Source organism: Blastococcus sp. SYSU DS0619, assembly GCF_054051035.1.
On the sequence record NZ_JBJHAM010000004.1, the window covers coordinates 1 to 111315 of the forward strand.

Below are 111315 nucleotides of genomic sequence, written 5' to 3' on the forward strand. Positions count from 1 at the left end.
CCCCCCCCCCCCCCCCCCCCCCCCCCCCCCCCCCCCCCCCCCCCCCCCCCCCCCCCCCCCGCCCCCCCCCCCCCCCCCCCCCCCCCCCCCCCCCCCCCCCCCCCCCCCGCCGGTACCGCGGGGTCAGCCGGCGATGTCCGCCGAGAACTCGCCCTCGAAGGCGTCCTCGAGGACGGTGGCGCCGCCGGGCACGTCGGCCGGCTGGAGGACGAAGCTCTCCAGGCTGGGTGACGCGCCGACCTCGAAGCCGCGGATCGGCACGACGAGACCGCCGGTGTCGACCTCCTCGAGCTCCTGGAAGGCGGTCAGCACGCCCTCACGGGTGAGGTCGCCGTTCTCGCAGGCGGCGTCGAGCACCTGCTTCATCATCTCGCTCATGCCGAAGCCGACGACGACACCCAGGCTCGGGACGGCGTCGGGGTAGGCCTCCTGGTACTGCTGGAGCAGCTCCGGGTGGGCGTCGAACGACGACACCGGCGAGGCGACGTACAGGTGGGTCTTCAGCCACTCGGCGGCCGGGCCCTCCAGCAGGCCGGGCGCGAACACGGGGTTGCTGCCCAGGATGGGCACGTCCAGCCCCTGCGCCGCGGCGACCGTCGCCACCGAGGCCGTCTGCCCCGGCGCCACGGTGAGCGCGATGAGGTCGACACCGGCCGAGTTGAACTGGGTGATCTGCGCGCTCATGTCCTGGTCGGTCGCCTTGATCTGCGCCTCGATCACCTCCAGGCCCTTGGCCTCGGCGACGGCCCGGGTGCCCTCGACCCCGTTGGCGCCGTACTCGCCCTCGAAGTAGATGTGGCCGACGGTGTCGCCCTCCTGGAGGAGCCCCTCCCGGAACAGGTAGTCGTAGCCGTTGGCGATCTCGACGTCGTAGGTGGCGCCCACGACGCCCGTGCCCGGGATCTCGGTCAGCGTCTTCGACCAGGCCGAGGGGAAGTTGACGATCTGGTCGGACTCGTACTCCGGCGCCAGCGCAGTGTTGATCGGCGACCCGATCGTCTGCTGCATGGCCAGGATGCTGTCCTGCATCCCGCTGTAGAGCGCGACGCCCTGCTGCGGGACGTACCCGGTGTCCTGGACGTCGAGGGTGACGTCGTAGGTGTCGCAGACCTGGTTGTTCTCCCAGAACAGGCTGTTGGCGTTGGTGATGTCGTTGCCCAGCGCGGCGAAGACACCGGTCAGGTCGGTGAGCACGCCCAGGTTGATCGTCTCGCCCTCGACCCCGACGTCGGTGGCGACGTCGCCGGCGGCCGCTCCCCCGCCGCCGCCCGAGGACTCCGGCGCCTTGGTGCTGCAGCCGGTGGCGGCCAGGACGAGGCCGGCGGCCAGCATCGTCGCGCCGGTCGAACGCTTGCTGAGTCTCACGTGGTGCTCCCTTGGGCTGGTGGGTCGGACGGAGTGGGTTCGCTGGAACGGCTGGGTGTGTCGGGTGGGCGCTGGGTGACCCGTCCTCCCGGACGGCGGCGGAACCGGCCGAAGAGGCGGTTGGCGATGCCGGCGAGGCCGGCGGGCTCGAAGAGGATCACCAGGACGATGGCCAGGCCGAACAGGAACCGGGCCGCCTCACCGGCGGCCAGCCCCTCGCCCCGGCCCACGAAGGGGACCAGGTCGGCGTACCGCTGGAAGACCAGCGGCAGCGCGCTCACGAAGATCGCCCCGAGCACGGCCCCGTTCACCGAGCCGAGCCCGCCCAGGACGATCATGGCGAGGTACAGGATGGACAGCTCGAGGCCGAAGGACTCCGGCGCGATGCTCCCGATGCTCAAGGCGTACATCACCCCGGCCAGCCCGGCGTACATGGAGCTGACCAGGAAGATCCTGGCCTTGTAGCCCTGGACGTTGACGCCCATCACCGCCGCCGCGACCTCGCTGTCCCGCTGGGTCTGCAGGGCGCGGCCCGGGCGGCTGCGCAGCAGGTTGCGGGCGAACAGGTAGGCGGCCAGCGCCAGGACGAGCCCGAGGTACCAGAGCCGCTCCGCCTCCCGGAACGGCACGCCCAGCACGAACAGCTCGGGGTCGCGGTTGGCGAAGGTGAAGCCGAACAGCGAGAAGCTCGGTGCCGCCCGCCCGTTGAAGCCGCCGGTGACCTCGGTCCAGCTGTTGAGCACGTGGATGCCGATGAAGACCAGGGCCAGCGACGCCACACCGAGGTAGATCCCCCGCAGCCGGGCCGCGAGCGGGCTGAAGATCAGCCCCGCGAGGCCGGCCAGCAGCACCCCGACGATCATGCCGATGATCGGGGGCAGGCCCAGTCCGCCAAGCTCGGCGACGCCGAGGCCGCCCGGCTCGCCGGAGACGTAGACGTAGCTGACCGCCCCCACCGCGAGGAAGAAGGCGTGGGCGAGGGAGAGCTGGCCGCTGGTGCCCACGAGCAGGTTCAGGCCGATCGCGCCCACGATCGCGCCGAACGCGGCGAAACCCGTGCGCAGCCAGAACTCCTCCACGTACAGCGGCAGCGCCAGCAGCACCACCAGGAACGCGACCAGCAGCAGTGGCCGCAGCAACGACCGCAGCCGCGACTGGCCACCACCGGCCGGCGGCGCCGGGTCCACGCCCGACGGGTGCGCCCCCTGGGCCGCCGTCATCGTCGACTCAGACACGGGTCAGCTCCTTCGTCCCGAACAGCCCGGAGGGCCGGAACATGAGGACCGCGATCATCACGATGAACGGGACGACGGCGCTGAACCCGCGGCCCAGGAAGAGCAGCTGGTCCTGGTAGCCGGCCGCCATCGCCTCGGCGATGCCGATGAGAAGCCCGCCCACGAGCGCGCCCCCCGTCGAGTCGAGGCCGCCGAGGATCGCCGCCGGGAAGGCCCGCAGCGCGACGGCGTAGGCGGTCGGGCTGACGCCCGGGGTGGGCGAGCCGACGAGGAACAGCGCCGCGACGGCGGCGAGGACGCCGGCGACGACCCAGGCCAGGGCGGAGACCCGCCCCTGCCGGATGCCCATCAGCGCCGCGGTCTCGCCGTCCTCCGCCGAGGCGCGCATCGCGATGCCCCAGCTCGAGTACTTGAAGGCCGCGAAGAACGCCGCGATGAGGACCGCCGCGACGACGAAGGCGATCAACCGGTTCTGGCTGAGCCCGATGCTCCCCACCCGGAACGACTCACCACCCCACGGGTGCGGCACGTTGAGAATGTCCGAGCCGATCTGCCGGATCAGCTCGGTGAGGATGATGATGTCCACCCCGATGGTGACGATCGCCAGGCTGATCACCGCCGCCCCGCGGAGCCGGTTGATGATCAGCCGCTCGATGACGAACGCCGCGGCCGCGGTGATGAGGATGCCCACCACGACGGCCGGCAGGAACCCGATCGAGTCCGACAGCCGCGCGATGGAGTAGGCGCCCAGCAGCAGCAGCGAGCCGTGGGTGAAGCTCACGACTTCGCTGGACTTGAAGATGATCACGAAGCCGAGGGCGATGAGGGCGTAGAGCGCTCCGAGGGAGATCCCGTTCAGGAGCAGGGAGAGGAACTGCGTCACGAGGTCGCCCCAGGTGTGTCGGAGGGGTGGTGGTGAGCGGCGGCTTCGGCGGGGTCTTCCTCGTCACCGGAGCCGAGGTAGGCGCGGATCACCTCGGGGTCGGACTGCACCTCGGTGGGGGTGCCGTCGGCGATCCGGCGGCCGAAGTCGAGGACGGTGACGCGGTCGGCCAGTGACATGACCATCCCCATGTCGTGCTCGACGAGGACGACGGAGATCCCGAGCGCCGACCGGATCTCGAGGATGGCCTCGGCCATCCGGTCGGTCTCCTCGGCGTTCATGCCGGCCACCGGCTCGTCGAGCAGGAGCAGCCGCGGCTCCGTGCAGAGCGCCCGGGCCACCTCCACCCGCTTCTGGTCGCCGTAGGAGAGGACGCCGACGGGCGTGTGCAGCTTGTCGCCGAGCTCGAGGAAGTCGGCGATCTCGGCCACGCGGGCGCCGTGGATCTTCCCTTCCCGCGTCGCCCGCGGGAGCCGCAGACCGGCAGCGAGGAAACCGGCCTTGGTCAGGTGGTGGCGGCCCAGCATCAGGTTCTCCGCCACCGACTGGCTGCCGGAGAGGGCGATGTTCTGGAACGCCCGGGCCACTCCGATGCCGGCGATCTGGTGCGGCCGCATCTGGTCCAGCCGGTGCTCACCGAACCGCACCTGGCCCTCGGCGGCCTTGTAGACGCCCGAGAGGACGTTGAACATCGTCGACTTGCCTGCGCCGTTGGGCCCGATGATCGCGTGGATCGAGCCGGGCACGACCGTGAAGGAGACCTCCGACAGGGCGTTGATCGCCCCGAACCGGACGCTCACGTCGTCGACCTCGACCGGTGGGATGTCCGAGCGGGTCTCCGAGCGGGTGTCCGACCCGGCGGCGTGCGCCCCGGCGGCGCGCGGGGCGGTCATGCCGTCCACCGGGAGAGCTTCTTGCCCGAGGGCACGCGCACCCGCGGCCCGCCGGAGTCGCCGCCGTCGTGGCCGAGGTACAGCCGCTGCACCTCGTCGGTCTGGGCCAGCTGCCGGGCGTCACCGGAGAGGGACACCTCGCCGACGTCGAGCACGTAGGCGAGATCGGCGACCCCGAGCGCCATCGTCGCGTTCTGCTCGACGAGCAGGACCGAGGTCCCCTGCCGGTTGATCTCGGCGACCACCTCGCCGATCTGGCCGATGATGCGGGGGGCCAGCCCCAGCGACGGCTCGTCGAGCAGGAGCAGCTTCGGGCTGGCCATCAGCGCCCGGCCGATGGCGAGCATCTGCTGCTCGCCGCCGGACAGCAGCGCTCCGCGTTGCGAGCTGCGCTCCTTGAGCACGGGGAACATGTCGTAGACGCGCTCCTGCGCCTTCGCCTTGGCCGCCTTGTCCCGGTTGCCCATGCCGCCGGCCCGGAGGTTCTCCTCCACGGTGAGGCGGCCGAAGATGCGGCGTCCCTCGGGCACCTGCACCAGCCCCAGCCGGACGGCCTGGGCCGGGTCGCGGGAGGTGAGATCGGTGCCGTCGAAGTCGACGGTGCCGGACTCCACCTTGCCGCGGTGCAGCCGCAGCGTGCCCGAGATGGTGCGCAGCAGCGTGGTCTTCCCGGCGCCGTTGCTGCCCAGGACGGCGACGACCTTGCCGTCGGGCACCTCCATGGACACCCCCCGCACGGCCTGGACGGCGCCGCCGTACGTCACGTGCAGGGAGTCGATCGTCAGCACGGGCGGCTCTCCCGGCCGGCGCCGGCTGCCCACAGCTGGGCGGGACGAGGGCGAGGTGCGCCGACGGTCGTCACGAGACCGCCCGGCCCACGGCGGACCGCTGGGACCTGCGGCCCCCGGAACGTCGAAGTAGTGATCTGGCACACATGAGCGGTGACTCTAGGGGTAGATCACGCGCAATCGGCAAGCAGAACGGTCACGGATCGATCACCTTGCGGCGGTCAGCTCCGTTCCGGAAAGCGCACCCGTCAGGCGCGCACGAGCTCCTCGATCTCCACCCGGATGCCGTCGAGCGCGGCGACGGCGCGCCGCCGGGCCTGCTCGGGGGTCTCCCCGACCGCGATGACGTGCCCGACGTGCTCCCCGCTGCAGGTCGGCGGTGCGGTCGCGCTGCCCACGTCGGCGAAGACCTCCGCCGCGAGCAGCCCCGCGATCCTCCCGACCTGCCGGACGCCCGAGACCGCGCGCACCCGGCCGGCGGTGTGCGCGGACAGGTGCATGAGCGTCGCCGCCCCGACGGTCGGCACGACGGCGCCCGCGGGCTCACCGAGCAGCCGCGCCACCGCCAGGTCGGCGGTGTCCACGCCGCTCACCTGTTCGACGCAGGCACGGGCACCGGCGGGGGCGAGCCGCGGGTGCAGCGCGGCGAACCGCGGGCCGGCCGGCCCCAGGACGAACTCCAGGTGGAACGGCCCGGCGTCGTACCCGAGGGCGGCCAGCCACGCGCCGACGTGCTCGGCGGCGTCCGCGCACGGCGCCCCGGCGGTCGCCGTGCGGGCGAGCTCGGTGAGGTGCGGCGGCGGGGCCATGATCAGCTCGGACCAGGCGAGGACGACGGGACCCCGCTCGTCGACGAAGCCGTCCGCGGCGTACCGCCGGCCGGGGACGCGCTCCTCCACGAGCAGCCGGTGCCGGGGACGCCCGTCGCGCCCGGAGGAGACGCGGGCGCGGTGCCGCGCCGCGAGCGCCCGCAGCTCGGCGTCGTCGGCGACCAGGCCGGCGGCGCAGCCCGCCCCGGCGTCGACCGGCCGGACCACGCACGGGTAGCCGACGGGCGAGGTGGCCGCCGCCCCGGCCGCGATCTCGGCCCAGGCGATGTCGGCCACGCCGGCCGTCGCGAGAGCGGTGCGCACCGCGACCGCATCGGAGGCGAGCGCCGCCGAGCCCGGCGTGGGACCGCGCAACCCCAGCAGCCGGGCGGCGGCGGCAGCCGGGCCGGCGAAGCCGTCGACGGGGCTCGTGACCGCCGCGACCTCCCCGCCCAGCGACCGCGCCGCGGCGACGATCGCCGCCGGGTCCGCGGTGTCGCAAGGCACCCACCGGTCCACCGGCCAGTCGATTCCGTCCGCGCCCTGGCGCGAGCCCCGGGTCAGCACCGCGGTCCGCAGGCCCCGCCGTCCGGCCCGGTCCAGCAGCCCCGGCCCCGGGCCGTCCAACCGCTCCCCCGCCCCGAACTCGGGCCGGGCCGCTCCCCGGGGCTCGTCCAGCTCGACGGTCACGAACCACGCCTCGTCCGGTTCCGGTGCTCGCGCGGCCGGTTCGTGTGCGCTGGGCCTCGGCATGGTCACGGTCCCCCGTCGTCGTCGATCGAGCGGCCGCACCATACCGGCCGGTCGGTTTCCAGGGAACGGGTACCGGCGGGTCCGCCGGGTCTCCGCGTCGACAGCCCCTCCCGACGGCCGGGAACGCCTGGTCTCCGCGGCGGGTTGGTGCGGAGGTGACCGGTACGCCCCTCCCCCGCGACGTCGACGTCGTCGTGGTCGGCGCGGGCCAGGCCGGGCTGTCGACCGCCTGGGCCCTGGCCCGGCAGGGGTTCGAGCGAGGCACCGGCTTCGTGGTGCTCGACGGGGAGCCCGCTCCCGGCGGGGCCTGGCGGCACCGATGGCCCTCGCTCACCCTGGGCACCACCCACCGGGTGCACGACCTCCCCGGCCTGCCCTTCGACGGCTCCGACAGGTCGCGGCCGGCCGTCGAGACCGTCCCCGCCTACTTCGCCGGGTACGAACGCCGCTTCGACCTGCCCGTCCTCCGCCCGGTGCGGGTCACCGCCGTGCGGCGCACCGACGACGACCGCTTCTCCGTGGAGACCGATCGCGGCAGCTGGACCGCGCGCGCGGTCGTGAACGCCACCGGCACCTGGACCCGTCCGTTCGTCCCGCGGTACCCCGGGCAGGAACTCTTCCGCGGCCGGCAGCTGCACACCGTCGACTACCGGTCCGCCGAGGAGTTCCGCGGCCGGCACGTCGTCGTCGTGGGCGGCGGCGCTTCGGCCACCCAGCTGCTCGCCGAGATCTCCCGCGTGACCTCCACGACGTGGGTCACCCGCCGCCCGCCCGACTTCCGCGAGGGACCGTTCGACGCGGAGGCCGGCCGCGAGGTCGTCGCGAAGGTCGAGCAGGCGGTGCGCGCCGGACGACGCCCGGGCAGCGTCGTCGGGCTGACCGGGCTGCTGGTCTCCACCCCGTACGTGCGCGAGGGCCTGGAGCGGGGTGTCCTCGAGCGGCTGCCGATGTTCGACCGGATCACCGCCGACGGCGTCGCGTGGGACGCCGCGGACGGGCAGGAGGCCCGCTTCCAGCCCGCCGACGTGATCCTGTGGGCCACCGGCTTCCGCGCGGCGGTCGGCCACCTCGCCCCGCTGCGGCTGCGCGGACCAGGTGAGGGCTTCCGCATGGACGGCACGCAGGTCGCCGGAGAGCCCCGGCTGCACCTGGTCGGCTACGGCCCCTCGGCCAGCACGATCGGCGCGAACCGGGCCGGCCAGGCTGCCGCCCGGGCGCTGCGCCGCGAGCTCCGGCCGGGGACTCCCCTGCCCCGCGACGCCTGACGTCCTCGGGGACGGATCAGGGTCGGGTCAGGGCGCTCCCCGATGTCGCCGGGACTCCGGCGCCGACAGGCTTGCCGCATGACCCTCCGACCGCTCCCGGGAGCCCCGCGATGATCGAGGCGCAGGAGCTCACCAAGAAGTACGGCGACCGCACCGCGGTCGACGCCGTCTCGTTCACCGTCCACCCCGGCCGGGTCACCGGCTTCCTCGGCCCCAACGGCGCCGGCAAGTCGACGACCATGCGCATGCTCCTGGGGCTGGACCGGCCGACCGCGGGCAGCATCACCGTCAACGGCCGCAGCTACACCGACTTCCCCGCCCCGCTGCGGCAGGTCGGCGCCCTGCTGGAGGCCCGGGCACTGCACCCGGGCCGCTCCGCCCGCGACCACCTGCGCTGGATGGCCGCGAGCAACGGGCTGCCGGTGCGCCGCGTCGACGAGGTCCTCGACCTGGTCGGGCTCACCGACGTCGCCGGGCAGCGGGTGGGGCGCTTCTCCCTCGGCATGGGCCAGCGCCTCGGCATCGCCGTCGCCCTCCTGGGCGACCCGCCGGTCGTCGTCCTCGACGAGCCGGTCAACGGCCTGGACCCGGAAGGCATCCGCTGGGTGCGCACGCTCACCCGGGACCTGGCCGCCGAGGGCCGCACGGTGTTCCTGTCCAGCCACCTCATGAGCGAGATGGCGCTGACCGCCGACCACCTGGTGGTCATCGGGCGAGGCCGCGTGCTGGCCGACTGCTCGATGCCCGACTTCATCGCCGAGCACGCGGCCTCCTACGTGCGGGTGCGCAGCCCCCAGCGGGCCGAGGTGGCCGAGCTGCTGCGCCGCGACGGCGCCGAGGTCGGCGTGGTCGACGACGAGCTGCGCGTGCAGGGGCGCGATGCGGCCGGCATCGGGGAGCTGGTCGGCCGGCAGGGGCTCCTCCTCCACGAGCTCACCCTGGTCAGCTCCTCCCTCGAGGACGCCTTCATGACCCTCACCGCCGCCAGCGTCGAGTACACCGCTCGCGACCGGACCCCCGCAGGAGCCACCCGATGACCGGAACCCTGAGCACGCCGGTGCCCGACACCGTCGCCCTGGACCCGAACCGGCACGTACCCGGCGTCCGGGACCCCGGCTTCGCGCAGACCCTGCGCGCGGAGTGGATCAAGTTCTGGACGGTGCGCTCGACACCGTGGTCCATCGGCGCACTGGTCGTCCTGGGCGCCGGCCTGACCGTGCTGGTGTGCGCGGTCAGCGCGCAGGACCTCGCCGACGGCAGCGCCGGTGACGCCCCAGCCGCATTCATCACCTGGGGCATGACGGTCGCGCAGATCACCGCCATCGTCCTGGGCGCGCTGGTGGTCACCGGCGAGTACGGCACCGGCATGATCCGCGCGACCCTGACGGCCACCCCGCGCCGCGGCAGGGTGCTCGCGGCGAAGACCGTCGTGCTCACCGGCACCCTGTTCGTCGTCGGCACGGTCACCGCGGCGCTCGGTTACCTGGGCGGGAACTGGTTCCTCGAGCGGGAGGGCATCGGCCTGGCGCTCGGCGACGACGGCGTCCTCCGGTCGCTGCTCGGCAGCGGGCTCTACATGGCCGGCATCGGCCTGTTCGCGGCCGCCGTCGGGCTGCTCGTCCGGCACACCGCCGCGGCGCTGTCGATCGTGCTGGCCCTGCTGCTGGTGGTCGGCAACATGGTGATGCTGCTGCCCGGCGCCTGGGGCGAGTGGGCCACCAAGCTGATGCCCGGCAACGCGGGCTCGGTGGTCGCCACCCCGGTCTCGTTCAACCCGAACCTGCTCGAGCCGTGGACCGGCTTCGCGGTGTTCTGCGCCGAGGTCGCCGCAGTCCTCGCGGTGGGTTACCTGGTCCTCCGCCGCCGCGACGCCTGATGACGGCTTCGGGAGCATCGCAGCGAGCGCCGGCGAGCGAGGAGCGGACCGGAGCGCGGAATCAGGCCATGGGCAACGCCTGAGTTGTCCACACCCCGCTGTGCCCCGGCCCCGGCGGCCGGGGCACAGTGGTGCGGTGACCACGCCCGACCCGGCCGCCGAGGGCCGCCGCCGCGCCGACGAACTGCTCACCGCGCTGACCGCGTCCGACGACGCCGCCGCCGACCGGCTGCTCGGCGGGCTGACCGAGATCCGCGACCTCGTCTTCGTGGGCGCGGGGCTGACCGCCGTCGCCCGGGCCGAGGGGCGCGCGCTGCCCGCCGCGCAGCGGGCGCAGGCCAGCACCCGGCAGCTGAAGCTCGGTCAGCTGCGCGACGCCAACCGGGACGACCCCGAGGGGCTGCGGACCTGGCTGCGGCGGTCGGGCGAGGAGGTCCTCTTCATCCGGTCGCTGCACGCTGCGGCCCGCTCCCGCTGACCGGTCTCAGCCCCGGGTGACCGAGGGGCGCGCGGCGACCCGGGCGAGCGGCAGCACGGCGCTCAGCACGACGGCCGACAGCACCAGGGTCCAGGGCAGGCCGACGGCGCCGAAGGCGAAGCCGAGGAGCAGCGCCCCGGCCCCCGTGCCGGCGTCGAACGAGGCGTTCCACAGCGCGCTGGCCGTCGTCGTCCCCCGTTCCCCGGCCCGGGCGAACGCCCGCAGCAGGGTCAGGTTCTGCACGCCGCCGAACCCGGCGCCGAACAGGGTCGCGCCCAGGAGCACCCACACCGGTCCCCACCACAGGCCCGCGCCGACGACCGCCAGCCCGGCTGCGGCGACCAGCAGCGACAGGGGCAGCAGCAGTCGCGTGCCCAGCCGGTCGGCGAGCACGCCGGCGCGCCACCGGGTCACCGCGCCGGCCAGCCCCCACAGCAGCAGGGCGACGGTGGCCAGCCGGCCGTCGGGGCGGTCGATGGGCAGGAACGTGAGGAAGCCGCCGCCGGCCGTGGTCACCACGAACAGCACCAGCGACGGCGCCAGGGCGGCGCGCAGCGCGGCGCGCGTGTTGCCGGCCGGCCCGCGCTCCTCGCGGGTGTCCACGGAGCGCAGCAGCAGCGGCAGGAAGAACAAGCCGAGCACCGGCGACGCCGCCAGCCAGGACAGCCAGCCGACGTGCCCCCCGAGCACGAGGGCGACCCCGACCGGGACGGCCACCATGTTGGGCAGCGCGATGGCCAGCCCGTACAGCCCGATCGACTCGCCGCGCTGCTCCGGCGGTGCCACCCGGGCGGCGAGAGTGGCGCCGAGGACCGTGATCACCGCGAACCCGGCGCCCCGCACGGCCGACAGCGCGGCGATCGTGCCCACGCCGTCGTCGAGCGCGTAGAAGGGCGCCGGCAGCCCGAGCGCCAGCAGGCCGCCGGCGAACACCGGGCCGATGCCGAACCGCGCCGTCAGGCCGGGGACCAGGCCCTGGGCGGCGATGGTGACCCCGAGGAAGACGGCGGTGACCACCCCGGCGGTGCTCTCCGGGGCGCCCCCGGCCACCGCGTAGGTCGGCAGGGACGCCAGCGTCAGGAAGTAGCTGACGAACCCCAGGGCCGTGACACCGACCAGCGCCTGGACCCCGCGTGACCGCCAGAGGGGGGCCTGCACCTCCACCGCTCGCCCGCCTCCGCCGTTCCGTCGTCGTCCCGTGCTCGTCGAGCATGACCGCTGCGGCGTCGAGGGATGCGCTCGGGTAGGCAGGAGGGGTGCCGCTGCTGACCGTGGGCCACGGCCCGGAGGACCGCGACCGACTCGGCGCCCGCCTGACCGGTGCCGGTGTGGAGGTGATCGTCGACGTGCGCCGCTTCCCCGGCAGCCGGAACAACCCCGACGTCCGGCGGGACGCCCTGGAGCAGTGGCTCCCGGCCGCGGGCATCGGCTACCGGTGGGAGGAGCGCCTGGGCGGTCGCCGCCGGCTGCCACCCGGCGAGCCGGTGACCGACGACTGGTGGACCGTCGCCCAGTTCGCCGCCTACGCCGCGCACACCCGCACGCCGGAGTTCGCCGCCGCATTGGACGAGGTGCTCGGCGAGGCGGCCGGCGCGACCGTGGCGGTGATGTGCAGCGAGAGCGTCTGGTGGCGGTGCCACCGGCGGCTGGTCGCCGACGTCGCCGTGCTCGCCCGGGGCGCCGCCGTCGCGCACCTGATGCCCGACCGCCGCGTCAGCCCCCACCGGCCGGCCGCCGGCGCCGTGCTCGCCGACGACGGCCTCGTCCACTGGCCCGCGCTCCCCGATGTTGATCAGGTGACCTGATCGTTCCGGGTCCTGGCTCAGCGTCGACCGTGAGCCAGGACCCCACGAGGTGAGCCAGGACGACGGTTGTCCACAGGTTCGTCATACGCCGCTGGCCGCGCTCGCGAAGCCGTGAGACTTCCCCGGTGCACCCGCTGCTCCGGATCCGCGCCGACCAGCGCCTCGGCGTCTTCACCAGCCAGGAGGCTGTGGCCGCCGGCTACTCGGTCGACGACGTCCGCACGGCGCTGCGGACGCGCCGGTGGACGCGGCTGCGCAAGGGCGTCTACACGGAGTCCGCCCGGCTGGCCGCGGCGAGCGAGGTCGACCGACACCTGATGGCCGGCATCGCCGTCCTCCTCAGCCTGGATCCCGGCCCGGTGCTCAGCCACGCGTCCGCCGCCAGACGGCACGGGCTGCTGGTACCGGCGGCCGCGGGCGCCGACGTGCGGGTCACCACGGTCGACCAGTGGCGCGCCGGCCGCGGCTACCGGGTGGCCCGTGCCCGACTGCCCGACGCGGACGTCGTCCCCTGGATTGCGCCGTTCGCGACCACTTCTGCTTCTCGGACCCTGATCGACTGCGGTCGGGAATGGTCCCTGCTGGACACGGTGATCGCCCTGGACGCGGCGCTGCACGAACGCCGTGTACGCCGCTCGGAGTTGCTGCTCGCCGTGCACGCCGCCCGCCACCGCACGGGAGCCTCCCGGGCGGCACGCGCCGTCGGTCTCAGCGACGGACGGGCCGAGTCGCCCCTGGAGACCGAGGGACGGTTGGCGCTGTTGGCCGCCGGCCTCCCCCAGCCCGAGCTCCAGGTCGATCTGCATGACGCGCACGGGTTCGTCGCCCGCCTGGACGCGTGGTACGAGGAGGCGGCCGTGGCGATCGAGTTCGACGGTCAGGTGAAGTACCGCGACCCGTACCAGGGGCGCTCTCCGCACGACGTCCTGTGGGAGGAGAAGCGCCGGGAGGACCGCGTCCGCCGCCTCGACGTCCGGGTGGTGCGGCTCGCCAAGGCCGACCTGGGCGGTGCGTGGCCGAGGACGGTCGCCGACCTGACCCGGATGCTCCGGACGCCGTACGCGGAGGCGCGCCGGTTCACCGTCGTCCGTCGTCCGGAGCCGGGGTCCGGGCCCGACGCCGCCTGAGCGCCGCCTTCCTGGCTCACCTCCTGTGGTCCTGGCTCACGTCCGGTCGTGAGCCAGGACCCGGAACGATCAGGTCACCTGATCAACACGGGGAGAAGGGGTCAGCCCATGTGCGGGTAGCGGTGGTCGGTCGGGGCGGCGAAGGTCTCCTTGATCGACCGGCTACTGGTCCAGCGCAGCAGGTTCTGCGGGGCGCCGGCCTTGTCGTTGGTGCCCGACGCCCGCCCGCCGCCGAAGGGTTGCTGGCCGACGACGGCGCCGGTCGGCTTGTCGTTGACGTAGAAGTTGCCCGCCGCGTGCCGCAGGAACTGCTGCGCGTGCGCGATCGCCGCCCGGTCCTGGGCGATCACGGCACCGGTGAGCGCGTACGGCGCCGCGGACTCCATCTGCGTCAGCACCGCGTCGTAGTCGGCGTCGTCGTAGACGTGCACCGCCAGCACCGGCCCGAAGTACTCGGTGGTGAAGACCTCGTGGCCGGGGTCGGTGCCCTCGATGATCGTCGGGCGGACGAAGAAGCCCTCGCTGTCGTCCACCGTCCCGCCGGCGACGATGGACAGCGCCGGATCGTCGTCGACCCGGTCCAGGACGCCGGACAGCTTCGAGAAGGACCTCCGGTCGATGACCGCGCCCATGAAGTTCGAGAAGTCGGTGACGTCGCCCATCTCCAGCGACTCGGTGGTCGCGACGAGGTCGTCCCGCAGCCGCGCCCACACCGACCGAGGGACGTAGGCGCGGGAGGCCGCCGAGCACTTCTGGCCCTGGTACTCGAAGGCGCCGCGGACCAGCGCGGTGCGCAGCACGTCGACGTCGGCCGAGGAGTGGGCGACGACGAAGTCCTTGCCGCCGGTCTCCCCGACGATCCGCGGGTAGCCGCGGTAGTTCGCGATGTTCTCCCCCACGGTGCGCCACAGGTGCTGGAACACCGGCGTCGAGCCGGTGAAGTGGATGCCGGCGAGGTCGCGGTCGGTCAGGGCGACCTCGGAGACCGCGACGCCGTCGCCGGTGACGAGGTTGATGACGCCCGGCGGCAGACCGGCCTCCTCGAGCAGCCGCATGAGGAAGTGCGCGGCGAACTGCTGGGTGGGGGCGGGCTTCCAGACGACGGTGTTGCCCATCAGGGCCGGCGCGGTGGGCAGGTTGCCCGCGATCGCGGTGAAGTTGAACGGGGTGATCGCGTAGACGAACCCCTCGAGCGGCCGGTGGTCGGTGCGGTTCCAGACGCCGGGCGAGGACTCCGGCTGCTCGGCGAGGATCTGCCGCGCGAAGTGGACGTTGAAGCGCCAGAAGTCGATCAGCTCGCAGGCGCTGTCGATCTCCGCCTGCTGCGCGGTCTTGCTCTGGCCGAGCATCGTGGCCGCGTTGAGGGTCTGCCGCCACGGGCCGGCGAGCAGGTCGGCCGCCCGGAGGAACACCGCGGCCCGGTCGTCGAAGGAGAGGTCCTGCCAGGCCGGCGCCGCCTCCTTGGCGCACCGGACGGCGTCCTGCGCGTCGCCGTGCGTGGCGTGCGCCGCGGTGCCGAGGACGGCGGCGTGCCGGTGCGGCTGCACGACGTCGAACCGCTGGCCGGCGGCCATCCGCTGCCGGCCGCCGATCGTGCTGGTCAGCTCGACCGGTGCGGCGGCGAGCTCGGTCAGCCGGGCCTGGAGCTGGTCGCGCTCCGGGGTGCCGGGGGCATAGGTGAGCACCGGCTCGTTGACCGGGGCGGGGACACGGGTGACGGCGTCCATGGGGGACCTCGTTTCAGGACTCGGTGGGCTCAGGACCTGGTGAGCACGGAACGGAGGAAGAAGGTGACGTTGGCCGGGCGCTCGGCCAGCCGGCGCATGAAGTAGCCGTACCAGTCGGCGCCGTAGGGCACGTAGGCCCGGACGCGGGTGCCCGCGGTGGCCAGCCGGCGCTGCTCGTCGGGGCGGATGCCGTAGAGCATCTGCACCTCCCAGCTGTCCGCGGCCCGCGAGTGCTGCGCCGCCAGCTCGTGCGCCCGCTGCAGCATCGCCGGGTCGTGCGAGCCGACCATGGGGTACCCCGGCCCGCTCATCAGGATCTCCAGGCACCGGGCGTAGGCGGCGTCGACGTCGCTCCGTTTCCGGTGCGCCACGGCCGGGGGCTCGTCGTAGGCGCCCTTCACCAGCCGCACGCGCGAGCCCGTGACGGCCAGGGCCTTGGCGTCGTCCTCCGTGCGCAGGAGCATCGCCTGCAGGACGGCGCCGGTCCGCGGGTGCTCCTTGCGCAGCTCGGCGACCGTGGCGAGGGTGGCGTCGACCGTGCGGTGGTCCTCCATGTCGAGGGTGACCGTCGTGCCGGCGGCCGAGGCCGCCTCGACGACCGGGCGGACCAGTTCGAGGGCGAGGTCGTGCCCGTCGGGCAGCGCCTGGCCGAATGCCGACAGCTTGACCGAGACCTCGGCGGCGGGTCCGAGGCCCAAGGGGGCCAGCGCCTCGAGCGCGCCCAGGTAGGCGTCGCGGCTGCGCCGGGCCTGCGTCCGGTCGGTGACGTCCTCGCCGAGGTGGTCGAGGGTCACCGCGATCCCGTCGGGGGTCAGCGAGCGGACGGCGGCCAGCGCGTCGTCCAGCGACTCCCCGGCGACGAACCGGTCGACCACCCGGCGGGTGGCCGGGGTACCGGTCACCGCCCGCCGGAGGGCGGGCCGGCGGGAGGCGGCGAGCAGGGCGTTGGAGAGCAGCACGTGACCTCCCGGAGCGGACGACGCCGACACGCAGAACGCTAGGCACGTCCACCCCTCCGGGCCAGGGACAGATGTCCGGAGTTCCAGGATCTGCTCTCATACACCTGTATGAACGAGCGTCCGCGGAAACGCCGGCCTGGGTTTCCGCGGAGCAGCGGGAGGCGAGGGGACGGCGGTGCGCGACGACCTGCAGGAACTGGTCGACCAGGTCTCCCGCGTGCTCGCGGCGCCGGCGACGCTCGAGGACGCCGGGTTCACCCTGCTGGCCTTCTGCGCCCACGACGACAGCGGCGCCGATCCGATGGACGCCGTCCGGACCCGCTCGATCCTGACCCGGGGATCCGCGCCGGAGACCCGCCGCTGGTTCGAGGACTTCGGCATCGCCTCGGCTACCAGGCCGCTGCGGACACCCGCCGACCCGGCCGCCGGCATCCTCACCCGGCTGGTGATCCCGGTGCGCTCCGGCGACCGCACCCGGGGCTACCTGTGGCTGCTCGACGACGGCCGGATCGACCCCCACGACGACGGCGACCCGGCCCTGCGCCGGGCACTGGAACTGGCCGCGGTCGCGGGCGGGCTGCTCGCCGGCCGCCCGGCCGACGACCTGGGCGGGGCGCTCGCCGACGCCCTGACCGGCCGGCCCGGCGCGCGGGCCCAGGCGGCGCGCCGGTTGGGCGAGCGGCTGGCCGACGACGGCGCGCAGGTGCTGGTCGCCGTCTGCCCGGCGGGCGGCGCGCTCCCCCCGGGGTGGCGGCTGCCGTCGGCCGGCGCGGTGGCCGGGATCGTCGACGACGGGGCCGCCGTCCTCGTGCCGCTGCCGACGGCGACCGACCTCCGCCCGGCCGGCGCGCTCACCGCGGCGTCGCTGGCCGCGCTGCCGGCGGGCAGCACCGCCGGGGTGTCGTCGGTCCGCCGCGGCACCGGGGCGCTGGCCGACCAGTGGTCCGAGGCCCTCGCCGCGGCCCGGGTGGCCGCGGTGGTCGAACGGTTCTCCCCCGTCGCCCACTGGGGCGAGCTCGGTGGGTGGCGGCTGGCCGCCGCGCTGCCGGGGCCGGACCCGGCGATCCGCCCGCTCCTGGCCGACCCGGTGCTGAGCGCGACGGCGGAAGCCTTCCTCGACTGCGCCGGCAGCGCCGTCCGCACGGCCGCGGCGATGCGCATCCACCGGCAGACGCTGTACTACCGGCTGGGTCGGATCGCCGCGCTGACCGGCCTGGACCTCGCCGACGGCGACGCCCGCCTGCTCCTGCACGCCGGGCTGCGTGCGGCGCGGCTGGCCGGCGGATCCTGGGCTCACCGCCCCTGATTCCTGCCGGTCACCTACGCTCGTGCGGATGGCTGCGGGAGATACGGCTGCGCACCAGGACCACCACCGCAGCGGGGACGACGACGTGCTGCGCGTGCTGCGCACCGGGACCGCCGAGGAGCACCAGCACCTCGAGGACACCCTCGACCTGATGGACCCGGAGCTCGGCCGGGACCGGCTCGCCCTGGTCCTCGGGCTGATGCACGGCTTCTGGACGGCGGCCGAGGCCGGGCTGGACGAGTGGGCGGCCCGCCGTCCGGCCGACGCGCTGACCGTCGACTGGGCCCGCCGTCGCCGGTCCGGGCTGTTCGCCGCGGACCTCGCCGCGCTGGACGCCCCCGTGCCGGCCGCGGCGCCCGCGCTGCCCGCCGTCGCCGGCACCGACGAGGCGCTGGGCCGGCTGTACGTCCTGGAGGGGTCCACCCTCGGCGGGACGTTCATCGACCGGCACCTGGCGGGGATGCCCGGCCTGGCCGGCGTGCGCATCCGCGCGTTCTCGCCGTACGGCCCGGAGACCGGCGCCATGTGGGCGGCCTACCGGCGGGTCACCCGCGACCACGTGGCGGCCGGCGGCGACGTCGAGCGCATCCTCTCCGCCGCCCAGGAGACGTTCCGGGCGCTCGCCGCGTGGTGCCGCCCCGCCGGACGCATCCAGGGGGTTCCCGCGTGACCGACGTCGACCGCGGCATCGAGTTCCTGGCACCGGGGGCTCCGGTCGACCTCTCCAACTGCGAGCGCGAGCCCATCCACATCCCGGGCAGCATCCAGCCGAGCGGCGTGCTCATCGCGGTCAGCGACCCCGACTGGCTGGTCCAGCAGGTGTCGGCCAACCTCGCCGAGATCACCGGCGTGCCGTGGGAGCAGGCCCTGGGCCGCCCCCTGTCGGACGTCCTGGGCGTTCCGGCGGCCGATGCGGTGATCCGCTCGGCGAGCGCCTTCGGCGACCTGCGGGAGCGGAACCCGGTCGAGATCGCGCTGACCGTCGACGGCGCGCCCGTACCGGTCGACGCCCTGCTGCACCGGGCGTTGATCCGCCCCGGGACCCCGGCGCACGGCGAGCCGGTCGCGGATCGGGGCACCGAGCCGGCGCTCACCAACCTGGTCGTGGAGCTGGAGCCCGCGTTCGGCCCCCGGCCGTTCTCGTTCCCGAACACCTACCAGGCGGTGCGCGGCACGATCGCAGCGCTGGACCGGGCCGCCAGCCTCCAGGAGCTCTACGACATCACCGCCCGGGCGGTGCGCACCCTCACCGGCTTCGACCGGGTGATGGTCTACCGCTACGACGCCGACTACAACGGTGAGGTCGTGGCGGAGGCGAAGGCCGCGGGCCTGAACTCGTTCCTCGGGCTGCACTACCCGGCCTCGGACATCCCCGCCCAGGCGCGGGCGCTGTATGAGAAGAACTGGATCCGGCTCATCTCCGACGTGGACTACGCGCCGGTCCCGCTGCAGCCGGTGGACCACCCGGTCAGCGGCCGGCCCCCGGACCTCACCTACTCCGCCCTGCGCAGCGTCTCGCCGATCCACGTCGAGTACCTGCACAACATGGGCGTCCGGGCATCGATGTCCATCTCGCTGCTGCGCGGGGACAAGCTGTGGGGGCTCATCGCCTGCCACCACTACAGCGGGCCGCACGCCCCGCCGTACGCCACGCGGGCCGCGGCGGAGTTCCTGGGCTCGACGCTGTCGGTGCGGCTGATCGACCGCGCGCAGGAGGACGAGTTCGACCGGGCGCTGCGCGCACGGTCGACGCTGGCCTGGCTGACCGGCGCGGCCATGGACGAGGACCGACCGCTCACCGACACGGTGCTGGGGTCCCCGAACCTGCTCGACCTGCTCGATGCCGACGGCGTGGCGGTGAACCTGCAGGGCAACCGGGGCACCGCCGGTGCGGAGCTCCCCCCGGGCACGGCCGACCGCATCGCCGACTGGGCCGCCGGCCGGGGGCTGGACGTCGTCGCCACCGACGCGCTGGCGGCCGAGCCGGGCGACACCGGGGCGACGGAGCAGGCCACCGGTGCGCTGGTGCTCCCGCTGCCGGAGGGGCAGTACGTCCTGTGGTTCCGCGGCGAGGCGGTGCGGCACGTCGACTGGGGCGGCGACCCGAACAACAAGGCGATCGCCGAGCGCGAGGGCGACGAGGTCCGGCTCAGCCCGCGCAAGTCCTTCGAGCGGTGGCGGGAGACCGTGCGCGGCCGGTCGGAGCCCTGGACGACGCCGGAGCTCGGTGAGGCCGCGGAGCTGCGCACGCACCTCCTGGAGGCCCTGTACGCGCGCTCGCGCAGCCTGGTCCGGGCCGCCGAGACGCTGCAGCGCAGCCTGCTGTCCGACCCGCCCGAGCCGGCCCACCTCGACGTCGCGGTGCGGTACGTGCCCGCGGGACGCGAGGCCCAGGTCGGCGGCGACTGGTACGACGTGTTCCAGCAGCCGGACGGCTCCACCGTGCTCGTCATCGGCGACGTGGTGGGGCACGACACGGAGGCCGCGGCCACCATGTCGCAGCTGCGTGGCCTGCTGCGCGGCATCGCCTACGACGACTCCTCCGGCCCCGCCGAGGTGCTGTCCCGGCTGGATGCCGCCATCGAGGGCCTCGACCTCGGCGCCATGGCCACCGTGCTCGTCGGCCGGCTCGACCCGCCGGGTGACCAGTCGACGGGCGTCGTGCTGCGCTGGGCCAACGCCGGGCACCTGCCCCCGCTGGTCGTCGCGCCGAACTGCGCCCAGCAGCTGCTCGTGCCCGAGCGCGCCGGCCTCCTGCTCGGCGTGGACCCCACCCGGACGCGCAGCGAGCAGACGGCGGTCATCCAGCCCGGCTCGACCCTGCTCCTCTACACCGACGGCCTGGTCGAGCGCCGGGACCAGGTCTTCGACGACGGCATCGAGCTGCTGGGCCAGGCGCTGGCCGAGCTGTGCCACCTGCCGGTCGCCACGATGAGCGACCGGCTGATCGACCGCCTGCTCCCCGAGGGGGCGGAGGACGACGTCGCGCTGGTCGCCGTCCGCCTGCGCCCCCGGGACAGCTGACCCGCTCGCGTGCCCCGGAGAGCTGGCCCCGGACGCCCGGTCAGTCGGTCCCGGGTGCGGTGAACCGGGGCGTCAGCCCGTCGTCGGGGGCCCCACCCTCGGCCGGGAGCGGCGCCTCGTCCTCGGCCGCCCGCACGAAGGCGGCCGTCTCCTCCGGCGACCCCGGTCCGGCCGCCCGCCCGTCGCGCTCGAGCGCGGCGAGCAGCCGCTCCTCGTCCGGAGCCAGGTCCCCCGGGCCGAGGTGGCCGCCGGGCTCGCCGGCGTCGGAACCCGAGGCCATCGCGGTGTCCGGGGTGGGGTCGTCCGGGGCGTTCACGCGGCTGTTCCTCATGTCGGTCAGCGGGGGAAGTTGGGTTCGAGCCGGGGCACGATCTGCATCTCCGGGATGAACGCGGCCGGGTGCAGCAGCAGCAGGGTGCGGATCGCCTCGGCGACCGCCGACGGCGGCATCATCAGGTGCCCCGGGATCCCCCACTGCTCCATCATCGGGGTGTCCATGGCGGCGGGGATGACGCTCTGCACGCGGCAGGGGAACGGCCGTTCGCTGCCGTCGGGGAGCGTGATCGCCTTCTCGCGCAGCTCCCGCTGGATGCACTTGGTCGCGTTGAGGAACCCGGCCTTGGAGCCGTTGTAGGCGATCGCCCCGCTGCCGGAGGTGATGGCCGAGAGCGAGACGACGTGCACCACGTCGGCGGTGCGCCCCTCGGGCAGGTGCTGCACCCGCTTCATGAACTCGCTGGTGAGGAAGATCGGGCCCTCGCAGTTGACCGCCTGCACCCGCTGGTAGTCGGCGAGGTCGATGTCGGTGATGTAGCCCGGGCGGTCGATGCCCGCCACGTTCACCAGGACGTCGAAGGCGTCGCCGTGCCGGTCGAACAGGTCCGCGACGACGGCCCGCCGGCTCTCGTCCTGCGTGACGTCCAGGCCGAGCACCTCGCCCGAGCCGCCCGCGGCGCTGACCCGGGAGAGGGTCTCCTCGCTCCCCGCGGCGTCGATGTCGGCGATCACCACGTGCGCACCGGACTCGGCCAGCGCCAGGGCGGTCGCCCGCCCGAGGCCGCTCGCCCCTCCGGTCACCAGTGCGATCCGGCCCTTCAGCGACGTCTCCATGCAGCCCTCCGTCGTGCGTGCGTGTCCGTCCCGACAGCCTCGCCGAAGATCGTCGGGGCCGCAGGTCGGGCGGACCGACCGCGAGGCGCCGCCGGGGACGGTCAGACGCGGTGCAGCCCGGCCTGCTCGATCAGCCGGGCCTGCTCCCGGCACCACGGCGACCAGGCGTCGCCCTCGGTCTCCTGGCGACGGCGGAACGCGGCCCAGTCGAGCAGCTCCCACTCCCCCACCTCGCTGGGCTCCGGCGCCGGCTCACCGGCGAACCGGCCGACGTAGACCGGGCAGACCTCGTTCTCCACGACACCGCGGAACTCCGCCCGGTACCGGTAGCCGGGCAGCGCCGGGCGCACGTCGGTCACCTGCAGGCCGAGCTCGAAGCCGGCCCGCCGCGCGATCGCCGCGCCGTCGTCCTCCCCCGGGCCCGGGTGCCCGCACACCGTGTTGGTCCACATCCCGGGGAACGTCGCCTTGTCCTCGGCCCGGCGGGTGACCAGCAGCCGGCCCCCGTCGTCGAACAGGTAGGCGGAGAAGGCGCGGTGCAGCGGCGTCTCGCCGTGGTGCACCTGCGGCTTGGGAAGGGTGCCGATCTCCCGCCCGTCGTCGTCGACCAGCACGATGAGCTCGACAGGAGGCGCAGTCACGGCACCATGGTCCCCGATCGACGCATGCACCGCCTCCCTGTGTGCGCGGAGACCGGGCGGGGAAGAGCCGTCGGATGGACAGCTTCCGCCGGAACGGCCTGACCTTCGACGTGCGGGACGCCGGACCGGGCGACGGGGAGCCCGTCGTCCTGCTGCACGGCTTCCCGCAGGACTCGACCGCCTGGGACCGGGTGGCGCCCGCGCTGCACCAGCACGGCCTGCGCACCCTGGCCCCCGACCAGCGCGGGTACTCGCCCATGGCGCGGCCGCGCGGGCGGTCGCACTACCGGCTGCGCGAGACGGCGGACGACGTCCTGGCCCTGCTCGACGCCGCCGGGCTGGAGTCCGCGCACGTGGTGGGCCACGACTGGGGCGGCATCGTCGGCTGGGCCCTGGGCGCCTGGTACCCCGACCGCGTGCGCACCCTGACCGCGCTCTCCGTGCCGCACCCGGGCGCGATGGCCCGCGCCGTGGTGACCAGTGACCAGGGGCTGCGCTCCTACTACGTGGGGCTGTTCCAGGTGCCCGTCGTGCCCGAGCAGCTGCTGCTCGCCGGCGACGGCGCGGCGCTGCGCCGGATGCTCGCGCACGGCGGGCTCCCCGAGGACGCCGTCGACCGCTACGTCCGGCGGATGCGCGAGCCGGGTGCGCTGACCGCGGCGATCAACTGGTACCGCGCCCTGCCGTGGAGCGGACGCGACCCGGTCGGGAAGGTGCGCGTACCCACGCTGCACGTCTGGAGCACCGGGGACGCCTTCCTCGGCCGCGCGGCCACGGAGGACACCGCCCGCTTCGTCGACGCGCCCTACCGGCTGGAGGTCCTCGACGACGTGACGCACTGGATCCCCGAGCTCGCCGCCGAGCGCACCGCCGAGCTGATCACGGCCCACGTCCGCGGCTGACCCCGGGCATTGCCAGACTGCACGCCATGACGGAGCCGACGTCCCCGCTGACTCGCACCCAGCGCCTCGACCGGCTGCCCTTCACCAACCAGCACGGGCGGCTGGTCGTCGGCTCCGGCATGGGCTGGGCCCTCGACGCGATGGACGTCGGCCTCATCTCGTTCGTGATGACGGCGCTGATCGCCCAGTGGGACCTCTCGGACACCCAGGCGTCCTGGATCGGCTCCATCGGCTTCGTCGGCATGGCCATCGGCGCCACGCTCGGCGGACTGCTGGCCGACCGCTTCGGCCGGCGCCAGGTGTTCGCGCTGACCCTGCTGGTTTTCGGGGTGGCCACGGGGGCGGCCGCACTGTCCTGGTCGGTCGGGGCGCTGCTGGTCTTCCGGTTCCTCATCGGCCTGGGCCTGGGCGCCGAGCTGCCGGTCGCCTCCACCCTGGTCAGCGAGTTCGCCCCGGCGCGGGTGCGCGGCCGGGTGGTCGTGCTGCTCGAGGCGTTCTGGGCGGTCGGCTGGACGCTGGCCGCCCTGATCGGCTACTTCGTCGTCCCCCGCGGCGACGACGGCTGGCGGTGGGCCCTGGCCATCGGCGCCCTGCCCGCGCTCTACGCCGTCGTCGTCCGCCGGGGGCTGCCGGAGTCGGTGCGCTTCCTGGAGCTCAAGGGCCGCACCGAGGAGGCCGAGGCCGCGGTGCGCCGCTTCGAGCGGGCCGCCGGGGTCGCGCCGGTCGCGTCCCCCGCGGCCGAGCCGCCGAGCGCCCCACCCGGGCCCGGTGCCCTGTGGGCGGCCGGGGCGCGGACCCGCACGGCGGCGCTGTGGGTCGTCTGGTTCAGCATCAACTTCTCGTACTACGGCGCCTTCATCTGGCTGCCGACGCTGCTGTTCAACGAGGGGTTCTCGCTGGTCAGGTCGTTCGAGTACACCCTCTACATCACCCTCGCCCAGCTCCCCGGTTACGCGGTGGCTGCCTTCCTCATCGAGAAGTGGGGCCGGCGCCCCACGCTGGCTGCGTTCCTGACCGGCTCGGCCGTCGGGGCCGGCCTGTTCGCCACCGCCGACGGCGACACGGCGCTGCTGGTCACCGGCATGGTCCTGTCGTTCTTCAACCTGGGCGCGTGGGGTGCCCTCTACGCGATCACGCCGGAGGTCTACCCGACCGCGCTGCGGGCGACCGGCGCCGGTGCCGCCGCCGGCTTCGGCCGGCTGGCCTCGATCGCCGCGCCGCTGTGCGTGCCCCCGCTGATCGCCGCGGGCGGCACCGGCCTGGTCTTCGGCACCTTCGCCGCCTTCTTCCTGCTGGCCGCGCTCGCCTCCTGGGGGCTGCCCGAGCTCAGCGGCCGTTCCCTCGAGGCGGACCAGGACCGGGCGACGTCGGCGGCGTCGCGCCGGTAGCCCCCCACCCTCCCCGGTTGGCGCGGGGACGGTCGGGTAGCGGCAGGGCATGGCCAACCTCTCCCCCGGTCACCTCGCCGGCCGCACCGTCGCCGTCACCGGTGCCAGCGGCAACGTCGGCACCGCGCTCCTGCGCCGGCTCACCCGCCCCGAGGCCGGGCTGGCCGAGGTGCGCGGGCTGGCCCGGCGGCGGCCACCGGCGATCGCGCCGTACGACGGTGTCCGGTGGCACCTCGCCGACCTCGGCGAGGCTGCCTCCGAGGCCGAGCTCGCCGAGTTCCTGGACGGCGTCGACGCCGTCGTCCACCTGGCCTGGGCGCTGCAGCCGGGGCGCCAGCCCGACCGGCTGCGCCAGGTGAACGTCGAGGGCACCCGGCGGGTGGCCCGCGCGGCCGCCGCGGCCGGGGTCGACCAGTTCGTGCACATGAGCTCCATCGGCGCCTACGCCGGCGGCGCGCGCGGGCAGCGGGTCACCGAGGACTGGCCGACCACCGGCATCCCGACCGCGCAGTACAGCCGGGACAAGTCCGCATCCGAGCGGGTGGTGCGCGAGGTGTTCGGCCGCCACCGGGACACGGTGCTCACCGTCGTCCGCCCCACCCTGGTGCTGCAGCCGGAGGCCGGCAGCGAGATCGGCCGCTACTTCCTGGGGCCGCTGCTGTTCGGCGCCGCGCGCATGCTGCCCGGCGCGGTCGCCCGGCTGCTGCCGCTGCCGCTACCCGCGCTGGCGATCGCCTTCGTGCACGCCGACGACGTCGCCGACGCCATCGAGCGGATGCTCGACCGCCGGGCGCCCGGACCGTTCAACCTCGCCGCCGAACCCCTGATGGACGCCGCCGCCCTGGCCGGGGCCCTCGGCAGCGTGCGGGTGCCCACCCCGGCGGCCGTGCTGCGCGCCGGGCTGTCCGCCGCCTTCCACGCGCACCTGGTGCCCACCGAGCCGGGCTGGCTGGACATCGGCACCCAGGTCCCGGCGCTGAACACCGCACGGGCGCGCAAGCTGCTGGACTGGGGGCCGTTCCACACCGGGGACGACGTGCTGCGCCAGTTCGTCGCCGCCCTCGGCGACGGGGTCGGGGCGCCCGGCGCACTGCTCCGCCCGGCTGGCGGGCCCGCGCTCGACCCGGGCGGCGACCCGGCCAACGCACCGGGTCCGCGGGCGAACTGACCGATCAGCCCGGCGCGTTGCCCAGCAGCGTCCGGGTCATCGCGTTGCGGGTGTCCAGCAGCTCGTCGAGCGCCGCGCCCAGGTCGTCCGCCGACACCGCGAGCCGGTCGCCGTCCGGGGTGCGGGACGCCGCCGGCAGCGCCGACCGCCGCAGCGGCTCCGCAGAGGTTCGACGCGGTCACCCCCTCGGACCGGGCGATCACGTCGTCCAGCCGCACCCCGCAGGAGCACCGCGGTCCGGTTCCCGTCGGGCTCGGTGACCAGGTACACCGCGCACCGCTGGCAGGCACGGACCTCGCCGTCGGGGCCGCTGGCCAGGTTGACTGGCCGGGTTGCCCGGGCGCGGGCCGTGGTGGTGGACCTCCCCCTCGGCGCCCAAGAGGTCGCCAGCCCGAACACGGTGTGCTGGAAGCCGGCCACCCCGACCAGCTCGTGCACCCGCCCGGGCGCCCCCAGCCAGGCGTCGAGCCCCGCCTGCACGTTGACGTGCTCGTACCCGGGCCAGGTCTCCTCCACCATGTCGAGCCCGTCGGCGTCCTCGCCCAGGTGGCCGGCGAGGACGCGGGACAGCTGCGGCCGCTCGCCCGCCCGCGCGGCGCCGACCAGTGCCCGCATGCCGCGGCGGGCCAGCCGGCCCACGTCGGCCAGCTCCGGGCGCAGTTCGTCAGCGGACCGGCCGGACGGATGGCGCGGTGCGCGGCCGGTACGAGCCGCCGTACGTGACGTGCGTGCGCACGGGACCTCCTGGTTCGGGCGGAGCCCCGCACGCTGGCGGGTACCGGGTGGTTCCCGAACCGGTTTCAGGCCCGGCTGGTCCAGGCGCCGACGTCGCGCCCGGTGGGGGCGAAGACGTCGGCGGCCCGGTCCGGACGCAGCGCCACGAACAGCCCCTCCGCCTCGGCCAGCGTCGTCGCCGGGTCGTCGGCGGCGACCAGCCGCGCGGTCGCGGTGGTCCGTCGGCCCTCGGTGGCACCCAACTCCGCCGTCACCACCAGCGGCACGCCCAGCCGGACCGGGCGTCGGTAGGTGACCGTCAGCGTGGCGGTCAGCCCGCCGCGGCCGGCCGCCCGGATCGCGCGGGCCAGGACGTGGTCGAGCATCGTGGCCACCACTCCCCCGTGCACCAGCCCGGGTGGCCCCTCGTGGGACTTGCCGAGGGTGACCCGGCCGGTCGCCCGCCCGTCCGGGGTGCTGGACGCCTCCATCGGCGGGGCGACCGGGTTGCCCGGCCCGTAGACCGGGCTGTACCAGCGCTCGCCCGTCGCCGGGTCGTCCACGGAGGCGATGTCGTGCAGGCCGCGTCCGTCGGCCCGCAGCCGCCCGGCCAGTTCCCGGGCCGCCAACGCGACGTCGGCCAGCTCGGTCATCGACACCTCGGTGCGCACCGCGGCGTCGACGAGCTCGCGCAGCGCCGACCCGAGGTCACCGACGGCCTCGCGCCGGACGTCGCGCTCCGCGGTGGTGAGCTCCGGCCGCTCAGCCACGCGCCATGCCGGCCTCGCGCAGCAGCGCGCCGCCGACGATGACCCGCTGCACCTCGCTGGTGCCCTCGTACAGGCGGAAGAGGCGGGCATCGCGGTAGAAGCGCTCGACCGGCGTCGTCCGCAGGTAGCCCATGCCGCCGTGCACCTGCACCGCCTTGTCGACGGCGCGGCCGACCATCTCGGTGCAGAACAGCTTGGCCGACGACGGGCCGACGGAGGTGTCCTCGCCGGAGTCGTAGCCGGCGGCGACGTCACGCACCATGCTGCGGCCGGCGAGCAGCTCGGCGTGCATGTCGGCGAGCATCGCCTGCACCAGCTGGAAGCGTCCGATCGGCGCCCCACCCTGCTGGGCGGTGGCGGCGTAGGCGACCGACTCGTCGAGCACGCGCTGGGCCATGCCGACGCAGAGCGCGGCGATGTGCAGGCGGCCGCGGGACAGGACGGTCAGGGCCTTGGCGTAGCCGCGGCCCTCCTCGCCGATGAGCGCGTCGGCGGGCACCCGCACGTCGTCGAAGTACACCTCGCTGGTCCAGGCACCGGCCTGGCCCATCTTCTTGTCCTTCGGGCCGACGGTGACCCCCGGCGTCGTCGTCTCGACGACGAAGCTGGAGATGCCGCGGCCGCCCTTCTGCGCCGGGTCGGTCCGGGCGAACACGACGAACAGGTCGGCGATCGGTGCGTTGGTGATGTAGCGCTTGCTGCCGTTGATGACCCAGTCGTCGCCGTCGCGGCGGGCGCTGGTGCGCAGCCCGGCCGGATCGGAGCCGGCCTCGGCCTCGGTGAGGGCGAAGGAGCCGATCAGTTCACCGGCGGACAGGCCGGGCAGGTACTTATTCTTCTGCTCGTCGCTGCCGAACCGGGCGATCACCTGCCCGGAGATGCCGTTGTTGGTGCCGAACAGCGAGCGGAACGCCGGCGTCGTGTAGCCGAACTCGAACGCCAGCTCGACGTCCTCGCTCATGGTGACGCCCAGGCCGCCGTGCTCCTCGGGCAGCGCGTAGCCGAACAGGCCCATCTCGGCGGCCTGCGCGCGCAGGTCGTCGGGGATGCGGTCCTCGTCCTCGATCTGCTCCTCGCGGGGCACGACCGATTCACGGATCAGCTGACGAACGGCGTTCTTGACCTGGCGGAAGTCCTCGGCGTCCACGGGGCCATGGTGACGCCTGCCTCAGCGAAGTGTCGCGCCGGGGTCCAGACCTCCCCGCCGACCGGCATAGGAGGCTCTACCTACGTCCCGGAGCTGCTGGACGTAGGTAAAGCCTCCTATGCCTTGCGAGGCGGGGTCAGGCCAGCGCGTCGAGGCGGGTCATGTCCTCGTCGGAGAGCGTCAGCCCCGCGGCGCCGAGGTTCTCGGTGAGGTGCTCGACGGACTTGGTGCCCGGGATCGGCAGGATGACCGGCGACTTCTGCAACAGCCAGGCCAGGGCCACCTGCGACGGCGTGGCGTCCAGCTCGCGGGCGATGTCGGCGACCGGGCTGTCCGGCGCGGCGAGGTCACCGGTGGCGATCGGGAACCACGGGATGAACGCGATGCCCTCGGCCGCGGCGTAGTCGAGCACGTCCTGGCTCTGCCGGTTGGTCAGGTTGTAGAGGTTCTGCACGCTGACCACGTCGACGATCTCGCGGGCGGCCTTCAGCTCCTCGACCGACACCTCGGAGACACCGATGTGCCGCACCTTGCCCTGGTCCTGCAGCTCCTTGAAGGCGCCGAGCTGGTCGGCCAGCGGCACCTGCGGGTCGATGCGGTGCAGCTGGATGAGGTCGATGCGCTCGACCTTCAGGTTCCGCAGCGACAGCTCGACCTGCTGGGTGAGGTACTCGGGCCGGCCGCACGGCGGCCACACGCCCGGGCCGGTACGGGTCAGCCCCGCCTTGGTGGCGATCACCAGGCCGTCGGGGTACGGGAAGGCGGCCTCGGCGATGATCTGCTCGCTGACCTGCGGGCCGTAGGAGTCGGCGGTGTCGATGAAGTCGACGCCCTGCTCGATCGCCGCCCGCACGACGGCGAGGGCGCCGGGACGGTCGGCCGGCTCGCCCCAGACCCCGGGTCCGGTGATCTGCATGGCGCCGTAGCCGAGCCGGTGGACGGGCAGGTCGCCGCCGATGGAGAAGGTGTCGGTGCTCTGCGCGGTGGTCATGTCTCCGCCAGCACGCCGCGGCGCGCCGCTGTTCCCGACACCGTGTTCGATGGGCCCATGGGCGAGATCATGGGTGGCCGGGTGGGCGAGATCATCGTGCTGCGGCACGGGCAGACGGAGTGGAGCCGGACCGGCCAGCACACGGGGACCACCGACCTCCCGCTGCTGGCCGAGGGCGAGGAGCAGGCCCGCGCGCTGAGTGCGGTCCTCGGCGGGCGGCCGTTCGCCGACGTCCGGGTCAGCCCCCTGCTGCGGGCGCGGCGCACGGCCGACCTCGCCGGGCTGACGGCCACCGCCGTCGACCCGGACCTGGTGGAGCTCGACTACGGCGGCTACGAGGGACGCACCACGGCCGAGATCAGCGAGGAGCTGGGCCGGGAGTGGTCTATCTGGCGGGACGGCACGGCCACCGCGGCGGTGCCCGGGGAGACGCTGGACGACGTCGGGCGGCGGGTGGACCGGGTGCTCGACCGCGCCCGCGCCCGGCTCGCCGACGGCGACGTCGCCCTGATCGCGCACGGGCACGTGCTGCGGGTGCTCACCGCGCGGTGGCTGGGGCTGGCCCCCGAGGCCGGTGCGCTGTTCGCGCTCCCCGCCGGGCGCTACGGCGTCCTCGGCCACGAGCACGGCCGCCCGGTCCTCACCGGCTGGGCCCTCGGCTGATCCCGGGCGGCGACCTGTGCACGTGTCGCCGCCCGGAGCACCCGCTAGACCGGCTGCCAGCGGCTCTCGGACTCCTCCACCGGCGCATCGGGCCGAACGGGCCGGCCGAACAGCCAGCCCTGGCCCATGTCGGCGCCGAGCGCGGTGACCTCCTCGGCCAGCTGCTCGGTCTCGATCCCCTCCGCGACGACGACGGCGCCGAGCTGGTGGGCCAGGTCGGTGACCGCCTTGAGCACGGTGCGGGCACCGTCGTCGGGCAGCTCCTGCACCAGCCCCTTGTCCAGCTTCACCACGTCGGGGCGGACGGCGGCCAGCAGCGACAGGCTCGACCAGCCGGCGCCGACGTCGTCCAGCGCCACCCGCCAGCCCAGCGAGCGGTAGTGCTCGAGCACCGAGACCAGGTGCCCGCGGTCGGCGATCGCGTGCGACTCCACCACCTCGAAGATCAGCTGGTGCGGGTCGATGCCCGTCTCGTGGGCGACCCGCTCGGTGCTGGCCAGGCACACCTGCGGCCGGTAGATCGAGGTCGGGTTGAAGTTGATGAACAGGTCGTCGTCGCCCAGCCACGGCACCGAGCCGGCGATGGCCGCCTCGCGGCCGATCCGGTCGAGGCGGTGCAGCCAGCCCGCGGACTCGGCCACGAAGAACAGGTCGCCGCCACCTACCTCGCGGCCGTCGACGAGCCCGCGCAGGAGCGCCTCGTGGGCGACGACGGAGCGGTCGGCCAGGGACACGATCGGCTGGTAGACCGACCAGAACTCGGCCTCGGCGAGGACGCCGACCTCGACGGTGACCCCGCGGCGGGCCAGCTCGACGGCGAGCGTCGGCGCGGTGAGCAGGCGAGCGATGAACGCGGTGTCGTCGGCCGGCGGGTCGGTGGCCACCCGGACCGCCTCCGTCTCGGCCGCCGTCAGCTCGCGGGCCAGCCGCTGGAACAGCCGCTCGAGCCCCGGGCCGCCGCCGTCGTCGACGACGTCGACCAGCTGGGGCGCGGAGTGAACGGTCAGGCCGAGGGCCTTGGCGGTGCGGGCGACGTGCGGCAGCACGTGGCCGATCGAGGTCGCCAGCAGCGCCCGGCTCGCCCGCCCGGGCACCTCCCAGTTCTGGCGGCATCCGCAGACCCCACCGCAGATGGTTCCCACGAGCACCAGGGTGACCTACCGGCGGTGACGCACGGGACAGGCGCGCGGCGGTATCGGAACCCACTTCCGGGGGTACTGACAGAAGGCTCTCAGCTTCTTCACAACTTGACTGTCTAAGGTTTGCCCATGGCCGCTCTCCCCACCGCCGACGTCGCCCGTCCCAGCCGCGGCGGCCGTCCGCGCGACCCCAGCCGGGACGGCGTCATCCGTGCCGCGATCCTCCGACTGCTGGCCGATGTGGGCTACGGCGCGCTCACCATGGACGCGGTCGCGGCCGAGGCGGGGGTCGGCAAGGCGACGATCTACCGGCGCTGGCGCACCAAGCAGGACCTGGTCGTCGACACCATCTCCGACCTCAACCGCGACGAGGCGCACAGCCCCGACACCGGCTCCCTCGAGGGTGACCTGCGGGAGATCATGCACGTGCTCGTCGGGGTGGTGAACGGCCCGACCGGCGCGGCCACGCTGTCGCTGCTGTCCACCGTGCCGCGCCACCCGGCGCTGGCCGAGGCCTTCAAGAACGGCCCGCTGGCGGTGTGGCAGCAATCGTTCGAGCAGGTGTGGACCAACGCCGAGGCGCGCGGTGAGGTGCGCCCGGGGTTCCGCAACTCGGTGGCCGCCGAGTCGATCAGCGCGCTGCTGGTGCAGCGCTGGCTGCTCACCGGTGAGCCCGTGGACGTCGCCTACGCCGACGAGGTGCTCGACACCGTCGTGCTGCCGCTGGTGCGCAACCAGGCCTGAGGCCCGCTCACCAGCCGAGCGTGCCCGACGCGCCCTTCACCGGGCCGGCCACCTCATCGGTGATCCAGCCGCCGTAGAAGCCGCCGGGCTGGGGCCGCGCCTGCTCGCCGTCGACCAGCGCCCGGTCCACCTTCCCCGGGTAGAAGGCGACGGCCGACCGCAGGTGCTCGTACCCCGGCGCCGGGTCCTCGTAGGACCAGGCCACCCCGGGGATGCGGCGGCCGTCGACGACGACGTCCCAGTAGGTCGCCGCGCCCTTCCACTCGCACACCGAGCTGCCGGCGGCCCGGACGAGGACATCGTGGGCGACGTCCTCGCGCGGGACGTAGTACACCGGCGGGTGGCTGGTCTCGCAGACCCGCACGGCCCGCCGGGTGTCGGCGAGCACGCGCCCGCCGAGCTCGACGACGACGTGCCGGCCGGTCACCTGCGCCGAGGGCGGGCGGGGGTAGTCCCAGACCGACTCCTGGCCGGGGCCGACCGGGTCGCGGCGCACCGGATCAGTCGTTGCGGTGCCGGACCTTCCGGACCACGACCGCGTTGGGGCGCCGGACCTTCTGGACCTCGACCTGGTTGCGGTGCCGGACCTTCTGGACCACGACCAGCGTGACCAGCAGCCCGACGGCGCCCATCGTGGCCTGGCCCGCCGGGGTCTGCAGGAACCGCTGCACGGCGTCCTTCCCCTGCGCCTTGAGGCGCGTGGGGCTGCTCCGGTAGGCGATCTGGTCCAGGGTGGCGGCCAGCGACTCGCGGGCCGCATCGATCTCGAGCTGGATCTGTCGTGGGTCGCGGGGCACGGCGACAGCCTGCCAGACGCGGCGCAGGTCAGCGCGCTCACGGTCGTCCGGGGCACCCGACCGGGGGTGCTCCTACACTCCGGAGCCACGCGGGAGTGGTGTAACGGCAGCCACGCCAGACTTAGGATCTGGTGCCTTCGGGCGTGGGGGTTCGAGTCCCCCCTCCCGCACGACAGCGAATCCCCGAGCCGAGAGCTGAACGACTCGCCGGGGCTGCGGATCACAGCGGCAGGCTCTACCGGAGAACTGCCGTACCTGGTCGATCAGAATGGACGGCGGAGTTCACGTGTCGGGGCGACCGGCCGTTACGGCGTATGTCTCGGCGACGGAACGGGCCCATGCGTGGACCCGTTCCTCGTGGCCTGCGGCCGGAAAGGTGCCGTTGACCGCGACGTCGTGAAGGGTCGTCGTGAACCGCCTTCCATCGTTCGGTCGTTCGACCACGACCTCCGGCGCGCTCTTCGGACTCCGCCGCGCCGAGCTGCGGTGGGAGTTGTCGCGCCGGGCCCGCTTCGACGCCCCGGCCAGCCGAGGCGCCCCTCCGCGGAGATAGTCGTGGAGCAACTCGAGACCGAAGGCCTGCTGCGAGGGGGACGCCTGCGGGTCCGATGGGTGCTGGAGGAAGAACGCCGCGACCACCACGCCGTGCAGAGGCCCCCATGGCGGCTGTCGCGAGTGATCCATGGCGAGCAGGTCGAGGAACAACTCGGAGCAGGTCGCGGAGCTGATATCGGCACCGCAGTCCCCGCACTCGGCCACGGTGGCGAGGGTACGGCCCTCCGCCGGAGGTTCCGATGGGAGAACGTCGAGTCGATGCGGTCGTCGGGCGGAGATGCCCGAACTCCGATTGCGCCGGAATGGCTCTCTGCGCCGTCAGTGAGTGAAGCGAGGTGCTCGCGTCCGGTCCGGCGCAGCAACTCGCAGCGCGGCGCGGACAGCGGCATCGAGGTCGGACCCCCGACCGGTCAGCCGCTGTCCGGTCCGCTCGTCGCGGCGACCTCCGCATCGCTGCGCAGGATGCAGAACTCGTTGCCCTCGGGGTCGCCGAGGACCACCCAGCCGGTGCCGTCGGGGTTCCGGCGGTCGTCGACGGCCACCGCCCCGAGCGTGAGGAGGCGGGCGAGCTCGTCGTCGCGCGAGCCCTCGCGCGGGCGCAGGTCGAGGTGCACCCGGTTCTTCCCCCGCTTCGACTCGGGCACCTGGATGAAGAGCAGCCGGTGGTGCCCGTCGCGCGACGTGATGAGGCCCTCCCTGTGGCCGGGCTCGTTCGGGTCGCCCGGGTCGTCGACGTAGTCGAGCACCGCTCGCCACCAGCACGACAGCGCGTACGCATCGGCGCAGTCGACGCTGGTGTGCGAGACGTAGGACGTCATCGCCGGATCGTCGCACGGTGCTGTCCCGCAACTGGCCGAACCGACGTCCGGGCCGACGGACCACGGCACCCGACCGGGTGAAGACGGGAGCGGTTCGAGCCGCTCACCTCGCAGGATGCCGGTGTGAACGAGTGGATGCTGCGCGCGCCCTGGTGGAAGCTCGCCGTCCTGATGGGGGTCGTCCTGGCGCCCTCCGCCGTGCTGCTCTTCGGGCTGACCGGCGACCGCAGCTGGACGACCGCCGTCCTGATGGGGGTCGGCGTGACGCTGATCTGCGCGCCGGTGCTCGGCTTCATGACGGCGACCACGATCGAGGACGCGATGGCGGGCGCCGGGGACGTGCCCGAGCACGAGCGCACCCTGGTCGAGCGGGCCGCCCGCCGGGGCCCCGTGCCGGAGCACGCCGGTCAGCGGGAGGCCGCGCTGCGCCTCGTCGAGGACCGGCTGCTCGGGGTCCGCGCCACGCGGACCCGCGCGCTCACATCCGGCGCCGTCCTGCTGGCCGTCGCCGTCTGGCTCGCCGTGGTGGCGTCGCCCTGGTGGTGGATCGCCGTCGCCGCGTGCGCCGCACTGGTCGCCGTCACGCTGGCGATCCCTGCGCGACTGACCCGGCGGGCCGAGCTCCTCCGCGCGGGCGACTGAGCCCGGCACGGACGTCAGAAGGCGCTCACGAGCAGTCCGAGGCCCAGCCCGGCCATGACGACGGCGATGGCGGCGTCGAGGACCCGCCAGGCCGCCGGGCGGGCGAACAGCGGCCGGAGCAGCCGCGCGCCGTAGCCGAGCGCGCTGAACCACAGCAGGCTGCCGACGACGGCGCCCGCGGCGAACCACCACCGGCCGGCGCCGTGGCTGTCGGCCACCGAGCCCAGCAGGAGCACGGTGTCCAGGTACACGTGCGGGTTGAGCCAGGTCAGCGCCACGCAGGTCACCACGGTCGCGAGCAGCCCGTTCCGCGTACCGCCGGCGTCGACGGCGATCGAGGACGGGCGCAGCGCCCGGCGAGCCGCGAGGGCGGCGTAGCCGAGCAGGAAGGCGGCCCCGCCCAACCGGATGGCGGTGATCGCGTCGGGCACGCGCTCGCTGAGCCACGAGGTGCCGGCCACCCCGGCGAGGATGAGGACCGCGTCCGACACCGCGCACACCGCCACGACCACGGTCACGTGCTCGACGCGCAGCCCCTGCCGCAGGACGAAGGCGTTCTGCGCGCCGATGGCCACGATCAGCGACAGTCCCATGCCCAGTCCGGCCAGCCCGGCCAGCAGTCCCGTCGTCACGTGTCGCCACGCTAGGAGCGACGCAACCGACAGTCCATCTCAGCTTTCTTCGGCCGGGTTAGCGTTGCTTCATGGACGTGGACCTGGGGCAGCTCCGGACACTGGTCGCGGTGATCGACGAGGGCTCGCTCGAGGCGGCCGCACGCCTGCTGCACGTCACCCCGTCCGCGGTCTCCCAGCGCCTGCGCGCCCTGGAGGTGGCCACCGGCCGGGTCCTGGTGCAGCGCGGGCGGCCGGCCACCGTCACCGCCGCCGGCGAGCCGGTGCTGCGACTGGCCCGCCAGGTGGGGCTGCTGGTCGACGACACCAGCCGGCACCTGGACGACGTCTCCCCCGACCGGCCGCCCATCGTGCCGATCGCGGTCAACGCGGACTCCCTGGCCACCTGGGCCCTGCCGGCGCTGGCCCCGCTGGCCGGCGAGCTCCGCTTCGACCTGCACAGCTCCGACCAGACGCACACCAGCGCACTGCTGCGGGCGGGCACCGTGATGGGTGCGGTCACCTCCGACGCCGAGCCGGTCGCCGGCTGCCGGGTGACGTCCCTGGGCCGGATGCGCTACCTGCCGTGCGCCGCGCCGGGGTTCGTCGACCGCTGGTTCCCCGACGGCCCCGACGCCGCGGCCCTGCAGCGGGCGCCCGTCGTGGTGTTCGACCGCCGCGACGACCTCCAGCACGCCTACCTGCGCCGGCACCTCGCGGCAGCCGACCCGCCGCTCCACTACGTCCCCTCCTCGGCGGACTTCCGCACCGCTGTCGCGCTCGGCTTCGGCTGGGGCCTGCTGCCCGAGCTCCAGCTGGCGGACGACCGCACCGCGGTCCCGGACCGGAACGACGGCGAGGTCGTCCCGTTCGACCCGGCCGGCGCCGTCGACGTCCTCCTGTACTGGCAGCAGTGGCGGCTGGAGTCCGGCCCGCTCGACCGTGTCGCCCGCGCCCTGGTCGACGCCGCGCACGCCCGGCTGCGCCGCTGAGCCCGACCGGCCCGGTCACCGCAGCCGCAGCACCTCCACCTCCCCCACCACGGTTCCGTCGGCGGCGTAGCCGGTGAGCACCGGCTCCCCCTCGGACCCGGTGGGGAACCAGCCGTAGAAGCCGCCGTCCACGAGCAGGGTGGGGTAGACCACGCCGTCCGGGAGCCGCAGCTCGGCCCGGACCGCGTTGCCGGCAGCCACCCAGTACACGTGCGTGTCCTCGCTCGCGTTGACGCCCTGGTTGGTGCCGAAGGCCTCGACCGGCGATCCGGGCCTGCACGCACCGCCACCGTCCTCGAAGACCGACGGGACCGGACCGGACAGGCTGCCGGCCGTCTCGAACAGCGGCGCGAGGCAGACCACGCCATTCGGCCCGCCGGTCATCCGGACGACGGTGAACACCAGCCCGTCGGGACCGGGCGCGCTGCCCACCCGTTCGGCCGTGGCCAGGTCGACGCCGCTGTCCTCGGCCCAGAAGGCGAAGGTGTCGACGAAGTCCTGCGGCAGGACGCCGGCGGCTCCGGCCACCCCCAGCCCACCGGCGAGCACGGCCGCGCCGGCCAGCCCACCCAGCAGGAGCCGGCGGATCGGCGACGGCGAGCGGGCCGGCGCCGGGGCCTCCGGGGAGCCGCGCTCCAGCAGCACCCGCTCGAGGGTCGCGTCGCGCGCCGCGGGGGCCCAGAGCTCGCCGACGCTGGTGCGCGGTCGCAGGGCGGACAGGGTGGTCACGGGATCGCGGTCGGGGCTCATGCGTGGCTCTCCGAGGGAGTCGTCGGGCGGAGGGACGAGGCGGCCGCGGCGCGGTCGCCGGCGGCGGACTGCAGGCGGCGGCGGGCACGGAACAGGCGGACGGAGAAGGCGGAGGTCGAGCAGCCGGCGACCCGCGCGGCCTGCGCCGCGGTCAGCCCGTCCCAGGCGACCAGCAGCAGCGCTTCCCGCTCCACGGCGGTCAGCGTGGTGAGAGCGGCGAGCACCGCCGCGCGCTCGACCGCCGGCACCTCGGCCGACGGCGCCGGCTCGGCGACCCGCTGGAGGCGTTCGAGCTCCCCCTGCAGCACCGCCCGGCGGTAGCCGGAGCGCCGCTGGTTGGCGAGGGTGTTGCGGGCCACGACGAGAAGCCAGGGCATCGCGTCCCCGGGCACGTCACCCAGCCGTCGCCAGGCGACCAGGAACGTCTCGGCCACGACCTCCTGCGCGGTGTCGCGGTCGACGTGCCGGAGCGCGTAGGCCATGACCCGCGAGGAGTACTGCTCCCACAGGGCGGTGAACCGGGACGCCTCGGGCCCGGCCCGCTCCCCGGGCGGTTCTGGTCTCATACCTGGAGATGTCCGGTCACCCCGCGATCCTTACGCGGGCGCCCCGCGGGATCAGCCGAGCTCCACCCGCAGGTCCAGCGCGGCCGACGGCGCGGCCGGGTCGTCGTCGTCCACCACCGCGAGCAGGCGGACGACGCCGTCGCCGACGTCCCGCAGGGCGAGGCCCTCCACCTTGTGCACGTGCCCGCCGACCTCCGGGATCGGGGCGACCGCCACCACGGCGTCCCCGTCGACCAGGGCCAGCGCGGTGGCCACCACCGGCCCGTCGTCCACGGCGTTCGGGGTGTCCTCGGCGGCGGCGCTGAGCAGCACCCGGCCGTCGGGCAGCGCGACCGCGTCGGTGACCGCCAGGCCCACGCCTTCGACCTCCCCGAGCTCGTACTCCTGCGGCCGGTCCACCGGCACCTCGGCCGCTTCTCCCCGGCCGAGGACGGCGCCGACCAGCGCCGCCAGGGGGACGTCCACGCTGGCCGAGCGGACGCCGGCCCGCAGGTTGCCGCGGTTGAACCACCGGACCACGTCCCCCGAGCGGCTCGCGCCCTCCAGGTTGACCGCGTCCATCGGCAGGCCCAGCCGTTCGGCCACCCGCTCGTACAAGGGGGTCAGGTCGGCGGACCGGACGACCGGCTCCCCCGCCTCCAGCCGCACGCGCACCCCCCGCATGCGCCGCGGCGAGGAGCCCGACCCGAGCAGCAGCGCGGCCGGTTCGCCGTCCACCTCCGCCGGGCAGGCCACCTCGAGGTCCGGCTTGAGGTGCTTGGTGCCCTCGGCCTCCCGGAACACGTCCAGGCCCTCCACCGGCGGCAGCACGCGCAGCCGCACGACGCCGTCCGGCCGCCACCACGCGGCAGTGGTGGCGTCGTCCTGCACCACCACCCAGCCGTTCCCGAGCGGCCCCACCCCGGAGGCGGCGGTGACCGGCGTCCCGTCGTCGAAGCGCAGCGCCCGGGTGTCGTCCACGAAGACCCGCATCACCGCTGTGTGCCCCCGGCGACCGCGGCCCACGCGCTCCGGAGCTGTCAGGCGGGTTCCGGCGGGATCAGGTCCAGAGGACGGCGATGACGACGTTGACGATGGCCAGCGCACCGGTGGCGTGGAAGAACGGCAGCGGCGACTTCGGGTCGGCCCGGCCGGCGTCCGCGGCCTGCTGCTTGCGTGCGGCCAGGAACACCGTGACCACGGCCAGGACCGTGACGACGAGCTTGACGCCGATCTTGACGTGGTCGACCGGCAGGTCGCCGGCCTCCCGCAAGCCCACCAGCGCCAGACCGGTGACCAGCTGGGTGAGCGCGCCGACCCGCATGAGCCACGTGTCGAAGTGCGCCTTCCGGCTCACCTGGAACAGGAACGGGCCGATGATCAGCGACAGGCCGAGGATGTGGGCGACGACCAGCAGCAGGCGCACGAACTCCATGGCCGGCAGGCTAACGAGCAGCCGGCCGGGCATGACGGCACAGCCCGGCGACCGGGCGTTCACCCACCCGGGTGGCGTCGGGTCCCGGGCCCTCGGGTCGCTGGCCGGGCACGCCGATCAGGAGCCCATGACCTCCAGCGCCACCCCCACCGCGACCTGGCTGCCCGCCGCCATGGTGCGCGCCGCCGTCGTGCACTCCCCCGCCGCCGCGCCCGCCCGTGGCCGGCACCGCGCCCCGGAGTTCGAGCCCGCGGTCCAGGTAGCCGACGAGGAGCAGCCGACCCGGCGCGGACGGCACGCCGAGCCGGAGGAGGAGGACTCACTCGCCTGGCTGGGCTTCAGGCTGCGCCGCGACTGAGCAGGGCCGTCAGCGGGCGCCCAGCACCTCGGCGAGGACGGGGACCAGCGCGGCGAACGCCTGCCCCCGGTGGCTGCGGGCGTCCTTCTCCGCGGGCGTGAGCTCCGCGGAGGTCTGCGCCAGGCCGTCCGGGACGAACACGGGGTCGTAGCCGAAGCCGTTGCTGCCGCGCTTCTCGCGGACGACCGCGCCCCGCCACTCCCGTTCGAGCACGTGCTCCGTGCCGTCCGGGGTGACCAGCGCCGCGGCGCACACGAACGCCGCACCCCGCCGCTCGTCCGGGACGTCGGCCAGCTGCCCCAGCAGGAGCGCGGTGTTGGCGTCGTCGTCGCCGTGCCGGCCCGACCAGCGCGCGGACAGCACCCCGGGCATCCCGTTCAGCGCATCGACGGCGAGGCCCGAGTCGTCGGCCACCGCGGGCAGGCCGGTGTACCGGACCGCCTCCCGCGCCTTCAGCAGCGCGTTCTCCGCGAACGTCGCACCCGTCTCCGGCGCCTCGGGGTACTCCTCGACGTCGCGCAGCCCCATGACCTCCACCCCCGGCACCGCGCTCTCCAGCAGCCGCTGGAGCTCGGCGAGCTTGCCGGCGTTGCGGGTGGCGAGCAGCAGCCGGGTGCTCACCGGGCCAGCGCCTCGGTCTGGATCCGGGCGAGCTCGGCGCAGCCGGCCACGGCGAGGTCGAGCAGCGCGTCGAGGGTCGGCCGGTCGAAGACCGCGCCCTCGGCGGTGCCCTGCACCTCGACGAAGTTCCCGTCGCCGGTGCAGACCACGTTCATGTCGGTGCCGGCGCGCACGTCCTCCTCGTAGGGCAGGTCCAGCCGCGGCTCGCCGTCGATGACGCCCACGCTCACCGCGGCGACCGACTGGACGATCGCCTTCGGGCGGGCCAGCTTCTTGCGCTCGCCGAGCCACGAGACGGCGTCGGCCAGCGCCACGTAGGCACCGGTGATCGCCGCCGTCCGCGTGCCGCCGTCGGCCTGCAGGACGTCGCAGTCGATCGCGATGCTGTTCTCCCCCAGCGCACCGAGGTCGACGGCGGCGCGCAGCGAGCGGCCGATCAACCGGCTGATCTCGTGCGTGCGGCCGCCGATCTTGCCGCGCACCGACTCGCGGTCGCTGCGGGTGTGCGTGGCGCGCGGCAGCATCGAGTACTCGGCGGTGACCCAGCCCAGGCCCGAGCCCTTGCGCCAGCGCGGCACGCCCTCGGTGACGCTGGCGGCGCAGAGCACCCGGGTGCGCCCGAACTCCACGAGCACCGAGCCCTCGGCGTGGTCGAGCCAGTTGCGGGTGATGGTCACCGGACGGAGCTGGTCGGCCGCACGGCCGTCGGGGCGGGTCACGGCCACCGAGGGTAGTGCGCACCGGCCGCCACCCCTCCGCCTGCCCGGGCAGTGGCCGGGCAGGGCCGTCCCGCTCCTCCCCACCGCATGCCGGACCGGCGGAGCGGGCAGGATCGCCGTCATGAGATCGGAGCTGCGTGCCGTCCGGACCGGGGGCGCCCCCGTCGTCGTCGACCTGACCGACGAGTGCGCCGAGTTCGTGCGGTCGGAGGCCGACGGCCTGCTGCACGTCTTCGTGCCGCACGCCACCGCCGGCCTGGCGATCCTGGAGACCGGCTCGGGCAGCGACGACGACCTGCTGGCCCAGCTCGACGAGCTGCTGCCCCGGGACGACCGCTGGCGGCACCGGCACGGCAGCCCGGGGCACGGCCGCGACCACGTGCTCCCCGCCTTCGTGCCGCCGCACGCCAGCGTCCCGGTGCTCGAGGGCCGGCTGATGCTGGGCACCTGGCAGCGGATCTGCCTGGTGGACACCAACACCGACAACCACCAGCGGCAGGTGCGCTTCTCGTTCCTGGCCGGCTGAGGCGCGCGCCCCCTTGCAGGCGGAGGGCCGGGACACGGCAGGATGCGCGGCATGACCGAGACCGACGCCACCCCCGTCCGCCTGACCGCCGGCGACCCGGCGCCGGAGTTCACCCTGCCCGACGCCGACGGCAACCCCGTGTCGCTGGCGTCGTACCGCGGCCGGCGCGTGATCGTCTACTGCTACCCGGCCGCGCTGACGCCCGGCTGCACCACCCAGGCGATCGACTTCACCGCCGCCGCCGGCGACCTCGCCGAGGCGGGGCTCGACATCATCGGCGTCTCCCCCGACCCGGTGGAGAAGCTGGCCCGGTTCCGGGAGAAGGAGGAGCTGCGCATCACGCTGGTCTCCGACCCGGACAAGCAGGTCATGCAGGCCTACGGGGCATACGGCACGAAGAAGCTGTACGGCAAGGAGGTCGTCGGGGTGATCCGGTCGACCTTCGTCATCGACGCCGAGGGCCGGATCGAGCGCGCCTCCTACAACGTGAAGGCGACCGGGCACGTCGCCAAGCTCCGCCGCGACCTCGGGCTGGACTGATCGCTCACGCCCGCCAGGTGCCCGGCCGCGGCTGGCACTCCGGCGGGCACGGGTACTCCGGGTCCCACGGGAAGCCGCCGTCCGGGTGCGCCCAGGTGAGCTGGTACGCGGGCACGGAGTACTCGTCGGGGCGCTCGTAGAAGCGGTTCGCGCTGAACAGCACCTCCCCGGGGTTGGGCAGCTGGTCGACCACGAGCGGCGCCGCCGCACCGTCGGTGAGCACCTCGCCGGGCACCAGGTCGCGGCCCCCGAGGACCAGGCCGGCCACCTGGTTCAGCAGGCCGCAGGCCGTCTTTGCCCGACCCCGACCACGACCAGCTCCGGGTGGCCGACCCCGAACAGGCCGACGGTGTAGCCGAACGGTGGTTCGTCGGACCCGGCCCCCCGCATCACGTACTGCACGGCCACCCGGTGGGCGCGGATCGTCTGCGCCAGCCGGCTGTCCTCCTGGTCCAGCCAGGCGAGCGTCTGCGGGTCGGTCGTCATGCCGGTCAGCCTGCGGGCCGGTACCGACATTCGGACCGCACCGGGGCGCAGCTGTGGACGGGCGCGCGCCTGGGGACGGCGCGGAACCTCCTCCTCGCGCGGCGATGAGTTCTCCGGCGCCGGCCGGTCAGATCGTCGTCGACCACCCGGGAGGAGCCACGTGCAGCAGCGGCTGAGAGTCCAGAACTTCACCGTCTCGAGCGACGGGTTCGGTGCCGGCGAGCACCAGAGCCTGGAGCGACCGTTCGGCCACGCCGACCCCGGGAAGCTGATGGCCTGGGCCCTCGCCACGGCGAGCTTCCCCCATCGCGCCACCCCGGGAGGCAGTCGCGGGCTCGACGACTACTTCACGCGGGACTTCGCGCACGGCATCGGCGCGGAGATCATGGGCCGCAACAAGTTCGGCCCCCAGCGCGGTCCGTGGCCGGACGACGAGTGGCAGGGGTGGTGGGGCGCCGAGCCGCCCTTCCACACGCCGGTCTTCGTCATGACCCACCACCTGCGGCCGTCGTTCACGCTCTCCGACACCACCTTCCACTTCGTCGACGACGAGCCGGCGACGGTCCTCGGGCTGGCCCGGGAGGCGGCGCAGGGCAGGGACGTCAGGCTCGGCGGCGGGGCCGCCACCATCCGGCAGTTCCTGGACGCCGATCTGGTGGACACGCTCCACGTGGCGGTGGCGCCGGTGGAGCTCGGCTCGGGGGCGCGGCTGTGGAACTCGCCCGACGAGCTGCGCGACCGGTTCTCCGTCGACGTGGTGCCCAGCCCGAGCGGAGTGGTGCACCACCAATTCTGGCGCGACTGACCGGAGAGCGCCGGCGCGGAACCGCCGACCGGAGCCGGGGACGGCGGCCCTCAGCCCGCCTCGAGGCCGACGACGCTGAGCACGAGCGCGTCGATGACGGTGGTGGCGGCCTTCAGGTCGGGCGCCCGCGCCGCCAGCACGTCGGAGTAGAGGAAGGACTCCCCCAGCCGGACCACGGCCAGCGCGAGCAGCGGTACCGGGACCTTCGGGAGCAGACCGTGCTCGTCGACGTCGCGCTGGAAGAGGGCGGTGTAGCCCTCGACCACGCGCGGCTGCACCCGGCCCTGCGGATCGGTCAGCACGCGGATCGCCGTCGTGGGCTCCTCGTCGATCAGCAGCCGGAGCGCGGGGGCGGTGCCTAGGGCGAAGCGGAAGCCCTCGCTGACGGCGAGCGACCGGAGCCGCCCGCCCGGCTCGGGGCCGCCCGGCCGGGCGTCGTGCTCGCGCTCGGCCGCCGCGAGGGTGCGGGCACCCATGGCGGCGAGGGCCTCCCCGAGGATCGCGTCCCGGTTCCCCGCGCGGCGGAACAGCGTGGCCCGGGCGATGCCGAGCTCGGCCGCCAGCACGCCGGTGTCCAGCCGCCGGCCGCTGAGGAGCGTGCGCATCGCGGCGCGCACGATCTCGTCGTGGGGCGCTGTCACGCCCGCAGCGTAGGTCAGCGCAGGCGGGCCCCGACCTGGTCGAACCCCCTCGGCGCTCCGGTCACCCGGCCGGGGGACGCCGATACCGTCGGCCCGGTGACCCCGCCCGTCGCTCCTCCGCCCGTGACTTCTCCGCCCTGGCCCGCGACGCCGCCGGCGCACGGCAGCGTGGTGCTCCGCGAGTTCGTCGACGCGGACGTCGCCGTCGGGCTCGAGCTGTCGACCGACCCCTACGTCCCGCTGGTCAGCACCCTGCGGCCGCACGCCACCGAGGACGACGCGCGGGACTGGGTCGAGCGGAACCGGGCGCGGTGGGCGACCGGGAAGGGCTTCTCCTTCGCGATCGCCGACGCCGGCACCGGGCGGGGAGTGGGGCAGATCGGCCTGTGGGTGGACGAGCTGCACCACGGCCGCGCGTCGGCGGGCTACTTCGTCGCACTCGGTGCTCGGGGACGCGGCCGCGCCGCGGACGCGCTCATCGCGCTGACCACGTACGCGTGGACGATCCCGGGCCTGCACCGGATGCAGCTGTTCGTGGAGCCGTGGAACGCCGCGTCGCTCCGGACGGCCGAGCGCGCGGGATACGAACGGGAGGGGCTGCTGCGCGGCTTCATGGAGATCGGCGGGCGGCGCCGCGACATGCTCGTCCTCGCCGTCCTGCGCCCCGGCTGAGCCTGCCCGCCGTCCGCCCGGCGCGGCCGGGCCCTCAGCTCTCGCCGGCCGCCCGGGCCGCCCGCTTGCGCCGCTTCCCCTCGTGCATGGCCTGCACCCGGGCCACCGGGATCCGGTGGCCCTCCGCGACCAGGTCGGCCGGCAACCGCTGGGGTGCTGGCAGGAGGGCCGCCCAGTCCCCGAGCCGCTCCGCACCCGAGGTGACGGTCACGTCGCCCGGGCGCACGGCGTCCAGGTCGGCCCAGTCGACGGGCGCCGACACCGGGAGCCCGGGGCGCACCCGCGCGCTGTAGGCAGCGACGACGGTGCCCGTGCCCGATCGCGTGGAGTCGACGAACACCCGGCCCGCCCGCTCCTCCCTGAGGAAGGCCGTCGTCGCGACGGCGGGGTCGAGCTGCCCTGCCCGCTGCGCCAGCGCCCGCGTGGCCGCCGCGACGTCCTCGACCGGCGAGCCGTGCACCGGCACGACGACGTGCAGCCCCGAGGAGCCGCTGGTCTTCACCGCACCGGCCAGGCCGACCTCCTCCAGCGCCCGGCGGGCCAGCCGGGCGACGGCCACGACCGTGGCGAAGTCGGCCCCGTCGGGCGGGTCGAGGTCCAGCACCAGGCCGGTGGGCTCCCGCGAGCCGGCCGGCAGGAACGGCACGTGGAACTCGACCGCGCGCTGGTTGGCCAGCCACAGCAGGGTGCGGCGGTCGTCGCAGAGCACCTGGTGCACCTCGCGGTGCGCCGACTCGGCCCAAACGGAGACGGTCCGCACCCAGTCCGGCGCCCCCTTGGCCACGTTGCGCTGCATGAACGGCGCCTGGCCGGGGCGCACCCGCATGATCGACAGCGGGCGTCCGGCGAGCAGCGGGACCAGCCGGTCGGCGACGGCGTCGAGGTGGTCCACCAGCGCCCGTTTGGTCACACCGAGCCCGTCCCCGAGGGGCGAGTCGAGGCTGCTCAGCGCCACACCGTCGCGTTCCTCGTCGGCCACGCCGGTCACGCTGCCCGGCCGAGCGGCCCCCGGCAACCGTTCGTCGCACGGACGGGCGACCGGCGGCCGTGGACGACCGGACGGCCGGCCCCGCGAGGGACCGGCCGCCGGCGTCCGACGCCTCCGTCAGCGACGGTGGCGCAGCACGTCGCTGAACTCGATGGCCTCCCGGTGGTTGTCCCGGGCGTCGTCCCGCTCGATGTACCCGGCGCGCAGGTTGGCGTGGTCGACCTCGAGCACCGCGTGCACGTACCGACCCTGGCTCGGGTAGAGCTCCCGCAGCTGCTCGGTGCTGAACGGCTGGTGGGTGCCGAACAGGCGGCAGAAGCTCGCGCCGCTGTTGTAGCCCGCGTTCAGCGCGGTCGGGACCGCCACCTGGGACAGCTGAATGCCGCCCTGCGCCAGCCCGAGCTCGTTGCGCACCTTGTTGCCCTCGCTGTCGAACTCCAGGTAGGGCGCCGTCGGCGGGGCGACGCCGCGCTCGGCCCAGCGGGCGAGGTGCGCGTAGGCGGCCGCCGTCACGTGGTGCATCGGCACCCGGCTGAACGGCGGCAGGTCGCAGGTGTACTGCGGCGCGCCGCCGAGGTCGCGCTCGGACAGCGGGGCGCGGTACTCCTGCCCCTGCCAGCCGGAGTGGGCCGCACCCGCGACCTCCCAGCGCCGGAAGACCTCGCTGTCGGGACGACGGGCCGCGGCCGCGGCCGCCGTCACGTCGGTCTCGGACTGCACCTGGAACACCGGCTCCTCGCCGGCCCGGCTGGGCGCCGTCCCCACGATGATCGCGTAGCCGTCGAAGACCGGCTCGACCTTCGGCAGGACGTGGTCGTAGTAGGTGCTCTGGTAGCGGGTCGACTGCGAGGCGCCGATGGACAGCAGCGTCTCGACGTCGAGGCCACCCATCGGGTCCACGCCGGTCGGCTCGACCAGCGTCTTGGCGGCCTGCGCGTAGATGTCCATCGCCAGCTGGTCCAGGGCGTACTCGCCGCCGGCCGTCACGTCCAGCGAGCCGTACCGCGTCGGGCTCCACTCGCGGAGCTGGTCGACGCCGACCTGCTGGGCCGACACCCCGATCCAGGCGTCACCGCTGCGGGTCACGTCTTCGAAGTTCCACAGCGCGTCGAGGTCGTAGCCCGCCGTGACGTTCTGCCACTCGACCAGGGCGGTGCCGCTGAAGTGGCGTTCGAGCGCCGGCCGTCGGACGACGATCCGCGTCGTGTACGGCACGTCCTCCTCGAGCAGGGTGCCCGGCGCGATGTCGGGGGTGCGCGGGCTGGCGTAGGCGTCGGCCAGGCCCGAGACGAGGAACTCCTCCTCGACGTAGCCGACGTCGGCGAGGTCCTGGTAGGTGGCGAAGAAGGGGTAGGTCTGGGCGAGGTCCCCGGAGAGCCGGTCGCCCTCGAGGTTGCTGGGCAGCGGCCCGGTGACGGTCGCGTCGCCCAACGGCTCGCGTGGGGTCTCGGCCGCGGCGGGGAGCGCCGGTGCCAGGAAGGCCATGGTGAGGCCCAGCGCGACGGCGCTGCCGCCGGCTCCGGCCCTCCTGCTCGTGGTGGCGTGCATGGGACTCCTTCTGCTGACCTGCGGCCGCCCGAGGGCGCGCGCGCAGGACGACGGGGGTGATCGGATGCAGGGAGCCCGGGCCCGGACCATGACGCGGATCACGTCGACGTGCCCTCAAGCTAGCCCGGCCGCAGACGGCAGAACAATGCCTGCTGCAACAATGCTGCGACCTGTTTCACAGCCGCGTCCCACCGCGGCGGCCTCGACCGGCTAGAGGTCGTAGACGGCCTTCGGGAGCACCAGTTCGGTCTCCGAGAACACCGAGCTGGCCGCGAAGAGCTGGCCGATGTGGTCGACCCAGGCGGGGATGTGGGTGAGCAGCAGCCGGCCCACCCCTGCCGCCGCCGCGTGCTCGGCCGCCTGCCGACCAGTCAGGTGCAGGCCGGGAGGCTGCTCGGGGACGTTGTCGGGGTGCGCCGCCTCGGCCAGCAGCACGTCGGCACCGCGGGCCAGCTCGACGACGCGGTCGCAGGGGCCGGTGTCGCCGGTGTAGACCAGCGAGCGACCGCCGGCGGTGAGCCGGATGGCGTAGGTCTCGACCGGGTGCGCCGTGCGCGCCAGCGCCACCTCGAACGGGCCGATGGTCAGCGCACCCGGGCCGACCGGCACGAAGTCGAAGACGTCGGTCAGCCCGTCGCCGTCCATGTCGTAGGCCAGGGCCAGCCGGCGCTCGGCATCCGCCGGTGCGTACAGCGGCACGTGCGTGCCCGGCGACCGGCCGGAGTAGCGGTGCCAGACCACGAACGGGGCGACGTCGAGGCAGTGGTCGGCGTGCAGGTGCGAGAGGAAGACCGCGTCGACGCTCCCCGGGTCGAGCACCCTCTGCAGGGCGCCGAAGGAGCCGTTGCCCAGGTCGAGCACCAACCGGAAGCCGTCGTGCTCGACCAGGTAGCAGGACGCGGGCGAGTCGGGGCCGGGTCCGCTGCCGCTGCAGCCGACGACGGTGAGCTTCACGCGGCGCCCACCCGTCCGGCGCTCAGCACCGCGCCCACCTCGGGGCCCAGGAACCGGCGGCCCAGGCGGGCGAACGGCTCGGGGTCACCGGTGGCGAGGAAGACGTGCTCGGGCGGTACGGCGTCGGGGCTGCGCAGGAGGTCGGCCCGGGTGAGCACCCGGTAGACGTCCTTCGCGGTCTCCTCGGCGCTGGACACCAGGGTGACGCCGTCACCGAGGACGACCGACAGCACGCCGGTGAGCAGCGGGTAGTGGGTGCAGCCGAGCACGACGGTGTCCACGCCGGCCGCGAGCAGCGGGTCGAGGTAGGACTGCGCCAGGCCGAGCAGCTGGCGGCCGCTGGTGACGCCCCGCTCGACGAAGTCGACGAAGCTGGGGCACGCCGCCGAGGTGACCGAGACGTGCGCCGCCGCGGCGAACGCGTCGTCGTAGGCGCCGCTGGCGACCGTCGCCTGGGTGCCGATCACGCCGATCCGGCCGTTGCGGGTGGCGGCGATGGCCCGCCGAGCGGCGGGGAGCACCACCTCCACCACCGGGACGTCGTAGCGCTCGCGGGCGTCGCGCAGCGAGGCCGCGCTGGCCGAGTTGCAGGCGACGACGAGCATCTTGACGCCGCTCTCGACGAGCTCGTCCATCACCGCGAGCGAGTGCCGGCGCACCTCGGCGATGGGCAGCGGGCCGTAGGGGCCGTGCGCGGTGTCCCCGATGTAGCGGACCGCTTCGCCGGGCAGCTGGTCGAGCACGGCGCGCGCGACCGTGAGCCCCCCGACCCCCGAGTCGAAGATGCCGATCGGCGCGTCGGCTCCATGCTGCGTCCCCATGACGACGGTCAGGCTAGACCGCGGCACCGACAGCGCGCGCGGCGCACCCGGCCACCTGACCCGTCCGGGATACGCGCGAGCGCCCCTCCCGGTGCGGGGTGGGGCGCTCGCGGCGGGTGCGGGGGCTCAGGCCCAGAGCTGCCCCTCCAGCGCCGAGGTGGCCTCCTCGAGGGTGCCCGCGTAGGCGCCGGTCGAGAGGTACTTCCAGCCGCCGTCGCAGACGATGAAGACGATGTCGGCCGAGCGGCCGGCCGCGACCTCCTTGTCGGCGATGCCGAGGGCCGCGTGCAGGATCGCGCCGGTGGAGATGCCGGCGAAGATGCCCTCGCGCTCCACCAGCTGGCGGGTGCGGTGGATGGCGTCCTCGGGCCCCACGGAGAAGCGCGAGTCGAGCAGCGAGGCGTCGTAGAGCTCGGGGATGAAGCCCTCGTCGATGTTGCGCAGCCCGTAGACCAGCTCGCCGTAGCGCGGCTCGGCGGCGATGACCTGCACCTCGGGCTTGTGCTCCCGCAGGAACCGGGAGACGCCCATGAGCGTGCCCGTCGTCCCGAGGCCGGCGACGAAGTGGGTGATCGACGGCAGGTCGGCCAGGATCTCCGGGCCGGTGCCGTCGTAGTGCGCCTGCGCGTTGGCCGGGTTGCCGTACTGGTACAGCATCACCCAGTCCTCGTGCTCGGCCGCGAGTTCCTTGGCCATGGCGACGGCCTGGTTGGAGCCGCCGGCGGCCGGCGAGCCGATGATCCGCGCCCCGTACATCTCCAGCAGCTGGCGCCGCTCCACCGAGGTGTTCTCCGGCATGACGCAGACGAGCTTGTACCCGCGCTGCTTGGCCACCATGGCCAGCGAGATGCCGGTGTTGCCGCTGGTCGGCTCGAGGATCGTCGCGCCGGGCTGCAGCGACCCGTCCTTCTCCGCCGCCTCGATCATCGCGATGGCGGCGCGGTCCTTGATCGACCCGGTCGGGTTGTGGTCCTCGAGCTTGGCCCACAGGCGCACGTCGGAGGTCGGCGAGAGGTGCGGCAGCCCCACGAGCGGGGTGCCGCCGAGCGAGTCGACGAGGGAGGCGAAGCGGGCCATGGGAACTCTTCCGGGAGCGGGGGGAGGAACGGGGAGCGGGAAAGCCGCTCAGCAGCCGCCCGCGACCGCCGGGAGGATCGTCACCGAGTCGCCGTCCTTGACCTGGGTGTCCAGGGCGCCGGTGAAGCGGACGTCCTCGTCGTTGACGTAGACGTTGACGAAGCGGTGCAGCTTGCCCTCCTCAGTGACGAGGCGGTTCTTCAGACCCGAGTGCTTGCTGTCCAGGTCGTCGATGAGCGCGGCCAGGGTGTCCCCGCTGCCCTCGACGGTCTTGTTGCCGCCGGTGTGGGTGCGCAGGATGGTCGGGATCCGGACCTCGATGGCCATGGCGTGCTTCTCCTCGGGAACGTCGATGCGTGGGGGCGCTGCGGAGCAGCGGTGGAGCGTCTGAACCGGGCCAACGCCCGGTGGCCGCGCGGAATTCCACGCGGCGGCGGCCCCGTCCAGGGTCCCGCGCCGGGCGTGCGAGGCGTGGGGGGACGGGGGTGTTTCTCAGTCGTAGACGACGGTCGTCGGCGAGTGCCCGAAGAGGCAGGACTCGACGACCGCGACGGCTGCCTCGCTCACCCGGTCACCTCGACCGGCTCCTCGGTGACCTGGCCGTCGAGGATGCGGAAGCTCCGGAACTCGACCTCGTCCTGCTCCAGTCCGGTCCGCCCGGCGTGGTGCCGCGTGGAGACCAGGACGTAGTGGGCGTTGGGCTCGGAGGCGTAGCCGATGTCGGTGCGCGACGGGTATGCCTCGGTGGCCGTGTGCGAGTGGTAGATGACCACCGGCTCCTCGTCGCGGTCGTCCATCTCGCGGTAGAGCCGGAGCAGGTCCTGCGAGTCGAACTCGTAGAACGTCGGGGACCGTGCCGCGTTGAGCATCGGGATGAACCGCTCCGGGCGATCGCTGCCCTCGGGCCCGGCGACGACACCACAGGCCTCGTCCGGGTGGTCCTTCCGGGCGTGGGCCACGATGGCGTCGTAGATCGCGCGGTCGATGCGCAGCACGCGGTCAGTCTAGGCGTGCCCGTCCGACCCTCCCGGCGTCGCCCCCGGGCACCACCCGGCCGGGCGACCGCCGGGCGACCGCCGGGCGACCGCCGGGCGACCGCCGGGCGACCGGTGCGGACCGATACGGTCGCTCCCGTGTGGGTTCCGTCGCTCCTGATCGCCGGTGTCGTGCTGCTGGCCCTGCCCGCGCTGTTCCTGGGCACCCGGGGGCTGTTCCGGCACCGCGGCTACAGCTCGGCCCACCCCGGCGACCGGGCCCCCGTCGTCGTCATCGTGGTGCTGCGGGCGTTGCTCCTGCTGATGCTGTTCAGCATCTCGGCGGTCCTGCTGGTCGCCACGATCGGCGCCATGGCCGCCGACGTCGAGCTGCACGGCATGGTCTACGTGCTGTTCGTCCTCGACCTGCTGGTCGCGGCGCTGGTCGCGCTCACCTTCGGCCGGCGCGAGCGGCGACCAGCGCGTCGACGAGCGACCCCTGCAGCGCGGTGAGCCAGTAGTAGACCGCCAGCTGGTGGTCGCCCTCGTCGACGATCTCCTCCGGCGGCTCGGAGTCCTCGCTGATGTCCAGCCGCGTGCCCAGCGCCAGCCGCAGGTCGTTGCTGGTGCGCAACCAGGCGCCGGCCTGGTCGGTGTCCAGCCGCACCTCTCCACCGTCGGCCGGGAGCGTGGCGCGCACGGTGGCGAGGTCGTCGGCCTTGCCACCGCGCAGGGACTGCTCCGTGAGGTCGCGGTAGTCCTCGGCCATCGCCGCGTCCGAGCGGTGCCCCGCCGGGAACAGCCGCGTGATCACCGGGTCGCCGGTGCTGTCGGCCGGGTCGGCGCCCAGCAGCTGCTCCAGCTGGTCCAGCAGCAGACCGACGATGCCGGCCTCCGCCGGGTCCAGGCGGGCGACCAGCCGGCCCCCACGGGAACGGAACGGCTTCACGCGACCTCCTCGGCGCTCGTCACGGCCTCGCTCACGAGTCGCGCTGGTAGCTGGCCCACAGCCCGTAGGCGTGCAGCCGGCTCGTGTCGTGCTCCATCCGCTCGCGGGGGCCCGAGCTGACGATCGCCCGGCCGTCGTGGTGCACCTGCAGCATCAGAGCGGTCGCCGTCGGCTCGTCGTAGCCGAACAGCTCCTGCAGCACGAAGGTCACGTAGGTCATGAGGTTGACCGGGTCGTTCCAGACGATGGTCACCCACGGGCGGTCGAGATCGCCGAGCTCCTCCTCGGTCGTCTCGGGGGCCCGGGTCGGGGCGAGCGGTCCGGCCACGGGTCCACCTTAGGACGTGGCGCGGCCCCGGGCCGGGGGTCCGCCTACGCTCCGGTGCCATGCCGACGGCTCCCGCGCTGCTCACCGACCGCTACGAGCTGACGATGCTGGCCGCGGCGCTGGCCGACGGCACGGCCGGCCGGGACTGCGTGTTCGAGGTGTTCGCCCGCCGGCTCCCCCACGGCCGCCGCTACGGGGTGGTCGCCGGCACCGGGCGGCTGCTCGAGGCGCTGCCCGGTTTCCGGTTCGGCGACGACGAGCTGGCGGCCCTCCGGGCCCAGGGGCTGACCGACGCGCGGCTGCTGGACTGGCTGGCCGACTTCCGGTTCGGCGGCGACGTCGACGGCTACGCGGAGGGCGAGCTGTTCTTCCCCGGCTCGCCGGTGCTCACCGTGCGTTCACCGTTCGGCGAGGGCGTCCTGCTCGAGACCCTCGCCCTGTCGATCCTCAACCACGACTCGGCCATCGCCTCCGCCGCCGCCCGCATGGTGGGCGCCGCCTGCGAGCGGCCGTGCATCGAGATGGGCTCACGGCGCACGCACGAGGAGGCCGCGGTCGCCGCCGCCCGCGCCGCGCACCTGGTCGGCTTCGGTGCCAGCTCCAACCTGGAGGCCGGCCGGCGCTACGGCGTCCCCACGACCGGCACCAGCGCGCACGCCTTCACGCTGCTGCACGACGACGAGCGCTCGGCCTTCCGCGCCCAGGTGGACACCCTCGGGGTCGGGACGACGCTGCTCGTGGACACCTACGACGTGGAGCAGGGCATCCGGACGGCGATCGAGGTCGCCGGCCCGGAGCTCGGCGCGATCCGGCTGGACTCGGGCGACCTGCCGACGCTGGCGACCCGCGCCCGCCAGCTGCTCGACGAGCTCGGCGCCACCCGCACCCGGGTGATCGTCACCAGCGACCTCGACGAGTACGCCATCGCCGGGCTGATGGCCGCGCCCGTGGACGGCTACGGCGTCGGGACCTCGCTGGTCACCGGTTCGGGCGCGCCCACGGCCGGCATGGTCTACAAGCTGGTGGAGCGCGACGGCGTGCCGGTGGCGAAGCGGTCGGAGGGCAAGAACTCGGTGGGCGGCCGCAAGTCCGCGGTGCGCCGGCACGCCCCCGACGGCACGGCCACGGCCGAGGTGGTCAGCAGCGCCCCGGTGGAACCCCGCACCGGTGACCGCGACCTGGTGGTGCCGCTCGTGCGCGACGGGGACCTGTGCGACCCCGCCTCCCCGGCCGACGCCCTGCAACGCGCCCGGCAGCACCACGCGCGGGTGCGGGAGGCCCTCCCCGCCGAGGCCTGGGGGCTGTCGCGCGGCGAGCCTGCTCTCGAGACCCTCTCCGCCTGACCCGGCAGGATGGCGACATGACCCGTGCGCTGATCGTCGTGGACGTGCAGAACGATTTCTGCGAGGGCGGCAGCCTGGCCGTCGCCGGCGGCGCCGCGGTCGCGGCCGCCATCACCGAGCACGTCCGGACGGGGGACTACGACCACGTCGTGGCCACCCGCGACCACCACATCGACCCCGGGCACCACTTCGCCGCGGCACCGGACTTCGTCGAGACGTGGCCGGAGCACTGCGTCGTCGGGACCGGCGGGGTGGAGCTGCACCCGGCGCTGGACCGCGGCCCGATCGAGGCGGTGTTCGACAAGGGCGAGTACGCCGCCGCCTACTCCGGCTTCGAGGGCGCAGCGGACGGCGTCGGGCTGGCCGGCTGGCTGAGCGACCGGGGCGTCGAGGCGGTCGACGTCGTCGGCATCGCCACCGACCACTGCGTCCGGGCCACCGCGCTCGACGCCGTCGCCGCCGGCTTCGCCACACGCGTGCTGCTCCCCCTCACCGCCGGCGTCGCCGAGTCGACGGTCGAGGCGGCGCTGGAGCAGCTCCGCACCGCGGGCGTGCAGCTGGAGGGCGCCGTCCACCCGGGCTAACGGGACGCGAGGCGACGTCCTGGCTCACCTCATGGGGTCCTGGCTCACGGTCGACGCTGAGCCAGGACCCGGAATGATCAGGTGACCTGATCATTCCGGGACGGCGTCGAGGACCTCGTCGCGGGTGAAGCCGAGCACCTGCAGGACAGCGTCCAAATGGGGCTGGTTGAGCGCGGTGTGGGCCTGCTCGCGGACGAACGGCTTGGCGTTGAACGCGATGCCCAGGCCTGCGGTGTTGAGCATGTCGAGGTCGTTGGCGCCGTCGCCGACGGCCACCGTCTGGTCGAGCGGGATCCCGTACTCGGCGGCGAAGCGGGCCAGGGCACGGGCCTTGCCGGGGCGGTCCACGATCTCCCCCACCAGGCCCCCGGTGAGCCGGCCGTCGACCACCTCGAGGGTGTTGGCGGCCGCGAAGTCCAGCCCGAGGCTCTCGGCGAGCGGGTCGGTGATCTGGGTGAACCCGCCGCTGACGACGCCGCAGCGGAAGCCGAGCCGCTGCAGCGTGCGGATGAGGGTGCGCGCCCCCGGGGTGAGCACGAGCGCCTCGCGCACCTCGTCCAGCACCTCCTCGGGCAGTCCGGCCAGCACGGCCACCCGGGCCCGCAGCGACTCGGCGAAGTCGAGCTCCCCGTTCATCGCCGCAGCGGTGATGCGGGCGACCTCGGCCGCCCGGCCGGCACGGGCGGCGAGCTCGTCGATCACCTCCCCCCGGACCAGCGTGGAGTCGACGTCGAGCACGATCAGCCGCTTGCTGCGCCGGGCGAGCCCGGCCCGCTCGACGGCGATGTCGGCGCCGGTGGCGGCGGCGACGGCCGCCAGCTCGGTCCGCAGGGCCGTGGCCTCCGCGCCGGAGACGGTGAGCTCGAAGCTGGTGACCGGGTAGTCGGAGAGCCGGCGGATCGCATCGATGTTCCCGCCGACGGCGGCGATGCCCTGCGCCGCACCGGCGACCGCCTCGGGTGTGACCGGCCGGCCCAGCAGGATCACGTGGTGCGGGCGACCGGCCGCCACCGGCGCCGGGGCGGCGGTGGCCGCCTCCACGTCCACGCGCAACCCCACGTCTGCGGCGACGGCGGTGGCCAGCCGCCGCAGGTGCTCCAGCAGCACGTCCTCGCCCACCGCGGGAGCGCCGTCGGAGGGGAGCACGCCGACGACGACGCCCAGCACCAGCTGGCCGTGCACGACGACCTGCTCGACGTCGAGCACCTCGACGGCGGGCACATCCCCGGCCAGCGCGGCGAACAGCCGCGCCGTGACGCCGGGCCGGTCGGCGCCGCTCACGGTCAGCAGCGCCCGGGCGGCGGTGACCTCGGGGGTCTCGGGCGTTCGGGTGACGGGGTCCAGCGGCACCCCGCCATCGTGCCGTACCCGGGACGACGAACCGGAGAGGCCCAGAACCATGACGGTTCTGGGCCTCTCCGGTGCGACGATCGCCGGTGATCAGGTCGGGTCGGGGTCCTTGGGGCCCTGACGCGGGCCGCTGTCGCCGACCAGCTCGCTGACGCCGCCGTACGGCTCGTGCCGCTTGCCGGCGTGCGCCTCGGCCTGCAGCCGCTCGGCGAGGTGCGGGTAGTGCGCCTCGAACGCCGGGCGCTCGGAGCGGATCCGCGGGATCTCCACGAAGTTGTGCCGCGGCGGCGGCGAGGAGGTGGCCCACTCGAGGCTGTTGCCGGCGCCCCACGGGTCGTCGCGCAGGGCGAGCTGGCCGTACTTCCAGGACTTCACCACGTTGTAGAGGAACGGGATGACCGAGGCGCCGAGGATGAAGGACCCGATCGTGGAGACCGTGTTCAGGGTCGTGAAGGCGTCGGTGTCCAGGTAGTCGACGTACCGGCGCGGCATGCCCGTGTTCCCCAGCCAGTGCTGGACCAGGAACGTGGCGTGGAAGCCGATGAAGGTCAGCCAGAACTGCAGCTTCCCCAGTCGCTCGTCCATCATCCGGCCGCACATCTTGGGGAACCAGAAGTAGATGCCGGCGTAGGCGGCGAATACCACGGTGCCGAAGACGACGTAGTGGAAGTGCGCGACGACGAAGTAGCTGTCGTTGACGTGCCAGTCCAGCGGCGGGCTGGCCAGCAGCACGCCGGTCAGCCCACCCAGCAGGAAGGTGACCATGAACCCGATCGAGAACAGCATCGGCGTCTCGAAGGTCATCTGGCCGCGCCACATGGTGCCGATCCAGTTGAAGAACTTGATCCCGGTCGGCACGGCGATCAGGTAGGTCAGGAAGGCGAAGAAGGGCAGCAGCACCGCACCGGTGGCGAACATGTGGTGCGCCCAGACCGCCAGCGACAGCGCACCGATCGACACGGTGGCGAAGACCATGCCCTTGTAGCCGAACAGCGGCTTGCGGGCGAAGACCGGGATGATCTCGGTGACGATGCCGAAGAACGGCAGCGCGATGATGTAGACCTCGGGGTGGCCGAAGAACCAGAACAGGTGCTGCCACAGCATCGGACCGCCGTTCTCGTCCGAGAAGATGCGGGCGCCCAGGTTGCGGTCGGCCAGCATGCCCATGATCGCGGCGGTGAGGATCGGGAACGCCAGCAGGACCAGGACGCTGGTGACCAGCGTGTTCCAGGTGAAGATCGGCATCCGGAACATCGTCATGCCCGGTGCACGCAGGCAGACGATCGTGGTGATGAAGTTGACGCCACCCAGGATGGTGCCCAGACCGCTGACAGCCAGGCCGACGAACCACATGTTCGCGCCGGCGCCCGGGGAGTTCACCACGTTCGACAGCGGGGCGTAGGCGTACCAGCCGAAGTCGGCCGCGCCGCCCGGCGTCAGGAAGCCCGACACCGCGATGAGGCTGCCGAAGAAGAACAGCCAGAACGAGAGGGCGTTCAGCCGCGGGAACGCGACGTCGGGAGCGCCGATCTGCAGCGGCATGATGAGGTTCGAGAACGCGAAGAACAGCGGCGTCGCGAACATCAGCAGCATGACCGTGCCGTGCATCGTGAGCAGCTGGTTGTACTGCTCCGGCGACAGGAACTGCAGACCCGGCCGCGCCAGCTCGCCACGCATCAGCATGGCCATCAACCCGCCGGCGATGAAGTACGCGAACGACGTGACCAGGTACATCAGGCCGATGGTCTTGTGGTCGGTCGTCCGCAGCAGGTTGGACAGCCGCGAACCCTTCTCCGCCACGTGAGCCGGACTCGGCCGACTCACGATGGGCGCCGGTGCAATCGTCACGGCTCGCAGCTTAGACCGTGCCGCGCGGCACCTCAGGGCGGGCGGGTCGGCGCGCCGGGCGGATCACCGGACCCGCCGGTAGGTGGCGACGTCGACCGCGATCGTGACCTGCACGTCGACCGGGAGACGCGCCAGCGAGGCCCCCAACCCGGCGGGGGTGAGGTGCCGCGCATGGGGTCCCATGCCCACCAGCGTCGCCACCGCGGCGTGGTCCAGGCGCAGGGTCCGCCGGAGGCTCGACGCGGCCTCGCGCACCAGGTGCGGCTCCAGCGTCGCGCTGAGCCGACCGGCCTTGCCGGGGTCCACCCGCAGCAGGCCGAGCGGCCCGACGATCTCGGTCAGGTGGTCCGGCCCCGGCGTCACGACGACCAGCCGCCCCTCCGGGCGGAGCACCCGGGCGATCTCCGGGCCGTTGCGCGGCGCGAAGACCACGAGCACCCGGTCGACGGCGGCGTCCCGCACCGGCAGCCGCGCCCACGTGTCGGCGACCACCGCGACGGCGCGCGGGTGCGCCCGCGCCGCCCGGCGCGCGGCGTAGCGACTCGCGTCCAGCACGACCCCGACCGCGTCGGGGAGCGCGTCCAGCAGCCGGGCCAGGTGGTGGCCGGTGCCACCGCCGAGGTCGAGCAGGGTCGCCGGCTCCCCCGGTGCGGTCACCGCCTCGGCCAGGGCGGAGGAGACCGCGTCGTAGTGACCGGCCGAGAGGAAGGCCACCCGGTCGGCGACCATCTCGGCCGAGTCGCCGGTCGCCGGCCGGCGCCCCGGTGGCAGCAGCGTGACGTGCCCCTGGCGGGCGCGGTCGACGGCGTGCCCGGCGGCACAGCGCAGGCCGGCGTCCCCGGGCCCGGCGGCGAGCGGCGCGGCGCAGACCGGGCAGGCCAGCAGCGCGACGGCACGGGGGTCCAACGGCATGGAGCTCACCGGCGGGGTGGCACCGCGTGGAAGGTCACGTCCCGCAGCCGCCCGTCGTCGGCGACCGCGGTGACGTACGTGCCGGCGGGCTGGCGGCGCCGGTCCGTGGGAGACCCCGGGTTGAGCAGCCGCAGACCGGACGGGGCGGTGGTGTCCCACGGGATGTGGCTGTGCCCGAAGACCAGCACGTCGACGTCGGGGAACCGCGCGGCGCACCGCGCCTCGCGCCCCTTCGCGTCGCCGGTCTCGTGGACGACGGCGAAGCGGATGCCCTCGATCTCGGCGCGGGTCACCTCCGGCAGTCGCTCGCGCAGCGCCCCGTGGTCGTTGTTGCCGTGCACGGCGACCAGGCGGCGCGCCCGCTGCTCCAGCTCGTCGAGGAGGGCGACGTCCACCCAGTCACCGGCGTGCACCACCACGTCGGCGGAATCGATCGCCGACCACAGGCCGAGAGGTAGGTCACGCGCGCGCTTGGGGACGTGCGTATCTGCGGTGAACACCAGCGAAACAGGCACGACGACATCGTTGCAGGCCGCTACGTTCTCTCCCGGCCGGCGATCCGGCCCGCTCCGCACGACCCGAGGACTTCCCGTGACCGAACCCCTCCCCTCTCCTGCCGCGACCGGCGCGACGACCTCCGCCGACGAGCCCTACGAGAAGCGCTGGCTGGCGCTCGGCGTCATCGCGATGACCGTCCTGCTGGTCATCCTCGACGCGACGATCGTCAACATCGCCCTCCCGGCGGTCACCACCGACCTCGGCATCAGCGCCGCCAGCCAGCAGTGGATCGTCACCGCCTACACCCTCACCTTCGGCGGCTTCCTGCTCCTCGGCGGCCGGATCGCCGACTTCTGGGGCCGCAAGCGCACCTACCTCGTCGGTGCGGCCGGCTTCGCCGTCGCCTCCGCCCTGGGCGGCCTGGCGCAGAACGAGGCGATGCTCTTCGGCGCCCGCGCGCTGCAGGGGGTGTTCGGCGCACTGCTGGCCCCGGCGTCGCTCGCGCTGCTGACCGTGCTGTTCACCGACCCCAGGGAGCGGGCCAAGGCGTTCGGCGTCTACGGCGCCATCGCCGGCGGCGGCTCGGCCGTCGGGCTGCTGCTGGGCGGCGTCCTCACCGAGTACGCCGACTGGCGCTGGTGCTTCTGGGTGAACCTGCCGGTCGCGCTGCTCGCCATCGTGCTCGCGATCCCGATCGTGCCCGAGAGCAAGGCCCCAGGTGACACCAGCTACGACATCCCCGGCGCGGTGCTGATCACGCTGGGGCTCGCGTCGATCGTCTACGGCTTCACCCGCGTCGCCGAGGCCTCGCAGACCAACGCGGCGGAGGCCGCCGCCGCGAACGCCGAGGCGGCGGCCCGGGGGGCGACCTCGCTGGTGCGGCCGGACAGCGGCTGGACCGACGGCCTCGCGTGGCTGTTCATCGTCACCGGTCTCGTGCTGGTGGCGCTGTTCGTCGTCCTGGAGCTGCGCACCCGCAACCCGCTGCTACCCATGCGCATCGTCCTGGACCGCAACCGCGGCGGGGCCTACCTCACCTCGACGCTGGTCGGCGCCGGGCTCATCGGGGCGTTCTTCTTCCTGAGCCTGTACTTCCAGCAGGTGCTGGACTACGAGCCGGTGGTGGCGGGGCTCGCCTCCCTGCCCACCACCCTCGGCGTCTTCATCTCCGCCGGCGCGTCCAGCGCCCTGCTGCCGCGGGTGGGCCCGCGGCCGCTGATGATCCTGGGCGGCCTGCTGGCCGCCGCGGGGTTGTTCACCCTGTCGTTCGTCGGCCTGGACACCGGGTTCTGGCAGCTGCCGTTCCCCGGCCAGCTGCTGCTGGGCCTCGGTCTCGGGTTCACGTTCGTGCCGCTGTCCAACCTGGCGCTGGTCGGCGCCGGGCAGCACGACGCCGGCGCGGCGAGCGCGATGCTGAACGCCACGCAGCAGGTGGGTGCCTCGATCGGGACCGCGGTGCTGGCCTCGCTCTCGGTGGCCGCGATCAGCGCCTACACCGCCGATGCGCTCGCCTCGGGGGCCGACCCGCGGGACCCGGCGCTCGGCCTCACCGCCCAGGTGGAGGGGTACACCACCGCGTTCACGTGGGCGGCCGCGCTGCTCGTGCTCGGCGCGCTCGTCTCCGCCCTGGTCATCAAGGCGACCAAGGAGGACCTCCCGGCCGAGGGCGACGCCGTCGTCCACGTGGGGTAGTCCCTCGCCGCGGATCCGGCGGGAGGCCGGCGGCCTCCCGCCGAATCCGCACCGGGAGCTCAGCGGAGGTCGGGCACCGTTCCCGGCGTGGTCCGGGAGGACGACGCGGCGAGGGTCCGCAGCCGGGCGTTGTAGGCCTCGAGCTCCGCATCCCCGTCGCGGTCGGCGGCGCGGTCGAGCGTGCGGGCCCGCCGGTCGTCGGACCGGGCCCAGGAGAAGAAGACGACGGCGAGGACGAGCACGGTGGGCAGTTCGCCGAAGGCCCAGACGATGCCGCCGGCCACGCCCTGGTCGGTGAGCGGGTCGATGCCCCACCCGGCCGGCGGCTCGGCGAACGTGTCGACCACCAGCGACCCGGCCATCATGATCGCGACGCCGAAGAAGGCGTGGAACGGCACCGGCAGGAACAGCTCCAGCATCCGGCCGGGATGGCTCAGCGTCCGCGGCCACGGGTCCTGGGCGACGACCGGGCCGAAGAACAGCAGCCCGGTGACGACGAAGTGGGCCAGCATGAACTGGTGCCCGGCCGGGTTCGACATCAGCGCGTCGAACAGCGGCGTGAAGTAGACGCCGTAGAGGCTGGCGATGAACAGCGGCACGGTGAACAGCGGGTGCGCCACGAACCGCGCGAAGCGGCTGTGCAGCGCCTCCAGCAGCAGCGCCCGGGGCGCACCGGCCGGTCCGCGCCCGCGCGGCAGCGTGCGCAGCGCGAGGGTGACCGGAGCGGCGAGGAGCAGCAGCAGCGGCGTGATGAGGGACAGCACCATGTGCTGGGTCATGTGGATGCTGAAGAGCACCATGCTGTAGCCGTTGAACCAGGTCCCGGTGACCGCGAACAGCGAGGCGGTGCCGCCGATCCAGGCCAGGGTGCGCCACCACGGCCAGGCCACGCCGGACCGGCGCAGCCGGATCACCGCGGCGAGGTAGACGACCAGCCCGACGATGCTGAGCACCGCGAGGACCGACCAGCCCTCCAGGTGCGGCAGGAACATCCGCCCCCAGGTCGGCGGGTCCTCGGGCACCCACATGCCCGAGTGGTGCCCGTGCTCCACCGCGATCTCCTCCTGCCGTCCGATCCTGCAGCTCCACTGTCCCACCCGGGCGAAGCGCCCGGCCGGGAAGGAGGGCGACCTCTCAGTCGTGCACGGGCGCCTCGTGCGTGGCGTGCGCCGCCGCCTCCAGCTGGAAGGTGCAGTGCTCCATGTCGAAGTGGTCCCCCAGGCACGCGCAGAGCGCGTCGAGCACCCGGCCGCCGTGACCGGCGGCCAGCGCCTCGTCGGTGACGACGACGTGGGCGGAGAGCACGGGCAGGCCGGAGGTGATCGTCCAGGCGTGCAGGTCGTGCACGCCGAGGACGCCGTCGACGGCGACGATGTGCGCCCGCACCTCGGCCAGGTCCACCCCCCGGGGCGCCGCCTCCAGCAGGACGTCCAGGGCGTCCCGCAGCAGGTGCCAGGCACGGGGCAGGACCAGGCAGCCGATGACCAGTGAGGCGACGGTGTCGGCGGGGGTCCAGCCGGTGGTGGCGATGACCACGGCGGCGACGATGACCGCGACCGATCCGAGCGCGTCGGCGAGCACCTCGAGGTAAGCCCCCCGGATGTTCAGGGACTCGCCGCGGCCCCGGTGCAGCACCGCGAGACCGATCAGGTTCACGGCCAGCCCGACCACCGCGATGGCGAGCATCAGGCCCGAGCCCACCTCCGGCGGGTCGCCGATCCGCCGGACCGCCTCGACGAGCACGTAGCCGGCGACGCCGAGGAGCAGCACGCCGTTGGCGACGGCTGCGAGGATCTCCGCCCGCTGCCAGCCGAAGGTGCGCCGTCCGCGGGCGGGCCGCTGCGCCAGCGTCACCGCGCCCAGCGCGAGCGCGATCCCGGCGGCGTCGGTGGCCATGTGCCCGGCGTCGGCCAGCAGGGCGAGCGACCCGGAGAGCACCGCCCCGACGACCTCGGCGCCGAGCACCCCGACCGTGAGCACCAGGACCACGGCGAGCCGGCGGCGCTGCGGCCCCGCTGCCGTTCCCGCCCCGTGCGCGTGGCCGTGCCCCATGACGGTGGTCTCCCCTGCCCCTCTCCGGACGGACACCGGCAGTCTCCCCCATGCACGACGCCCCCCGCCGGACCGGTCCGGTGGAGGGCGTCGTCGCGGTGGTGCCGCCGATCAGACGTCGAGGCCGCGCTCCCGCAGCCACGGGAGCGGGTCGATCCGCTGCCCGTCGATGCCGCCGACGTGCACCTCGAAGTGCAGGTGCGGGCCGGTCGACTGGCCCCGGTTGCCGAGCAGGGCGATGGTGTCGCCCGCGCGGACGATCTGGCCCGGCTCGACCAGGATCTCGTCCATGTGCCCGTAGACGGTGACGTCGCCGTTGTCGTGCTGGATGTACACGGCCAGGCCGAAGCCGCTCGCGGCCCCTGCCTCCAGCACGACGCCGTCCATCACGGCGTACTCCGGGGTCCGCATCGGGGCGGCGAAGTCGATGCCGGCGTGCAACGTGCCCCACCGGGCGCCGAAGCCGCTGGTGATCCGCGCTCCGGCGACGGGGAGGACCGCCTGCGGGCGGGCCGCCTCGGCGGCGATGCGCGCGGCCTCCTCGGCGGCGAGCCGGTCGGCCTCCGCCTGGGCGTCGGCGGCGGCGGTCCGCTCGGCGTCGCGCACGTTGCGGCTGACCACCATCTCGCGGAGCCGCGAGGTGTCCTCCTCGTCGACGACCTCCGTCGCGGCGGCCCCCTCGGCGATGCCCAGCTGCGCGGCCACGCTGACCGAGTGGCTGACCGTGCGGGTCTCCACGGTGGCCGGCTCGCCGACCGCGGCACCGCTCACGCCGAGCGCGCCGACCAGGACGGCGGCGAGGTAGAACGCGGAACGCCGTCGCCCCGACGGCGGCCGGGGGGTCAGCAGCCCGCGGCGCCCACCGGCCACGGCGGCGACGACACCGGCGGAGTCGGCGGCCTCGGGATCCGGGCGGTCCGCCTGCGTCACGTCGGCGGGCACCGGCTCGACCGACACGGCCGCCGGCGGCGGTGCCGCGGGGACGTCCTTCACCACGACGACGGCCTCGGGGGCGGCGGACGGCGCCTGGACCAGCGCGGCGACGTCGGTGACCGGGGCGAGCGCACCCAGGTCGACGGCGGACCGCTTGTACGGGGTCGGCCGACGGCGGACCGGGGCCGCGTCGGCCGCGACCTTGGCGGCAATCGCGCGCACGACGGCGGCGCGCACACCGGGCAGCGGGCCGGCGGCCGGCATCTCGGCGCGGTGCCTGCCCCCGGAGTGGACCTGCGGCCGGCGCGGCGCGGCCGTGGACTTCGCGGCCGCGGACTTCGCGGCCGCGGACTTCGCGGCCGTGGACTTCGCGGCCGTGGACTTCGCGGCCGTGGACTTCGCGGCCGTGGACTTCGCGGCCGTGGACTTCGCGGCCGTGGACTTCGCGGCCGTGGACTTCGCGGCCGTGGACTTCGCGGCCGCGGACTCGGCGGCGACGAGCTCGGGCGCCGCGGCCTTCTTCGCCGCAGCGGCGGTGCGTGCGGCGGTGGCCGCCTTGCGGGTCGCGGCGCGAGCCGTGGCGGCCTTCGCGGTCGCGGCCCGGGCGGTCGTGGCGGCCGTCGCGCCGGCGGCCTTCGCCGTGGTGGCGCGGGCGGCCTTGGCGCGGGCCGCCAGGGTGCCGGCGGCGCGTGCCGCGGCAGGACGGGTGGTCGGGTCGGTGGTCCGGCGGTCCCCGGCCGGCTGCGCCTTCCCCTGGCGCTGCGACGGAACCGTGGACCCGGCCTTCCCCTCGACGTCCCCACGGGTGGAGCGGGACGCGGCGGGCGCCGTGGCCGGCGCCGCGCCCTCCTCGAGGAGGCGGTCGTGGTGGAGCGAACTCATGCACCTGACTTCCGTCGGCGGACATTGCGGAGCGGCTCCCGGGGAGAGGAGCGGGGCCCATGTAAACACGGCGTGATGGGTTCGTGATCTGAGAAGCGGGGTACTGACCTGCAGTTCTGTGAACCGGGTCACCAGGCTTCACGACTGTCGTTCACCTCACCGTGAGGGCGGTTTTACGCAGCGTGACAGGCACGCCGTAAATGGTTGAGAGTGGCGCGATCCGGCTCACGAAGGGGCAGAAGCCCCTGATCACCAGCCCGATCGAGGAGATTTCGCATGCGCGCAGTGACCTGGCACGGACGAGCAGACGTCCGGGTGGACACCGTTCCGGACCCCACCATCCAGGACCAGACGGACGTCATCGTCGAGATCACGTCGAGCGGCATCTGCGGGTCCGACCTCCACCTCATCGAGGTGCTGGCGCCCTTCATGACCGTCGGCGACATCATGGGCCACGAGCCGATGGGCATCGTGCGCGAGGTCGGCCGCGACGTCACCGCCGTCAAGCCCGGCGACCGCGTCGTCGTGCCCTTCAACGTCTCCTGCAACACCTGCTGGACGTGCGCGCAGGGACTGCACTCCCAGTGCGAGACGACGCAGAACCGTGAGCAGGGCATGGGTGCGTCGCTGTTCGGCTACACGAAGCTCTACGGCCAGGTGCCCGGCGGCCAGGCCGAGTACCTCCGGGTCCCCTTCGGCAACACGCTGCCGATCAAGGTGCCCGACGCCCCGCTCGACGACCGGTTCGTCTACCTCTCCGACGTGCTGCCCACCGCGTGGCAGGCGGTCCAGTACGCCGGCATCCCCGAGGGCGGCAGCGTGCTGGTGCTGGGCCTCGGCCCGATCGGCGACATGGCCACCCGCATCGCCAAGCACCTGGGCGCCGGGCAGGTCATCGCCTCCGACGTCGTTCCCGAGCGGCTGGCCCGGGCGCGCCGCAACGGCATCACCGTCATCGACTCGACCGACCAGGCCGAGGTCGTCGCGCGGGTGCGCGACCTCACCGACGGGCGGGGCCCCGACGCGGTGATCGACGCCGTCGGCATGGAGGCGCACGGCTCCCCGCTGGCCTCCCTCGCGCAGAAGGCGACGGCGATCGTCCCCGACGCCATCATGGAGCGGGTCATGACGGTCGCGGGCATCGACCGACTGGCGGCGCTGAACACCGCCATCGAGGCCGTCCGCCGCGGCGGCACCATCTCGCTCTCCGGCGTCTACGGCGGCGCCACCGACCCACTGCCCCTGATGCGCATGTTCGACAAGCAGATCCAGCTGCGCATGGGCCAGGCCAACGTCTGGCGCTGGGTCCCCGACATCCTGCCGCTGCTCCTGGAAGGTGACCCGCTGGGCGTCGACGAGTTCGCCACCCACCGCGTGCCGCTCGAGCAGGCGCCCGAGGCCTACGCGAACTTCCGCGAGAAGAAGGACGGCGCCGTCAAGGTGCTGCTCCAGCCGTGACGCCGGGCCGGGCGGGGAGGGCGAGATCCCTCCCCGCCCGGCCGCGCATGGCCGCCCGGCAGCGGGTAGGGCAGAGCCATGACGATCCCCACCGCCGAGAATTCCGGCACCTACCGCCTGGGTGACCGCGAGGTCCACCGCCTGGGCTACGGGGCCATGCAGCTGGCCGGTCCGCACGTGATGGGCCCGCCGGCCGACCGGGACGCCGCCGTCGCCGTGCTCCGCCGCGCGGTCGAGCTCGGCGTCGACCACATCGACACCAGCGACTACTACGGCCCGACCGTCGTCAACGAGCTGATCCGCGAGGCCCTGCACCCCTACCCCGAGAACCTGATCATCGTCACCAAGGTGGGCGCCCGCCGGGACGCGGACGGCGGCTGGCCCGAGGCCCTGGACCCCGACGACCTGCGGCGCGCCGTCCAGGAGAACATCGACCACCTCGGCGTCGAGGCGCTCGACGTGGTGAACCTGCGCATGCCCGGGTTCGCCGAGCCGGTGCAGCGCTCGCTCGCCGAGCCGTTCGAGGCGCTGGCCGCGTTGCAGCAGGAGGGGCTCGTCCGCCACCTCGGCATCAGCAACGTGACGCCGCAGATGTTCGCCGAGGCCCGGTCGATCGCCCCGGTGGCGTGCGTGCAGAACCACTACAACCTGGTGCACCGGGCGGACGACCCGCTGATCGACGCCCTGGCCCGCGAGGGCATCCCCTACACGCCCTTCTTCCCGCTCGGCGGGTTCAGCCCGCTGGAATCCGCCGCCCTGGAGACGGTCGCCCGCCGTCTGGAGACCTCGCCGATGCAGGTCGCGCTGGCCTGGCTGCTGGCCCGCTCCCCGAACCTGCTGCTCATCCCGGGCACCTCCTCGATCGCCCACCTCGAGGAGAACCTGCAGGCGGGCGCGCGCGTGCTGGGGCCGGCCGAGCTGGACGAGCTGGACCGCATCGGCGGCACCGGCGGACCGGTCGTCGACCTCTGACGAGGGCCCTGGTCCGGACGGTCGCCGGGCGCGCGGGCTTCCGGCCGGTGGGGCTCATGGCCTACGAGGCCCAGGTCGCCGGGTGCCCGACGCCCTGCCGGGCCGGCCGCCGCGCGGGGCCGGCGAGCCCGCCGAGCACGTCGGCGTCCTGCACGCCCTGGCCGGCGAGCGGCTGACCGGCGCGCTCCCCACCTACCGGGGTGAGGGCCGCCCGTTCGGCTGAGCCGTCGCCCGGCCCTGCCGTGCCACGATGGAGTCCGTGACCCGTCCCACCCCGCAGCGCGACGCCATCCGGACGCTCTTCGCCGACCTGGAGGGTTTCCACAGCGCCCAGGACGTGTACGCCCGCCTCCGGGCCGCCGGTGGCCGGGTCGGGCTCTCCACCGTCTACCGCGCGGTGCAGTCGCTGGCCGACGACGGGGAGCTCGACTCCATCCGCACCGACACCGGCGAGGCGCTCTACCGCCGGTGCAGCAGCCAGCACCACCACCACCTGGTCTGCCGCGACTGCGGCCGCACCGTGGAGGTCGCCGGCCCGGCCGTCGAGCGCTGGGCCGACGAGGTGGCCGGCGAGCACGGGTTCGCCGACCTCAGCCACGCCCTCGAGATCTTCGGCACCTGCGCCGCCTGCCGCGCCGCCGGCTGATCCCGGCCGCGCACCGGACACACCCCCGGCGCACACCCCCGGCGTCCGGCGGCTGTGACAGGGTCTCCGGCTGGAACGCGAACCGTTCCCGGCAGGGAGGAGGGGACCATGTCGAGCGCACCGCCGACGACGGCCCCCCACCCCGAGGCGCGGGACGCCCCCCGCGGGGGCACGCGCTCCGGCGACGCCCTGCTCGCCGTCCTCGCGGCGATCGCCGTCCTGCACTTCCTGCGGCCGGCCGTGTTCGACCAGCCCGCCGTCCAGGCGTGGTCCACGGTGTTCGTGGCCGTGTGCCTGCAGGCCCTGCCGTTCCTGGTCCTGGGCGTGCTGCTGTCGGCCGCGATCAGCACCTTCGTGCCGGCGTCCTTCTTCGCCCACGTGCTGCCCGGCCGACCGGCGGCGGCGGTGCCGGTCGCCGGGCTGGCCGGTGCGGTGCTCCCGGGCTGCGAGTGCGCCTCGGTGCCGGTGGCCGGCGGCCTGATCCGGCGGGGCGTCGCACCGGCGGCCGCACTGGCGTCCTGCTCTCCGCCCCGGCCATCAACCCGGTCGTGCTCGTGGCCACCGCCGTGGCGTTCCCGGGCCAGCCGGAGATGGTCCTCGCCCGCTTCCTCGCCTCCGCGCTCGTGGCGCTGGTGATGGGGTGGCTGTGGGCCTCGTTCGGCCGGCCCGGCTGGCTCCGGCTCCGCGAGGGCCACGTCCCCGCCGCGGGCGAGAGCCGGGCGGAGTCCTTCCGCGCCGCCGTCCAGCACGACCTGCTGCACGCGGGCGGGTTCCTCGTCGTCGGCGGCCTGACCGCCGCGACGCTCACCACCGTCGTCCCCCGGGCCTGGCTCGACGCGGTGGCCGGCTCCCCCGTCCTCGCCGTGCTGGTGCTGGCCGCGCTCGCCGTCGTCCTGGCGGTGTGCTCCGAGGCCGACGCGTTCGTCGCCGCGAGCATGGTCGGGTTCTCCCCCACCGCGCGGCTGGTCTTCCTCGTCGTCGGGCCGGCGGTCGACGTCAAGCTGATCGCCCTGCAGGCCGGCACCTTCGGCCCACGGTTCGCCGCCCGATTCGCGCCCGTCACCCTCGTAGTCGCCGTGCTGGCCGCGGTCGGCGTCGGCGCCGTCCTGCTGTGAGGCCGCCGTGGACCGGGTGACCCAGCACGTCGTCCTGCTGCTCCTCGGCGCCTTCGTGCTGCAGGTGGCGCTGACCGACGCGCACCTGGCCTACGTCCGGGCCGGGTTCCGGCCGTTCCTGCTGATCGCGGCGGGCGTGCTCCTGGTGGTCGGGCTGCTCGGCCTCCTCCGGTGGTGGCGCGCCCGCCGCGCGACCGCCGACGACATGCACGCGCACGGGCACCACGCGCCGCCGGTCTCGTGGCTGCTGCTCCTGCCGGCCGTGGTGCTCGCGCTCGTGGCCCCGCCGGCGTTGGGGGCGTTCACGGTCACCCGGCAGTCCCAGCCCGCGGATCTGCCGGCCGGCGCCGCCGCCGACATGGGGCCGGACGACCCGGGGCAGGACCACGTGACCGTCCCGGTGAACACCTACCGCCTGGCGGCCCTGGGGGACGACGCCTCGACCCTCGAGGGCCGCCGCATCAGGCTGACCGGCTTCGTCACCCCGCGGCAGGGCGGCGGCTGGTACGTGAGCCGGATCGCCATCGCCTGCTGCGCCGCCGACGCCGTCGGCATCACGGTCGTCGTGGACGGCGCGCGGGGCGACCTCGCCGTCGACCAGTGGGTCGAGGTGATCGGCACCTGGGCGCTGCCGGCGCGGCACCCCGCCGGCGACTACCCGGAGGCGGTCATCGACCCGGTGTCGGTCCGGCCGATCGACCCGCCCGCGGACACCTACGAGGACTGAGCTGCCCCGGCGGCGGTGGCGACGGGCGGTCAGGCCTGCAGGGCGTCGGACAGGGCGCGCAGCTGGGTGAGCTGCCAGTCGACGAACGAGGCGTCCTCGGGCGCGGACTCGGTGACCTCGACGACCGGGATCCCCGCGGCCTCGGCCGACGCGCGCAGCTGCTCGGGCACCCCACCCTCGGTCTGCGTGTTGTAGACCAGCACGTCGACCTCACCGGCCGACAAGGCGGCCTCGAACTCGGCGAGGTCACCGGGCGCCGGCTCGGCCTCGTTGCTGGCGGACTCCCGGTAGCCCTCCGGGGTGGCGTCGGTCAGCCCGATCGCCTCGGCCATGTACTCGAACACCGACTCGGTGGCCGCGTAGGTGCGCCCGCCCGCCGCGGCCTGGAGCGACTCGATCTCGGCGAGGTAGGGGGCCAGCTCCTCCTCCCAGGCGGCAGCGCGCTCGGCGAAATGGTCCGCGGCGTCCGGCGAGAGCTCGCTCAGCTCGGCGGTGACCGCCTCGGCGGCCTGCTGGACGTACTCCGGGGAGTACCAGATGTGCGGGTTGATCCCGCCGTGGCCGTGCCCCTCCTCCTCGGCGTGCTCGGCCTCCTCCTCGGCGTGCTCCTCCGTCTCCAGACCGGCGACGTCGGCGAGGTCCAGTACCACCGGCGCGGGGTCGACGGCGGCTGCGGCGTCCTCGGCCCAGTGGTCGTAGTCGGCGCCGTTGAGGACGACCAGCTCGGCCTCCTGGAAGGCCGCGATGTCGCCGGCGGTCGGCTCGAAGTCGTGCGGGTCGACGGCGGTCGAGCTGATGACGGTGGTCACCGATGCGCAGTCACCGCCGAGGGCCTCCACCACGTCGCCCCACTGACCGACGGAGACCACCACGTCGACGACGTCGCCCGGACAGGCCGCTGCGTCCCCGGAAGTGGTGGTGACACCGCCGGCGTCGTCGCCACCGCAGGCGGCGAGAACGAGGGTGGCAGCCCCGGCGAGAGCCAGGGCAGCAGGGCGGGAGCGGCGGCGCATCGGGTCTCCATGATGGGAACGGGAATGATTTCCACTGTCATCATGCCCTACCCGCCGGGAGACCGACGCGTCCCCTCGTCGTGCGAGGCGACCGAGCCGACCGGGCGACCCGGTCCCCTGGCGTGGCCCGTGGGACACGAGGTGACCCCCTGACGGTGTCGACGACGACGTGCGGGGGGCCGGGTGGAGATGCACATACGGTCCCGATCCGTATCCCTCAGCCCTCCGAAGGAGCCGTACGTGTCCCACCCCGCGCAGGCGCCGTACCAGCAGTACGGCCCGCCGCCCGCCTACTACCCGCCGCCCAAGAAGGGCAACGGGCTCGCCATCGCCTCGATGGTCCTGGGCATCATCGCGCTGCTGCTCAGCTGGGTGCCGATCATCAACAACGTCGCCGCCGTCGTCGCCGTGGTCGGCCTGGCCCTGGGCATCCCGGCCCTGCTCCGCGCCCGCCGTGGCACCCACGGCGGCATGGGCATGGCGATCACCGGTCTGGTGACGTCAGTCCTCGCCGTCGTCGTGGTGATCGCCACGCAGGCGTTCTACTCGGAGGTCATCGACGAGGTCGAGCGCAGCATCGACGAGAGCGTCGACACGGCGACCACCGACCTCGAGGCGGCGGACCCCGCCGACTCGCCGGAGACCACCCCGGTCGCCCTGGGCGTACCGGCGCAGGTGGGCGACTACCAGGTCACGGTGGACTCGGTCACGCTGGACGGCAACGCCACGGTGGCCGGCGCCAACCAGTTCAACGAGCCGCCGGCCGGGCAGTACGTCCTCACCCAGCTCACGGTGACCTACACCGGGGACACCGAGGGCATGCCCGGATGGGACCTGACCGCCGTGTTCCACGGCACGGACAACCGGCAGTACAGCGACAGCGAGTGCTCGGCCGTCGTGCCGGACGACGCCCTGGAGGCGCCGACCCTCAACCCCGGCGGGATCGACACCTTCCAGTTCTGCATGGACGTGCCCACGGCCGCCATCACCGGTGGCCGGCTCTCGGTCGAGCCGACGATGAGCTTCGACTCCGACGCACGGGTGTTCTACGCGATCCAGTAGCACCGACGCGACGACCCGGCCGGCCACCCCTCGGGTGGCCGGCCGGCCGCGTCAGCGGGCCCGGACCACCCGGGTCTCGTCGAAGACCGGCTCGGCCGACTCGTAGACCCGGCCGTCGGCGCCGAACACGAGGAACCGGTCGAACGACCGGGCGAACCAGCGGTCGTGGGTCACGGCGAGGACGGTCCCGTCGAATGCGGCCAGTGCCTCCTCCAGCGCCTCGGCCGACAGCACGTCGAGGTTGTCGGTCGGCTCGTCCAGCAGCAGCAGCGTGGCGCCCGACAGCTCCAGGAGCAGGATCTGGAACCGCGCCTGCTGCCCGCCGGACAGCGTCCGGAACGGCTGGTCGCCGGCCTCGGCCAGCCCGTAGCGACGCAGCGCGGCCATCGCCCGCCCGCGGTCGACCCCCGGCCGGCCCGGCTCGCCGTGCCACAGCAGGTCGACCGGCGAGCGGTCCTGCCAGTCCGGGTGCGCGTGGGTCTGCGCGAAGAACCCGGGGACGACGCGGGCACCCAGCCGCCAGCTGCCGGTGTGCGCGACCGACTGCCCGGCCAGCAGCCGCAGGAAGTGCGACTTGCCCGCGCCGTTCGCCCCGAGGACGCCGACCCGGTCGCCGTAGAAGATCTCCAGGTCGAACGGCCGCATGAGCCCGGACAGCTCCAGCTCCTCGGCCATGACCGCGCGCACGCCGGTGCGCCCGCCGCGCAGCCGCATCGCCACCTTCTGCTCCGGAGGCCGCTCCGGCGGTGGGCCGGCCGCCTCGAACTTCGCCAGCCGGGTCTGCATCGCGTGGTACCGGTTGGCCATGTCGGGCGAGTTCGCGGCCTGCTGCTGCATGGTGCGGACGAGGTCGACCAGCCGCTGGTGCTCCTCGTCCCAGCGCCGGCGCAGCTCGGCCAGCCGCTCGTGCCGCGCCGTCCGCGCGTCGGCGTAGCTGGCGAAGCCGCCGCCGTGCACCCACGCCGTCCCGCCCTCGACGGTGACCACCCGGTCGGCGACGCGGGCCAGCAGCTCCCGGTCGTGGCTGACGAACAGCACGGTCTTGCGGGTCTCGAGCAGCCGCTGCTCCAGCCACCGCTTCCCGGGGACGTCGAGGTAGTTGTCCGGCTCGTCGAGCAGCAGCACCTCGTCGGGCCCGCGCAGCAGCGCCTCGAGCGCCAGCCGCTTCTGCTCCCCACCGGAGAGCGTGGACAGCTCCCGGTACTTGCACCGCTCGTACGGAACGCCCAGCGCCGCCACGGTCACCGTGTCCCAGGTGACCTCGGCCTCGTAGCCGCCCGCGTCACCCCACTCCGCCAGCGCCCCGGCGTACGCCATCTGCGCACGCTCGTCGTCGGACTCCATCAGCGCCAGCTCGGTGGCCTCGACGGCGTCCCAGGCGGCGCGGACGGCCGGCGGCGAGAGGTCGACCAGCATCCGCTGGACAGTGGTGTCGTCCCGCACCGAGCCGATGAACTGCCGCATCACCCCGAGGCCACCGGTGCGGGCGATCGAGCCCGCCTCGGGCGACAGGTCGCCGGCGATGATCCGCAGCAGCGTCGTCTTGCCGGCGCCGTTCTCCCCGACCAGGGCCGCGCGGGCACCCTCGCCGACGCGGAAGGCGACGTCGTCGAGCAGCACCCGCCCGTCGGAGAGCGTGTGCCGGACCCCGCTCACGTCGACGTATCCCACGCCGCCATCCTGCCCCGTCGGGCAAACCGGTTCCCGGGCGCTCAGCCGATGTGCCGGTCCAACCGGTAGCGCGCCAGCCGCTCCACCAGCTCGGGCAGCGCCCCGACCGGGGACCCCCCGAGGTCCCGCCGGCAGTCCCGCACGACCCGGACCAGCAGCCGGCGGTCCACCCGGCCGGAGAACTCGCCGCTGAGCCGGCCGACCGCCGCGCTCACGGCGTCGTCACCCGGCGCCGTGGCCCGCAGCGTGCCGGGGAGGTCCTGGACGGTGCGGACGTCGTCGGCCGGCCCGGTGGGCTCGTCGGCGGCGGGTCCGGAGGCGCTCGGCGGGACGACCAGGGTCATCGGCGATCCTTCGTTCCGGGTCGGGGAGCCCGACCGGGAACGGCCGCGGCAGTTCCATACGGTGTCGTTCCGCCTCCCGTCGCGCCAGGGACCAAAGGCCCCGGCCGCTCAGCCGAGCGCGATCGAGAGCACCGTCGCGCCGGCCGCCAGCACCATCGCGAGGACGACCAGCGCCGCCACCAGCCGCCGGCGCCGCTCCGCCTCCGGTCCGCCTGCCCCACCCATGCCCATCACACCCGACGACGCTACCGGCGCCGCCGCGGATCAGACCGGCCGCCGTCCCCAGAGCAGGGTGTCGAGCGCGACGCCGGTCGGCGTGGACCGGCGCACCTGCGCCAGCCGGTCGACGTCGAGCAGCCGCGCGACCGGCTCGAGACGGTCGACGCTGTGCAGGATCTCCGGGTCCTGCGGCCCGCCCACCCCCTCGGCCGGGTTCCCGACGTCGTGGCCGAGGACCAGCAGCCGGCCCCCGGGCCGCAGCCAGCCGACGCTGCGGGTCAGCACGCCGGCCATCTCCGGCGCGGGGAGATGCAGGTAGGCGACGAGCACCAGGTCCAGGGAGCCGGGTGCCGCCGTCCACGTGCGGACGTCGGCGGTCACCCAGTCCACCCGGTCGGCGTCCGGCCGGGCGCGGCCGCGGTCGAGGCCGGCGGCGGAGAAGTCCACCGCGGTCACGCGCCAGCCGCGATCGGCGAGCCAGAGCGCGTGCCGTCCCTCGCCGGCCGCGAGATCGACCGCGGCGCCGGGCCGGAGGCCGGCCAGCAGCTCGGCGACCAGCTCGTTGGGCCCGGCCGACCACTGCGCCTGCTCGGTGTACCGCCGGTCCCAGTCCTCCGCCCGCACCGGGGCAGTCTCCCAGGGATCGCGGCCCCGGCACCGCGTCGAGTGCCGGATGGTCCCGCCGTCGTAACCGTCTGCCACGGTGCACCCGTGACGACGCTGCACGACGTGGCCCTCATGCGTCTGGTGGCCCAGCGGCTCGCGGGGCCACCGGCGCCCGACCCCGCGGCGGCCGTCCGCCGGCTGGGAGCACTGCAGGGCCAGGACTTCCCGGGCGCGGTCGCCGCGGTGGCCCTGCGCAGCGCGACGCGCGACCGGGAGTCCGTGCTCCGCGCGCTGGAGGAGGGCACGGTCGTGCGCTCCTGGCCGATGCGGGGCACGTTGCACCTGCTCCCGGCCGAGGACCTGCCCTGGCTGCTGGAGCTGCTGGGCCCCCGGGCCCTGACCGGGCTGGCCGGGCGGCGCGCCTCCCTGGGGCTCACCGACGCCGATGCCGAGCGCGCCCGGGAACTGGCCGTCGCCGCCCTGACCGGTGGCCGGCGGCTGCCCCGCGGTGCGCTGCTGTCGGCCATCGAGGCGGGCGGCGTCGCGACCACCGGACAGCGGGGATACCACCTGCTGTGGTTCCTGGCGCAGACCGGCACCATCTGCCTGGGCCCGACACGGGACGGCGAGCAACTGTTCGTGCTCCTCGACGAGTGGGTGCGCCGGCCCCGCCGGCTGGCCGGCGAGGAGGCGCTGGCCGAGCTGGCGCTCCGGTACTTCCGCGGGCACGGCCCGGCCACCGTCCGCGACCTGGTCCGCTGGGCCGGGACCACCGTGCGGGACGTCCGCGCCGGCCTGGCCGCGGCGCGGGACCAGCTCGAGCGCATCGAGGTGGACGGCACGGAGTACTTCCTCGACCCGGATACCGCGGACCGGTACGCCGCGCACCGCGAGGAGGCCCGTGCACCGCTGCTGCTGCCCGGCTTCGACGAGTTCGTGCTCGGCTACGCCGACCGCGGCGCCGTGCTCGACCCGGCGTTCGCCGAGCGGATCGTGCCGGGGCGCAACGGCGTCTTCCGGCCCACCGTGGTCGTCGACGGCCGGATCACCGGCACCTGGCGCCTCCCCGGGCGGGCCCGCGCCGGTGCGCCCGAGGCCGAGCCGTTCACCGCCTGGGACGCCGACCTGCGGGCCGCCGTCGCCCGGCTCGCGGACGACTGGCCCTGACCGGCGCCGGCCGGACGCGGGTCAGCGGCGCTCGACGAGGAACACCGGGATCTGCCGGTCGGTCTTCTCCTGGTAGTCCGCGTAGGAGGGGTAGGCGGCCACGGCCCGCTCCCACCACTCCGCCCGCTCCGCGCCGGAGATCTCCCGCGCCACGCCGTCCCACGGCTCGGGACCGTCCTGCACCGTGACCTGGTCGGGGTGCGCCCGGAGGTTGGCGACCCATGCGGGGTCGGTGGGCGCACCGCCCTGCGAGCCCACCATCGCGTAGACGCCGTCGTGCTCGACCTTCATCAGCGGCTGCTTGCGGACCTTGCCGCTGCGCGCGCCGCGGGTGCTGAAGATGACCACCGGCATCCCGGTGTCCCGGAGCGTGTTCGCCTCGCGGCCGCCGGTCGCCTCGTAGCGCTCGACCTGGTCGCGGACCCACTGCTGCGGACTCGGTTCGTACTCACCCTCCAACGGCATGCAGGTGAATCTAGGCGTCGTGCAGCGGGTCCGCCCGACGGCCCGGGTCGCGGGCACCCGGCGACCGGTGGCACCGTTCGGACGGCCGGTCAGCGGGAGGAGCAGCAACGGGATGCGGTACAGCGAAGGCGCCGACCTCGACACGTCCAGCGTCCGGGACATCCGTGGCGGTGGCGGTGGCGGGTTCGGCGGCGGCCGTGGCCGAGGGCTCGCCGTCGGCGGCGGCGGCCTCGGCGTGGTCGGCCTGCTCGTCGTGGTGCTGCTGCAGGTCCTCGGGGGCGGCGACGGCGGCAGCGGCGCCGGCGCCGGCGTCGGCGGGCTGTCGGGCCTCGACCAGGGGCAGACGACGGACAACGGCCGGCTCGAGGAGAACTGCCGGACCGGCGCCGACGCGAACGCGTCGGTGGAGTGCGCCGTGGTGGCCGACATCGAGTCGATCCAGGACTACTGGACCGGCGTGCTGGGCCCCGACTACGTCCCCACCGACACCGTCTTCTTCTCCGGGTCGGTGCAGACCTCCTGCGGCGGCGCGACCAGCGGGTCGGGGCCGTTCTACTGCCCGGCCGACCAGCTGGTGTACATCGACCTGAGCTTCTTCGACCAGCTGGAGCAGCAGTTCGGCGCCCAGGGCGGCCTCTTCGTCAACGCCTACGTTATCGCCCACGAGTACGCCCACCACGTGCAGAACCTGCTGGGCATCAACCAGCAGGTGACCCCCGGCGAGAGCGGGCCCACCAGCGGCACCGTCCGCCTCGAGCTGCAGGCCGACTGCTTCGCCGGCGCCTGGGCCAACCACGCCGAGACCGTCCCCGACGAGTCGGGGCAGCCGTTGATCGCCGAGATCACCGACGACGACATCGCCCGCGCCCTGGACGCCGCCGGCCGCATCGGCGACGACTTCATCCAGGAGAACCTGGGCGGGGGCACGGTGGACCAGGACGCGTTCACCCACGGCTCCTCCCAGCAGCGGCAGCGCTGGTTCCGCACCGGGTACGACACCGGTGACCCCAGTCGCTGCGACACCTTCGCCACCGACGACCTGGGCTGAGATGACCGACCACCTCCGCGTGACACGGGACGGCTCCGTCGCCGTCCTCACCATCGACCGGCCCGAGAAGCGCAACGCCATGACGGTCGGCATGTGGGCGGCGTTGCCCGCCGTGCTCGCCCCGCTCGCCGACGACCCCGCGGTCCGGGTGCTGCTGGTGACCGGCGCCGGCCCCAGCTTCTGCGCGGGCGCCGACATCTCCGACCTGCTCTGCGGGGACGACCCCGAGGACCCGATGGCCGACGTCCGGCGGCACAACCTCGCCGCGCAGGCGGCGCTGCGCACCTTCCCCAAGCCGACGGTGGCGGTGGTCCGCGGCCACTGCATCGGGGGCGGGGTCGAGCTGTCCACCTGCTGCGACCTGAGGTTCGCCGACCCGTCGGCGGTCTTCGGGGTCACGCCGGCCAAGGTCGGCATCGTCTACACCCCGTCGTCCACCAAGGCGCTGGTCGACCTCGTCGGACCGGCGACGACCAAGTACCTGCTGTACAGCGGCGAGCTGATCGACGCACCCACCGCGCTGCGGACCGGCCTGGTCGACCGATTGGTCGAGGCCGACGAGCTCGAGGCCGAGGTGCGCCGCTTCGCCGACGTGCTGGCCTCCCGCTCGGCGCTCACCCAGCGCGCCACCAAGGAGGTCGTGGCCGACCTCGGCGACGGCGGGGACGGCGAGACGCTGGCCGCGGCGCGCTACCGCGAGACCATCACCGCCGGCGAGCTGGCCGAGGGCGTGGCGGCCTTCGGCGAGCGCCGGCCGCCCCGATTCCGCTGGTCCGGCTGATCTTCGGTTTGATCCACCCCCGGCCCCGGGTACCCCACCCGCTGCGCGGAACGGTGCTCTAGCGAGCGGCGCAAGGGACGGCGCAGCGCTGACGCTGCCCTCCCTCGCCTCCCCGGTCCCGCCCCGAGACGCATGGATGCGCCGGGCGACTTCGGTCAGCTCTCCCGCTCGACATCAGCGGCGCCGAGCCGTCGTCGGAACGGCCACCCGGGCCGGTGAACAACCGCCCGGATGTGTGCCGCAACGGCGGCGGGGTAGCGCCACCACCGACCACGAAGCATGCCGAGGAGGACCGATGACTCACTCCATCGATGCCCCGTTCCCGCCGCCGGTTCCGACCACGACGGGCGCCAGCACCACCACGACCGACAGCTCGTCGACCAAGGACGTCGCCAAGGGCGAGGCCAAGCACACCAAGGACGTCGCCAAGGGCGAGGCCCAGCAGACCAAGGACGTCGCCAAGGACGAGGCGCGTCAGGTCGGGCAGACCGCCGCCCAGGCCGGTAGCCAGGTCGCCTCGACCGCTGCCGACCAGGCCAAGCAGGTGGCGAACGAGACGCAGCGCCAGGCCAAGGACCTGCTCGAGCAGGGCCGTTCCCAGCTCAAGGAGCAGACGGTCTCGCAGCAGCAGAAGGCGGCCGAGGGCCTGAACGCCATCGCGCAGCAGATGCGCGGGCTCGCCGACGGCAGCAGCGAAGGCGCCCCCGGCCCGGTCCGCGACCTGCTCCAGCAGGCATCGGGTTCGGTCGAGGGCTTCGCCTCGATGCTGCAGAACAAGGAGCCGGCCGAGCTGCTCGACGAGGTCCGTCGCTTCGCCCGCCGCAAGCCCGGCATGTTCCTGCTGGGTGCGGCTGTCGCCGGCGTCGCCGCCGGCCGCCTGACCAGTGGGGCGAAGGCCGCGCACAGCGACTCCGGCTCCGGTGGCGGCAACGGCCAGCACCGCACGCAGACGAACTACGTCGACCCCGCGCCGACGTACTCGGACTACTCGAGCGCCACCACCGGCGCCGGGACCGGTACCGGCACGGGCGCCCCGCTGCCCCCGCCGCCGTACGGCACGGTCCCGCCCGCCGGCAGCATGGTGCCGCCGGCCACGCCCGCGGGCTGGGACGACCCGGCTCGCCGGCCCGGTGAGGTGCGCTGATGAGCACCCCCTACTCCGGAGCCACCCCCGCGGGGGCGACCCCCCAGGGCTACGCGGACCCGTCGTCGCAGAACTACGCGGCCGACTACTCCGAGGGCCAGCAGTACAGCGGCAACATGGGCACCCCGACCACCGACGCCGGTCACCCCGATGTCGAAGGCATCTCGGTCGGTGCGCTCATCGGCGAGGTCACCAAGGACCTCTCCACGCTGATGCGCCAGGAGCTGGAGCTGGCCAAGGCCGAGCTCAAGACCGAGGCCAAGAAGGCCGGGCAGGGTGCCGGCATGTTCGGCGCCGCCGGCTTCGCCGGCTACATGGTCCTGATGTTCCTGTCCTTCGCCCTCTGGTGGGCGTTGGAGAACGTGATGGACGCCGGGCTCGCCGCGCTGATCGTGGCGATCCTGTGGGGCGTCGTCGGGGCCGTCGCCTTCGTGATGGGCCGCAAGAAGTTCCAGCAGGTCAACCCGAAGCCCGAGCGGACCGTGGACACCCTCCAGCAGGTGCCCGGCGCGCTGAAGCCCCACTGACCACCAGACCGCGAGGAGTCGCAACCATGACCAGCAGTGACCCGGACGTCATCCGGCGGCAGATCGAGGACACCCGGCGCGAGCTCAGCTACGACGTCGATGCCCTCAACGAGAAGGTCAACCCGTCCCGCGTCGTGGACCGGCGGGTGACCGCCGCCAAGGGACGCATGAGCAACCTGAAGGACAAGGTCATGGGCTCGGCCCATGACACCCAGGCCTCGGCCCAGCACCGGGCCTCCGACGTGGCGGGCTCCGTGCAGGGCGCGGCGTCCAACGCCGCAGGCACCGTGCAGGGCGCGGCGTCCGATGCGGCCGGCAACGTGCAGAACGCGGCCTCGTCCGCGGTCGGCGCTGTCCAGCAGGCACCGGACACGATCGTGCGCCAGGCACAGGGCAACCCGCTCGCCGCCGGGCTGATCGCCTTCGGTGCGGGCTGGCTGATCTCCAGCCTGCTCCCCGCCTCGCAGAAGGAGCAGGAGCTCGCGCAGCAGGCCGAGTCCACTTTCCGCGAGCACAAGGACCAGCTGCTCCAGCCGGCGAAGGATGCCGCGCAGGAGATGGGCGACCAGCTCAAGCCGGCCGCGCAGCACGCGATGGAAGAGGTCAAGTCCACCGCGCAGGACGCTGCCGGGACCGTCAAGCAGGAGGGCCAGTCGGCCGCCCAGGACGTGCAGGGCCAGGCCCAGCAGTCCAAGGAGTCGGTGCAGGGCCAGGCACAGCAGTCCAAGCAGTCCGTGCAGGGCCAGGCACAGCAGTCCAAGCAGTCGGTGCAGAGCAAGTCCGGCTCCTGACAGCCGCGGGGTCTCCCCGCACTCTCCGCACTGCGCCCCGCCGGGTTCTCCCGGCGGGGCGCAGTGCTGTGCGGCCCCACCCCCAAGGGGTGAGCCACCGCCGTCCGCGCTGCAGGCCCCTCGTCGGGGCGCCGTTCCTCCCCGGGACGACGCCACCGGTCCCACCGCGCCCGCGGTGCGTGACCACGACCGACGGGAGCTCCCGTGGACCCGGCCCTGCAGTCCGCCGGCCCCCCGGCCCGGCCCGGCCCCACCGGGACCGTCCGGGTGCTGGTGGCCGACGACGAGGACGACATCCGTGACCTGGTGACCCTCGCCGTCCGCAAGGCCGGGTGCCAGGTGATCACGACGGCGCCCGACGGCGGTACGGCGCTGGCCGCCGCTCGGGCGGAGCTGCCCGACCTCGCGGTCCTCGACGTCTCCATGCCCGGCATGACCGGGCTGGAGGTCTGCTCGGCCCTGCGCACCGACCCGTCCACCGCCGGCATCCGGATCCTGCTCCTGTCGGCGGGCGCCTCCCCCGACGAGATCGCCCGCGGCCTGGCCGCGGGTGCGGACGCCTACCTGGCCAAGCCCTTCACGGTGTCCGGCCTGGTGCGCCAGGTCCGCGACCTCAGCGTGCGGGAGCCGGCGGCATGACCGTCGCCGTCCCCGACCGGGCGCGGTCCACCGGGCCCCGCCGCCCGCTCCTCGACCACCGGTCGTGGCAGGTCGCCCTCAGCGGGCCGCTGCCGTCCACCCTCCTGTTCTCCGCGGCCGCTGTGCTGCTGGTGGCCGGCTCCGTGCCGATCGTCGGACCCGGCGTCGTGCAGGCCGGCCTGGTCCTGGCGTCGGCCGCCACCGCGGTGGACTGGTCCGCCCGGCGCGCGGCCGCCGGGCCCCTGGCCGTCCCGGTCGCGCAGCTCACCGCCGTCGGCCTGCTCTACGCCGGCACCGCCTCCCCGACGATGCTGTTCCTCCTCTTCGGCCCGCTGTGGGCGCTCGCCACCCACCCGGGCCGCCGGGGGGTGCCGGTGGCCGTGGCCCTGACCACCGGGGTCCTGGCGGTCCCCCACGTCGTGACCTCGCTCCCCGCGGCCGTCGAGCTGCCGGGCGCCCTGCTGCTGGGGCCGCTCGTGGTGGCCGTCGGCAGCCTCGCCGTCCGCGAGCACGCCCACCGCCTCACCACGCAGGAGCGCCACATCGAGCGGCTGCAGCGCGAGCAGGCCGCGCTGCTGGAGCAGGTGCAGAGCCGCGCCGACGAGTTGGACACCGCCTCCCGCATCCTGGCCGCCCGCGCGCAGACCATGACCAGCGTCATCGACGCCGTCACCGAGCAGTCGATCATCGGCACCGACCGGGACGGCACCATCCGCGTCTGGAACCCCGGCGCCGAGAAGATGCTGGGCCTGCTGCGCCCGGACGTCGTGCGCACCCGCTCGATCCTGGACTTCCACCTGCCCGAGGAGCTCACCGCCGCCGCCGAGGACTGCGCCTGCGGCACCGGGCTGGAGGCCCTGGTGCACGCCGCCCGCGAGCGCGGCAGCGACGTCCGGGACTGGACCTACGTCGCCGCCGACGGGAGCCACCGCACCGTCTCGGTCGCCATCACGCCGCGCTCGGACGACCGCGGCGTCCACGCGGGCTGGAACTTCGTGGGCACCGACATGACCGAGGCACGCGCCACCGAACGCATGAAGGACCAGTTCGTGAGCCTGATCAGCCACGAGCTGCGCACCCCGCTGAGCTCCATCCTCGGCTACCTCGAGCTGGTCATGGACGACGAGGACCAGCCGCTCACCGACGAGCAGCGGCAGTACCTGACCACGGTCGAGCGCAACGCCCAGCGCCTGCTCCGGCTGGTCGGCGACCTGCTCTTCACCGCCCAGGTGGAGAGCGGCCGGTTCACCCTGCAGCCGGCCGACGTGGACCTGGCCGGTGTGGTCCGCGCCGCGGAGGAGACCGCCCGCGTCGCCGCCGCCAACGCGGGCGTGCAGCTCGTCGTCGACGTGCCCGAGGACGGTCTGGCCGTCTCCGGGGACGCCGTCCGCCTCGGCCAGGCGTGCGACAACCTGGTGTCCAACGCGGTGAAGTTCACCCCCTCCGGCGGGCAGGTGCGCCTGGTCCTCCGGTCCGCGTGGCGCACCACCGACGGCGAGATCGCCGAGCAGGCGCTCCCCGGCGCCGAGCCGGTCGCCCTCCTCTCGGTCTCCGACACCGGCATGGGCATCCCCGCGGGCGAGCAGAGCCAGCTGTTCACCCGGTTCTTCCGGTCCTCCACCGCCCAGCGCAACGCCGTTCCGGGGGTCGGCCTCGGGCTCACCATCACCAAGGCGATCACCACCGCGCACGGCGGGACGCTGGACCTGGTCAGCACCGAGGGCGTCGGGACGACGTTCACCATGGCCCTGCCGGTCGCGCCTGCCGCCTGAGCACGGCCCCGCACCCCGCGCCCCCTGTCCCGTTCCCGGACGGGGGGCGCGGCTGCGTCCACGGTGCGGGGAAGGACGCGCCCATCTTGCGGATTCCTTGCGGAACGCTGGCGGGGGGCCTGCGGATCGGCCGCCAGAGTCCTTGGTGTCGCCGGAGGAACCGGTGGCTCCACGGACACGGGAGAAGCAGGACATGAGCACCAAGACCGCCACCACCGCCGGCTCCACCGCCCGCAAGGTCGTCGGCTCGCTCGGCGTGATCGGCGCCGCTGCCGCGGTCGCCGGCCTGGGTACCTTCGGCAGCTTCACCGACAGCACCTCGGTCGACACGACCATCAGCTCGGGCACGGTCTCCATCGACCTCGCGAAGACCGGCTCGGCCATCCCCGTGACGACGACCAACTTCGTGCCCGGCGACACCCTGACCCGCGCGGTCACCCTGAAGAACGACGGCAGCGCCCCCCTCGCGGCGGTCAACGTCAGCGCCACCACGACCACGGCCGCGAACGTGCTGACCACGGACAAGGTCAACGGGCTGCAGCTGTCGGTCAAGTCCTGCGCCGTGGCCTGGACGGAGACGGCCACCCCGACCGGGCCGACCTACAGCTGCGCCAGCGGCGAGACGACGCTCGACTCCGACGCCGTCCTCAACGCTCTCGACCTGGGCGCCCTGAAGTCGCTGAACGTCGGCGGCTCGGACTACCTGACCTTCACCATCTCGCTGCCGACCACGGCCGACAACACCTTCCAGGGCAAGACCGCCGGGCTGACCCTGACCTTCACCGGCACGCAGGCCACCGGCACCGCCCGCTGACCGCGATCCGACGACCCCCGGAGATCCCGCCATGACCACCGTCCTCCCCGTCCCGGTCACGGAGGCAGCCGCGCTGCTCCCGGCCGAGGGCGAGCGCTCCACCGCCGGCTCGCCGGCCGGCCGGGCCCGCCAGATCGTGGGCCGCCTGGTCCCGTGGCTGGTCCGCGGAGCCATGGGGGTCGCCGTCCTGGCGTTCGCCGTCCTGGCCGTCGGACCGCACGTGCTCGGCTACCGCACCATGACCATGCTGACCGCGAGCATGGCCCCGGAGATCGAGCCGGGCGACATCACCATCGCCACCCCGACCGACGTCACGGAGCTCACCGAGGGCATGGTGATCACGTACCACATGCCGGTGGGTGACCACAGCCTCGTGACCCACCGCGTCGTCTCCGTCGACCGCGCCGAGGACGGCAGCGTCACGGTGCAGACGAAGGGCGACGCCAACGCCGCGATCGACCCGTGGACGGCGAGCCTCTCGGGCGACACCGTCTACCAGGTCCGCGTGGTCGTCCCCGAGGTCGGCCACCTGGTCCAGCTGCTGCGCACCCCGGTCGTCAGCCAGGTCCTGCTCTACGGCGCTCCCGCGCTGCTGGCCGGCTGGCTGCTGATGACCATCTGGCGCCCCGCCCGGGACGAGACCGAGGAGCGAGCATGACGCGCATCCGCCGTGCCCTGGCCGTCACGGGCCTGGCCGTCGCCGTGACCCTGGGCGGCGCAGTCCCCGCCCTCGCGGCCTGGAGCAACTCCGACACGGTCGGCACGACGATCAGCACCGGAACGGTGGCTCCGCCCACGGGCGTGACCGCCGAGCGGGCCGGCTGCTACTTCTACAACCTCATCCTCGAGGCCCGGGTCACCTGGGCTCCCAGCCCGACCACGCGGGTCAGCGGCTACACCATCACCGCCTACCGGAACGACACGGTCGTCAACGAGAAGACCGTCGGCCCGAGCACCCGGTCCACGACCATCACGGCCGTCGCCGGCACGACCTACACGGTCACGACGAACACGGAGTACGGCTGGACCGCCGAGTCCGCCAGGACGGGGACGGTGTGGTGCTGACCGCCCTCGTCGTCGCCCCGGACGCCGCCGTCCGCGAGCAGGTCGCGGACCTGCTCTGCCTGGCCGGCTGGGACGTGCAGCCGGCCGCCGGTCCCGAGGACGCGGTGCGCCACGCCCTGGTCACCGACCTCGACGTGGTGGTCACCGAGCAGGAGCTGCCCGGCGGCACGGGCACCGAGATGCTCCGCCGGATGCGGCGCAACGGCTCCCGCGCCCGCTTCGTCGTCGTCACCGCCGCACCGACCGACGAGGTGCGTGCCGAGGCGGCCGCCGCCGGCGCCCTCGCCACCCTGGCCACACCCGTGACCGCGCGGGTGGTCCTCGACTTCCTGCGCGGCCGGACCACCGGGCCGGGCGCACCGGCCGGGCTCCCCGACGGGGTGGCGACCGACGCCGACCTGGTGGACGCCGAGCTGATGGCGCGCCTGCAGGGCGTCTACACCGACGCGCTGCCCTCCCGGCTCTCCGCGATCGACTGGCACACCCGGTCCGGCGACGCGCCTGCCGTCGCCTTCGCCGCCCACACCCTGGCCGGCACCAGCGGTCAGCTCGGGCACCCGGAGGTCGCCTCGATCTGCCGCGAGATCGCCGCCGACGCCCGCCGCGGGGTGCTCGCGCACTCCCGGGTCGCCCGGCTGCAGGAGCTGGCCGGCGTCTGAGCGCCCCCGGCCCTCTGCAGGCATAGGAAGCTATACCGGCGTCTCGCGGCCCCCAGACGGGTGCATAGCTTCCTATGCCTCGGGCGGGGGGCTAGGCGGCGACCAGGCGGTAGCCGACGCCGCGCACCGTGCGGATCTCCGGTGAGTGCAGGCCGGCCGCGACCAGCTTCCGGCGCAGGTTGGACATGTGCGCCTCGACCAGCCGGAGGTTGCCCTCCCAGTCGGTCTGCCAGACCTCGCGCAGCAGCGTCTCCCGCTGCAGCACGCGACCCGGCCGCGACGCCAGTGCCGCCAGCAGGTCGAACTCGGTCCGCGTGAGGTCGACGACGGCGCCGTCGACGCGCACCTCGCGGCTGTCCTCGTCCACCTCCAGCTCCGCGAGCCGGCGGACCGACTCGAGGACCGCGGCGGGCTCGGACGTCGCCGGCGCGGCGGTGCGCGGGAAGCGCAGCATCGCCTGCACGCGCGCGGTCAGCTCGCGTGGGGAGAACGGCTTGGCCATGTACCCATCGGCGCCGACGGCGAGCCCGATGAGCAGGTCGACCTCCTCGGCGCGGGCGGTGAGCATCAGGACGTAGCAGGGCGTCTCGGCGCGGATCCGACGGCACACCTCGGTGCCGTCGGCGTCCGGGAGCCCGAGGTCGAGCACGATCAGGTCCGGCGGCTCCCGCCGCACCTCCTCGAGCGCCTCGCCGCCGGTGCCCACGGCCCGCACGGCGAACCCGGCGCGCTCCAGCACCGTGGTCACGAGCTCGCGGATCTCCTGGGTGTCCTCCACCACGAGCACGGACTGATCCGGCACGACGACTCCTCCTCGCTGCACGCAGGGTGCGGAGGGTGGTCCTCCGGTCACCTGACCGGGTGATCGGCACGGCGGCGGCACGGCTTGAGCGGGGCACCGGTCGCCCGGTCGGGCGGTCCCACCCGGAGGGGTGAGACCCGGGGGGCCCGGCTCATGCGACCAGCGGGAACGGCCGTCAACTCCCGCGGGGACACCCGTCCCCCTCCCGGGCTGCCGGGGGAACCCACCGACGGGAGCCGGAACCGTGGACGGTGCTCTGCACGTCCTGGTCGTCGACGACGACCCCGACACCGCACTCTTCGTGCGCACGGTGCTGCAGCGCGGCGGCATGACCGTGACCACGTGCGCCGACCCGCTCGAGGCGCTGGCGCTCGCGTCCCGCGTCGAGTTCGACGCGGCGATCACCGACATCGAGATGCCGGGCATGACCGGGCTGGAGTTCCTCGACCGGCTCCGCCAGCTGCGCGCCGACCTGCCCATCACCGTCATGACCGCGCACGCGTCGGTCGACTACGCCGTGGACGCCCTGCGCCGGCAGGCCGACGAGTTCCTCGTCAAGCCGGTGCCCAAGGACACCCTCGCCGCGACGATCCGCCGGCTGGCGGAGACCGCGCAGGCCAAGCGCGCCGCCGCCGCCCCGCGGCAGACCGTGCTGGCGATCGGCGCGCACCCCGACGACGTCGAGATCGGCGTCGGGGGCACGCTGGCCGCGCACCGCTCCGCCGGTGACCAGGTCGTGATCCTGACCCTGTCCCGCGGTGCCCGCGGAGGCGCGGCCGGCGACCGGCAGGAGGAGTCCCTGGCCGCCGCCGAGCTGATCGGCGCCCGCCTGTTCCTCGAGGACCTCGAGGACACCCGGATCAGCCCGATGGACCCGACCATGTCGATCATCGAGCGGGTGGTGGCCGAGGTGCGGCCCACCATCGTCTACACGCACTCGGCCAACGACCGGCACCAGGACCACCGGGCGGTCCACCAGGCCGCGAGCGTGGCCACCCGCAACGTGCCGACCGTGGCCTGCTTCCAGAGCCCCTCGGCCACCATCGATTTCCGGCCGAGCCGATTCGTGAGCATCGACGGCTTCACCCGCACGAAGCTCGACCTGCTGAAGAGCTTCGCCTCACAGGCCGGCATCCGCGCCTACCTCGAGGACGACTTCGTCCTGTCCACCGCCCGCTACTGGTCCCGGTACGGCACCGGCGGCCGGTACTGCGAGCCCCTCGAGGTGGTCCGGGACGCCGGTGGCGTCGTCGGCGCGACCAGCGAGACGGCCGTCCAGCAGTCCTCCCCCACCACGTCGACCACCCCGGAGCGTTTCGGTGTCTGAGCCCACCCCCACCCGCGTCCTCGTCACCGGAGCCGGCGGCCCCGCCGGCATCGCCGTGCTGCGCTCGCTGGCCCGCCGCGACGACGTCGAGCTGCTGGCCGCCGACATGGACCGCTTCGCCAGCGGCCTCTACCTGGTCGACGCCGCCGCGCGGCACCTGGTCCCGCCCGGCCTCGCCGAGGGTTTCGTCGACTCCCTCGTCGCCCTGTGCGAACGGGAGCGGATCGACGTGCTGTTCTCCACCGTGGACGTCGAGCTCCCCCGGCTGGCCGCCGAGCGCAAGCGGCTGGACGCGGTCGGCACCACGCTGGCCGCCCCGAACCTGGAGACCCTCGAGGTCTGCCTGGACAAGTACGCGCTGGCGCAGCGGTGCACCGAGGTCCTGCCCACCCCCCGCACCGCCCTGCTGGGCGCCACCGACCCGGACAGCTGGGACTACCCGGTGATCGTCAAGCCGCGTCGCGGCGCCGGCTCCCGCGGCGTCCACCTGGTCGAGGACGCCGCCGCGCTGCGCGCCCTGGGCAGCGACGAGGACATCCTGGTGCAGGCCCACCTGCCCGGCGACGAGTACTCGGTCGACACCCTGGCCGACGCCGACGGGCACGTGGTCGCCGCCGTCCCCCGGTCGCGGCTCCGGGTCGACTCCGGGGTCTCGGTCGCCGGCGCCACCGTGGCCGACCCTGAGCTGGAGGAGACCGCCCGCCGGGTCGCCTCGGCCATCGGCCTGGTCGGCGTGGCCAACGTCCAGCTCCGCCGCGACGCCGACGGCCGCCCCGCGCTGCTCGAGGTCAACCCGCGGTTCCCCGGCGCCATGCCGCTGACCGTCGCGGCCGGCGTGGACATGCCGTCGCTGGCGCTGGACCTCGCCCTGGGCCGGCCGCTGCCGGCCGAGGTGCCCTTCACCGAGCTCGCCGTCGTCCGCTACCTGGAGGACGTCTTCCTCGCACCGTCCGACGTCGTCACCGAGGAGAACGCCCGATGACCACTGCCCTGGGTGAGCTGGACCTGCTGCTCACCGACCACCACGTGCACTCCACCTGGTCCGACGACGCGATCAGCGCGCCGATGGAGAACCTGGTCGCCGCCCGCGACACCGGGCTGGCCAGCATCCGCATGGTCGACCACGTCCGGACCACGACGGCCTGGGTGCCCGGCTTCCTCGCCGAGGTGGCGGCGCTGCCCCGCATCGACGGGCTGGAGGTCCTGACCGGCGTCGAGGCCAAGATCCTCGACGCCTCCGGGCGGCTCGACGTGCCCGACGACCTGGTCGTCGGCCCCGGCGGGGTCGACCGGATCCTCATCGCCGACCACCAGTTCCCCGGGCCGGACGGTCCGTGGAGCCCGCGCCGCACGCTCGAGGAGATGGCCGCGGGGCTGTCGGCCGGGGACGCGCTGTCGATCCTGGTCGAGGCGACCGTCCGGGCGATGGACCGGGCCGGACGGGGTCAGCTGGCCCACCTGTTCTCGCTGCTGCCGAAGATCGGCATGCACGAGAGCGAACTGCTCGACGAGCACATCGCCGCGATCGCCTCCGCCGCCGTCGGTACCGGGACGACGGTCGAGGTCAACGAGAAGTGGCGCTGCCCCGGGCCGCGGGTGGTGCTGGCCCTGGCCGCCGCCGGCGTGACCCTGGTCGGCTCCACCGACAGCCACGAGGCGACGACCGTCGGGCGCTACTCCTGGGTGGCCGACGCGGCGTCCGCGACCCGGCTGGTGGGCACCCGGTGACCGACGTCCTCTCCGCCGCCGCCGACGGCGCCGGGACCGGCGAGACCGTGCTGGCCTGCTTCCTGCTGCTGCTGGTCGCCACCGGTGCGATCCCCGTGGTGGCCGGGCTGGCGCAGTTCCTCGTCATCCCGTTCCACGCGGTGCGCAACCACTACCGGGAGACCGGCCCGTACCTGCCCAACGTCGCGGTGCTCATCCCGGCGTGGAACGAGGCCGCCGTCCTGACCAGCTCGATCGAGCGGCTGATGCGGCTGGAGTACCCGCCGGACCGGCTGCGCGTCTACGTCGTGGACGACGCGAGCACCGACGACACCCCCGCCGTGCTGGCCGCCTGCGGCGAGCGCTTCCCCGGCCGCGTCGTGCACCTGCGCCGCGAGAAGGGCGGCGAGGGCAAGGCGCACACCCTCAACCACGGGCTGCGCGAGATCCTCGCCGACGACTGGATGGAGGCGCTCCTGATCATGGACGCCGACGTCATCTACGAGCCGGCGTCGCTGCGCAAGATGACCCGGCACCTGGCCGACCCCACGGTCGGCGCGGTCACCGCCTACATCCGCGAGGGCAGCGGCGACCCGGAGGGCATCACCCGCTTCATCGGCTTCGACTACCTGGCCGCGCAGGCCGCCTCCCGCCGGGCGCAGAACGTCGCCGGCGCGATGGCCTGCCTCGCCGGTGGCGCGCAGCTGCACACCCGGGAGAACCTGCTGGCGATCGGCGGCCAGATCGACACCTCGTCCCTGGCCGAGGACACCGTCACCACGTTCCGCACGCAGCTCGGCGGGCGCCGCGTGGTCTTCGAGCCGCACGCCCGCGTGCTGGCCGAGGAGCCGGCCGGCGTCGACGCGCTGTGGAAGCAGCGGCTGCGCTGGGCCCGCGGCAACGTGCAGATCACCTCGATGTACCGGCACCTGTGGTTCCGCAGGTCGGTGCACCCGGGGCTGGGCGGCTTCTTCTTCGGCGTCTTCTGGTTCGCCATCCTGCTGCTGCCGGTGGCCATGCTGCTGACCTCGATCGGCCTGGTCGGGCTCTACCTGCTCGACAGCCGGCTGGCCTCGGACGTTTTCGGGGCGGCGGTGTTCGTACCGATCGCCACGTTCGTCTTCATGATCACGCTGACCATGTCGGTCGACCCGCACACCGGCCTCAAGGTGTGGAAGGAGGCGCTGCTCTTCCCGGGCGCCATCTCCTTCGTCGTCCTGCTGTCGGCGGCCTTCCCGGGGGTGGTGCCGCTGTCGGACACCGCCGAGACGGTGTGGACGCTGTTCGTCTACAGCTGGCTGGTGCTGTGCATCCCGCTGGCCTACGGGGTCCGCAAGCTCGAGGGCACCCGCTGGGGCCGGCCGCTGACGCCGCTGGCGCTCTACCTGGTCGGCTTCGGGCCGCTGATGTGCGCGATCACCGTGGACGCCTACGTCAAGGAGTTCCGCGGGGCCGCGATGACCTGGGACAAGACCGAGAAGACCGGGAGGGTCACCGTATGAGCACCACCCACCAGCTGGTCGGGGCCGGGCAGCCGTACCGGGTGAGCCCCCCGGTCGTCGTCCCCGCCGACGAGCTCGCCCGCCGCGGCGGCGTCGTGCCCGTGTGGGCCGACCCCGAGCGGCTGGCGGACGAGACCGAGACCGACCGGCGCCGCGAGCGGCGGCTGTGGGTGGGCTTCGCGGTGGCGGTCGTTGTCGTCGTCGTGCTCTACGTCGTCCGCACCGCCGTCCTCGGCGCCTGAGACCGCGGCCCGGCCCGTCCCCCTGCCCCTGGGACGGCCGGGCCGCACTCGTCGGCCGACCTCAGACGAAGGCGCTGATCCCGGTGAGCGCCCGCCCGACGATCAGCTGGTTGATCTCCCGCGTGCCCTCGTAGGAGTAGAGCGCCTCGGCGTCGTTGAAGAACCGGACGACGTCGCGCTCGAGCAGGATGCCGTTGCCGCCGAGCAGCTCGCGCGCCCAGCCCACGGTCTCCCGCGCCTGGCTGGTCACGTAGCTCTTGGCCAGCGCGGCGTGGTCGTCGCGGAACACGCCCTCCTCCTGGAGCTGGGCCACGCGGACGGCCATGCCGAGGCTGGCGGTCACGTTGCCCGCCATCCGCGCCAGGAGGTCCTGGATCAGCTGGAAGCCGGCGATCGGGCGGCCGAACTGCTCGCGCTCCTTGGCGTAGGCCAGCGCTGCCTCGAACGCGCCCATCTGGCAGCCGACGGCGTTCCAGGCGACGCCACCGCGGGTCAGCTTGAGCACCCGGTTGACGTCCTTGAACGTGTTGCCGCCCTCGAGCTTGTTCTCGGCCGGGACCCGGCAGCCCTCGAACGTGATGTCGGCGTTCTGCACCGTGCGCAGCGCGTACTTGCCCTCCATCTTGGTCGCGGTGAACCCGGGGGTGCCCTTCTCCACGACGAACGTCTTCACCGAGTCGTCGGCGACGTCGCGGGCGAAGACGACGACGAGGTCGGCGAAGGTGCCGTTGCCGATCCACCGCTTGGCGCCGTCGATCACCCACTCGTCGCCGTCCTGCCGGGCCGTGGTCTCCAGGCCGAGCGCGACGTCGGAGCCACCGTGCGGCTCGGTGAGCGCGAAGCAGCCGATCTTCTCCAGGGCCAGCATGCCCGGCAGCCAGCGGCGCTTCTGCTCCTCGGAGCCGAGGTTGACGATCGACCCCATCGCCAGGCCGTTGTGCACGCCGAGGAAGGTGGCCATCGACGGGTCGACGCGCGAGGTCTCCAGCGCGATGAAGCCGGTGAACAGGCGGGAGCCGCGGGGCGAGCCCTCGGTGTCGTAGCTGCGGCCGACCAGCCCGGCCTCGGCGAAGCGCGGGATCAGGTCCATCGGGAAGGTGGCGGCCTCCCAGTGCTCGTTGACCCGAGGCTTCACCTCGGTCTGCAGGAACTCGCGGATGCCGGCCAGCTCCTCGCGCTCCTCGGCCGGCAGCAGCGACTCGTAGGCGTAGAGGTCTCCGGTGATCAGGTCGTCGCTCATGTGCACGTCCTCTCGTCGATGGCCTCCGGCCCCTACCCGTCCGGCGCGAACCGCAACTCGACCGCGGCCGACGGCGTCGGCGCCGTGCCGGCCCGGTGAACGGCGTGCTCGACGAACCCGGCGTCGAACCAGCGCTCCGGCAGCTCGGCCCCGGCGAGCGTCGCGGCCTGCAGGACCACCTGACCGGCGTCGACGGCCGCGCAGTTCCGGCGGGCCGCCGCGGCGACCACGGTCGCCGAGCGGTCGACCGCCACCACCTGCCCCGCTCCCACGGCCCGGCCGAGCAGGGTGACCAGCACCCCGTGGCCGCAGCCGACCTCCAGCACCCGCTGCCCGGGGCCGGGTGCGACCACGCCGGCCGCCCAGGCCAGGCGCTGGGAGGCCCGCACCGGCGTCAGCTCAGCATCCGGGTCCCCGGCGGCAGCGCCCCACCCGCCAGCAGCGCCGTCGTCGCGTCCTGCAGCGCGGTGAGCGCCACCCGCTGCGCGAACGGCCCGGTGGAGACCCGGGCGACCCCCAGCCGCTCCAGCTCCGCCACCGGTGGCGTGGTCCCGGGCACGGCGAGCACGCCGAGCCGCCCGGGCCCCAGCGCCCCGGCCAGCGCGGCGATCTCGCCGGCCGCTGCCACCCCCGGCACGAACACCCCGACCGCCCCCGCCGCGAGGAAGGCCCGTCCCCGCCGCACGGCCTCGTCGAGCAGCGCGGCGCGGTCGGCGCCCGGGGGCGCGAGCAGGACGGCGTCGGTGCGCGCGTTCAGCACGAAGTCGACGTCCGCGGCGCGACCGGCCGCCAGCACCTCCCCCACCGCGGCCACCGCCTCGTCCAGCGGGCGCATGGCGTCCTCGAGGTTGCCGCCCACCGCGCCGGCCTCGATCGCGCGCCGCGCCGTCCCGCCCGGATCGCCGTCGCGGGGTCGGGCATGGCGGCAACCTAGAGGTCACCTGCTGTTCTCGGCCACCGGTCTGGCGCACAGCGGTTAGGAGAGGCTAACCTCCACGTGACGCCCAGGTGCCCGCACCGGGGCCCGCCCGCCCGCCGTCTCCCGTTAGGCGACCGCTGCATGTACGTGTGCCACTGCAACGTGGTGACCGACCGCGACATCCTCGAAGCGATCGCCAACGGCGCGACGTGCGTCGCCGACGTTGCCCGGGCGACGGGTGCCGGGCGGACCTGCGGCAACTGCGTCAGCTCGCTCCGTGACCTGGTGTGTCAGCATTGCCCGGTCCGAGCCGAGCGCACCACCGAGCGCCCGGCCGAGCGAGAGCTGGGAGTATCCGGTGCAGCCCGTTAGCCCCCGTGTGGTCGAACTGCTGAACGACGCGCTGACCTTCGAACTGACGGTCACGAACACGTACTTCCTGAACGCGCGCATGCTCGACGCCTGGGGTCTGCCCAAGCTCGGCAAGGTCTTCTACGACCTCTCCATCGACGAGATGCGCGACGCCGACGCCCTCATCCAGCGGATCCTGCTCTTCGACGGCCACCCGAACCTGCAGCGCCTGGGCGCCATCCGGGTGGGCGAGAGCGCCGAGGAGATGCTCGTGCTGGCCCTCGACAGCGAGAAGGCCGCCGTCGCCCAGTTCAACGCCTCCGCCAAGGAGTGCCACGAGCTCGGTGACCACGGCACGGCCTCGGTGTTCGAGGAGATGGTCCTCGACGAGGAGAAGCACGCCGACTGGTTCGAGGCCCAGATCGCCGCCATCGAGCGGGTCGGCGCCCCGCAGTACCTGGCCGCACAGATCGTCACCGAGACGCCCTGAGCGAACCCGCCCAGGCGCACCGAGGGCCCCTTCCCGATCCGGGTGGGGGCCCTCGGTGCGTCCGGGGTCAGTCGACCAGGAAGCCCTCGAGCGCCTCGAGCTGCAGCCGGGCCGCCTTGAGCCCGATGCCCGTGTAGAACACGTCGTCCTCCACGGCGAACGCCCGGCCGTCGGCGACCGCGGTCAGGAGCGGCCACAGCGGCCCGGCGACGACGGCTGCCTCGCCGGAGTCGGCGGCCGGCCCGTACGACGAGTACAGGACGACGTCGGCGTCGGCCCGGGTGACCTCCTCGAGCCCGAGCTCGGCGAAGGTCGGCGTCCGGTCCGTGGGCAGCTCCACCTGGTCCAGGCCGACGTCGGCGAGCACGGTCCCGACGAAGGACTCCGGCTGGTAGGCGCGGAGCGCGCCCTGGACGAAGCGCACCGGGCTCACGGTGGTGCTCCCCGGGTCCCCGATCGCCTCGCCCAGCTCGGCCGCCTGCTGCTCGTACTCGGCGAGCAGCTCCTCGGCCTCGGCCTCCTGCCCCAGCGCCTCCGCGTCGAGGAGCAGGTCCTCCTTCCAGGTGTCACCGACGTCGGCGGCGAGGACCGTCGGCGCGATCTGCGACAGCTGGTCGTAGATCTCCCCGTGGCGGACCCGGTTGGACAGGATGAGGTCGGGCTCCAGGGCGGCGATCTCCTCCAGGTTCGGCTCGGCGATCGTGCCGACGACGTCGATGCCCTCGGCGTCGTCGGCGAGGTAGCTGAGGAACTGCTCGGAGACGTCGGTGGTCACCGCGCCGACCGGGGTGACCCCGAGCGCGAGGGCCGAGTCCAGCTCACCGGTGTCCAGGACGACGACGCGCTCGGGTCGCTCCGGGATCGGGGTGCTCCCCATCGCGTGCTCGACCGTGCGCGGGAAGGCGGCGTCCGCGGCGGGCGCCGACTCGGCGGGCACCACCTGCTCCAGGTCGTCCCCGCAGGCGGACACGGACAGCGCGGCCGCCACGGCGACGGCGGTCACTGCCAGGGTGCGGGTCGTCATCGTCCCCTCCGTTCTGCGCGCCGCCCGGGCGGACACGCCTCTGGATCACCCGGCCGACGTGTGCAAGACTGCCGAAGCCAGGGAAGGCTAGCCTAAGTCGAGAGACAGCCTCACCTGCACCGAGCCCGGGAGCCGCCGTGACCGTCGAGACCCTGCAGGTGCCCGCCTACCGCACCTTCCCGGTGCGCGTGGCGCGGGTGCAGCGGCTGAGCCCGAGCTTCCTGCGCGTCACGTTCACCGGGCCGGAGATGGGCGACTTCGCGTCCAACGGCTTCGACCAGCGGATCAAGGTCATGCTGCCGCTGCCCGGCCGCGGCATCCTCGACTGCCCGGCCGGCGACGACTGGTACGGCGCGTGGCGGGCGCTGCCGCCGGAGCGCCGGATGCCGATCCGCACCTACACGATCCGGGGGCTGCGCACCGAGGCCGGCGAGGTCGACGTCGACTTCGTGCTGCACGGCGCCACCGGCCCGGCGTCGGCCTGGGCCGAGCGGGCCGCCGTCGGCGACGAGGTGGTGCTGGTCGCCCCGAACGCCCCGTTCCCGGGTCCGACCGGCGGCTTCGAGTGGCACCCGCCGGTGGACGCCTCGTGCCTGCTCGTCGTGGGCGACGAGACCGCGGTCCCGGCGATCTGCGCGATCGTGGAGAGCCTGCCGGACGGGCAGCGCGCCCGTGTCCTGCTGGAGGTGCCCACGATCGCCGATGCGCTGAACGTGGCGGCTCCCAGCGGTGTCGAGATCACCTGGCTGGCCCGCTGGCCCGCCGACGGGACGGCCGCTGCGCCGCGGGGGCAGCTGCTCGCCGCCGCCGTGGCCGAGACGGTCCGCGAGCTGGGCGACCTGCTGGCCCCCTCCCCCGCCGTCGAGCTGTCCGACGTCGACGTCGATGCGGAGATCCTCTGGGAGATCCCGGCCGTGGACGCCGCTCCGCAGGCGTCCTCCGGCGTGTACGCCTGGCTCGCCGGGGAGGCCGGTGTGGTGAAGGGCCTGCGCCGCCACCTGGTGCAGGAGGTCGGGATCGACCGCCGGTCGGTGGCCTTCATGGGTTACTGGCGCGAGGGCCGCGGCGCCGACTGACGGCCCTGCGCTTGACACCGTGTCATCGGACGGTGTCACATGGAGCGGTGCCTGGCTACGACGTCGTCGCCACGGACGGCCTGAGCCTCATCGGGACCGTCGGCTTCTTCGTGCCCGCCGCCGTCCTCGTCGCCCTCGTCGCCGGTGCGGTGGTCCGCGACCGCCGGCTCAGCGCACGCGAGGCGGCGGCGGAGGCGGACCGGGAGGGGATGGCCCGCGAGGAGCTCCGCGACGGCGACGCCTCCGGCCACCCCCCGGCCGGCTAGTCCCCCAGCTCGCCCAGGGCCGCCTCGACGGCGGTGGCGACCTCCCCCGCCATCTCGGTCCGGAAGGCGGCGAGCACCGCCTGCGCCGCCACCGGCTGCAGCCGGGTAACCGTCGCCAGGATGTCGTCCAGCTGCTCGCGCGGCGCCCCCGCCGCCACGAAGTCCCGCCACCGGGTGTCGACGAACATCTGCACGTAGGTGCGGGCGATCGCCCGCACGTGCTCGTTGACCTGCGCCTGGGCGGTGATGAGCGCGTCCGCCGGCACGCCGAGGCCCACCACCTGCAGCCCGGCCATGAGCAGCGCGGGATCCAGGACCCGGAGCCGGTCCCCGTCCAGCCGCTCAACCAGGCCCAGTTCCACGAGCTGGTCGATCAGCTGGAGGTCCGCCGGGATCCCGGCCCGCGCGGCGAGCTCCGCCCCCGTGGTGATCTCCGGCTCCGGCGGCAGCCACGGCGTCAGCAGGGCGCGGTGCAGCGCGAGCGTGGCCGAGTCCGCGGTCGGCGCGGCGCCGGCCAGCGTCCGCTCGATCATCGCCAGCGAGTAGCCCTCGGCCAGCATCTCGCGCACCAGCAGCAGCCGGGCGACGTGCTCGCGGCCGTAGTAGCCGGTCCGGCCGACCATGCGCGGCGGCGGGAGCAGCCCGCGGGCGGAGTAGGCGCGCACGTTGCGCACCGTGACCCCGACCCGAGCAGCCAGCTCGTCCACCGTCAGCTCGCGGTCGGCCCCGTCCGACGGTGCCTGGGGCTGCACTGCGCTCACGCACTCCTCCTTCCGGTCGTCACCACACGGTAAGCGACTCGTTCCATGTAACAGTTGTCGATGTAACTGTTACTGGTGTTACATAGCCACATGCCTGGGAGGGATGCCGTGCTGCTCGCCGCCGAGACACGACCGGCCGGAGGTGCCGCGCTGGACGAGGTGTTCCTCGCCACGGGCATCGGGCTGGGCCTGACGGTCGTCCTGCTCGCCCTCGTCCACCTGCACCGCACCCGGCGGTCGCGGATCCTCACCCGGGTCGGCGACCGCCTGGGCGCCGCCACCGGGGCGCCGGCCTGGGTGGCCCTGCCGACCGTCCTCACCACGCTGTCCCTGCTCACCGCCCTGCTGGGCATGCTCTGGGACATCGCCCTGCACATCGGCATCGGCCGGGACGAGGGACCGCTGGCCAACCCGGCGCACTACCTCATCCTCTTCGGCCTGTTCGGCGTCTTCGCCGGCGGGGTGCTGGCCTGCGCCATGCCCCTGGGCGAGGAGCCGGGCCCGGCCGCCGTCCGCTTCGTCCGCGGCTGGGACGTCCCGGTCGGCGGCATCCTGCTCACCGCGGCCGGCTTCTACGCGCTGCTCGGCTTCCCGCTCGACGACGTGTGGCACCGGATGTTCGGCCAGGACGTGACCCTCTGGGGCCCGACGCACCTGATGCTCATCGGCGGCGCGGGCCTGTCGATCATCGGGCTGCTGGTGCTCGAGCAGGAGGGGCACGGCCGGGTCTCGAGCGACGACGGCGACCGCACGGCCGGCCGCACCGCGCGCTTCGTCCGGCGGGCCTCGGCCATGGGCGGGCTGCTGCTGGGCATGTCGGTGTTCCAGGGCGAGTACGACTTCGACGTGCCCCAGTTCCGGCTGGTCCTGGAGCCGTTCCTGATCGCCGGGGCCGCCGGCATCGCGCTGGTCGCCGCCCGGATGTTCATCGGCCGCGGCGGGGCGCTGGCGGCCACCGCGTTCTTCCTCGTCGTCCGCAGCCTCATCGCGCTGGTCGTCGGGCCGGTGTTCGGCGAGATCCTGCCGACCTTCCCGCTGTACCTCGGGTCGGCGATCCTGGTCGAGCTGCTCGCGATCGCGCTGCCGCCGGCGCGCCGGCCGCTGCTCTTCGGCGGGGTGGCGGGGCTCGCGATCGGCACCGTGGGCCACGCCACCGAGGCCGGCTGGACGCACCTGGTCCAGGAGCTGTCCTGGGGCAGCGACATCCTGGTCGAGGGCACCCTGATGGCGATCGCCGGAGGCGTCGCCGGCGCCCTGCTCGGCGCCCTGCTGGCGACCGGTCTGCGCCGCCGGCTGCCGCGGCCCGCCGTGGCCCGCGGCGTGCTGCTCGCCGGCCTCGCCGTGCTGGCGGCCGCCGTGGCCAACGGCCTGGCCGCCACCGTGCCCGACGACGTCGAGGCGACCTTCGCGATCGAGGACGTGGCGACCGATCCCCGGACGGCGAACATCGGCGTGCAGCTGGACCCGGCCGACTTCCCCGACGACCCCGCCTGGGTGCAGATCACCGCCTGGCAGGGCGACGGCCTGGTCGTGACACCGCTGGAGCGGACCGGGGAGGGCGAGTACCGGACGACCGAGCCGGTCCCGCTGCACGGCACCTGGAAGACGCTGCTGCGCGTGCACGACGGCCGCGTGCTCACCGCCTTCCCGATCTACCTGCCGCAGGACGAGGCCATCCCGGCCGACGAGATCCCGGCCGAGGACGGCATGACCCGCAGCGCGATCCCGGAGATCGACATCCTGCAGCGCGAGCTGAAGGACTCCGGCGGCGGGCTGTGGCTGGTGGCGAACCTCGTGGTCCTGGTCTGCACGCTGGCCCTCGTCGCGGGCATGGCGTGGGGGGTGGGCCGCTACGCCCGCCGCGCCGCGGTCCGCGGGCCGTACGCCGATGCCCCCGCGGACAGCCCCGCCGAGGGCACCACGGCCTCCGGGGCGGTGCGCTGATGCGCGCCCGGCACCGCTCCGCCGCCGTCCTGCTGCCCCTGGCGCTCGCCCTGGCCGGCTGCGCCGGCACTGCGCCGCCGGGCGCGGAGGGCACCGCGTCGCCCGGCTCCGCCGAGAGCCCGGCCACCGTCAGCTCCACCCCGTCGGCGCCCGCGTCCGCTGCGCCGTCCGAGGCCGCCGGGCAGCGGCTCGAGGTGCAGGTCACCGACGGCCGGGTCACCGGCGACACCGGCCGGGTGCCGGTCCCGCTCGGGGAGCCGGTCACCGTCGTCGTGACCAGCGACGTCGCGGACGAGGCGCACCTGCACGGGTACGACGTGTCCGCCGACCTGGCGCCCGGGGAGCCCGCCGAGCTGACGTTCGAGGCGACCATCCCCGGGGTGTTCGAACTGGAGCTGCACGGAGCAGGGACGGTGCTGCTCTCGCTGCAGGTCTCGTGACGCTGCTGGCCCACGGGGTCGGCTCGCGCACCGACCTGCCGATCCCCCTCGGCCTGGCGCTGTACGGGGCCGGCGCGGCGATCCTGATCAGCTTCGCCGCCCTGCTGCTCTTCTGGCGGTCACCGAAGCTGGGCGGCCCGTCGTCCGGACGGCCGGTGCCGGCCGGCCTGCAGCGGCTGGTCGACCGCCCGGAGCTGCGGCGCGGCCTCCAGGCGGTCGCGCTCGCACTGCTGGTGCTGGTCGTCGCGGCCGCGCTCGCCGGCCCGCAGGAGACCGCCCGCAACCTCGCCCCGTGGGCGCTGTACGTCACCTTCTGGGTGGGGCTGGTGCCGGCGAGCCTGCTGCTCGGCCCGGTGTGGCGGGTCGTCAACCCGCTGCGGCTGGTGCACCGCGTCCTGCGCCCGCTCGCGCCGGCCGCCCCGGGTGCCGGGCGGCTGCCGGCCCTCGGGCTCTGGCCGGCCGCCGTCTCGCTGTCGGTGTTCCTCTGGTTCGAGCTGGTCTACCCGGGGCGGGCCGAGCCGGTCACCGTCGCGGCCTTCCTGATCGGCTACACGGTGGTGCAGTCCGGGCTGGCGCTCTGGTTCGGGGAGGGCTGGTTCGCCCACGGCGACGGCTTCGAGGTCTACTCCGCCCTGATCGCCCGGCTGTCCCCCTGGGGCCGCCGGGACGACGGCCGGCTGGTGCTGCGCGACCCGCTGTCCCAGGCGACGGCGACCCCGGAGGCCCCCGGCCTCGCCGCGGTCGTCGTCGTGCTGCTGGGCTCCACCGCCTTCGACGGCCTCTCACGCACCGTCTGGTGGCAGACCGGCCCCGGCGCGGCGAACGACTCGCTGTCGGGCACCGTCGGCCTGATCGCGATGATCGCGCTGGTCGCGCTCCTGTACCTGCTGGGCACCCGGCTGTCGGGGCGGCTGGCCGGGCAGCCGGTCGGTGTCCAGCCGCGCCGGTACGCCGCCACGGTCATCCCGATCGCGCTGGGGTACACGATCGCCCACTACTTCAGCCTGCTGGTGCTCGACGGGCAGACGACCTGGCTCCTGGCCAGCAACCCGTTCGGCGTTCCCGGCGTCGACCTGTTCGGCTCCTACGGCCACGACGTCGACCTGACCGCCGTGAGCCCGGACGCGATCGCCTACGTCCAGGTGGGCGCGGTGGTCGCCGGTCACGTGGCCGGCGTGACCCTGGCGCACGAGCGGGCGCTGCGCTCCGAGCGGCACGCCCGCGCGTCGGACCAGCTGCCGCTCGTCGTCGTCATGGTGCTGTTCACCGTCGGCGGGCTCGGGCTGCTGTTCGGCTTCTGACCTGCCCGGTCACCCGAACGGGCGTAGCCGGCCGTGCGGCGCTCCAGGACCGGCTCCCCCGTGCCGATGCCCTCGCTGCCGGACCGATCTCCGGGCCGGTCCACCGGTCCCCCGGGCCGACGGTGCGAAAGGACGGCTCCTGTGATCGCGGTGACCTGCCTCAACGGCGAGCACTTCTCCGTCGACCCCGACCACATCGAGCGCATCGAGCGGCGCGGCGACACCGTCGTCCACCTCGTCGACGGCACGCACTACGTGGTCGCGAGCGACTTCGACGACGTGCTGCACTCCATCGCGGTGCACCACGCCGGCGGGCTCGCCGCTCGCGCGAAGCTCGTCAACGGCTACGCCGCCATGCCGACGGCGACCCGGCTCGCCCGCCGGGCCGCCGCCCTCGCCCGCACCGCGCCGGACCGGCACGCCGCGCAGGACTGATCCGGACCCGGCCCGGACGGTCACCGGCCGCGGTCGAGCCGCAGGACCTCGATCGTCCGCGCCGCCATCTGCGCCTCGCCCAGTCCGTTCGGGTGCACGATCACCGGGTTGACGCCCTGCAGGACCGGCTCGACCCAGCGCACGCCGATCCGCTGGCAGGCGTCGTGCCCCTCGGACACCCGGCTCATGTCGACGTACGTGACGCCGGACCGCGCGGCGGCACGCTGCACGGACTCGTTGAGGGTCGCCTGCAGGCTGCGCAGGTAGGGGACGTCGCCCTCGGCGATCGGCATCCGGTCGAAGCAGCCGCCGCTCGCCGGCATGATCCACGGGTAGCCGAGGATGGCGACCTTCGCCCCGGGAGCCTCCTGCCGGACGGCCCGCAGCGTCTCGACCAGCGCCGGGAAGGTCGTGCTGCGGATCGTGTCCTCGAACGAGGACCCGTACCGGTCCTTGCACGGACTGCCCGTTCCGGCGGTGGACACGCCGGCGGCGGTGCAGGCGAGGATCGAGTTGATGAAGACGCTGCCGTCGTTCCCGCCGATGGTCATGGTGACCAGCTGGGTGTCCGGGCCCAGCGCGTCCAGCTGCGGGGCCACGCCCGGGTGCTGCGCGGCGAAGAAGTCACCGGTGTCGGCGCCGCCGCAGGTCACGTCGGTGAGCCGGGCGCCGATGGCCCCGGCGACGACGTGCGGGTAGTTGCGGACCGAGCGCAGGCACTGCGGCGGGGCGGTGAGGTCCGGCGGCAGCACCCCGGAGGCGGCGCTGTAGGAGTCGCCGAGGGCGACGTACCTCAGCGGGGCGGCGGGCGTCGCCTGCGCGACGGGGGCGACCACGACGCCGGCCAGGACGGCGACGGCGGTGACGATGCAGGCAGCGAGACGGCGCACGTCTCCTCCAGGTCAGGTGGGGGCACTGTGCGCGGAACAACGCGCGACCTCGCGAGGGGTTACGCAGCTCACACAGATATCTCCTCGGCCGCGCCGATCCGGTCGCCCGGGCCGGACGCCGGCTCCCCCGTCCTCCTCACGCCATGGACCGGGTGGCCCGCTCCCGGAGGACGTCGGCGCGGATCTTGACGCCGTTGGTGCCGCTCGTCGTCGGCATCTCGTCGATCACGTGGACCGCGGCGGGGACCTTGAAGCCGGCGAGGGTGCGCGCGCACCACCGGCGCAGGTCGGCCGGCTCCGGCTCCCGGCCGGGGACGGCGACCACGAAGCCGACCGCGACGGTCGCCCCGTCCGCTCCCTCGACCCCCACCACCTTGGCCGTCGCGACGTCGGGGTGCTCGCCCAGTCGCTGCTCGATCCCGGCCGGGTCGACCAGGAACCCGCGCAGGCGCAGGGCGTCGCCCATCCGCACCACGTACACGAATGCGTTCGCGGCGGTCAGGCGGCCGAGGTCGCCCGAGCGGAACCAGCCGTCGGCGGTGAACGCCCGGTCGGCCGCTCCGGGGTCGCCGAGATAGCTGTCGACGACGTTCGGCCCGCGGAACTGGAGCTCGCCCTCCTGCCCGAACGGGACCACCGCGCCGGTCTCCGGATCCGCCGCGCGGACCCGGAGAGCCCCGGAGACCAGTCGCCCGCCGCCCGCCCAGCGGTCGGGAGCCGGCACCTCCGGCGGCCACACGGCCGTGAGGGCGAACAGCTCGGAGGAGCCGTAGACCCCGGAGGTGGTCGTCCCGAAGGTCTCGGCCGCCCACGCCGCGAGCTCCCGCGCGTGGCCCTGGAAGTCGGCGGCACCCCACCACCGCCAGGACGGGAGGTCGCGGCGTCGCCGCCGCCAGGCCTCGGCGAGGCGGGCCATCAGGTCGTCCCCGCACGCCACGTGGGTCACCGCGTGCGCGGCCATGTCGTCGAGGACGACGTCGGGATCGAACACCGGTTCCAGGACGCACACCCCGCCGGCGGCGAGGGTCGCCATCGCCAGCGTGTGGCCGAACGTGCCGGACAGCGGCAGCGCGCACAGCACGTGCTCGCCCCGCCCGATCCCCAGCACCGCCGCGTCGGCGACCGCGTGCGAGAGGACGCCGGCGGCCCGGTGCGCCGCGAGCTTCGGCATGCCGGTGGAGCCCGAGGTGGTGAAGGCGACGGCGAGCGCCTGCGGGTCGGGGGCCGGCAGGTCGGCCGGTCCGGCGGCGGGATCCGGCGTCCAGGCGCCGCCCCCGACGTCCGAGGACGCGACCTCGTCGGTCGTCGGCCGGGCCCGGTCGGGGCCGGGCACCAGCACGACGGCCGGTACCGGCGCCGTGGCGTGCCCGACCGCCTCCTGCAGCCGTGCACGCAGGTCCAGCCCGTGGAACCCGTGCGCCAGCGCCACCACCTTCGGCCGGGCCCGGTGCAGGACGTGCGCGACCTCGGCGACGTTGTACCGCGTGTTGATGCCGACCACGTGCGCCGAGCAGGCCGCGGCGGCGAACTGCCAGGCCAGCGCGTCGCTCCAGTTCGGCAGCCAGACCGCCACGCAGTCCCCGGCGCCGACGCCGGCCGCGTGCAGGCTCCCGGCCAGCGCGGCGACCCGCCGCACCAGCTCGGCCCGGGTGACCGGGACGGTCGCCCCGTCCGGCCCCTTGTCCAACGCCACCACCGCACCGGCGTCCTGCCGCACGAGCCGGGCCAGCAGATCGGGCAGATCCCGCGCATGTGCCGGCTCGCTGCCGGTCTCGGGCTCCGACGTCACATCGGCTCCTCTCCGTCGCCTCGGTGTCCTGCGGTCGGGCGTCGTCGTGCTGCGCGCCGGCGCCGGCGGGTCAGGTGGTCGAGCGGGTGGCCTCGATGTGCGCGCGCAGCCCGGACCGGAGGTCGTGGCGGCGCTCGTAGCCGATCAGCTCGGCGAGGGCCCGACCGCTCACCTGCGTCGCCAGGCCGGCGACGTCCCGCTCCCCGTCCGAGGTGACCTCGAACCGGGCCTCCGGGACGATCTCCTGGACCAGCGCGGCGAGCTGCCGCATGGTGGTCGCGTCGCCCCCGGTGTTGAAGAAGTGGCGGTCGCCGAACGCCGCCGCGTCGAGCTCGACCAGCCGGACGAGCTGCTCGGCGACGTCCTCGACGTGGACGAGGCTCATCCGCGCATCACCGCGACCCACCGTGACGGTCCGCCCCGTGGCGGCTCCCTCGATCGCCCCGGAGAGCCACCCCGACACCCCGCGGACCCCGCCCGGCCCATAGACCGGACTCGGCCGGATCCCGACGCACAGCAGCCCGTGCGTGCTGCGGTACACCCGGGCGAGCTGCTCGAGGTAGAGCTTCCCGGCACCGTAGAGCGGCATGCCCGCGGCGAGGTACGGAGCGGCGTCCTCGGTGAGCGGGAGCTCCGCCGGCGCGTACGCCCCGTCGGCGCCGTACACGGCGATGGAGCTGGCGAGCACCACGCGCTGCACCCCGAACAGCCGCGCCGCCTCGAGCACCGTCGCGGTTCCCTGGACGTTGAGCTGGGTGGCGGCATACGGGCGCCGGTTGGTGGCCTCGCCGAGGCTGTACGCCAGGTGCACGATCACGTCGACGTCCCGGGCCGCTGCGCCGACGTCGCCGAACGACAGGACGTCGCCCGCGACGACCTCGACGCCGCCGGTCTGCCCGCCGTTCCGTGCCACCGCGACCGGATCCGGCGCGACGTCGAGCAGCCGTACCCGGTGACCCCGGCCGGCGAGGGTGCGACCGGTCAGGCTGCCGATGATCCCGGTGCCGCCGGTGACGAGTACCTGCATGTCTCCTCCTCGGGCCTCACGCGGCCATGTCGCGCCGCAGCTGCCCTGCGTACGTCCGGAAGTCCACCTCGAGGCGGTAGCGCGCCGAGTTCACGAAGGTCGCGCGCACCCACCGGCGGTGTGCCTCGATCTCCCGCGCCATCCCCTCCTCGTCGGGCAACGGCACGTCCCCGGTCAGCACCCGGGCGATCCACCGGCCCTGGATCTCGACCAGCGGGATCGTCGACCCGACGGGCTGCACCAGACCGGCGAAGTACAGCCCGGGGGCGTCCGGATGCACGATCCGGCGGTACAGCCCGCCGCCCTCGGCCCGCGCCACCAGGTCGGCGGGCAGGAACGGGAACGACGGGTCGTACCCGGTCGCGTAGATGATGGCGTCGGCGCTCGCGGTCGTCCCGTCGGCGAACCGGACCTCTCGCCCGTCCAGCGACGCGATGTCCGGCCGCACCCGGATCCAGTCGTAGGCGACGTACTGCAGCAGCTCCTGACCGATCGTGGCGTGCTCGCGGTGGATCGGGTGCGCCGGTTTCGGCACGCCGAACCGCTCCTGCGGTCCGACGGCGACGCGGGCCACCGCCTTGACCACGTTCCGGGCGAGCGGCGTCGGCAGCCGCAGCTTGCGCGTCAGGAACGCCGACCACCGGTCGGTCGGCACGCCCAGGAGGTACTTGGGCAGGATCCAGGCGCTGCGGCGCGTCGAGAGGTGCACCTGGGCGGCGACCCGGGCGAGGTCGACGGCGATGTCGCAGCCGGAGTTCCCCATGCCGACCACGACGACGGTCCGGCCGCTGAACGGCTCCGGCGTCCGGTAGTGGTGCGAGTGCAGCTCCTCCCCGGTGAACGTGCCCGGGAAGGTCGGGCGCCGGGGCACGCTCAGGTGCCCGTTGGCGACCACGACCGCGTCGTAGGTCCGGGCGCCGTGCCGGTCGGTGGTGACCGACCACCGGCTGCCCAGCTGCTCCACCGCGGTGACCTCGGTACGGGTCTGCACCGCGTCGGCGACGCCGAACTCGGCCGCGTAGCTCTCCAGGTACTCCAGCACGTGCCGCGCGCGCAGGTACGCCGGCCGGTCCCGGGGCACCGGGAAGTCCGGGTAGGCGAGGCTGCGGGAGCTGGTGTCGATCTGCAGCGAGCGGTAGGCCGACGACGTCCCGCTGTCGTTGTCGTAGCGCCACAGCCCGCCGAGCGCGGACCCCTTCTCGAACCAGTCGAAGTCGACACCCTGCTGCCGGAGGCTCTTGGCGACCGTCACGCCGGAGGCTCCCGCGCCGATGATGCAGACCTTCAACGGAATTCCACCCTTCGGGTGTCGCCATTCCTACCGGCCGGTCGGAAGGCTAGTGATCGGGGCATTCGACTGTCAACGCACTGGTAGCGTCCGCGCCCGTGAGCAGCCCCGGAGCCGCGAATCCCCGGCGAGCCCAGATCATCGAGGTCGCCGCCGACCTCTTCGACCGGCAGGGCTATCACGAGACCTCGATGCAGGCGATCGCCGATCGCACCGGGATCCGCAAGGCGTCGCTCTACCACTACTTCCGCAGCAAGGACGAGCTGCTGGTCGAGCTGCACGGCACGCTGATGGCCGTCGTCATCGGGCGCCACCTGGACCGGCTCGAGGCCGAGCGGCTCGGCCCGCGCGACGAGCTCCGGGCGATGATGCGGGACGTCATCGGCCTGATGGAGTCCCATCCCGGCTACCTGCGGATCTTCTTCGAGAGCTACCGGGAGCTGCCGCCCGACGCCCGCACCTCGGTCGCGGAGCAGCGCTCCCGCTACCGGCAGCTGGTCGCCGACGTCATCGCGGCCGGCAACGAGGCCGGCGACTTCCGCGGCGTGGACCCCGGGTTGACGAGCCTCGCGGTGCTGTCGCTGATGAACTGGACCTACCAGTGGTTCAGCCGGAGCGGACCGCTGTCCACCGACGAGGTGGCCGACCACTTCTGGTCGATGCTCCTGGACGGCATCGGCAGGTAGTCGCTCCCGGCCCGCGCGGGAGCCCGACCGCCGCTATCGCCAGGTGAACGCCGCCTCCAGACCGGTGAGGCGAAGGATCCGCTGCACCACGCGGGAGGGTCGGTGCAGCTCCGGCCGGCGGCCGGTCGCCCGGAACTCCGCCGTCCACCGCAGCACCAGGCCGACCGCCGCGGCGTCGATGAACGTCACCGCCGAGGCGTCGACGGCGACGACCGGGCCGGCCTCGCGCGTCGCGGCGGCCTCGAACGCGACGACGACCGCGGCATCGACCTCGCCGACGAGCACGAGCAGGAGACCGCCGTCCGTGGACGCTGTCCGGATCCAGCCGGCAGCAGGAACGTCGATCGGGGGCATGCGGGCGGGCTCCGGTGGTCAGCGGCGGAAGGCCGGGACCCAACCTCTTCGTTTACGACGTAAACCAACCTTCCACGACGACTCCCGGGCCGCAAGTGCCCCTCCTCCCGGGCGCGACCCTCCGGACGTGCGCTCCGGCCCGGCGGCGGGGACAGTGCCACCGGAGCCGGCGACTCCGCGACCGGGTCCGAGCGGAGGGAGACGTGTCGCGTGGGTACCCGGTTCGAGGAGCTCGCCTGGAGCGCCACCCCGATCGGCGAGCTGAGCCTCCGTCGGCGGCGCGACCCGGCGAGCGGGCAGGACGTGTTCGAGGTCAAGCTGGGCGACGACTTCCTGATGTCCTCGCTGTTCACGGTCGCCGAGGAGGAGGTCGCCCGGCTGGCTCTGCAGCGACTGGACGGGGACGCGTTGGACGTGGCGGTCGGCGGGCTCGGCCTCGGCTACACCGCGCAAGCCGTGCTCGCCGACCCCCGTGTTCGCGAGCTCGTGGTGGTCGAGCTGCTGGAGCCGGTCATCGCGTGGCACCAGCAGGGTCTGCTGCCCGTGGGACGTGCCGTCGCCGGGAACCCCCGGTGCCGCATGGTGCACGGCGACTTCTTCGCCATGGCCTTGGGCCCCGAGCTGGATCCGGGAGACGCCGGACGACTCTTCGACGCCGTCGTCGTGGACATCGACCACTCCCCCGGGCACCTGCTGGACGAGGGCAACGCCCCGTTCTACCGCCCGCCCGGCATGCGACGCCTGGCAGCGCACCTCCGGCCGGGTGGCGTCTTCTCGATCTGGTCGAACGACCCACCCGACGCCGGGTACCTGGCGGCGCTGTCCGAGGTCTTCGTCGACGCCGAGGCGCAGGTGATCAGCTTTCCCAATCCCCTCCAGGGCCGACCGGCCACGAACACGGTCTACCTGGCCACCGCCCGGGGGTGAGACCACCCGCGCAGCGCGGGCGGCTCGCCAGGTGGTGTCCGGCTCCTCCCGGCACCGGGAACGACGCAGGCCGCTCTCCCGGAGGGAGAACGGCCTGCGTCGATCGGGTGGAGCTGAGGGGACTCGAACCCCTGACCCCCACACTGCCAGGCCGTCATGATCGCGTCCGCGGACGTCCGCCGCAGTCCAGAACAGGCCTCTGAGCAGCAGGTTCGCGATGTTCCGAGACATCAGCGGATGTAGGCGGACCGCCACGGATTCACCGCAACTGCAACCAGAACTGCAACCACCGCTGGCCGCGGAGGTGGCTGACCGGTGGACGACCCGCGTGCGATCATCGGTGGGCGACCCGGCCGGGTGATCAGGCGGTGTGGGCCCGCAGCCGGGTGATCTCGGCGCGGGAGTGGGCCACCTCGTGGGCTGTCTCCCCCGCCGGCTTCGGCGAGGCTGTGGACGAGATCGCGGGCGGCACGCGGCACCTACGCTTGAGAGCGCGCTGTGGGAAGCCCTGCCATGAGGAGTCAGGGCACGCAGCCCATCTGCATTTGCACGGCGATCCTTAAGGCGACCCGGGAGGCTGTCGGCGACGGGCCCGGTCAGCCCCTGGCCGCCACCGTCAGTTCTCCCTGAGTGAATGCGCGGCCCTGTCGGATTCCGTCGCTACGCCGTCCTGCGGGAAAGCGGCGCGGATGATGCGTTCACTGCAAAGCGGCGACCAACCGTCCGTCCTGCGCGCCCGAAGACTGAAGCAACGCAGACGAGCGGAGCCCGATGACCGCACCGAGGACGACGCGCGCCGACGCCTCCTCGGGCTCAAAGTTGGCCGGGTCGAGTGCTGCGTACTTTCGTATTACACTCTGAACTTCCCCGGACGCAATTTCTTGCACAAGTTGACCGACTGTGCAGACGCCAGCAAGCTTCAAGACCTTCGCCAGGCGAAACGCCTCCTCGATTTCGAGCGCCAGTTTGTGCGGACCAAGAGGCCTCATATCCGCCCGCGCTGCGGAGACGCAGGCGAGGAGCTGAACGGTCGAAAGTTCGTCATCGTGCGCCTCACCACCCGCGTAACGCCCCTTGAGTCGGTTCACGACGTCCACCGTCGCGGCTTCGATGCTCGAGAACTCACGATCAACCAGTTCAAGGGTGCCAGCGAGGGCGTCAAATCGGCGCAACAACTCCTCGGGTACTCCGACTCCAACCTTGTATCTGAGGGAGTGCTCAATCTCCGCCCACGCATGAGCTATGACGCTTCGAACCTGCACCTCAATGCGCGTTCGCTCGAGTATTGCGGATACGGGCGCGAGTCCCGTCCTGCGAACGCGGATGACAAGGTGGTTGCTTCGGTAGCCGACTTCCCGAAGGCCCAACTCCTTGGCTTTGTCGCCTGATCGCGCTTCGTCAACCTCGAACCGCGACCGAAGCCGGCGAGCAACATCCGCCACAGAGTGCTCATATAGGGTAATTATGCGGACGCCGATGATGTCGTCCATCAGCTGAGCCGGTCGCCCATAGCCGCGTCGTTTGATTTTCTCCGCGGCAGCATCGGGGTTCTTAGCGCGGGCGGTGATCAGCTGGATTGAGAGCGGCCTCCCCGATGTTGCGTCAACGATCTGCTGTCGCGCAAGCTCGGCCGCCTCCTCATAGTGATGGAACTGGCTCCGATATTTCGCAAGCCATGCGTCCGCTACCGCGCCCACGTGTCACTCCTCACCCAGAATGACATGCTTTAGGATGTCTATCCTCGTCCGCCTTGGGCGTACATTGTCGGTCTGGCGGCTCTGAGCCACGAAGTACCTGCTCGCTCGCGAGGTCCGCTCCTCCTCGGGAGCCGCCAACTCGGAGGCGAATTGCTCTAGACGAGAGCCGATTAGGCTCTCAGCGGGCAGGCTGTCCCCCTCATCCTGGATCTCACTCAAGGCGCCTATCAAGGCGTAAAGATTCACGGGGCGTTTGAACGTGGTATTTTTCTTCAAGTCTGGCAGCGCGTTCACAATGGTGGTAGTTATAGACTCCAAGTCATCGCGCAACTTGGACCCTGCTTCAAATTCTTCCTGGAAGGAGTTGTAGTAGAGGTCGACCGATTCCTTCTTGTCCTGCGGTCCCTCATTCAGCAGGATGAGCAGTTCAGCAACGAATTCATCAGCCTTCATTCGGCTCATGCCTTGCTTCGTAACAACGCCGTTCTCCAGCCAGAATGGCCACTTTCCCACGGCTTCAACAAGTTGCTTAAACGCGCCATCTTGGTTGGCATGACGCAGCTCTTGTGGATTCAGAGCGACTACGTACCGGTTCATCCGCTGAAACATCTCCCGGATTTGACTTGCCCCGTAGCCAGTGAGCTCCTGGACAACAAAGTCGTAAGAGAGGATCTGCTCTCGCTCTCCGGTGGAAAGTTGCTTCCAGCGCTTGCGATACCAAGGACTTTTCGCGTCTGACTCGGTCAAAGCGAACCGGTTTTCCATAAATAAGAAAACGGCGTTCAGACGCTGCTGGCCGTCGACTACAGCATACTCGACGCGACTCGTTTGGGCACTGACGCTGCGTTGGAAGTATAGAACGGGAATGGGGCTCCCGGTGAGAATTGTATCAATAAGATAAGCCTTGGCCGCACGTGACCAGACGGCATTGCGCTGGAACTCCGGCGTTATGGTCAGCTGCCCGTCCTGGTGTAGCTGAAGGAGAAGCCCCACGTCTTTGGTAGTGGTTGTGTATTTGCCAGCCATGCCGGCCTCCAGTTTCCGTGTGGACGTGAGTTGACCATCTTGCCGCTTGAGACGATGCGTCAACGCTGAATCGAAGCGCTGTCGTGCTGCCGTGAAGATCGCACATGGTGTGGAGCGTCCGCTGGGTCCATCTCGCCAGCCAGTGGTCATGACACGAGGAAATGGGCCGGAAGCCCGTGCATTTAGTATGGCCATCGCGCCACCTACTCGACTTCGCTGCAGCCCAGCCGCAGCAGTCTGCCGGCAAACCTGGGCACTGGTTCACGATGCCCTGAACCACATTTCGGTCCGGGGGGTCGTCGCCGCGCTGTGGCGTCCGCATCCCTTGATACGGGCCCGAGGACGCGCGACGCCGTCTTGCTCCGACGTCACAGCGTGCCAGGTGGCCTGAGGGGCTCGAGGGCCGCTTGCACTTGCGGGGCTGACCGGTCGACACAGACCGGGGCACTGTTCTCAGGGCCAGGCCTCACCGTCAGGCGCCGTCTGGGCAGCCGGACCCTTGCAGCCCGACGGTTCAGACCCCGTTTCCCTCCGCACGCAGTGACCACGTGCAACCCCCCTCGGTCGATGCAGCACAGGAACGGTAGCCCGACATCACCATGCAGTGCACAACCGGGCACGGTGAGTCACGCCAGCGAGCGGCTCCCGCGATCTTCAGCGGCGGCAGACCCCGGCTCGTGTCCTGTGCCGCGCATCAACGGCTCAGGACTTCCGCGGGACGACTCTCGGCACAACTCTGAGGCACTGGAGGGCGCAAGCTCAAGGGCACACTCCTCTTGCATACCTTGAGAGGGAGAATTGCTAGGTCCACTGGCGGCAGGGCGCTGGTATCGCTGCCGGGCCGACCTCACTTACCAACGGTCGGGCAACTTCACGGGCTCGTGTCGCCAACGGTCCATCAGCGCCAAGGCTGCTTGTTCTGCTGGGGTGACAGGAAGTCCGGATTGAGCCGCAACAACAGCGCGCTGGGCGACCCGAGGCGCGGTCTCCAATTCCGAGTCCTGGTGGTCCCGAGCCCAGTCGCCCAGTCGGCGGCACCGCGAGGTGAACACTGACAGGTTCCCGTTGGTGCCCACTGCGAAAAAATGGGCGGCGATCCGCAGGCGGTGACGCCTTTCGATGATGGGCCTACCTTCGGCCGTTACGTGCAGGAGCGCATTCAGGAGGAGCAGGGAAGTCTCGA

At 73.9% G+C, this 111315-nt stretch carries 120 protein-coding genes, 1 tRNA gene and 3 pseudogenes (1 of these 124 only partly in view); 60 read left to right on the forward strand and 64 right to left on the reverse strand.

The features are described from left to right. Nucleotides 1–123 precede the first annotated feature (123 nt). The 6 genes from ACI79T_RS06890 to ACI79T_RS06915 form a co-directional block, all read right to left on the reverse strand. Nucleotides 124–1365, reverse strand: a complete 1242-nt coding sequence (locus ACI79T_RS06890) for an ABC transporter substrate-binding protein (RefSeq protein ID WP_456609307.1) — start codon at nucleotides 1363–1365, stop codon at nucleotides 124–126. After that, entirely contained in the window at nucleotides 1362–2600 is a 1239-nt protein-coding gene (locus tag ACI79T_RS06895; protein WP_456609308.1) for a branched-chain amino acid ABC transporter permease, read from the reverse strand. Before ACI79T_RS06895 ends, ACI79T_RS06890 begins: the two co-directional genes overlap by 4 nt. Then, nucleotides 2593–3483 (reverse strand): branched-chain amino acid ABC transporter permease, encoded by an 891-nt coding sequence (locus ACI79T_RS06900; protein ID WP_456609309.1) that lies wholly within the window; start codon nucleotides 3481–3483, stop codon nucleotides 2593–2595. Before ACI79T_RS06900 ends, ACI79T_RS06895 begins: the two co-directional genes overlap by 8 nt. After that, a complete protein-coding gene (locus ACI79T_RS06905; protein WP_456609310.1) occupies nucleotides 3480–4376 on the reverse strand; it encodes an ABC transporter ATP-binding protein in 897 nt (298 codons plus the stop codon). Before ACI79T_RS06905 ends, ACI79T_RS06900 begins: the two co-directional genes overlap by 4 nt. Then, nucleotides 4373–5164 carry an ABC transporter ATP-binding protein gene (locus tag ACI79T_RS06910; protein WP_456609311.1) on the reverse strand — a complete coding sequence of 264 codons (792 nt, stop codon included), beginning with the start codon at nucleotides 5162–5164 and terminating at the stop codon, nucleotides 4373–4375. Before ACI79T_RS06910 ends, ACI79T_RS06905 begins: the two co-directional genes overlap by 4 nt. Nucleotides 5165–5412: 248 nt before the next feature. Then, nucleotides 5413–6663, reverse strand: a complete 1251-nt coding sequence (locus ACI79T_RS06915) for a hypothetical protein (protein ID WP_456609312.1) — start codon at nucleotides 6661–6663, stop codon at nucleotides 5413–5415. A gap of 218 nt (nucleotides 6664–6881) precedes the next feature. Between ACI79T_RS06915 and ACI79T_RS06920 the strand changes: the two genes are divergently transcribed. From ACI79T_RS06920 to ACI79T_RS06935, 4 genes are all read left to right on the forward strand, one after another. Next, the gene (locus ACI79T_RS06920) at nucleotides 6882–7991 is read left to right on the forward strand and encodes an NAD(P)-binding domain-containing protein (protein ID WP_456609313.1); all 1110 of its coding nucleotides are present in this window, start codon (nucleotides 6882–6884) and stop codon (nucleotides 7989–7991) included. A gap of 110 nt (nucleotides 7992–8101) precedes the next feature. Further along, nucleotides 8102–9028 (forward strand): ABC transporter ATP-binding protein, encoded by a 927-nt coding sequence (locus tag ACI79T_RS06925; protein ID WP_456609314.1) that lies wholly within the window; start codon nucleotides 8102–8104, stop codon nucleotides 9026–9028. Continuing rightward, a complete protein-coding gene (locus ACI79T_RS06930; protein WP_456609315.1) occupies nucleotides 9025–9867 on the forward strand; it encodes an ABC transporter permease subunit in 843 nt (280 codons plus the stop codon). Before ACI79T_RS06925 ends, ACI79T_RS06930 begins: the two co-directional genes overlap by 4 nt. 136 nt (nucleotides 9868–10003) lie before the next feature. After that, on the forward strand, nucleotides 10004–10345 hold the full coding sequence (locus tag ACI79T_RS06935) for a hypothetical protein (protein WP_456609316.1): 342 nt from the start codon (nucleotides 10004–10006) through the stop codon (nucleotides 10343–10345). 6 nt (nucleotides 10346–10351) lie between these two features. On the opposite strand, the gene ACI79T_RS06940 is transcribed toward ACI79T_RS06935, so the two are convergent. Continuing rightward, nucleotides 10352–11503: an MFS transporter gene (locus ACI79T_RS06940; RefSeq protein WP_456609317.1), complete on the reverse strand. Its 1152-nt coding sequence runs from the start codon at nucleotides 11501–11503 to the stop codon at nucleotides 10352–10354. Between the two features lie 98 nt (nucleotides 11504–11601). Here ACI79T_RS06940 and ACI79T_RS06945 point away from each other — a divergent pair, with 98 nt between their 5' ends. Both ACI79T_RS06945 and ACI79T_RS06950 read left to right on the forward strand, forming a co-directional pair. Further along, a complete protein-coding gene (locus ACI79T_RS06945; protein ID WP_456609318.1) occupies nucleotides 11602–12150 on the forward strand; it encodes a DUF488 domain-containing protein in 549 nt (182 codons plus the stop codon). A gap of 125 nt (nucleotides 12151–12275) precedes the next feature. Continuing rightward, nucleotides 12276–13277: a hypothetical protein gene (locus ACI79T_RS06950; protein ID WP_456609319.1), complete on the forward strand. Its 1002-nt coding sequence runs from the start codon at nucleotides 12276–12278 to the stop codon at nucleotides 13275–13277. Nucleotides 13278–13378: 101 nt separating this feature from the next. Here ACI79T_RS06950 and pruA read toward each other — a convergent pair whose 3' ends face one another. Together pruA and ACI79T_RS06960 are read right to left on the reverse strand one after the other, a co-directional pair. Further along, nucleotides 13379–15004 (reverse strand): L-glutamate gamma-semialdehyde dehydrogenase, encoded by a 1626-nt coding sequence (gene pruA, locus ACI79T_RS06955; RefSeq protein ID WP_456609320.1) that lies wholly within the window; start codon nucleotides 15002–15004, stop codon nucleotides 13379–13381. Between the two features lie 29 nt (nucleotides 15005–15033). Next, nucleotides 15034–15963, reverse strand: a complete 930-nt coding sequence (locus ACI79T_RS06960; protein WP_456609321.1) for a proline dehydrogenase family protein — start codon at nucleotides 15961–15963, stop codon at nucleotides 15034–15036. Between the two features lie 175 nt (nucleotides 15964–16138). Here ACI79T_RS06960 and ACI79T_RS06965 point away from each other — a divergent pair, with 175 nt between their 5' ends. From ACI79T_RS06965 to ACI79T_RS06975, 3 genes are read left to right on the forward strand one after another with little or no spacing between them, the layout of a single operon-like run. Next, entirely contained in the window at nucleotides 16139–17269 is a 1131-nt protein-coding gene (locus tag ACI79T_RS06965; RefSeq protein WP_456609322.1) for a PucR family transcriptional regulator, read from the forward strand. Between the two features lie 28 nt (nucleotides 17270–17297). Next, a complete protein-coding gene (locus ACI79T_RS06970; protein WP_456609323.1) occupies nucleotides 17298–17939 on the forward strand; it encodes a biliverdin-producing heme oxygenase in 642 nt (213 codons plus the stop codon). Then, a complete protein-coding gene (locus tag ACI79T_RS06975) occupies nucleotides 17936–20293 on the forward strand; it encodes a SpoIIE family protein phosphatase (RefSeq protein WP_456609324.1) in 2358 nt (785 codons plus the stop codon). The genes ACI79T_RS06970 and ACI79T_RS06975 overlap by 4 nt, the downstream gene beginning before the upstream one ends. Nucleotides 20294–20333: 40 nt before the next feature. Here the strand turns inward: ACI79T_RS06975 and ACI79T_RS06980 are convergent, their stop codons facing one another. The 3 genes from ACI79T_RS06980 to idi all read right to left on the reverse strand — a co-directional run bounded on the left by ACI79T_RS06980 (nucleotide 20334) and on the right by idi (nucleotide 22044). Next, the gene (locus ACI79T_RS06980; RefSeq protein WP_456609325.1) at nucleotides 20334–20609 is read right to left on the reverse strand and encodes a hypothetical protein; all 276 of its coding nucleotides are present in this window, start codon (nucleotides 20607–20609) and stop codon (nucleotides 20334–20336) included. Between the two features lie 20 nt (nucleotides 20610–20629). Then, nucleotides 20630–21403, reverse strand: a complete 774-nt coding sequence (locus ACI79T_RS06985; RefSeq protein WP_456609326.1) for an SDR family NAD(P)-dependent oxidoreductase — start codon at nucleotides 21401–21403, stop codon at nucleotides 20630–20632. A gap of 101 nt (nucleotides 21404–21504) precedes the next feature. Then, nucleotides 21505–22044: an isopentenyl-diphosphate Delta-isomerase gene (idi, locus tag ACI79T_RS06990; RefSeq protein ID WP_456609327.1), complete on the reverse strand. Its 540-nt coding sequence runs from the start codon at nucleotides 22042–22044 to the stop codon at nucleotides 21505–21507. 74 nt (nucleotides 22045–22118) lie between these two features. Here idi and ACI79T_RS06995 point away from each other — a divergent pair, with 74 nt between their 5' ends. Genes ACI79T_RS06995 through ACI79T_RS07005 form a run of 3 tightly spaced genes read left to right on the forward strand, consistent with a single transcriptional unit; the run spans nucleotide 22119 to nucleotide 25502 of the window. Next, the gene (locus tag ACI79T_RS06995; protein ID WP_456609328.1) at nucleotides 22119–22946 is read left to right on the forward strand and encodes an alpha/beta fold hydrolase; all 828 of its coding nucleotides are present in this window, start codon (nucleotides 22119–22121) and stop codon (nucleotides 22944–22946) included. A 26-nt stretch (nucleotides 22947–22972) separates the two neighbouring features. Further along, nucleotides 22973–24334: an MFS transporter gene (locus ACI79T_RS07000; protein ID WP_456609329.1), complete on the forward strand. Its 1362-nt coding sequence runs from the start codon at nucleotides 22973–22975 to the stop codon at nucleotides 24332–24334. A gap of 49 nt (nucleotides 24335–24383) precedes the next feature. Then, on the forward strand, nucleotides 24384–25502 hold the full coding sequence (locus ACI79T_RS07005; RefSeq protein ID WP_456609330.1) for an NAD-dependent epimerase/dehydratase family protein: 1119 nt from the start codon (nucleotides 24384–24386) through the stop codon (nucleotides 25500–25502). An 800-nt stretch (nucleotides 25503–26302) separates the two neighbouring features. Here ACI79T_RS07005 and ACI79T_RS07010 read toward each other — a convergent pair. From ACI79T_RS07010 to ACI79T_RS07020, 3 genes are all read right to left on the reverse strand, one after another. Further along, on the reverse strand, nucleotides 26303–26986 hold the full coding sequence (locus tag ACI79T_RS07010) for a PaaI family thioesterase (protein WP_456609331.1): 684 nt from the start codon (nucleotides 26984–26986) through the stop codon (nucleotides 26303–26305). After that, nucleotides 26979–28133: an acyl-CoA dehydrogenase family protein gene (locus tag ACI79T_RS07015; protein ID WP_456609332.1), complete on the reverse strand. Its 1155-nt coding sequence runs from the start codon at nucleotides 28131–28133 to the stop codon at nucleotides 26979–26981. The genes ACI79T_RS07010 and ACI79T_RS07015 overlap by 8 nt, the downstream gene beginning before the upstream one ends. Before the next feature lie 136 nt (nucleotides 28134–28269). Next, on the reverse strand, nucleotides 28270–29124 hold the full coding sequence (locus ACI79T_RS07020) for an aldo/keto reductase (protein WP_456609333.1): 855 nt from the start codon (nucleotides 29122–29124) through the stop codon (nucleotides 28270–28272). A gap of 57 nt (nucleotides 29125–29181) precedes the next feature. Here ACI79T_RS07020 and ACI79T_RS07025 point away from each other — a divergent pair, with 57 nt between their 5' ends. Beyond that, entirely contained in the window at nucleotides 29182–29787 is a 606-nt protein-coding gene (locus ACI79T_RS07025) for a histidine phosphatase family protein (RefSeq protein ID WP_456609334.1), read from the forward strand. Between the two features lie 44 nt (nucleotides 29788–29831). Here the strand turns inward: ACI79T_RS07025 and ACI79T_RS07030 are convergent, their stop codons facing one another. Next, nucleotides 29832–30929 carry an EAL domain-containing protein gene (locus ACI79T_RS07030; RefSeq protein WP_456609335.1) on the reverse strand — a complete coding sequence of 366 codons (1098 nt, stop codon included), beginning with the start codon at nucleotides 30927–30929 and terminating at the stop codon, nucleotides 29832–29834. A 126-nt stretch (nucleotides 30930–31055) separates the two neighbouring features. On the opposite strand from ACI79T_RS07030, the gene ACI79T_RS07035 reads away from it, so the two are divergent. Continuing rightward, nucleotides 31056–31670, forward strand: a complete 615-nt coding sequence (locus ACI79T_RS07035; protein ID WP_456609336.1) for a TetR/AcrR family transcriptional regulator — start codon at nucleotides 31056–31058, stop codon at nucleotides 31668–31670. A gap of 7 nt (nucleotides 31671–31677) precedes the next feature. On the opposite strand, the gene ACI79T_RS07040 is transcribed toward ACI79T_RS07035, so the two are convergent. After that, nucleotides 31678–32166, reverse strand: coding sequence for a DUF427 domain-containing protein (locus ACI79T_RS07040; RefSeq protein ID WP_456609337.1), 489 nt, complete (start codon nucleotides 32164–32166; stop codon nucleotides 31678–31680). A gap of 4 nt (nucleotides 32167–32170) precedes the next feature. Next, on the reverse strand, nucleotides 32171–32467 hold the full coding sequence (locus ACI79T_RS07045; RefSeq protein ID WP_456609338.1) for a DUF3618 domain-containing protein: 297 nt from the start codon (nucleotides 32465–32467) through the stop codon (nucleotides 32171–32173). An 89-nt stretch (nucleotides 32468–32556) separates the two neighbouring features. Here ACI79T_RS07045 and ACI79T_RS07050 point away from each other — a divergent pair. After that, a tRNA-Leu gene (locus tag ACI79T_RS07050) sits at nucleotides 32557–32637 on the forward strand. Between the two features lie 112 nt (nucleotides 32638–32749). On the opposite strand, the gene ACI79T_RS07055 is transcribed toward ACI79T_RS07050, so the two are convergent. Further along, on the reverse strand, nucleotides 32750–33226 hold the full coding sequence (locus ACI79T_RS07055) for a DUF5946 family protein (protein WP_456609339.1): 477 nt from the start codon (nucleotides 33224–33226) through the stop codon (nucleotides 32750–32752). A 206-nt stretch (nucleotides 33227–33432) separates the two neighbouring features. Beyond that, a complete protein-coding gene (locus ACI79T_RS07060) occupies nucleotides 33433–33840 on the reverse strand; it encodes a VOC family protein (protein WP_456609340.1) in 408 nt (135 codons plus the stop codon). Between the two features lie 123 nt (nucleotides 33841–33963). On the opposite strand from ACI79T_RS07060, the gene ACI79T_RS07065 reads away from it, so the two are divergent. Further along, nucleotides 33964–34482 (forward strand): hypothetical protein, encoded by a 519-nt coding sequence (locus tag ACI79T_RS07065; RefSeq protein WP_456609341.1) that lies wholly within the window; start codon nucleotides 33964–33966, stop codon nucleotides 34480–34482. A gap of 14 nt (nucleotides 34483–34496) precedes the next feature. On the opposite strand, the gene ACI79T_RS07070 is transcribed toward ACI79T_RS07065, so the two are convergent. Beyond that, nucleotides 34497–35114, reverse strand: coding sequence for a LysE/ArgO family amino acid transporter (locus tag ACI79T_RS07070; protein ID WP_456609342.1), 618 nt, complete (start codon nucleotides 35112–35114; stop codon nucleotides 34497–34499). Between the two features lie 71 nt (nucleotides 35115–35185). Here ACI79T_RS07070 and ACI79T_RS07075 point away from each other — a divergent pair, with 71 nt between their 5' ends. Then, nucleotides 35186–36085, forward strand: coding sequence for a LysR family transcriptional regulator ArgP (locus ACI79T_RS07075; protein WP_456609343.1), 900 nt, complete (start codon nucleotides 35186–35188; stop codon nucleotides 36083–36085). Between the two features lie 15 nt (nucleotides 36086–36100). Here ACI79T_RS07075 and ACI79T_RS07080 read toward each other — a convergent pair whose 3' ends face one another. From ACI79T_RS07080 to ACI79T_RS07095, 4 genes are all read right to left on the reverse strand, one after another. Then, the gene (locus tag ACI79T_RS07080) at nucleotides 36101–36835 is read right to left on the reverse strand and encodes a hypothetical protein (protein ID WP_456609344.1); all 735 of its coding nucleotides are present in this window, start codon (nucleotides 36833–36835) and stop codon (nucleotides 36101–36103) included. Further along, nucleotides 36832–37401, reverse strand: coding sequence for an RNA polymerase sigma factor (locus tag ACI79T_RS07085; RefSeq protein WP_456609345.1), 570 nt, complete (start codon nucleotides 37399–37401; stop codon nucleotides 36832–36834). Before ACI79T_RS07085 ends, ACI79T_RS07080 begins: the two co-directional genes overlap by 4 nt. A 51-nt stretch (nucleotides 37402–37452) precedes the next feature. Beyond that, nucleotides 37453–38373 carry a DUF6910 family protein gene (locus ACI79T_RS07090; protein ID WP_456609346.1) on the reverse strand — a complete coding sequence of 307 codons (921 nt, stop codon included), beginning with the start codon at nucleotides 38371–38373 and terminating at the stop codon, nucleotides 37453–37455. 67 nt (nucleotides 38374–38440) lie between these two features. Further along, nucleotides 38441–38815, reverse strand: coding sequence for a hypothetical protein (locus tag ACI79T_RS07095; RefSeq protein ID WP_456609347.1), 375 nt, complete (start codon nucleotides 38813–38815; stop codon nucleotides 38441–38443). 31 nt (nucleotides 38816–38846) lie between these two features. On the opposite strand from ACI79T_RS07095, the gene ACI79T_RS07100 reads away from it, so the two are divergent. Beyond that, on the forward strand, nucleotides 38847–39173 hold the full coding sequence (locus ACI79T_RS07100) for a hypothetical protein (RefSeq protein ID WP_456609348.1): 327 nt from the start codon (nucleotides 38847–38849) through the stop codon (nucleotides 39171–39173). 9 nt (nucleotides 39174–39182) lie between these two features. Here the strand turns inward: ACI79T_RS07100 and rdgB are convergent, their stop codons facing one another. Further along, on the reverse strand, nucleotides 39183–39794 hold the full coding sequence (gene rdgB / locus ACI79T_RS07105) for an RdgB/HAM1 family non-canonical purine NTP pyrophosphatase (protein WP_456609349.1): 612 nt from the start codon (nucleotides 39792–39794) through the stop codon (nucleotides 39183–39185). Then, nucleotides 39791–40513, reverse strand: a complete 723-nt coding sequence (gene rph, locus ACI79T_RS07110; RefSeq protein WP_456609350.1) for a ribonuclease PH — start codon at nucleotides 40511–40513, stop codon at nucleotides 39791–39793. Before rph ends, rdgB begins: the two co-directional genes overlap by 4 nt. 121 nt (nucleotides 40514–40634) lie before the next feature. On the opposite strand from rph, the gene ACI79T_RS07115 reads away from it, so the two are divergent. After that, entirely contained in the window at nucleotides 40635–41039 is a 405-nt protein-coding gene (locus tag ACI79T_RS07115) for a YjbQ family protein (RefSeq protein ID WP_456609351.1), read from the forward strand. 51 nt (nucleotides 41040–41090) lie between these two features. Continuing rightward, entirely contained in the window at nucleotides 41091–41579 is a 489-nt protein-coding gene (bcp, locus tag ACI79T_RS07120) for a thioredoxin-dependent thiol peroxidase (RefSeq protein WP_456609352.1), read from the forward strand. Nucleotides 41580–41583: 4 nt separating this feature from the next. Here the strand turns inward: bcp and ACI79T_RS07125 are convergent. Beyond that, nucleotides 41584–42095, reverse strand: a pseudogene (locus ACI79T_RS07125) (DUF4262 domain-containing protein). Between the two features lie 130 nt (nucleotides 42096–42225). On the opposite strand from ACI79T_RS07125, the gene ACI79T_RS07130 reads away from it, so the two are divergent. Next, complete coding sequence (locus ACI79T_RS07130) at nucleotides 42226–42870, forward strand: dihydrofolate reductase family protein (protein WP_456609353.1); 645 nt, start codon at nucleotides 42226–42228, stop codon at nucleotides 42868–42870. A 50-nt stretch (nucleotides 42871–42920) separates the two neighbouring features. Here the strand turns inward: ACI79T_RS07130 and ACI79T_RS07135 are convergent, their stop codons facing one another. Further along, a complete protein-coding gene (locus ACI79T_RS07135) occupies nucleotides 42921–43511 on the reverse strand; it encodes a QsdR family transcriptional regulator (protein ID WP_456609354.1) in 591 nt (196 codons plus the stop codon). A 123-nt stretch (nucleotides 43512–43634) separates the two neighbouring features. On the opposite strand from ACI79T_RS07135, the gene ACI79T_RS07140 reads away from it, so the two are divergent. After that, nucleotides 43635–44183: a GNAT family N-acetyltransferase gene (locus tag ACI79T_RS07140; protein WP_456609355.1), complete on the forward strand. Its 549-nt coding sequence runs from the start codon at nucleotides 43635–43637 to the stop codon at nucleotides 44181–44183. A 34-nt stretch (nucleotides 44184–44217) separates the two neighbouring features. Here ACI79T_RS07140 and ACI79T_RS07145 read toward each other — a convergent pair whose 3' ends face one another. From ACI79T_RS07145 to ACI79T_RS07175, 7 genes are all read right to left on the reverse strand, one after another. Beyond that, nucleotides 44218–45162 carry a DNA polymerase domain-containing protein gene (locus tag ACI79T_RS07145; RefSeq protein ID WP_456609356.1) on the reverse strand — a complete coding sequence of 315 codons (945 nt, stop codon included), beginning with the start codon at nucleotides 45160–45162 and terminating at the stop codon, nucleotides 44218–44220. A 126-nt stretch (nucleotides 45163–45288) separates the two neighbouring features. Beyond that, on the reverse strand, nucleotides 45289–46719 hold the full coding sequence (locus ACI79T_RS07150) for an alpha/beta hydrolase domain-containing protein (RefSeq protein ID WP_456609357.1): 1431 nt from the start codon (nucleotides 46717–46719) through the stop codon (nucleotides 45289–45291). A gap of 210 nt (nucleotides 46720–46929) precedes the next feature. Then, the gene (locus ACI79T_RS07155) at nucleotides 46930–47673 is read right to left on the reverse strand and encodes an MBL fold metallo-hydrolase (RefSeq protein WP_456609358.1); all 744 of its coding nucleotides are present in this window, start codon (nucleotides 47671–47673) and stop codon (nucleotides 46930–46932) included. Further along, entirely contained in the window at nucleotides 47670–48494 is an 825-nt protein-coding gene (gene murI / locus ACI79T_RS07160) for a glutamate racemase (protein ID WP_456609359.1), read from the reverse strand. The genes ACI79T_RS07155 and murI overlap by 4 nt, the downstream gene beginning before the upstream one ends. A 126-nt stretch (nucleotides 48495–48620) precedes the next feature. Next, entirely contained in the window at nucleotides 48621–49571 is a 951-nt protein-coding gene (locus ACI79T_RS07165; protein ID WP_456609360.1) for a PLP-dependent cysteine synthase family protein, read from the reverse strand. 48 nt (nucleotides 49572–49619) lie between these two features. Then, on the reverse strand, nucleotides 49620–49898 hold the full coding sequence (locus ACI79T_RS07170) for a MoaD/ThiS family protein (protein WP_104528681.1): 279 nt from the start codon (nucleotides 49896–49898) through the stop codon (nucleotides 49620–49622). Between the two features lie 236 nt (nucleotides 49899–50134). Beyond that, complete coding sequence (locus ACI79T_RS07175) at nucleotides 50135–50566, reverse strand: Mov34/MPN/PAD-1 family protein (protein ID WP_456609361.1); 432 nt, start codon at nucleotides 50564–50566, stop codon at nucleotides 50135–50137. A gap of 138 nt (nucleotides 50567–50704) precedes the next feature. Between ACI79T_RS07175 and ACI79T_RS07180 the strand changes: the two genes are divergently transcribed. Further along, on the forward strand, nucleotides 50705–51058 hold the full coding sequence (locus ACI79T_RS07180) for a hypothetical protein (protein ID WP_456609362.1): 354 nt from the start codon (nucleotides 50705–50707) through the stop codon (nucleotides 51056–51058). On the opposite strand, the gene ACI79T_RS07185 is transcribed toward ACI79T_RS07180, so the two are convergent. Continuing rightward, entirely contained in the window at nucleotides 50997–51494 is a 498-nt protein-coding gene (locus ACI79T_RS07185; RefSeq protein WP_456609363.1) for a DUF2017 family protein, read from the reverse strand. The two genes, ACI79T_RS07180 and ACI79T_RS07185, sit on opposite strands and share 62 nt — an antisense overlap. A gap of 31 nt (nucleotides 51495–51525) precedes the next feature. Beyond that, nucleotides 51526–51822 carry an ATP-dependent Clp protease adapter ClpS gene (gene clpS / locus ACI79T_RS07190; protein WP_456568501.1) on the reverse strand — a complete coding sequence of 99 codons (297 nt, stop codon included), beginning with the start codon at nucleotides 51820–51822 and terminating at the stop codon, nucleotides 51526–51528. A 59-nt stretch (nucleotides 51823–51881) separates the two neighbouring features. On the opposite strand from clpS, the gene ACI79T_RS07195 reads away from it, so the two are divergent. Together ACI79T_RS07195 and ACI79T_RS07200 are read left to right on the forward strand one after the other, a co-directional pair. Beyond that, nucleotides 51882–53165, forward strand: coding sequence for a nicotinate phosphoribosyltransferase (locus ACI79T_RS07195; protein ID WP_456609364.1), 1284 nt, complete (start codon nucleotides 51882–51884; stop codon nucleotides 53163–53165). A 17-nt stretch (nucleotides 53166–53182) separates the two neighbouring features. Then, nucleotides 53183–53749 (forward strand): isochorismatase family protein, encoded by a 567-nt coding sequence (locus tag ACI79T_RS07200; protein ID WP_456609365.1) that lies wholly within the window; start codon nucleotides 53183–53185, stop codon nucleotides 53747–53749. Nucleotides 53750–53839: 90 nt separating this feature from the next. On the opposite strand, the gene serB is transcribed toward ACI79T_RS07200, so the two are convergent. The 4 genes from serB to ACI79T_RS07220 all read right to left on the reverse strand — a co-directional run bounded on the left by serB (nucleotide 53840) and on the right by ACI79T_RS07220 (nucleotide 58374). Next, entirely contained in the window at nucleotides 53840–55099 is a 1260-nt protein-coding gene (serB, locus tag ACI79T_RS07205; RefSeq protein WP_456609366.1) for a phosphoserine phosphatase SerB, read from the reverse strand. 90 nt (nucleotides 55100–55189) lie between these two features. Next, the gene (ctaD, locus tag ACI79T_RS07210) at nucleotides 55190–56899 is read right to left on the reverse strand and encodes an aa3-type cytochrome oxidase subunit I (protein WP_456609367.1); all 1710 of its coding nucleotides are present in this window, start codon (nucleotides 56897–56899) and stop codon (nucleotides 55190–55192) included. Nucleotides 56900–57010: 111 nt separating this feature from the next. Beyond that, nucleotides 57011–57859, reverse strand: a complete 849-nt coding sequence (locus tag ACI79T_RS07215) for a putative RNA methyltransferase (protein WP_456609368.1) — start codon at nucleotides 57857–57859, stop codon at nucleotides 57011–57013. A 5-nt stretch (nucleotides 57860–57864) separates the two neighbouring features. Next, nucleotides 57865–58374: a metallophosphoesterase family protein gene (locus tag ACI79T_RS07220; protein WP_456609369.1), complete on the reverse strand. Its 510-nt coding sequence runs from the start codon at nucleotides 58372–58374 to the stop codon at nucleotides 57865–57867. Between the two features lie 76 nt (nucleotides 58375–58450). On the opposite strand from ACI79T_RS07220, the gene ACI79T_RS07225 reads away from it, so the two are divergent. Next, a complete protein-coding gene (locus tag ACI79T_RS07225) occupies nucleotides 58451–60049 on the forward strand; it encodes an MFS transporter (RefSeq protein ID WP_456609370.1) in 1599 nt (532 codons plus the stop codon). 59 nt (nucleotides 60050–60108) lie between these two features. Here ACI79T_RS07225 and ACI79T_RS07230 read toward each other — a convergent pair whose 3' ends face one another. The 3 genes from ACI79T_RS07230 to ACI79T_RS07240 all read right to left on the reverse strand — a co-directional run bounded on the left by ACI79T_RS07230 (nucleotide 60109) and on the right by ACI79T_RS07240 (nucleotide 63916). Next, on the reverse strand, nucleotides 60109–61101 hold the full coding sequence (locus ACI79T_RS07230; RefSeq protein WP_456609371.1) for a cytochrome c oxidase assembly protein: 993 nt from the start codon (nucleotides 61099–61101) through the stop codon (nucleotides 60109–60111). Nucleotides 61102–61183: 82 nt separating this feature from the next. Next, a complete protein-coding gene (locus tag ACI79T_RS07235; protein ID WP_456609372.1) occupies nucleotides 61184–62137 on the reverse strand; it encodes a cation diffusion facilitator family transporter in 954 nt (317 codons plus the stop codon). Between the two features lie 75 nt (nucleotides 62138–62212). Then, nucleotides 62213–63916, reverse strand: coding sequence for a M23 family metallopeptidase (locus ACI79T_RS07240; protein ID WP_456609373.1), 1704 nt, complete (start codon nucleotides 63914–63916; stop codon nucleotides 62213–62215). Between the two features lie 276 nt (nucleotides 63917–64192). On the opposite strand from ACI79T_RS07240, the gene ACI79T_RS07245 reads away from it, so the two are divergent. The 6 genes and pseudogenes from ACI79T_RS07245 (at nucleotide 64193) to ACI79T_RS07270 (ending at nucleotide 68834) form a co-directional block, all read left to right on the forward strand. Then, on the forward strand, nucleotides 64193–65374 hold the full coding sequence (locus tag ACI79T_RS07245; protein WP_456609374.1) for a zinc-dependent alcohol dehydrogenase: 1182 nt from the start codon (nucleotides 64193–64195) through the stop codon (nucleotides 65372–65374). A gap of 78 nt (nucleotides 65375–65452) precedes the next feature. Then, nucleotides 65453–66346, forward strand: a complete 894-nt coding sequence (locus ACI79T_RS07250; RefSeq protein ID WP_456609375.1) for an oxidoreductase — start codon at nucleotides 65453–65455, stop codon at nucleotides 66344–66346. Between the two features lie 82 nt (nucleotides 66347–66428). Continuing rightward, on the forward strand, nucleotides 66429–66569 hold the full coding sequence (locus tag ACI79T_RS07255) for a hypothetical protein (protein ID WP_456609376.1): 141 nt from the start codon (nucleotides 66429–66431) through the stop codon (nucleotides 66567–66569). 27 nt (nucleotides 66570–66596) lie between these two features. After that, nucleotides 66597–66992, forward strand: a complete 396-nt coding sequence (locus ACI79T_RS07260; protein ID WP_456609377.1) for a Fur family transcriptional regulator — start codon at nucleotides 66597–66599, stop codon at nucleotides 66990–66992. A gap of 108 nt (nucleotides 66993–67100) precedes the next feature. Further along, a pseudogene (locus ACI79T_RS07265) lies at nucleotides 67101–68107 on the forward strand (permease). 16 nt (nucleotides 68108–68123) lie between these two features. Then, complete coding sequence (locus ACI79T_RS07270) at nucleotides 68124–68834, forward strand: TIGR03943 family putative permease subunit (RefSeq protein WP_456609378.1); 711 nt, start codon at nucleotides 68124–68126, stop codon at nucleotides 68832–68834. Between the two features lie 29 nt (nucleotides 68835–68863). Here the strand turns inward: ACI79T_RS07270 and ACI79T_RS07275 are convergent, their stop codons facing one another. Then, entirely contained in the window at nucleotides 68864–69847 is a 984-nt protein-coding gene (locus tag ACI79T_RS07275) for a metal ABC transporter solute-binding protein, Zn/Mn family (protein ID WP_456609379.1), read from the reverse strand. Nucleotides 69848–70087: 240 nt separating this feature from the next. Here ACI79T_RS07275 and ACI79T_RS07280 point away from each other — a divergent pair, with 240 nt between their 5' ends. Beyond that, entirely contained in the window at nucleotides 70088–70909 is an 822-nt protein-coding gene (locus ACI79T_RS07280; protein WP_456609380.1) for a DUF4190 domain-containing protein, read from the forward strand. Between the two features lie 51 nt (nucleotides 70910–70960). On the opposite strand, the gene ACI79T_RS07285 is transcribed toward ACI79T_RS07280, so the two are convergent. From ACI79T_RS07285 to ACI79T_RS07295, 3 genes are all read right to left on the reverse strand, one after another. Further along, nucleotides 70961–72580 carry an ABC-F family ATP-binding cassette domain-containing protein gene (locus tag ACI79T_RS07285; RefSeq protein WP_456609381.1) on the reverse strand — a complete coding sequence of 540 codons (1620 nt, stop codon included), beginning with the start codon at nucleotides 72578–72580 and terminating at the stop codon, nucleotides 70961–70963. A gap of 41 nt (nucleotides 72581–72621) precedes the next feature. Next, on the reverse strand, nucleotides 72622–72924 hold the full coding sequence (locus tag ACI79T_RS07290; protein ID WP_456609382.1) for a three-helix bundle dimerization domain-containing protein: 303 nt from the start codon (nucleotides 72922–72924) through the stop codon (nucleotides 72622–72624). A gap of 264 nt (nucleotides 72925–73188) precedes the next feature. After that, nucleotides 73189–73767: a class I SAM-dependent methyltransferase gene (locus tag ACI79T_RS07295; protein WP_456609383.1), complete on the reverse strand. Its 579-nt coding sequence runs from the start codon at nucleotides 73765–73767 to the stop codon at nucleotides 73189–73191. A gap of 87 nt (nucleotides 73768–73854) precedes the next feature. On the opposite strand from ACI79T_RS07295, the gene ACI79T_RS07300 reads away from it, so the two are divergent. After that, on the forward strand, nucleotides 73855–74916 hold the full coding sequence (locus ACI79T_RS07300; RefSeq protein WP_456609384.1) for a winged helix DNA-binding domain-containing protein: 1062 nt from the start codon (nucleotides 73855–73857) through the stop codon (nucleotides 74914–74916). 21 nt (nucleotides 74917–74937) lie between these two features. On the opposite strand, the gene ACI79T_RS07305 is transcribed toward ACI79T_RS07300, so the two are convergent. Beyond that, nucleotides 74938–75381, reverse strand: coding sequence for a nitroreductase family deazaflavin-dependent oxidoreductase (locus ACI79T_RS07305; RefSeq protein ID WP_456609385.1), 444 nt, complete (start codon nucleotides 75379–75381; stop codon nucleotides 74938–74940). A gap of 112 nt (nucleotides 75382–75493) precedes the next feature. Between ACI79T_RS07305 and ypfJ the strand changes: the two genes are divergently transcribed. From ypfJ to ACI79T_RS07360, 11 genes are all read left to right on the forward strand, one after another. Further along, complete coding sequence (gene ypfJ, locus ACI79T_RS07310; protein WP_456609386.1) at nucleotides 75494–76429, forward strand: KPN_02809 family neutral zinc metallopeptidase; 936 nt, start codon at nucleotides 75494–75496, stop codon at nucleotides 76427–76429. Between the two features lies 1 nt (nucleotide 76430). Beyond that, a complete protein-coding gene (locus ACI79T_RS07315) occupies nucleotides 76431–77210 on the forward strand; it encodes an enoyl-CoA hydratase/isomerase family protein (protein WP_456609387.1) in 780 nt (259 codons plus the stop codon). A gap of 295 nt (nucleotides 77211–77505) precedes the next feature. Beyond that, a complete protein-coding gene (locus ACI79T_RS07320; protein ID WP_456609388.1) occupies nucleotides 77506–78354 on the forward strand; it encodes a hypothetical protein in 849 nt (282 codons plus the stop codon). Continuing rightward, the gene (locus ACI79T_RS07325; protein ID WP_456609389.1) at nucleotides 78354–78881 is read left to right on the forward strand and encodes a phage holin family protein; all 528 of its coding nucleotides are present in this window, start codon (nucleotides 78354–78356) and stop codon (nucleotides 78879–78881) included. The genes ACI79T_RS07320 and ACI79T_RS07325 overlap by 1 nt, the downstream gene beginning before the upstream one ends. A gap of 26 nt (nucleotides 78882–78907) precedes the next feature. Further along, on the forward strand, nucleotides 78908–79672 hold the full coding sequence (locus ACI79T_RS07330) for a DUF3618 domain-containing protein (RefSeq protein ID WP_456609390.1): 765 nt from the start codon (nucleotides 78908–78910) through the stop codon (nucleotides 79670–79672). Nucleotides 79673–79876: 204 nt separating this feature from the next. Continuing rightward, nucleotides 79877–80311 (forward strand): response regulator transcription factor, encoded by a 435-nt coding sequence (locus ACI79T_RS07335; RefSeq protein ID WP_456609391.1) that lies wholly within the window; start codon nucleotides 79877–79879, stop codon nucleotides 80309–80311. Next, entirely contained in the window at nucleotides 80308–82083 is a 1776-nt protein-coding gene (locus tag ACI79T_RS07340) for an ATP-binding protein (protein ID WP_456609392.1), read from the forward strand. The genes ACI79T_RS07335 and ACI79T_RS07340 overlap by 4 nt, the downstream gene beginning before the upstream one ends. Before the next feature lie 193 nt (nucleotides 82084–82276). Then, complete coding sequence (locus ACI79T_RS07345; RefSeq protein WP_456609393.1) at nucleotides 82277–82897, forward strand: TasA family protein; 621 nt, start codon at nucleotides 82277–82279, stop codon at nucleotides 82895–82897. A gap of 31 nt (nucleotides 82898–82928) precedes the next feature. After that, a complete protein-coding gene (locus tag ACI79T_RS07350; protein ID WP_456609394.1) occupies nucleotides 82929–83555 on the forward strand; it encodes a signal peptidase I in 627 nt (208 codons plus the stop codon). Further along, the gene (locus ACI79T_RS07355; protein WP_456609395.1) at nucleotides 83552–83962 is read left to right on the forward strand and encodes a hypothetical protein; all 411 of its coding nucleotides are present in this window, start codon (nucleotides 83552–83554) and stop codon (nucleotides 83960–83962) included. The genes ACI79T_RS07350 and ACI79T_RS07355 overlap by 4 nt, the downstream gene beginning before the upstream one ends. Then, nucleotides 83953–84621, forward strand: coding sequence for a response regulator (locus ACI79T_RS07360; protein ID WP_456609396.1), 669 nt, complete (start codon nucleotides 83953–83955; stop codon nucleotides 84619–84621). Before ACI79T_RS07355 ends, ACI79T_RS07360 begins: the two co-directional genes overlap by 10 nt. Before the next feature lie 91 nt (nucleotides 84622–84712). Here ACI79T_RS07360 and ACI79T_RS07365 read toward each other — a convergent pair whose 3' ends face one another. Further along, nucleotides 84713–85423, reverse strand: coding sequence for a response regulator (locus tag ACI79T_RS07365; RefSeq protein ID WP_456609397.1), 711 nt, complete (start codon nucleotides 85421–85423; stop codon nucleotides 84713–84715). 244 nt (nucleotides 85424–85667) lie between these two features. Between ACI79T_RS07365 and ACI79T_RS07370 the strand changes: the two genes are divergently transcribed. From ACI79T_RS07370 to ACI79T_RS07390, 5 genes are read left to right on the forward strand one after another with little or no spacing between them, the layout of a single operon-like run. Then, on the forward strand, nucleotides 85668–86750 hold the full coding sequence (locus tag ACI79T_RS07370) for a response regulator (RefSeq protein WP_456609398.1): 1083 nt from the start codon (nucleotides 85668–85670) through the stop codon (nucleotides 86748–86750). Next, a complete protein-coding gene (locus tag ACI79T_RS07375; protein WP_456609399.1) occupies nucleotides 86743–87732 on the forward strand; it encodes an ATP-grasp domain-containing protein in 990 nt (329 codons plus the stop codon). Before ACI79T_RS07370 ends, ACI79T_RS07375 begins: the two co-directional genes overlap by 8 nt. After that, nucleotides 87729–88478: a histidinol-phosphatase gene (locus ACI79T_RS07380; protein WP_456609400.1), complete on the forward strand. Its 750-nt coding sequence runs from the start codon at nucleotides 87729–87731 to the stop codon at nucleotides 88476–88478. The genes ACI79T_RS07375 and ACI79T_RS07380 overlap by 4 nt, the downstream gene beginning before the upstream one ends. After that, nucleotides 88475–89959 (forward strand): glycosyltransferase, encoded by a 1485-nt coding sequence (locus ACI79T_RS07385; protein WP_456609401.1) that lies wholly within the window; start codon nucleotides 88475–88477, stop codon nucleotides 89957–89959. The genes ACI79T_RS07380 and ACI79T_RS07385 overlap by 4 nt, the downstream gene beginning before the upstream one ends. After that, on the forward strand, nucleotides 89956–90201 hold the full coding sequence (locus tag ACI79T_RS07390) for a hypothetical protein (RefSeq protein ID WP_456609402.1): 246 nt from the start codon (nucleotides 89956–89958) through the stop codon (nucleotides 90199–90201). The genes ACI79T_RS07385 and ACI79T_RS07390 overlap by 4 nt, the downstream gene beginning before the upstream one ends. Nucleotides 90202–90262: 61 nt before the next feature. Here the strand turns inward: ACI79T_RS07390 and ACI79T_RS07395 are convergent, their stop codons facing one another. From ACI79T_RS07395 to ACI79T_RS07405, 3 genes and pseudogenes are all read right to left on the reverse strand, one after another. Beyond that, nucleotides 90263–91441: an acyl-CoA dehydrogenase family protein gene (locus tag ACI79T_RS07395; RefSeq protein WP_456609403.1), complete on the reverse strand. Its 1179-nt coding sequence runs from the start codon at nucleotides 91439–91441 to the stop codon at nucleotides 90263–90265. A gap of 32 nt (nucleotides 91442–91473) precedes the next feature. Beyond that, nucleotides 91474–91830 (reverse strand): methyltransferase domain-containing protein, encoded by a 357-nt coding sequence (locus ACI79T_RS07400; protein WP_456609404.1) that lies wholly within the window; start codon nucleotides 91828–91830, stop codon nucleotides 91474–91476. A gap of 5 nt (nucleotides 91831–91835) precedes the next feature. Next, nucleotides 91836–92321 (reverse strand): annotated as a pseudogene (locus ACI79T_RS07405) (isocitrate lyase/phosphoenolpyruvate mutase family protein); the annotation flags it as partial. A gap of 180 nt (nucleotides 92322–92501) precedes the next feature. Between ACI79T_RS07405 and ACI79T_RS07410 the strand changes: the two are divergent. Beyond that, nucleotides 92502–92732 carry a (2Fe-2S)-binding protein gene (locus ACI79T_RS07410; RefSeq protein WP_456609405.1) on the forward strand — a complete coding sequence of 77 codons (231 nt, stop codon included), beginning with the start codon at nucleotides 92502–92504 and terminating at the stop codon, nucleotides 92730–92732. Nucleotides 92733–92739: 7 nt separating this feature from the next. Continuing rightward, nucleotides 92740–93201 (forward strand): bacterioferritin, encoded by a 462-nt coding sequence (gene bfr, locus ACI79T_RS07415; protein ID WP_456609406.1) that lies wholly within the window; start codon nucleotides 92740–92742, stop codon nucleotides 93199–93201. Between the two features lie 67 nt (nucleotides 93202–93268). Here bfr and ACI79T_RS07420 read toward each other — a convergent pair whose 3' ends face one another. After that, the gene (locus ACI79T_RS07420) at nucleotides 93269–94225 is read right to left on the reverse strand and encodes an ABC transporter substrate-binding protein (RefSeq protein WP_456609407.1); all 957 of its coding nucleotides are present in this window, start codon (nucleotides 94223–94225) and stop codon (nucleotides 93269–93271) included. 137 nt (nucleotides 94226–94362) lie between these two features. Between ACI79T_RS07420 and ACI79T_RS07425 the strand changes: the two genes are divergently transcribed. Then, the gene (locus ACI79T_RS07425) at nucleotides 94363–95301 is read left to right on the forward strand and encodes a siderophore-interacting protein (RefSeq protein ID WP_456609408.1); all 939 of its coding nucleotides are present in this window, start codon (nucleotides 94363–94365) and stop codon (nucleotides 95299–95301) included. Nucleotides 95302–95348: 47 nt separating this feature from the next. Continuing rightward, the gene (locus ACI79T_RS07430; protein ID WP_456609409.1) at nucleotides 95349–95567 is read left to right on the forward strand and encodes a hypothetical protein; all 219 of its coding nucleotides are present in this window, start codon (nucleotides 95349–95351) and stop codon (nucleotides 95565–95567) included. On the opposite strand, the gene ACI79T_RS07435 is transcribed toward ACI79T_RS07430, so the two are convergent. Then, the gene (locus ACI79T_RS07435; RefSeq protein WP_456609410.1) at nucleotides 95564–96328 is read right to left on the reverse strand and encodes a MerR family transcriptional regulator; all 765 of its coding nucleotides are present in this window, start codon (nucleotides 96326–96328) and stop codon (nucleotides 95564–95566) included. The genes ACI79T_RS07430 and ACI79T_RS07435 overlap by 4 nt on opposite strands. 90 nt (nucleotides 96329–96418) lie before the next feature. Between ACI79T_RS07435 and ACI79T_RS07440 the strand changes: the two genes are divergently transcribed. The 4 genes from ACI79T_RS07440 (at nucleotide 96419) to ACI79T_RS07455 (ending at nucleotide 100448) form a co-directional block, all read left to right on the forward strand. Next, nucleotides 96419–98272, forward strand: a complete 1854-nt coding sequence (locus ACI79T_RS07440) for a hypothetical protein (RefSeq protein ID WP_456609411.1) — start codon at nucleotides 96419–96421, stop codon at nucleotides 98270–98272. After that, on the forward strand, nucleotides 98272–98712 hold the full coding sequence (locus tag ACI79T_RS07445; protein ID WP_456609412.1) for a hypothetical protein: 441 nt from the start codon (nucleotides 98272–98274) through the stop codon (nucleotides 98710–98712). The genes ACI79T_RS07440 and ACI79T_RS07445 overlap by 1 nt, the downstream gene beginning before the upstream one ends. Then, entirely contained in the window at nucleotides 98709–100013 is a 1305-nt protein-coding gene (locus ACI79T_RS07450; protein WP_456609413.1) for a hypothetical protein, read from the forward strand. The genes ACI79T_RS07445 and ACI79T_RS07450 overlap by 4 nt, the downstream gene beginning before the upstream one ends. A gap of 141 nt (nucleotides 100014–100154) precedes the next feature. Beyond that, the gene (locus ACI79T_RS07455) at nucleotides 100155–100448 is read left to right on the forward strand and encodes a flagellar FlbD family protein (RefSeq protein ID WP_456609414.1); all 294 of its coding nucleotides are present in this window, start codon (nucleotides 100155–100157) and stop codon (nucleotides 100446–100448) included. A gap of 20 nt (nucleotides 100449–100468) precedes the next feature. On the opposite strand, the gene ACI79T_RS07460 is transcribed toward ACI79T_RS07455, so the two are convergent. From ACI79T_RS07460 to ACI79T_RS07475, 4 genes are all read right to left on the reverse strand, one after another. After that, complete coding sequence (locus ACI79T_RS07460) at nucleotides 100469–101338, reverse strand: SGNH/GDSL hydrolase family protein (RefSeq protein ID WP_456609415.1); 870 nt, start codon at nucleotides 101336–101338, stop codon at nucleotides 100469–100471. Between the two features lie 136 nt (nucleotides 101339–101474). Further along, nucleotides 101475–103127, reverse strand: a complete 1653-nt coding sequence (locus tag ACI79T_RS07465) for an AMP-binding protein (RefSeq protein ID WP_456609416.1) — start codon at nucleotides 103125–103127, stop codon at nucleotides 101475–101477. 70 nt (nucleotides 103128–103197) lie between these two features. Further along, nucleotides 103198–104154: an NAD-dependent epimerase/dehydratase family protein gene (locus tag ACI79T_RS07470; RefSeq protein ID WP_456609417.1), complete on the reverse strand. Its 957-nt coding sequence runs from the start codon at nucleotides 104152–104154 to the stop codon at nucleotides 103198–103200. Between the two features lie 16 nt (nucleotides 104155–104170). Continuing rightward, complete coding sequence (locus tag ACI79T_RS07475) at nucleotides 104171–105442, reverse strand: flavin-containing monooxygenase (RefSeq protein ID WP_456609418.1); 1272 nt, start codon at nucleotides 105440–105442, stop codon at nucleotides 104171–104173. A 98-nt stretch (nucleotides 105443–105540) separates the two neighbouring features. Here ACI79T_RS07475 and ACI79T_RS07480 point away from each other — a divergent pair, with 98 nt between their 5' ends. Next, nucleotides 105541–106128 carry a TetR/AcrR family transcriptional regulator gene (locus ACI79T_RS07480; protein WP_456609419.1) on the forward strand — a complete coding sequence of 196 codons (588 nt, stop codon included), beginning with the start codon at nucleotides 105541–105543 and terminating at the stop codon, nucleotides 106126–106128. Nucleotides 106129–106161: 33 nt separating this feature from the next. Here the strand turns inward: ACI79T_RS07480 and ACI79T_RS07485 are convergent, their stop codons facing one another. Continuing rightward, a complete protein-coding gene (locus ACI79T_RS07485) occupies nucleotides 106162–106482 on the reverse strand; it encodes an STAS domain-containing protein (RefSeq protein WP_456609420.1) in 321 nt (106 codons plus the stop codon). Between the two features lie 210 nt (nucleotides 106483–106692). Between ACI79T_RS07485 and ACI79T_RS07490 the strand changes: the two genes are divergently transcribed. Beyond that, the gene (locus tag ACI79T_RS07490) at nucleotides 106693–107409 is read left to right on the forward strand and encodes a spermidine synthase (RefSeq protein WP_456609421.1); all 717 of its coding nucleotides are present in this window, start codon (nucleotides 106693–106695) and stop codon (nucleotides 107407–107409) included. A 698-nt stretch (nucleotides 107410–108107) separates the two neighbouring features. On the opposite strand, the gene ACI79T_RS07495 is transcribed toward ACI79T_RS07490, so the two are convergent. From ACI79T_RS07495 to ACI79T_RS07505, 3 genes are all read right to left on the reverse strand, one after another. Further along, complete coding sequence (locus tag ACI79T_RS07495; RefSeq protein ID WP_456609422.1) at nucleotides 108108–109106, reverse strand: GTP pyrophosphokinase; 999 nt, start codon at nucleotides 109104–109106, stop codon at nucleotides 108108–108110. Nucleotides 109107–109109: 3 nt separating this feature from the next. Continuing rightward, complete coding sequence (locus ACI79T_RS07500; protein WP_456609423.1) at nucleotides 109110–110132, reverse strand: DUF262 domain-containing protein; 1023 nt, start codon at nucleotides 110130–110132, stop codon at nucleotides 109110–109112. Nucleotides 110133–110983: 851 nt separating this feature from the next. Continuing rightward, nucleotides 110984–111315, reverse strand: partial view of a hypothetical protein gene (locus ACI79T_RS07505; protein WP_456609424.1) — the final stretch only. The gene runs 1540 nt beyond the window's last position; 332 of the gene's 1872 nt are visible here — the last part of the coding sequence; the start codon falls outside the window, past its right edge — the gene reads right to left on this strand; the stop codon is at nucleotides 110984–110986.

Bases quoted from the DNA above. Each gene is read 5' to 3' on its own strand.
- ACI79T_RS06905 (WP_456609310.1), bottom strand. From the start codon at position 4,376: ATGACCGCCCCGCGCGCCGCCGGGGCGCACGCCGCCGGGTCGGACACC.
- ACI79T_RS06925 (WP_456609314.1), top strand. From the start codon at position 8,102: ATGATCGAGGCGCAGGAGCTCACCAAGAAGTACGGCGACCGCACCGCG.
- ACI79T_RS06930 (WP_456609315.1), top strand. From the start codon at position 9,025: ATGACCGGAACCCTGAGCACGCCGGTGCCCGACACCGTCGCCCTGGAC.
- pruA (WP_456609320.1), bottom strand. From the start codon at position 15,004: ATGGACGCCGTCACCCGTGTCCCCGCCCCGGTCAACGAGCCGGTGCTC.
- ACI79T_RS06970 (WP_456609323.1), top strand. From the start codon at position 17,298: ATGGCTGCGGGAGATACGGCTGCGCACCAGGACCACCACCGCAGCGGG.
- ACI79T_RS06985 (WP_456609326.1), bottom strand. From the start codon at position 21,403: ATGGAGACGTCGCTGAAGGGCCGGATCGCACTGGTGACCGGAGGGGCG.
- ACI79T_RS06995 (WP_456609328.1), top strand. From the start codon at position 22,119: ATGGACAGCTTCCGCCGGAACGGCCTGACCTTCGACGTGCGGGACGCC.
- ACI79T_RS07000 (WP_456609329.1), top strand. From the start codon at position 22,973: ATGACGGAGCCGACGTCCCCGCTGACTCGCACCCAGCGCCTCGACCGG.
- ACI79T_RS07005 (WP_456609330.1), top strand. From the start codon at position 24,384: ATGGCCAACCTCTCCCCCGGTCACCTCGCCGGCCGCACCGTCGCCGTC.
- ACI79T_RS07020 (WP_456609333.1), bottom strand. From the start codon at position 29,124: ATGACCACCGCGCAGAGCACCGACACCTTCTCCATCGGCGGCGACCTG.
- ACI79T_RS07025 (WP_456609334.1), top strand. From the start codon at position 29,182: ATGGGCGAGATCATGGGTGGCCGGGTGGGCGAGATCATCGTGCTGCGG.
- ACI79T_RS07035 (WP_456609336.1), top strand. From the start codon at position 31,056: ATGGCCGCTCTCCCCACCGCCGACGTCGCCCGTCCCAGCCGCGGCGGC.
- ACI79T_RS07060 (WP_456609340.1), bottom strand. From the start codon at position 33,840: ATGACGTCCTACGTCTCGCACACCAGCGTCGACTGCGCCGATGCGTAC.
- ACI79T_RS07075 (WP_456609343.1), top strand. From the start codon at position 35,186: ATGGACGTGGACCTGGGGCAGCTCCGGACACTGGTCGCGGTGATCGAC.
- ACI79T_RS07080 (WP_456609344.1), bottom strand. From the start codon at position 36,835: ATGAGCCCCGACCGCGATCCCGTGACCACCCTGTCCGCCCTGCGACCG.
- ACI79T_RS07085 (WP_456609345.1), bottom strand. From the start codon at position 37,401: ATGAGACCAGAACCGCCCGGGGAGCGGGCCGGGCCCGAGGCGTCCCGG.
- ACI79T_RS07090 (WP_456609346.1), bottom strand. From the start codon at position 38,373: ATGCGGGTCTTCGTGGACGACACCCGGGCGCTGCGCTTCGACGACGGG.
- ACI79T_RS07095 (WP_456609347.1), bottom strand. From the start codon at position 38,815: ATGGAGTTCGTGCGCCTGCTGCTGGTCGTCGCCCACATCCTCGGCCTG.
- ACI79T_RS07100 (WP_456609348.1), top strand. From the start codon at position 38,847: ATGACGGCACAGCCCGGCGACCGGGCGTTCACCCACCCGGGTGGCGTC.
- ACI79T_RS07115 (WP_456609351.1), top strand. From the start codon at position 40,635: ATGAGATCGGAGCTGCGTGCCGTCCGGACCGGGGGCGCCCCCGTCGTC.
- bcp (WP_456609352.1), top strand. From the start codon at position 41,091: ATGACCGAGACCGACGCCACCCCCGTCCGCCTGACCGCCGGCGACCCG.
- ACI79T_RS07150 (WP_456609357.1), bottom strand. From the start codon at position 46,719: ATGCACGCCACCACGAGCAGGAGGGCCGGAGCCGGCGGCAGCGCCGTC.
- murI (WP_456609359.1), bottom strand. From the start codon at position 48,494: ATGGGGACGCAGCATGGAGCCGACGCGCCGATCGGCATCTTCGACTCG.
- ACI79T_RS07165 (WP_456609360.1), bottom strand. From the start codon at position 49,571: ATGGCCCGCTTCGCCTCCCTCGTCGACTCGCTCGGCGGCACCCCGCTC.
- ACI79T_RS07170 (WP_104528681.1), bottom strand. From the start codon at position 49,898: ATGGCCATCGAGGTCCGGATCCCGACCATCCTGCGCACCCACACCGGC.
- ACI79T_RS07195 (WP_456609364.1), top strand. From the start codon at position 51,882: ATGCCGACGGCTCCCGCGCTGCTCACCGACCGCTACGAGCTGACGATG.
- ACI79T_RS07200 (WP_456609365.1), top strand. From the start codon at position 53,183: ATGACCCGTGCGCTGATCGTCGTGGACGTGCAGAACGATTTCTGCGAG.
- ACI79T_RS07215 (WP_456609368.1), bottom strand. From the start codon at position 57,859: ATGCCGTTGGACCCCCGTGCCGTCGCGCTGCTGGCCTGCCCGGTCTGC.
- ACI79T_RS07240 (WP_456609373.1), bottom strand. From the start codon at position 63,916: ATGAGTTCGCTCCACCACGACCGCCTCCTCGAGGAGGGCGCGGCGCCG.
- ACI79T_RS07245 (WP_456609374.1), top strand. From the start codon at position 64,193: ATGCGCGCAGTGACCTGGCACGGACGAGCAGACGTCCGGGTGGACACC.
- ACI79T_RS07250 (WP_456609375.1), top strand. From the start codon at position 65,453: ATGACGATCCCCACCGCCGAGAATTCCGGCACCTACCGCCTGGGTGAC.
- ACI79T_RS07260 (WP_456609377.1), top strand. From the start codon at position 66,597: ATGGAGTCCGTGACCCGTCCCACCCCGCAGCGCGACGCCATCCGGACG.
- ACI79T_RS07275 (WP_456609379.1), bottom strand. From the start codon at position 69,847: ATGCGCCGCCGCTCCCGCCCTGCTGCCCTGGCTCTCGCCGGGGCTGCC.
- ACI79T_RS07290 (WP_456609382.1), bottom strand. From the start codon at position 72,924: ATGACCCTGGTCGTCCCGCCGAGCGCCTCCGGACCCGCCGCCGACGAG.
- ACI79T_RS07305 (WP_456609385.1), bottom strand. From the start codon at position 75,381: ATGCCGTTGGAGGGTGAGTACGAACCGAGTCCGCAGCAGTGGGTCCGC.
- ypfJ (WP_456609386.1), top strand. From the start codon at position 75,494: ATGCGGTACAGCGAAGGCGCCGACCTCGACACGTCCAGCGTCCGGGAC.
- ACI79T_RS07315 (WP_456609387.1), top strand. From the start codon at position 76,431: ATGACCGACCACCTCCGCGTGACACGGGACGGCTCCGTCGCCGTCCTC.
- ACI79T_RS07320 (WP_456609388.1), top strand. From the start codon at position 77,506: ATGACTCACTCCATCGATGCCCCGTTCCCGCCGCCGGTTCCGACCACG.
- ACI79T_RS07325 (WP_456609389.1), top strand. From the start codon at position 78,354: ATGAGCACCCCCTACTCCGGAGCCACCCCCGCGGGGGCGACCCCCCAG.
- ACI79T_RS07330 (WP_456609390.1), top strand. From the start codon at position 78,908: ATGACCAGCAGTGACCCGGACGTCATCCGGCGGCAGATCGAGGACACC.
- ACI79T_RS07340 (WP_456609392.1), top strand. From the start codon at position 80,308: ATGACCGTCGCCGTCCCCGACCGGGCGCGGTCCACCGGGCCCCGCCGC.
- ACI79T_RS07345 (WP_456609393.1), top strand. From the start codon at position 82,277: ATGAGCACCAAGACCGCCACCACCGCCGGCTCCACCGCCCGCAAGGTC.
- ACI79T_RS07350 (WP_456609394.1), top strand. From the start codon at position 82,929: ATGACCACCGTCCTCCCCGTCCCGGTCACGGAGGCAGCCGCGCTGCTC.
- ACI79T_RS07355 (WP_456609395.1), top strand. From the start codon at position 83,552: ATGACGCGCATCCGCCGTGCCCTGGCCGTCACGGGCCTGGCCGTCGCC.
- ACI79T_RS07380 (WP_456609400.1), top strand. From the start codon at position 87,729: ATGACCACTGCCCTGGGTGAGCTGGACCTGCTGCTCACCGACCACCAC.
- ACI79T_RS07390 (WP_456609402.1), top strand. From the start codon at position 89,956: ATGAGCACCACCCACCAGCTGGTCGGGGCCGGGCAGCCGTACCGGGTG.
- ACI79T_RS07395 (WP_456609403.1), bottom strand. From the start codon at position 91,441: ATGAGCGACGACCTGATCACCGGAGACCTCTACGCCTACGAGTCGCTG.
- ACI79T_RS07410 (WP_456609405.1), top strand. From the start codon at position 92,502: ATGTACGTGTGCCACTGCAACGTGGTGACCGACCGCGACATCCTCGAA.
- ACI79T_RS07420 (WP_456609407.1), bottom strand. From the start codon at position 94,225: ATGACGACCCGCACCCTGGCAGTGACCGCCGTCGCCGTGGCGGCCGCG.
- ACI79T_RS07440 (WP_456609411.1), top strand. From the start codon at position 96,419: ATGCCTGGGAGGGATGCCGTGCTGCTCGCCGCCGAGACACGACCGGCC.
- ACI79T_RS07445 (WP_456609412.1), top strand. From the start codon at position 98,272: ATGCGCGCCCGGCACCGCTCCGCCGCCGTCCTGCTGCCCCTGGCGCTC.
- ACI79T_RS07470 (WP_456609417.1), bottom strand. From the start codon at position 104,154: ATGCAGGTACTCGTCACCGGCGGCACCGGGATCATCGGCAGCCTGACC.
- ACI79T_RS07485 (WP_456609420.1), bottom strand. From the start codon at position 106,482: ATGCCCCCGATCGACGTTCCTGCTGCCGGCTGGATCCGGACAGCGTCC.
- ACI79T_RS07500 (WP_456609423.1), bottom strand. From the start codon at position 110,132: ATGGCTGGCAAATACACAACCACTACCAAAGACGTGGGGCTTCTCCTT.